The 115,343-nt window shown below is 40.8% G+C and carries 90 protein-coding genes (1 of these 90 running past the window's edge); 49 read left to right on the top strand and 41 right to left on the bottom strand.

Annotation, left to right across the window (positions count from 1 at the left end; genetic code table 11):
* Window positions 1–181 carry the end of a helix-turn-helix transcriptional regulator gene (locus QZ576_RS12175; RefSeq protein WP_297097527.1) on the top strand. It extends 545 nt beyond the left edge of the window, so only the last 181 of its 726 coding nucleotides appear in the window; the start codon falls outside the window, past its left edge; the stop codon is at window positions 179–181.
* Between the two features lie 160 nt (window positions 182–341).
* Here QZ576_RS12175 and QZ576_RS12170 read toward each other — a convergent pair whose 3' ends face one another.
* The 4 genes from QZ576_RS12170 to QZ576_RS12155 form a co-directional block, all read right to left on the bottom strand.
* A complete protein-coding gene (locus QZ576_RS12170) occupies window positions 342–884 on the bottom strand; it encodes a hypothetical protein (RefSeq protein ID WP_297097525.1) in 543 nt (180 codons plus the stop codon).
* Window positions 885–1,227: 343 nt separating this feature from the next.
* Window positions 1,228–1,641 (bottom strand): hypothetical protein, encoded by a 414-nt coding sequence (locus QZ576_RS12165; RefSeq protein WP_297097523.1) that lies wholly within the window; start codon window positions 1,639–1,641, stop codon window positions 1,228–1,230.
* Window positions 1,641–2,102 (bottom strand): hypothetical protein, encoded by a 462-nt coding sequence (locus tag QZ576_RS12160; protein WP_297097521.1) that lies wholly within the window; start codon window positions 2,100–2,102, stop codon window positions 1,641–1,643. The genes QZ576_RS12165 and QZ576_RS12160 overlap by 1 nt, the downstream gene beginning before the upstream one ends.
* Before the next feature lie 126 nt (window positions 2,103–2,228).
* Window positions 2,229–3,458, bottom strand: coding sequence for a phage integrase SAM-like domain-containing protein (locus tag QZ576_RS12155; protein ID WP_297097519.1), 1,230 nt, complete (start codon window positions 3,456–3,458; stop codon window positions 2,229–2,231).
* 476 nt (window positions 3,459–3,934) lie between these two features.
* Here QZ576_RS12155 and QZ576_RS12150 point away from each other — a divergent pair, with 476 nt between their 5' ends.
* The 7 genes from QZ576_RS12150 (at window position 3,935) to QZ576_RS12120 (ending at window position 13,281) form a co-directional block, all read left to right on the top strand.
* Entirely contained in the window at window positions 3,935–6,709 is a 2,775-nt protein-coding gene (locus QZ576_RS12150; RefSeq protein ID WP_297097518.1) for a pitrilysin family protein, read from the top strand.
* A 580-nt stretch (window positions 6,710–7,289) separates the two neighbouring features.
* Complete coding sequence (locus QZ576_RS12145) at window positions 7,290–7,727, top strand: hypothetical protein (RefSeq protein ID WP_297097516.1); 438 nt, start codon at window positions 7,290–7,292, stop codon at window positions 7,725–7,727.
* A gap of 49 nt (window positions 7,728–7,776) precedes the next feature.
* Window positions 7,777–8,109, top strand: a complete 333-nt coding sequence (locus QZ576_RS12140; protein ID WP_297097514.1) for a PadR family transcriptional regulator — start codon at window positions 7,777–7,779, stop codon at window positions 8,107–8,109.
* Between the two features lie 44 nt (window positions 8,110–8,153).
* Entirely contained in the window at window positions 8,154–8,783 is a 630-nt protein-coding gene (locus QZ576_RS12135; protein ID WP_297097512.1) for a PspC domain-containing protein, read from the top strand.
* A gap of 272 nt (window positions 8,784–9,055) precedes the next feature.
* Window positions 9,056–10,291 (top strand): T9SS type A sorting domain-containing protein, encoded by a 1,236-nt coding sequence (locus QZ576_RS12130; RefSeq protein ID WP_297097510.1) that lies wholly within the window; start codon window positions 9,056–9,058, stop codon window positions 10,289–10,291.
* Window positions 10,292–10,630: 339 nt separating this feature from the next.
* Window positions 10,631–12,547 (top strand): ATP-binding protein, encoded by a 1,917-nt coding sequence (locus QZ576_RS12125; RefSeq protein WP_297097509.1) that lies wholly within the window; start codon window positions 10,631–10,633, stop codon window positions 12,545–12,547.
* 164 nt (window positions 12,548–12,711) lie between these two features.
* A complete protein-coding gene (locus QZ576_RS12120; RefSeq protein ID WP_297097507.1) occupies window positions 12,712–13,281 on the top strand; it encodes a hypothetical protein in 570 nt (189 codons plus the stop codon).
* Window positions 13,282–13,405: 124 nt separating this feature from the next.
* Here the strand turns inward: QZ576_RS12120 and QZ576_RS12115 are convergent, their stop codons facing one another.
* On the bottom strand, window positions 13,406–14,050 hold the full coding sequence (locus tag QZ576_RS12115) for a hypothetical protein (RefSeq protein WP_297097505.1): 645 nt from the start codon (window positions 14,048–14,050) through the stop codon (window positions 13,406–13,408).
* A 223-nt stretch (window positions 14,051–14,273) separates the two neighbouring features.
* Between QZ576_RS12115 and QZ576_RS12110 the strand changes: the two genes are divergently transcribed.
* Entirely contained in the window at window positions 14,274–15,260 is a 987-nt protein-coding gene (locus QZ576_RS12110) for a DUF1080 domain-containing protein (protein ID WP_297097503.1), read from the top strand.
* A gap of 126 nt (window positions 15,261–15,386) precedes the next feature.
* On the opposite strand, the gene QZ576_RS12105 is transcribed toward QZ576_RS12110, so the two are convergent.
* Entirely contained in the window at window positions 15,387–16,454 is a 1,068-nt protein-coding gene (locus QZ576_RS12105; RefSeq protein ID WP_297097502.1) for a DUF362 domain-containing protein, read from the bottom strand.
* A gap of 175 nt (window positions 16,455–16,629) precedes the next feature.
* Between QZ576_RS12105 and QZ576_RS12100 the strand changes: the two genes are divergently transcribed.
* The 5 genes from QZ576_RS12100 to QZ576_RS12080 all read left to right on the top strand — a co-directional run bounded on the left by QZ576_RS12100 (window position 16,630) and on the right by QZ576_RS12080 (window position 23,499).
* Complete coding sequence (locus QZ576_RS12100) at window positions 16,630–17,292, top strand: O-methyltransferase (protein ID WP_297097500.1); 663 nt, start codon at window positions 16,630–16,632, stop codon at window positions 17,290–17,292.
* Between the two features lie 243 nt (window positions 17,293–17,535).
* Window positions 17,536–18,540 carry a glutamate ligase gene (locus QZ576_RS12095; protein ID WP_297097499.1) on the top strand — a complete coding sequence of 335 codons (1,005 nt, stop codon included), beginning with the start codon at window positions 17,536–17,538 and terminating at the stop codon, window positions 18,538–18,540.
* Between the two features lie 25 nt (window positions 18,541–18,565).
* Window positions 18,566–19,933: a glutamate--cysteine ligase gene (locus QZ576_RS12090; protein ID WP_297097497.1), complete on the top strand. Its 1,368-nt coding sequence runs from the start codon at window positions 18,566–18,568 to the stop codon at window positions 19,931–19,933.
* Between the two features lie 24 nt (window positions 19,934–19,957).
* Window positions 19,958–21,724: an ABC transporter ATP-binding protein gene (locus QZ576_RS12085; RefSeq protein ID WP_297097496.1), complete on the top strand. Its 1,767-nt coding sequence runs from the start codon at window positions 19,958–19,960 to the stop codon at window positions 21,722–21,724.
* A complete protein-coding gene (locus QZ576_RS12080; RefSeq protein ID WP_297097495.1) occupies window positions 21,724–23,499 on the top strand; it encodes an ABC transporter ATP-binding protein in 1,776 nt (591 codons plus the stop codon). The genes QZ576_RS12085 and QZ576_RS12080 overlap by 1 nt, the downstream gene beginning before the upstream one ends.
* On the opposite strand, the gene QZ576_RS12075 is transcribed toward QZ576_RS12080, so the two are convergent.
* Together QZ576_RS12075 and QZ576_RS12070 are read right to left on the bottom strand one after the other, a co-directional pair.
* On the bottom strand, window positions 23,496–24,116 hold the full coding sequence (locus QZ576_RS12075; RefSeq protein WP_297097493.1) for a VTT domain-containing protein: 621 nt from the start codon (window positions 24,114–24,116) through the stop codon (window positions 23,496–23,498). The genes QZ576_RS12080 and QZ576_RS12075 overlap by 4 nt on opposite strands.
* Before the next feature lie 121 nt (window positions 24,117–24,237).
* On the bottom strand, window positions 24,238–26,070 hold the full coding sequence (locus QZ576_RS12070; RefSeq protein ID WP_297097491.1) for a T9SS type A sorting domain-containing protein: 1,833 nt from the start codon (window positions 26,068–26,070) through the stop codon (window positions 24,238–24,240).
* 719 nt (window positions 26,071–26,789) lie between these two features.
* On the opposite strand from QZ576_RS12070, the gene QZ576_RS12065 reads away from it, so the two are divergent.
* Window positions 26,790–27,122 carry a phosphoribosylpyrophosphate synthetase gene (locus QZ576_RS12065; protein ID WP_297097489.1) on the top strand — a complete coding sequence of 111 codons (333 nt, stop codon included), beginning with the start codon at window positions 26,790–26,792 and terminating at the stop codon, window positions 27,120–27,122.
* 210 nt (window positions 27,123–27,332) lie between these two features.
* On the opposite strand, the gene QZ576_RS12060 is transcribed toward QZ576_RS12065, so the two are convergent.
* The 6 genes from QZ576_RS12060 to QZ576_RS12035 form a co-directional block, all read right to left on the bottom strand.
* On the bottom strand, window positions 27,333–27,740 hold the full coding sequence (locus QZ576_RS12060) for a response regulator (protein ID WP_297097487.1): 408 nt from the start codon (window positions 27,738–27,740) through the stop codon (window positions 27,333–27,335).
* 81 nt (window positions 27,741–27,821) lie between these two features.
* Window positions 27,822–29,192, bottom strand: coding sequence for a sigma-54 dependent transcriptional regulator (locus QZ576_RS12055; RefSeq protein WP_297097485.1), 1,371 nt, complete (start codon window positions 29,190–29,192; stop codon window positions 27,822–27,824).
* A 66-nt stretch (window positions 29,193–29,258) separates the two neighbouring features.
* Window positions 29,259–31,688 carry an ATP-binding protein gene (locus QZ576_RS12050; RefSeq protein WP_297097483.1) on the bottom strand — a complete coding sequence of 810 codons (2,430 nt, stop codon included), beginning with the start codon at window positions 31,686–31,688 and terminating at the stop codon, window positions 29,259–29,261.
* Window positions 31,689–31,863: 175 nt separating this feature from the next.
* Window positions 31,864–32,094, bottom strand: a complete 231-nt coding sequence (locus tag QZ576_RS12045; protein ID WP_297097481.1) for a hypothetical protein — start codon at window positions 32,092–32,094, stop codon at window positions 31,864–31,866.
* A 38-nt stretch (window positions 32,095–32,132) separates the two neighbouring features.
* Complete coding sequence (locus QZ576_RS12040) at window positions 32,133–32,498, bottom strand: hypothetical protein (RefSeq protein ID WP_297097479.1); 366 nt, start codon at window positions 32,496–32,498, stop codon at window positions 32,133–32,135.
* Window positions 32,499–32,531: 33 nt separating this feature from the next.
* Entirely contained in the window at window positions 32,532–32,828 is a 297-nt protein-coding gene (locus QZ576_RS12035; RefSeq protein WP_297097477.1) for a YtxH domain-containing protein, read from the bottom strand.
* A 300-nt stretch (window positions 32,829–33,128) separates the two neighbouring features.
* On the opposite strand from QZ576_RS12035, the gene QZ576_RS12030 reads away from it, so the two are divergent.
* Window positions 33,129–33,338 carry a transglycosylase gene (locus QZ576_RS12030; RefSeq protein ID WP_297097475.1) on the top strand — a complete coding sequence of 70 codons (210 nt, stop codon included), beginning with the start codon at window positions 33,129–33,131 and terminating at the stop codon, window positions 33,336–33,338.
* A gap of 142 nt (window positions 33,339–33,480) precedes the next feature.
* Here the strand turns inward: QZ576_RS12030 and QZ576_RS12025 are convergent, their stop codons facing one another.
* A complete protein-coding gene (locus QZ576_RS12025) occupies window positions 33,481–34,389 on the bottom strand; it encodes a YihY/virulence factor BrkB family protein (RefSeq protein ID WP_297097473.1) in 909 nt (302 codons plus the stop codon).
* A gap of 2 nt (window positions 34,390–34,391) precedes the next feature.
* Complete coding sequence (locus tag QZ576_RS12020; RefSeq protein ID WP_297097471.1) at window positions 34,392–35,480, bottom strand: AI-2E family transporter; 1,089 nt, start codon at window positions 35,478–35,480, stop codon at window positions 34,392–34,394.
* 185 nt (window positions 35,481–35,665) lie between these two features.
* Between QZ576_RS12020 and QZ576_RS12015 the strand changes: the two genes are divergently transcribed.
* Window positions 35,666–35,917 (top strand): Rho termination factor N-terminal domain-containing protein, encoded by a 252-nt coding sequence (locus QZ576_RS12015; RefSeq protein WP_297097469.1) that lies wholly within the window; start codon window positions 35,666–35,668, stop codon window positions 35,915–35,917.
* 54 nt (window positions 35,918–35,971) lie between these two features.
* On the opposite strand, the gene QZ576_RS12010 is transcribed toward QZ576_RS12015, so the two are convergent.
* Window positions 35,972–36,853: a diacylglycerol kinase family protein gene (locus QZ576_RS12010; RefSeq protein WP_297097467.1), complete on the bottom strand. Its 882-nt coding sequence runs from the start codon at window positions 36,851–36,853 to the stop codon at window positions 35,972–35,974.
* Between the two features lie 53 nt (window positions 36,854–36,906).
* On the opposite strand from QZ576_RS12010, the gene QZ576_RS12005 reads away from it, so the two are divergent.
* The 3 genes from QZ576_RS12005 to QZ576_RS11995 are packed head-to-tail and all read left to right on the top strand — an operon-like array spanning window position 36,907 to window position 43,791.
* The gene (locus QZ576_RS12005; RefSeq protein WP_297097465.1) at window positions 36,907–38,040 is read left to right on the top strand and encodes an App1 family protein; all 1,134 of its coding nucleotides are present in this window, start codon (window positions 36,907–36,909) and stop codon (window positions 38,038–38,040) included.
* Window positions 37,970–39,904, top strand: coding sequence for an outer membrane protein assembly factor (locus tag QZ576_RS12000; RefSeq protein ID WP_297097463.1), 1,935 nt, complete (start codon window positions 37,970–37,972; stop codon window positions 39,902–39,904). The genes QZ576_RS12005 and QZ576_RS12000 overlap by 71 nt, the downstream gene beginning before the upstream one ends.
* Before the next feature lie 8 nt (window positions 39,905–39,912).
* Window positions 39,913–43,791: a translocation/assembly module TamB domain-containing protein gene (locus QZ576_RS11995; protein WP_297097461.1), complete on the top strand. Its 3,879-nt coding sequence runs from the start codon at window positions 39,913–39,915 to the stop codon at window positions 43,789–43,791.
* A 130-nt stretch (window positions 43,792–43,921) separates the two neighbouring features.
* Here QZ576_RS11995 and QZ576_RS11990 read toward each other — a convergent pair whose 3' ends face one another.
* Window positions 43,922–44,806, bottom strand: a complete 885-nt coding sequence (locus tag QZ576_RS11990) for a DUF4382 domain-containing protein (protein ID WP_297097459.1) — start codon at window positions 44,804–44,806, stop codon at window positions 43,922–43,924.
* 136 nt (window positions 44,807–44,942) lie between these two features.
* On the opposite strand from QZ576_RS11990, the gene QZ576_RS11985 reads away from it, so the two are divergent.
* From QZ576_RS11985 to QZ576_RS11965, 5 genes are all read left to right on the top strand, one after another.
* Window positions 44,943–45,467: a sigma-70 family RNA polymerase sigma factor gene (locus tag QZ576_RS11985; protein ID WP_297097457.1), complete on the top strand. Its 525-nt coding sequence runs from the start codon at window positions 44,943–44,945 to the stop codon at window positions 45,465–45,467.
* A 50-nt stretch (window positions 45,468–45,517) separates the two neighbouring features.
* Entirely contained in the window at window positions 45,518–46,435 is a 918-nt protein-coding gene (locus tag QZ576_RS11980) for a FecR family protein (protein WP_297097455.1), read from the top strand.
* Window positions 46,422–48,941, top strand: a complete 2,520-nt coding sequence (locus QZ576_RS11975) for a TonB-dependent receptor plug domain-containing protein (protein ID WP_297097453.1) — start codon at window positions 46,422–46,424, stop codon at window positions 48,939–48,941. Before QZ576_RS11980 ends, QZ576_RS11975 begins: the two co-directional genes overlap by 14 nt.
* Window positions 48,942–49,103: 162 nt before the next feature.
* Window positions 49,104–50,717 carry a tetratricopeptide repeat protein gene (locus QZ576_RS11970; RefSeq protein WP_297097450.1) on the top strand — a complete coding sequence of 538 codons (1,614 nt, stop codon included), beginning with the start codon at window positions 49,104–49,106 and terminating at the stop codon, window positions 50,715–50,717.
* 249 nt (window positions 50,718–50,966) lie between these two features.
* Window positions 50,967–58,055 (top strand): S8 family serine peptidase, encoded by a 7,089-nt coding sequence (locus tag QZ576_RS11965; protein WP_297097448.1) that lies wholly within the window; start codon window positions 50,967–50,969, stop codon window positions 58,053–58,055.
* Between the two features lie 130 nt (window positions 58,056–58,185).
* On the opposite strand, the gene QZ576_RS11960 is transcribed toward QZ576_RS11965, so the two are convergent.
* Window positions 58,186–58,494 (bottom strand): YdhR family protein, encoded by a 309-nt coding sequence (locus QZ576_RS11960; RefSeq protein WP_297097445.1) that lies wholly within the window; start codon window positions 58,492–58,494, stop codon window positions 58,186–58,188.
* A 217-nt stretch (window positions 58,495–58,711) separates the two neighbouring features.
* On the opposite strand from QZ576_RS11960, the gene QZ576_RS11955 reads away from it, so the two are divergent.
* Together QZ576_RS11955 and QZ576_RS11950 are read left to right on the top strand one after the other, a co-directional pair.
* Window positions 58,712–59,182, top strand: a complete 471-nt coding sequence (locus tag QZ576_RS11955) for a hypothetical protein (protein ID WP_297097443.1) — start codon at window positions 58,712–58,714, stop codon at window positions 59,180–59,182.
* A gap of 229 nt (window positions 59,183–59,411) precedes the next feature.
* Window positions 59,412–60,113: a peroxiredoxin gene (locus tag QZ576_RS11950; protein ID WP_297097441.1), complete on the top strand. Its 702-nt coding sequence runs from the start codon at window positions 59,412–59,414 to the stop codon at window positions 60,111–60,113.
* An 84-nt stretch (window positions 60,114–60,197) separates the two neighbouring features.
* Here QZ576_RS11950 and QZ576_RS11945 read toward each other — a convergent pair whose 3' ends face one another.
* The 4 genes from QZ576_RS11945 to QZ576_RS11930 all read right to left on the bottom strand — a co-directional run bounded on the left by QZ576_RS11945 (window position 60,198) and on the right by QZ576_RS11930 (window position 67,699).
* Window positions 60,198–61,424: a serine hydrolase gene (locus tag QZ576_RS11945; protein ID WP_297097439.1), complete on the bottom strand. Its 1,227-nt coding sequence runs from the start codon at window positions 61,422–61,424 to the stop codon at window positions 60,198–60,200.
* 69 nt (window positions 61,425–61,493) lie between these two features.
* Window positions 61,494–64,256 carry a phosphoenolpyruvate carboxylase gene (locus tag QZ576_RS11940; protein ID WP_297097438.1) on the bottom strand — a complete coding sequence of 921 codons (2,763 nt, stop codon included), beginning with the start codon at window positions 64,254–64,256 and terminating at the stop codon, window positions 61,494–61,496.
* Window positions 64,257–64,541: 285 nt separating this feature from the next.
* Window positions 64,542–64,913, bottom strand: coding sequence for a hypothetical protein (locus tag QZ576_RS11935; protein ID WP_297097437.1), 372 nt, complete (start codon window positions 64,911–64,913; stop codon window positions 64,542–64,544).
* A 239-nt stretch (window positions 64,914–65,152) separates the two neighbouring features.
* Complete coding sequence (locus tag QZ576_RS11930; protein WP_297097435.1) at window positions 65,153–67,699, bottom strand: M14 family zinc carboxypeptidase; 2,547 nt, start codon at window positions 67,697–67,699, stop codon at window positions 65,153–65,155.
* A gap of 248 nt (window positions 67,700–67,947) precedes the next feature.
* Between QZ576_RS11930 and QZ576_RS11925 the strand changes: the two genes are divergently transcribed.
* The 9 genes from QZ576_RS11925 (at window position 67,948) to QZ576_RS11885 (ending at window position 82,376) form a co-directional block, all read left to right on the top strand.
* Window positions 67,948–70,641 (top strand): TonB-dependent receptor, encoded by a 2,694-nt coding sequence (locus QZ576_RS11925; protein ID WP_297097433.1) that lies wholly within the window; start codon window positions 67,948–67,950, stop codon window positions 70,639–70,641.
* On the top strand, window positions 70,641–71,696 hold the full coding sequence (locus QZ576_RS11920; protein WP_297097431.1) for a DUF4249 domain-containing protein: 1,056 nt from the start codon (window positions 70,641–70,643) through the stop codon (window positions 71,694–71,696). The genes QZ576_RS11925 and QZ576_RS11920 overlap by 1 nt, the downstream gene beginning before the upstream one ends.
* Window positions 71,697–71,706: 10 nt before the next feature.
* Window positions 71,707–73,356 carry a hypothetical protein gene (locus QZ576_RS11915; RefSeq protein WP_297097429.1) on the top strand — a complete coding sequence of 550 codons (1,650 nt, stop codon included), beginning with the start codon at window positions 71,707–71,709 and terminating at the stop codon, window positions 73,354–73,356.
* A complete protein-coding gene (locus tag QZ576_RS11910; protein ID WP_297097427.1) occupies window positions 73,353–74,078 on the top strand; it encodes a hypothetical protein in 726 nt (241 codons plus the stop codon). Before QZ576_RS11915 ends, QZ576_RS11910 begins: the two co-directional genes overlap by 4 nt.
* 63 nt (window positions 74,079–74,141) lie before the next feature.
* Complete coding sequence (locus tag QZ576_RS11905) at window positions 74,142–74,912, top strand: outer membrane beta-barrel protein (RefSeq protein ID WP_297097425.1); 771 nt, start codon at window positions 74,142–74,144, stop codon at window positions 74,910–74,912.
* A gap of 12 nt (window positions 74,913–74,924) precedes the next feature.
* A complete protein-coding gene (locus QZ576_RS11900) occupies window positions 74,925–76,208 on the top strand; it encodes a hypothetical protein (RefSeq protein WP_297097423.1) in 1,284 nt (427 codons plus the stop codon).
* A 242-nt stretch (window positions 76,209–76,450) separates the two neighbouring features.
* Window positions 76,451–77,365, top strand: coding sequence for a lytic transglycosylase domain-containing protein (locus tag QZ576_RS11895; protein ID WP_297097421.1), 915 nt, complete (start codon window positions 76,451–76,453; stop codon window positions 77,363–77,365).
* 81 nt (window positions 77,366–77,446) lie between these two features.
* Window positions 77,447–80,320 carry an excinuclease ABC subunit UvrA gene (gene uvrA, locus QZ576_RS11890; protein ID WP_297097419.1) on the top strand — a complete coding sequence of 958 codons (2,874 nt, stop codon included), beginning with the start codon at window positions 77,447–77,449 and terminating at the stop codon, window positions 80,318–80,320.
* A 391-nt stretch (window positions 80,321–80,711) separates the two neighbouring features.
* On the top strand, window positions 80,712–82,376 hold the full coding sequence (locus QZ576_RS11885) for a nucleoside kinase (RefSeq protein WP_297097417.1): 1,665 nt from the start codon (window positions 80,712–80,714) through the stop codon (window positions 82,374–82,376).
* Window positions 82,377–82,648: 272 nt separating this feature from the next.
* On the opposite strand, the gene QZ576_RS11880 is transcribed toward QZ576_RS11885, so the two are convergent.
* The 6 genes from QZ576_RS11880 to QZ576_RS11855 all read right to left on the bottom strand — a co-directional run bounded on the left by QZ576_RS11880 (window position 82,649) and on the right by QZ576_RS11855 (window position 89,669).
* On the bottom strand, window positions 82,649–83,746 hold the full coding sequence (locus QZ576_RS11880; protein WP_297097416.1) for a glycosyl hydrolase 53 family protein: 1,098 nt from the start codon (window positions 83,744–83,746) through the stop codon (window positions 82,649–82,651).
* Window positions 83,747–83,818: 72 nt separating this feature from the next.
* Window positions 83,819–85,117, bottom strand: coding sequence for an MFS transporter (locus QZ576_RS11875; RefSeq protein ID WP_297097414.1), 1,299 nt, complete (start codon window positions 85,115–85,117; stop codon window positions 83,819–83,821).
* Window positions 85,118–85,202: 85 nt separating this feature from the next.
* Entirely contained in the window at window positions 85,203–85,760 is a 558-nt protein-coding gene (locus QZ576_RS11870; RefSeq protein ID WP_297097412.1) for a hypothetical protein, read from the bottom strand.
* 93 nt (window positions 85,761–85,853) lie between these two features.
* Window positions 85,854–86,393, bottom strand: coding sequence for a hypothetical protein (locus QZ576_RS11865; RefSeq protein ID WP_297097409.1), 540 nt, complete (start codon window positions 86,391–86,393; stop codon window positions 85,854–85,856).
* 339 nt (window positions 86,394–86,732) lie between these two features.
* A complete protein-coding gene (locus QZ576_RS11860) occupies window positions 86,733–89,090 on the bottom strand; it encodes a glycoside hydrolase family 3 C-terminal domain-containing protein (RefSeq protein ID WP_297097407.1) in 2,358 nt (785 codons plus the stop codon).
* Between the two features lie 123 nt (window positions 89,091–89,213).
* A complete protein-coding gene (locus QZ576_RS11855; protein ID WP_297097405.1) occupies window positions 89,214–89,669 on the bottom strand; it encodes a DUF1801 domain-containing protein in 456 nt (151 codons plus the stop codon).
* 306 nt (window positions 89,670–89,975) lie between these two features.
* On the opposite strand from QZ576_RS11855, the gene QZ576_RS11850 reads away from it, so the two are divergent.
* A complete protein-coding gene (locus tag QZ576_RS11850) occupies window positions 89,976–90,971 on the top strand; it encodes an adenosine kinase (RefSeq protein WP_297097403.1) in 996 nt (331 codons plus the stop codon).
* Between the two features lie 256 nt (window positions 90,972–91,227).
* Here the strand turns inward: QZ576_RS11850 and QZ576_RS11845 are convergent, their stop codons facing one another.
* Window positions 91,228–91,842, bottom strand: coding sequence for a deoxynucleoside kinase (locus QZ576_RS11845; RefSeq protein WP_297097401.1), 615 nt, complete (start codon window positions 91,840–91,842; stop codon window positions 91,228–91,230).
* A 38-nt stretch (window positions 91,843–91,880) separates the two neighbouring features.
* Window positions 91,881–93,401 (bottom strand): GH3 auxin-responsive promoter family protein, encoded by a 1,521-nt coding sequence (locus tag QZ576_RS11840; RefSeq protein WP_297097399.1) that lies wholly within the window; start codon window positions 93,399–93,401, stop codon window positions 91,881–91,883.
* A gap of 238 nt (window positions 93,402–93,639) precedes the next feature.
* Here QZ576_RS11840 and QZ576_RS11835 point away from each other — a divergent pair, with 238 nt between their 5' ends.
* From QZ576_RS11835 to QZ576_RS11825, 3 genes are all read left to right on the top strand, one after another.
* Window positions 93,640–94,164: a CvpA family protein gene (locus QZ576_RS11835; protein WP_297097397.1), complete on the top strand. Its 525-nt coding sequence runs from the start codon at window positions 93,640–93,642 to the stop codon at window positions 94,162–94,164.
* Window positions 94,154–95,239, top strand: a complete 1,086-nt coding sequence (locus QZ576_RS11830) for a DUF3667 domain-containing protein (protein ID WP_297097395.1) — start codon at window positions 94,154–94,156, stop codon at window positions 95,237–95,239. The genes QZ576_RS11835 and QZ576_RS11830 overlap by 11 nt, the downstream gene beginning before the upstream one ends.
* A gap of 77 nt (window positions 95,240–95,316) precedes the next feature.
* Window positions 95,317–95,679 (top strand): DUF6249 domain-containing protein, encoded by a 363-nt coding sequence (locus tag QZ576_RS11825; RefSeq protein ID WP_297097393.1) that lies wholly within the window; start codon window positions 95,317–95,319, stop codon window positions 95,677–95,679.
* A gap of 91 nt (window positions 95,680–95,770) precedes the next feature.
* Here QZ576_RS11825 and fmt read toward each other — a convergent pair whose 3' ends face one another.
* Both fmt and QZ576_RS11815 read right to left on the bottom strand, forming a co-directional pair.
* Window positions 95,771–96,745 (bottom strand): methionyl-tRNA formyltransferase, encoded by a 975-nt coding sequence (gene fmt, locus QZ576_RS11820; protein ID WP_297097391.1) that lies wholly within the window; start codon window positions 96,743–96,745, stop codon window positions 95,771–95,773.
* Window positions 96,746–96,747: 2 nt separating this feature from the next.
* Complete coding sequence (locus QZ576_RS11815; protein WP_297097389.1) at window positions 96,748–96,948, bottom strand: DUF5522 domain-containing protein; 201 nt, start codon at window positions 96,946–96,948, stop codon at window positions 96,748–96,750.
* Window positions 96,949–97,014: 66 nt separating this feature from the next.
* Between QZ576_RS11815 and QZ576_RS11810 the strand changes: the two genes are divergently transcribed.
* Entirely contained in the window at window positions 97,015–97,410 is a 396-nt protein-coding gene (locus QZ576_RS11810) for a hypothetical protein (RefSeq protein ID WP_297097387.1), read from the top strand.
* A 3-nt stretch (window positions 97,411–97,413) separates the two neighbouring features.
* Here QZ576_RS11810 and QZ576_RS11805 read toward each other — a convergent pair whose 3' ends face one another.
* The 3 genes from QZ576_RS11805 to tyrS form a co-directional block, all read right to left on the bottom strand.
* Entirely contained in the window at window positions 97,414–98,880 is a 1,467-nt protein-coding gene (locus QZ576_RS11805) for an O-antigen ligase family protein (RefSeq protein WP_297097385.1), read from the bottom strand.
* Window position 98,881: 1 nt separating this feature from the next.
* Window positions 98,882–99,835 carry a Wzz/FepE/Etk N-terminal domain-containing protein gene (locus QZ576_RS11800; protein WP_297097383.1) on the bottom strand — a complete coding sequence of 318 codons (954 nt, stop codon included), beginning with the start codon at window positions 99,833–99,835 and terminating at the stop codon, window positions 98,882–98,884.
* Between the two features lie 70 nt (window positions 99,836–99,905).
* Window positions 99,906–101,198 carry a tyrosine--tRNA ligase gene (tyrS, locus tag QZ576_RS11795; protein WP_297097380.1) on the bottom strand — a complete coding sequence of 431 codons (1,293 nt, stop codon included), beginning with the start codon at window positions 101,196–101,198 and terminating at the stop codon, window positions 99,906–99,908.
* 390 nt (window positions 101,199–101,588) lie between these two features.
* Here tyrS and QZ576_RS11790 point away from each other — a divergent pair, with 390 nt between their 5' ends.
* Both QZ576_RS11790 and QZ576_RS11785 read left to right on the top strand, forming a co-directional pair.
* Entirely contained in the window at window positions 101,589–102,170 is a 582-nt protein-coding gene (locus QZ576_RS11790) for an RNA polymerase sigma factor (RefSeq protein ID WP_204273569.1), read from the top strand.
* A complete protein-coding gene (locus QZ576_RS11785) occupies window positions 102,163–102,522 on the top strand; it encodes a hypothetical protein (protein WP_297097375.1) in 360 nt (119 codons plus the stop codon). The genes QZ576_RS11790 and QZ576_RS11785 overlap by 8 nt, the downstream gene beginning before the upstream one ends.
* A 95-nt stretch (window positions 102,523–102,617) precedes the next feature.
* On the opposite strand, the gene QZ576_RS11780 is transcribed toward QZ576_RS11785, so the two are convergent.
* Window positions 102,618–103,553 carry a glucosaminidase domain-containing protein gene (locus tag QZ576_RS11780; RefSeq protein WP_297097372.1) on the bottom strand — a complete coding sequence of 312 codons (936 nt, stop codon included), beginning with the start codon at window positions 103,551–103,553 and terminating at the stop codon, window positions 102,618–102,620.
* A 216-nt stretch (window positions 103,554–103,769) separates the two neighbouring features.
* Between QZ576_RS11780 and QZ576_RS11775 the strand changes: the two genes are divergently transcribed.
* The gene (locus QZ576_RS11775) at window positions 103,770–104,252 is read left to right on the top strand and encodes a cytidine deaminase (protein ID WP_297097370.1); all 483 of its coding nucleotides are present in this window, start codon (window positions 103,770–103,772) and stop codon (window positions 104,250–104,252) included.
* Between the two features lie 275 nt (window positions 104,253–104,527).
* Here QZ576_RS11775 and QZ576_RS11770 read toward each other — a convergent pair whose 3' ends face one another.
* Entirely contained in the window at window positions 104,528–105,235 is a 708-nt protein-coding gene (locus tag QZ576_RS11770; RefSeq protein WP_297097368.1) for an RluA family pseudouridine synthase, read from the bottom strand.
* 113 nt (window positions 105,236–105,348) lie between these two features.
* On the bottom strand, window positions 105,349–106,164 hold the full coding sequence (gene panB / locus QZ576_RS11765; RefSeq protein WP_297097366.1) for a 3-methyl-2-oxobutanoate hydroxymethyltransferase: 816 nt from the start codon (window positions 106,162–106,164) through the stop codon (window positions 105,349–105,351).
* Between the two features lie 169 nt (window positions 106,165–106,333).
* On the opposite strand from panB, the gene QZ576_RS11760 reads away from it, so the two are divergent.
* The gene (locus tag QZ576_RS11760; RefSeq protein WP_297097364.1) at window positions 106,334–107,680 is read left to right on the top strand and encodes a hypothetical protein; all 1,347 of its coding nucleotides are present in this window, start codon (window positions 106,334–106,336) and stop codon (window positions 107,678–107,680) included.
* Window positions 107,681–107,683: 3 nt separating this feature from the next.
* Here QZ576_RS11760 and QZ576_RS11755 read toward each other — a convergent pair whose 3' ends face one another.
* Window positions 107,684–108,793, bottom strand: a complete 1,110-nt coding sequence (locus QZ576_RS11755; RefSeq protein ID WP_297097362.1) for a DUF5009 domain-containing protein — start codon at window positions 108,791–108,793, stop codon at window positions 107,684–107,686.
* Window positions 108,794–108,953: 160 nt separating this feature from the next.
* On the opposite strand from QZ576_RS11755, the gene QZ576_RS11750 reads away from it, so the two are divergent.
* The 4 genes from QZ576_RS11750 (at window position 108,954) to QZ576_RS11735 (ending at window position 114,600) form a co-directional block, all read left to right on the top strand.
* Complete coding sequence (locus tag QZ576_RS11750; protein ID WP_297097360.1) at window positions 108,954–110,345, top strand: hypothetical protein; 1,392 nt, start codon at window positions 108,954–108,956, stop codon at window positions 110,343–110,345.
* A 243-nt stretch (window positions 110,346–110,588) separates the two neighbouring features.
* Entirely contained in the window at window positions 110,589–112,517 is a 1,929-nt protein-coding gene (dnaK, locus tag QZ576_RS11745) for a molecular chaperone DnaK (RefSeq protein ID WP_297097358.1), read from the top strand.
* Window positions 112,518–112,759: 242 nt separating this feature from the next.
* Window positions 112,760–113,329 (top strand): helix-turn-helix domain-containing protein, encoded by a 570-nt coding sequence (locus QZ576_RS11740; protein WP_297097356.1) that lies wholly within the window; start codon window positions 112,760–112,762, stop codon window positions 113,327–113,329.
* An 11-nt stretch (window positions 113,330–113,340) separates the two neighbouring features.
* Window positions 113,341–114,600 carry a site-specific integrase gene (locus QZ576_RS11735; protein ID WP_297097354.1) on the top strand — a complete coding sequence of 420 codons (1,260 nt, stop codon included), beginning with the start codon at window positions 113,341–113,343 and terminating at the stop codon, window positions 114,598–114,600.
* A gap of 362 nt (window positions 114,601–114,962) precedes the next feature.
* Here the strand turns inward: QZ576_RS11735 and QZ576_RS11730 are convergent.
* Window positions 114,963–115,343, bottom strand: a 381-nt coding sequence (locus tag QZ576_RS11730; protein WP_297097352.1) for a HipA domain-containing protein, incomplete at its 5' end; no start/stop codon positions are given.

The following is a 115,343-nucleotide window of genomic DNA, read 5'->3' as shown; positions in this document are numbered from 1 at the left end:
TTCAGATTACGACATATTTTGTTTGATTTACGAAAATGACGTACATATTGACGCTATTTTAGATTCGGATGAAAATGTTGAAACCAAACTCTATAAATACTTTAATCAATATCTTAATATTACAGAAGAAGAAGTTCAGGAATTTAAAATGAGATTTGAAAATAGTTATCGCTCACCTTGATATTTTTATCTCATAAAATCGAAAACAGATGTCCTCTGAAAAGGACAAATCACTAGTAAATTTTTAAAACGTTGACATTCAGCTATGTAGATGTTGGGTGATTTGGTTTTTTGTATTTTTAGCAGAAACCGGACGTCATATTTTTTGAGTGCCGGCCAGATTATACTGCAGAGCTGTCGTCCTGGCTCGGAATTTCACCCTCGTAAATTGGAGCTGGTCCGTCGCTAAAGGTGGTGATCTCGTAGCTAACATGTTTTAAGTCGGCCACTGCAGTTCCGGAGTCGTCGGTTGCTGCTACCTCAGCAGGGAAATACATATTTCCTACCAGGCGATATCTGCCTTCATGATCGCGAACAATAAAAAACATACGACGTTTTGGAAAATACCTGGCTGCTCCGAGGTTTTCTTTTGCATGATTAGGAATTACCCAGGTAAGAGTTACTTTGCTGGATCTTCCATCGCGCTCCCCCTGAAGCTCTCCCTTCAAATTCAGTTTTTCAAGCGTTCCATACATGGCGTGCATATATTTTCCGCTCTTCATTATGATGTTATTGGCAATTACACTTACTGATTGTAAATCGGCAGGCTCTGCAGGAACGTCTGGAATTACACTGGCATCGGCAATAAAACCGTAATAACCTACTGATCGTAAACCTCCGAGGTTGGCCTGTCCTTCTGGATATTCTATAGCATCATAGTTCATAGTAAAACTGTTTTAAGTGTTACTTAAAGCTAATGTGAAGATCCTGGAGCTGGAAAGACAGATAAAAGGAGTTTCCACCGTTTGGTGTAAATTCGAAAATTGAATGGATCGGGAATCTTAAACTTTGAAAAATTTTCTTTTCAAATATCCCTCGTAAACACTAAAAAGGGGAGGGTGTTTGAAAAGAAAATTACCTGTAAATTTTATAGGGTCAAGCCGCCACCGGGCGGAAGAATTTGTATATACAAATTCACATCTTGCAGACCCCTCCCCCACCGGGTAGAGTCTGGGAAGTTTGTCATATCCATTATAACTGTATTGGGGATGGAGTTCAATTAAATCTTTATTCTTTACCTGGGGCGTATTCGGTGAATAATAATTCCTTATTAGTATAAGTAACCGTAAATAATTCGTCTGATTTTATTTTTTCCAAAATATCCTTGTAAAGCATAGCTTTTGATTCATTATTGATATTTGGTGCTCCATAAGGACCAGTTTTTGGGTGTAAAAACATTAGATATAAATTTTCTTCCTTAATTAGAATTAAGAAATAGAATCGATATCCACCGCTGCCACGTAATCTCTTTTTTATATAAGGAGTCTCTTTGGAATTATTTAGGTTCGTGCCTGATAAAAGCTCTTCGATTTTCTTATTGAAGAAATACTTAATAAAATCTTGTTTCAGAGTTCTGTACTGTTTCTTTGAAAGAAGTTTTTCAAATTCGATTTTAAATCTATCAGTACAAAAAATATTCATTAGACTAGAGAAAGTTCCTTTGTTGTTTCTTTGAAGTCTTTCATTTCCGGGAGGTAGAAAAATACGGACTCAAGATCAGAATATGATTCTTTAAAATCATCAATTGCAGATTTGTAGTTTTTTATTGCTTCTTTGGCAATTCCCTTTTGTCTGAGAGGATTAAAAACTACATAGTTTCTAATTAGTGAAGAATATAAATCTTTAGCTTGTGCAATTAGGTCATTTAAAAGCATCAAACATTCATTGTCTTCCTTCTCAATCTCGAACCAGGTTATTTCTTCAAGAGTGTCTGCTAGCTCTGTTATCTTTGTAGATTTCTCAGATAGTTTGTCTTTGAAGTCTAATATAGCATCAAGAAACGCATTCATTTTTTCCTCTGAAGAATTTATTTTTTCTTCAAAAGAAATTTTACGTACCTTTTCAACGGTGTGAACAATCTTATTTCTAGTAGCACATTCCATCACTATATTGTTTTATCTAAGGTTCTTAAATGGCCTACAAATGTATTATAAATATATGTAATTCTATATAATTCTATTATAACATTAAGTTTCTTTAATAAATTATACTGAATTATTATATAAATGTTATAGCTCTCCAAAAGCTTTTTTTATAGCTTCTTTCGCTTGGTCGTTGTGAATTCCTATATAGTGCTTCTTTATGATATCTGGGCTGCAGCCGGCAATCTTTGCAGTCAAAATCATATCTTTAGTTGTGTAGTACATGTATGATATAAATGTTTTCCGGGCAGTATGCGACTTAATTAGCTTATGTTTTGGTGCGATGTTTTCAGTCTCTTTTCCCTTTGGATAGGTTTTGTAAACCACCGGTGTGTTAATTTTCGCTATTTCACAACATTCTGAAATGTAATCGTTGAATTTTTGCACGCTAATTTTTGGCAATACTTTGTATTTCCCTTTGTATCGATCAATAATGTCGAGGGCTTGTTTCGGCAGCGGTATATTTAATGGGATCTTGGTTTTTTTTCTCAGTTTTGATATAGTGTCGTTATTAATGTGATCGTGCACCAGGTTGTCCAGATCTGCGAATGCCAGACCCGTGAAACAGCCAAAACAATATCTGTCGCGCACCTGGTTTAATCGTTTACTTTCGAATTTGTAATTATATAAGGTTGTTAGTTCGTCAATGGTCAGGAAAATGATTGTTTTATCTTTTTCAGTAGCTGAGAAATCATGAAACTCAGTTTCGATGTGGTATTTCAATTTATAACTCCAGTTCATGAAAAACTTGAGCTTTTTTATAGCTGTTGCGAAGGTGTTCCAGCTGAGACCTTTTGTGTTTAATATATAATGTTGGTATTTTTCAAAGAAAACTGAATTGATAGTGTGATAATCTACAAAGTAGCCAGTATCAGTTTCAAATTCCGAAAGTTTTGTTTTGTAAAGTTCATAGTTCTGTTTAGTCTTTGGTTCCACTTTTAAACCGGCAATGTATTCTTCGTATGCTGGCCAGAATGATTTTTCAGTTGCTATGCGTTTGCCCTGGAAGAATTGTTTTGCAATATCCGGTGTTAACGGAATCCGGTTTAAAAAGCAGTTGTCTACAAAATTTTCAAAGTCATTCTGTACCATTTCCAGCTTCTTATTTATTGTCTCATGGTTGTTTGTTTTCCCCGGGCGCGGAGGTTTAACGCGTTGCCGTTTTGAATTCCAGTCTGAAGGGAGAGTGTGATCAATTATTTTTGAGGAATTTTTATAGTTAATGGTAATATTTGCCTTTATAGGTGCCAGCCCTTTTTTGTTGCGATTGTTCTTGTCGATGTAATAAGTTACCTTTGGTTTGATTCTTTTAGGCATATTCCGTGCAATTTTACCTCAAATATAAAGAGAATTATAAAGAGAGAATGATGTACAAAGTTAAACAATTTTAATAATAGTTATTATGCACGAAATACTATATTGTGCAGTATAGTAGTGTTTTAGACGTGGTTGTGCATGTTTGTTTAATATATCAATAAGTCCAACCTGGGGAGCACCTCAAGAAAGGTCGTCAATTTTGGCGACCTTTTTTTGTTACGGGAAACTTGATTGACTAGCAGGAAAACTGAAGAAATATAATCCATATTCTCGATACTGCGCATTCGCTTTTCAATAATCCAAATATAAATATTAGGCAAGCCATTTTGATCTGACATGGAATAACAGACGTGTTGTGTGTATGAGCAAAATTTAGTAACTTGTAGTTTCTGTAAGGAATTCATTATAAAATAGTTCAGGCAAAATTAAGTGTGTGATAATGCAGAGTTGTATTGTTTAACCTAAAATTTTGCATCATGAAAAAAATTGCACCTCAGCGTTTAGTTTTTAAGACGTATTTTTTCGTAGTACTCTTTTTTTCCATCCTATTTATTCAAAAACCATCTTTTTCGCAGACCAATGATTTATCGGCTATCGATATTGCTTACGAAAAGATAGTTCTTGATAATGGATTAACAGTGATCGTTCATGAGGACCATAAGGCTCCGATTGTTGCCGTTAATGTATGGTATCACGTAGGTTCTAAAAATGAAAAGGTGGGTAAAACCGGATTTGCTCATCTGTTCGAGCATCTGATGTTTAATGGTAGTGAGAATTATAATGACGACTACTTTAAGCCTTTTCAGAAAATTGGAGCGACCGATATGAATGGAACAACAAACAACGATCGAACAAACTATTTTGAGAACATACCGGTATCTTCCTTCGATTTGGCTCTTTGGATGGAGTCTGATCGAATGGGTCATTTAATTGGAGCCTTGGATTCAGCTAAACTTGAAGAACAAAGGGGAGTTGTTCAGAATGAGAAAAGACAAGGCGACAACGAACCGTATAGTCAGGTTAACGAATTGATGTCAAAAAATTGTTATCCGGCCGGACATCCATATTCCTGGACGGTGATAGGATCGATGGAAGATTTGGACGCCGCAACGCTGGAAGATGTTCACGAATGGTTCGAATCATATTACGGAGCGGCAAATGCAGTTCTTTGTATTGCCGGAGATGTTGAAACAAATGCTGCCATTGAAAAGGTAAAGCAGTATTTTGGTGATATTCCTTCAGGACCACCAGTATCGAAACACGAGAGTTATATTGCCAAGCGCGAAGGTGTGGTAAGGCAAATTACACAGGACCGGGTACCTCAGGCAAGAATTTATAAGGTGTGGAATACCCCGGGATGGGGGACACCTTGTGCCGATATGCTCAACCTGGTTAGTGATGTATTGGCAACGGGTAAAAATTCAAGATTATATAAAAGGCTGGTTTACGAAGATCAAATAGCTACAAATGTTTCGGCCTACATTTATCCAAGAGAAATTGGAGGCCAGTTTCGGGTTATAGCAACAGCTAAACCTGGTGAAGATTTAAGTACGGTTGAAGCAGTTATTGATGAGGAATTACAAAAGTTCTTTGCAGAAGGGCCAACACAAGATGAACTGAAACTGGTAAAAACACAATATATGGCCAGGTTCATTCGTGGTATAGAACGCATTGGAGGATTTGGTGGTAAATCTGATATTTTAGCTATGAATGAAGTATATGGAGGAAGTCCGGACTTTTATAAAACAACCATCGAACGGATAAATAATGCTACAGCTGAAGACCTTCATAAAGTAGCTAATGATTGGTTGACGGATGGAGAATATATCCTGGAAGTTCATCCATTTCCAGAATATAAAACCGGAGAATCTGTTGTCGACAGGAGTTCTCTTCCTGAAAGTTTAACTGCTCCTGCTCCTGTTTTTCCCGATATTCAAAAACATACGCTTTCAAATGGTCTTCAGGTAATTCTTGCCGAACGACATGCTGTTCCAATTGTAAGTTTTGAATTAATGGTTGATGCAGGATTTGCAGCAGAACAAAATTTTCCGGCTGGTACAGCGAACCTTACTTTGAATATGTTGGATGAAGGAACGGAAAGCAGAGATGCTTTAACCATAAACAAAGAGTTGAATATGCTGGGAGCAACAATTAGCAGTGGCTCCGATTTAGATGTATCTTATGTATTACTTTCAGCCTTAAAAGAGAATCTGGGTAAATCATTGGAGATTTATGCGGATGTTTTATTAAATCCATCATTCCCGGAGAACGAATTTGATAGGTTGCAAAAACAACAATTAGCGACAATTCAGCAAGAAATGGCAACGCCCATTGGTATGGCAGTGCGTTTGCTCCCTCAATACCTATATGGTAAAGACCATGCGTATGGCAGGTCGTTTACTGGTTCCGGAACGGCAGAATCGGTAGCAGCAATAACTCCAGCGGTATTAGCAAAGTTTCATGATACCTGGTTTAAACCGAATAACTCAACTTTAGTCGTTACCGGAGATGTCTCAATGAATGAGATAATTCCTTTATTGGAAAATCAATTTGATAATTGGAAGAAAGGGAATACACATAAAAATACGATTGCTGTTTTGCCTCAAAAGGAGAAGTCCTCCATTTATTTAATTGATAAACCGGATTCTCCTCAATCTTTTATTCTTGCGGGTAATCTGTCGCCGTCAAGAGCTGATAACGATTATCTCGGAATAAAAATGTTGAATATGGTTATGGGGGGACAGTTTACTTCGCGATTAAATATGAATTTAAGAGAAGGGAAGCATTGGTCGTATGGCGTTCGAAGTCTTATACTCGATGCCAGGGCACAAAGTCCGTTTATTGTTGTTGCTCCTATTCAGGGAGATAAAACTGCAGAAGCTGTTTTAGAAATAAAGCGGGAACTCAGTGATGCTGCAAATAGCAAGCCTGTTACAAATACGGAACTTAATAATGTGAAGCAAAATGAGATACTCAGTCTTCCTGGCTCCTGGGAAACCGTTCAGTCGGTAGGTTTTTCTCTTGAGGAAATGATCAAGTATGGATTGCCTGAAAATTATTTCTCAGAATATCCGGATAAAATCAAGAATTTGGATTTGAATGATATTGAAAATGCCCAAAAGAAAGTGCTGTTTCCCGACCAGATGGTTTGGATGATTGTTGGAGATCGTTCAAAGATTGAAACGTCATTAAATGAATTAGGAATGGGACCGGTTTCTGTTATTGATGTTGAAGGTAATTTAGTTCAATAATTTTGTATGTATTTGGTATTAAATCAGGTATTTAATTTTAAAGACAATCTGTTTTCATCTAATATTTCGTTAATGTGTAGGAAATGAATCCCAACAGAAACGAATAAAAGGTGAAAATATACACCATTCTTTTCAAAACTTAGGTAGCAACTTCCGCTTATCAGGGGAGCCACCAAAAAGGGAGATCAATTTTGATCTCCTTTTTTTATGTCCAAATTTTCGAAATAAGTCTCCGGGTTCTCGGGTGAGTTTCATCTTTTTCTTATTACATAATTCATTTTAGTATGTAAATTTTTAAAGAGTACACCATTCTTTAAATAATTATTTATTACCGGAAATTCATTTTTACTTCTATTAATATAGTGAACGGGTAATTCGTAATATAAAGAAATAGAGCGAGTTGTTATTGTTTTGTGTATAATTCTAGAATATTGTATAGCATAGTACTGAGTAAAAAAAGGAAACATTTAAAAAAAAGTACTATATAAAGTGTAACGCTTTGAAAAATTGTGCGTCATATAAATGAAAAACGTTACAATACGATTTTACAGATAACAAGAAAACAACAGGAGGATAAGTCATGAAAACAAAAAACAATGTTCAGAAAGCAACAACACGATTATTGGCACTAGCAACTATTTTAATCGTTACTGGTTTAAGTGTACATGCGCAGAATTTAGGAAAATCATCATCGGTAGCTGATAATTTACCAGCATTTGCGATGGTTGATAACTCTATTGAATCCAATTCATCATCAGTTGAGGCTGATGTTTATGTATCAAATTTTGTAGAGGAAACAGAAAAAGCATTAAAACTGGAAGACTGGATGACAGATAGAGCCAGCTTTGATGTTTACTCACAGTATTACCAATTGGAGCAGGAGGGAGCATTGGAAGTAGAAGATTGGATGATCGATGAAACAACTTTTAATCATTGGTCTTTTCAGTTTACAGCAGAAAATGAGTCACCGCTGGAATTGGAAGACTGGATGAGTTCTGACGAGGTATGGAGCCGTTAGTTCCATAAGAAATCCACAAAAAATTATAACTATTAAAAAGTCAGAAATCATGAAACTAGAAAACACAAAAGCACAAATGAGAAAAGGCGTTTTGGAATACTGTATCTTGTTGGTTTGTAAAGATGAACCGGTGTACGCAGTTAACGTAATAAGTGGTTTGCGGAATGCCAACTTGATAGTAGTAGAAGGTACAATTTATCCATTACTGACCCGATTAAAGAACGACGGATTATTATCTTATCGCTGGGAAGAATCTACCCAGGGACCGCCTCGAAAATATTATGAACTGACCGAAAAAGGCAAGGACTTTTTAACCGAGCTGGAGGAGTCGTGGGGAGAATTGGTAAGTGCAGTAACAAGAGTTAAAGCCAACAGGGCATAATCATTTGAATCAGAAAAAAGTAAAACCTTTAAAATTAAATAAAAATGAAAAAGACATTAACAATAAATATTAGCGGCACGATATTTCATATTGAAGAAGACGCCTATGAAGAGCTGCAGAAATACATGGTAGTGTTGAAAAACTACTTTGGTAAAGATGATGAAGGCAACGAAATTTTCGCAGATATTGAAGCCAGAATTGCAGAGATTTTTACAGAAAAAACAGGCGGGAAAAATCAGGCAATTACCCTTGAATGGGTAGAAGAGTTAATAGAAACTTTGGGAACTCCTGAGAACTTCTCGGAAGAGGCTGGAGAAGAAGAACCGTTGGCAGGACAAAAAACAAGGAAAAGAAAACTTTATCGCGATCCTGAGCAAACAGTCTTAGGCGGAGTTTGTGGCGGATTAGCCGTTTATTTTAACATGGATCCGGTGGTTATAAGATTAATTGTTGTATTGCTGGCACTTATTACATCAGGAGCAGGTATGTTGGTTTATCTTATTCTGTGGATAATTGTGCCTAAGGCAGTTACTACATCACAACGGTTAGAAATGAGAGGAGAAGAAGTTACCATAAAAAATATTGAGAAATTTCTTAAAGATGAAGTTGATGCAGTAAAAGAGAGCTATAAAAAAATCAGGAAATCCAGGTTTTTTTCAAGAAGTAAGTCTTAGCTAAAAACTTTTAAAGAAAAATTTCAATCGATAAAATGTAAAACTTTAAACAATTAGCTTGCAACTTCCAACTGTGAGGGGAGCCACCAAAAAAGGAGATCAAAATTGATCTCCTTTTTTGGTGGCTGAATTTTTGAAAACCTCGCTGTATTGAAAAGAACATGATTTCTAAATTGGGAAGTATCATCAAAACTTAGGGAAAATCGGTCAACTCGTTTTATGTATCTGGCTGTAAATTGATTGAAATATGAAATCAATAAAAACCGAAAGCCATGAAGCGATTTTTACTTTTAACAATAACCATCATTCTGTGTGGTTACCTTACCGCACAAAACAATTCCTGGGAGGTATTTCTTGGGGGACAGACCGTAAAATGTATTGACTTTGATAACGAGAATATTTGGGCGGCTACCGACAGTTTTTTAATCAGCATTAATAAGCTAAATAAAAGTATCCAGTATTATCCTTATCCCGGAACTATTAATGGAGTGACCAACATTTTACAAATTGATAATAACGGAGTGAAATGGATTGTACAATCAGAGGTTGATAAGGAAGCTGTTAACGTTATTTACAGTTTTAGTGCAAATAAGTGGGATAAAATTGAGTTAAATGCCATCGGAACGATTGGTTCATTTGCAATTGATAAATACAATAACAAATGGCTAACGGCTGGTGAAATTTCACGCCATTTATATAAATTGGAACAGGGACGCTGCACGCAATACGATACCAAAAACTCAGAACTCATTTATGATTTTGTACAACAGGTTGTTTCAGATAGCGATGGAAATCTTTGGATGTCGAATTTTGGTAATCGTGGATCACTATTTACGGCTGATATCGCATTAATTAAGAATGATGGAGATGATTGGATTCCATATCTCTATGGAAGTGGTGTATATTTAATATCGAACATAACAATCGACAACAATGGTAATCCTTGGTTTGTGCAACCGATCTCCGTAAGTGCGCTGAATGAGCTAAGTACTTCCTGGTCGGTTCAAATTAACCTGGATTGGCCTAATTACATGCAACTGCATTTAATTGAAAAAGATAGCATCTGCTGGTTTAGTAACGATGAGGGTATTGCAGTTTACAATGGTAATGTCTGGAGTTACTATTCAACATCAAATTCAGAAATGCCATCAAATACTATTTATAAAATTGCCATCGATACTGACGGTACAAAATGGATAGCAACTAGTAATGGATTGGTATCATTCAAAAAAAGTGGTTTAGTTTCTTCCATTGAAACTGATATTTCGGTGATGGATGAAATTGAATTGTTTCCAAATCCGGCACGCAATTTTATAACCCTAAAGTTGCCTCAGGGAATTCAAAACTCAAATGTTTATCTACTTAACCTAAACGGGCAGGTAATTCAATCTTTTAATGTAAATGACAAACAAAAGCGATTGGACCTGAGTTGGTTAACACCCGGAGTTTATTTACTCAATATTCAAACAGATAAAAACCAAATGGTTAAAAAGTTCGTAAAGCAATAAAATGGTTTTATTCAAGAGGTGACTCTTTGTTATAATCAGTAGTCACCGAATAAAATGGCTAATAACTAACTTTAAAACACAATGACTTCGGTCCGGAATCATCAGAAATTAACGACAAGAATCAACTATTTCCTGTTTGACAGGTTTGATGCGTCAGAGAAAGAAATGAGAAAATATCATATCTGGACGCAAGTATATTTCCTTGCCGGAGGATTTCTTTTTCTTATGGAATCTAAATTGGTCAATGTTCCTGTTTTGGGACACCTTGGGTTGACCATGATTTTTTATTGGTTGGTACTAATAACTGTCTATTTTTTTATAAAACGAGTCAAATACCTTGTGTTGGTAAAAGAACTGGGATTACAGGCTATCGCGTTTTATTTTGTTTACCATATGGGTGGTATTTTAACCAGTGGCGGGCTTATTCTCCTGGGGTTAATACCGGTATTTGTGTCTCTTAGTTTTAAAAATTACCGATGGATAACATTGTCCTTTTCGGTTTATTTTATTTCAATAATTTACCTGGCGGTTGTGGATGATCAACTTCCCGGTAAAGATGTATTTTCATCTGATTTAAACCTGATGTTCTGGGCATTGGATTTGCTGTTTGTCACCATCTTAAATTTTATTTTGGCTTTGTTGGCACAACGAATTTTTACGAATATAGAACGTAGGGAAGCCGAGCGTCAGAAAGAAATTAATGACGCAAAAACGAGGCTTTATACGAATATTACGCATGAATTCCGCACGCCTTTAACAGTTATTTTAGGACTGGCCGATTCAGCAAAAGATAATTGCAGCAACAGTAAGGGGAAAATGGAAACGATTATAAAAAACGGCAAAAACCTGCTTCAACTTGTCGACCAAATGCTTGACCTAAGCAAACTGGAATCGGGACATATGTCGGTAAATAAAATAACCGCCAACATAATTCCTTTTCTAAAATATGTTTTTCAGTTGCAGGAGTTTTATGCCGAGGAGAAAAATATTTTCATGCGTTTTTCTTCTGAAAGCCAGTCGTACGAAATTGAATTTGATCCGGAAAAGCTGGCATCAATTGTTTCTAACCTTCTTAGTAACGCAATAAAATTTACGCCGGATGGCGGGCAGATCAGCATGAAAGTATATCAACAGGATGAAAAGATTTGTTTTGAGGTGAAGGACAATGGCATAGGTATTCCTCCTGAAAAACAGGAGACTATTTTCGACCGTTTTTACCAGGTGGAAGGCGGCAGTACGCGAAAAGAAGGTGGTGCAGGTATAGGCCTTGCCATAACACGCGAACTGGTGCAACTGCTGGATGGTACCATTTCGGTACGAAGCAATACCGGAGTTGGCACTGTTTTTACCGTAAAACTTCCTTATATTCCTGCAAGCGAAGAATCGGTTATACTGGCCGATGCGTATGAAGAAACTGAGTCGTGGACTGAACAGGCTGGTTCAGATGAGTTGCTGAAAGTGGGTATTAACGGTCATCATCGATTGCTGATTATTGAGGACAATCCCGATGTTGTAGGCTACCTGAAAGCCTGTTATCAAAATCATTTTTCAATTCATGTAGCAAACAACGGTATTGAAGGACATGAGCTTGCTGTGAACGAAGTTCCCGATATTATTATTAGCGATGTTATGATGCCCGGCATGGATGGTTTTGAATTATGCAAAAAACTGAAAGACAATTATCGAACCAGTCATATTCCGATAATTCTGCTAACGGCAAAAGCTGATATTCCTTCGCGGATTGAAGGCTTGGAAAATGGCGCCGATGCCTATATCGTTAAACCATTTAACCAGCGCGAGTTAATGGTGCGTATGCAAAAACTCCTCGAATTACGCAGAAAACTATTTCGCCGATACAACACCGGAAACAGCTTGACATTTTCCAACGATCCGGTTATTCGAAAAGAGGACCAGTTCTTTAATAAACTCAATAAAATCATTCTGGAAAACCTGGGAGATGAATTCTTTTCCATTCAGGTTCTTTGTGAGGAAATGGCTATGAGCAAATCGCAATTGTATCGGAAATTCAGTGCACTTACCAGTATTTCGGCCGCAAAATACATTCGCACGCTCCGAATGAGAAAAGCCAAAGAATTGCTGAAGACCACATCGATGAATATTACCGAGGTGGGCTACGAAGTAGGAATGAAAAGCGTTTCAGTTTTCAGTAAGGTTTTCAAAGATGAGTTTGGTTACAGTCCCACTGATTTTCTGCATCAAAGTCGAAAAACTGAGGAAGTGGTTAAGGCCGAATAAAACTCTTTTTTATTAATGCAAGTGTTGTTTACTCAAAATATAAAGTCACTTTGTTTCGAATGAGATAAACTGACAAACATCCGGGAAATAACGACAAGCGCAAAACACGTATTCATCCTAGTTTTGTAAATAATAATCAATGTTTAACCTTAAAATTAAAAATCATGAAACGTGTATTGTTTTTGTTATTTGGAGTTTTAATTCTGGCAGTTTCCTGCCAGGATAATTTTGTTGATCCTGAAAATGATTTGTCACCGATTGAGAAAAGTGCGAAATTCGAGAAGATCAAAACCTTCGAGGTTAAAGGCTGGACCCAAATTATTCCTGATGAGACAGCACCAATGTTTGAATGTATGCCCGTAGAGGCCGGGGTTGAAATGTGTTCATCAGGATGGTTAGCCGGGCATTTAAATATTCTTGGGAAGGTAGTTCAGGAGGAGAGTACCTACGAAAAATTGTATTGTGAACTGATGATGACACCGGAAGGACCTGTTATTTATAACGAAGTAAGTGCTGAGCTTCAGTTTGCTACCGGAGGACATGTTTCCGGGTTCGGTTTTGTTTGGATTAATACGGTAACCGGAGAAGTAACAGGTTATGCTGAATATGTTTCCGGAACCGGCCGTTTCGAAGGAATTACTGGTACAACCCAAGTTGTAAATGGTAAAGTGTTACCCGATGGAGGATTGTATTGGGATTCGGAAGGCGAGATAACATTAGTACTGAAAGACTGATCGATACTGAAATTCGACTACCATTAATTGTTCAAAGCATGAGAAGGCCTGGAACTCTATATTTCTACAATTGTAGTGTTCCAGGCTTTCTCTTTGGTTGATTTTTAACAAAGGCAAACGTATTTTATGAAGGCAACGGACTTCCAACTGCAATGTCGCAACGATGCCCCGGTTGGCCATGTGGCGGATTTAACTTCACACTGTTATTTGCAGCAACAGGTAGCGGGTCTCCCACAGGTATGTCACATCGATGCCCTGGTTGACCATGAGGCGGATTTACTGTTACTGATGCTCCGGGAGCATAGTTAATTGGCTGTGGAGAATTTAACTTTTTTAGATTCTCAATGGTTGGCCCAACTCTACCTGTTGATTGTTGTGTTGTCGTACTTGCTGTTGAAACAACTGGTGCTGCTTGAGTAGTTTTTGCCGGCTCAACTTTAGGAGTTGATGCGGGCGCATCCAAAGGCGCACCAACAGCAATGTCGCATCTGTGACCGGGTTCGCCATGTGGAGGATTGATTTTTACCTCAGTCTCCGTTGTTTTAAGCTCTTGCGGCTCGGGTTCTATCGATGCTTCAACAGTCTGATTTTCAGTATTAACTGTGTTGTTAATTTCCTGAAGCAGGTTTGATGCCAGTTCCGCAGATGAGGTTTCTGTTTGCACATTGCTCGTATTTGATGGGCCGCACGCCGCCAACGCCAAAAGAACAACTACTGCAACAAATACTCGCGAAGAAATTATTTTAAATGGACTGTCATTTTGTTTCATGATAAGGAATTTAGTTTTAAATAAAATCGTTACGAGTGAAACAGCGGGCTTTTCTATTAGGTTTATGAAAATGCCCGATTTAAGATCGCGTTAACAACTTTGGTGAAACACTCCTAATAAAATTGAGAAATTAGAGGCGAGGTTTTTAATCAAATGCAGTTTTTAAGTAGATTTGTGATTGTAAAAACAATATTTACAATTTTACGAATCAAAATAAATAACAATGAACAAACTAAAACCTTTTATTTTATTAATTGCAATTGCATTAATCGCTTTTGTCCCCGCAAAGGCACAACGTGTTGAAAGTGACTCGCCGTTAATCGGCAAGTGGGATTTAACCATAAATATGACTCCTGCTCAGATCGAGAGTCTCGGACTTTTCCGACACGGATTAATGGCTTCTGATGGATTCCCCGGATGGCTGATGGTTAAATTGTCGGGTTTCTCAACACTAACCGGATACTACGTTGGATACGAAGGAAGTGCTCGCCCAATTGCTGAAGTAATTTATGACGAAAAAACCGACAAATTTCATTTTACTATTCCTCCGCAATGGATGGATATTGACGATTTATATTTTGAGTTTTCATTAAAAGACGATAAGCTTACCGGTTATCAAATGCTCGATGGTAATAAACTGGAATGGACTGGTGTTCGGGCTCCTTCATTGGAAAGATCAGAACCACCAATTTGGGGAGATCCTATTGAAATGGTAACCGAAAACATGGAAAAATGGACTATTCCACAGAACAATAAATTTCAGATGATTGATGGTGTAATGGTGAACACCGAATCGGGTGGTAACCTGGTTAGTATTCAGAAATTTGAAGATTTCAAACTTCACGTTGAATTCCGTTACCCTGCGGGAAGTAACAGTGGAATTTATCTTCGTGGCCGTCACGAACTTCAAATCGAAGATTCAAAAGGAAGAACTGACGATGTAAGTATTGGTGGTATTTACGGTTTTATTGCTCCTGCAGTTTATGCAGCAAATGCACCGGGTGAATGGCAAACTTATGATGTGACACTAGTTGGTCGTCATGTTACCGTTTTGTTGAATGGAAAAGAAGTTATTTCGAACCGTCCAATTCCAGGAATTACAGGCGGCTCGTTGGATAGCAAAGAGGGAGAACCTGGCCCATTCCAGATTCAGGGTGACCACGGACCGGTGGAATTCCGCAAATTTACAGTTACTCCGGCGGTTAACTAAACTGCAGTTTAAGATTAAGAATCAAATAGCATAAATATGCTTATAAAATAAAAGAGGTCTTTTAAGGCCTCTTTTTTTATGTCTCAATTTTTGTGAATTATTTGCTGCTTCAGCGAGAGCCAAACCTTACAGTTCCTCAACTCCCCAAAATTTGTTAATCGATTGCCACGGAACTACAAATGGTTTTTTAAAGTTACGCCGAACGTCGTTTATTGCTTCTCCTCTAACCTCAATATCTGATAAACTGGCCGGAGTGAATCCTGATTTTATGGCCCATTTAAAAGTTGGAATTTCGGCGATTTCGAAACCCATAACACTGGCACCCACCAAATCGGTTGCAAACGGATTTGTTCCTGCAATTATCAAATTCATGTCAACCAGTTCTCCGTCGGTTGGTCCGTTTCCTTCCATCGCCGACGAGGCATCAATTACTGTTAAACCCATTTTGCTGGCGCGCACCATATCAATAATTTCGTAGGCAATTCCTTCTGAACCTCTTTCGGCTGCCCGGTCGTGCAAAAACGAACGCACCGAATAATAAACACTTCCCGGATAAACGCCGATCAGGTTTTTCATGCCCAGCGTAACCGTCGCCAGTGAGTGTGTTTTCATCATCGGAACAGAAACGAGCATATCGGCTTTGGTAATGGAGTGGTGAACGGTAATTTTGTCGTACATCAACCCATTGGGCACATCAATATCCACCATTTTGCCGGTGTGAAGATTGATGAGTGGAATATCCATCTCGTTGGCAAGTTTTGTGTAGCCCAGTTGCTCGAAAACAAAATCCTGCATCGGATCCAGAATCTCCGGCTTTTTGGTGCGGTACTGAATATTATCCTTGACATTAAAACCGGGAGCGGCTGCCGAACCTTCGCCAATACTCACTTTTTTACCTTCGTCTTTTATTATTTCTGCAAGCGCTTTGATAACCTCAGGTTTGGTTGTGCATTCCGGCATCGGAGCCACCAGGTTCGGTTTTAGCATCACCTGTTTCTTGTTCCGGAAAATTTCTTTTGGTCCTCCGATCAGGTCGATTGCTTCTTTCACGGCAAGTTTAACATCGCCGTTTTTAATCCGCACAATACTAACAACTGCTTCATTTGTAAACGGATACATGTTGGCCGCCAGTGCAACAGTTCCTGCAAGCGTTGTTTTTACGAAATCGCGGCGGCTGATAAAATTTTTGTTCATCGGTTAGATTCTTGGTTATCAGCTAATTTACGAAAATATTGAAGGATTTACAAGGAGCGGGTAAGGCTCCATCTGCATATGTCTTTGCAGAACTGATAGTTAAACCATTTGGGATTCTGCTTGTCTATGTTTATAAACCGGAGCAAACTGAATTATAACTTAAAATGAGACGATTATGAAAACCAAATTGCTTTCACTCAGGTATCAGATTCTGTTTATTTTACTCTTCCTGATCGTTCCCCCGGTAATGTCGCAACCTTCAACTGAAAATCCGGAACTGGATAAAAAGGTAAAAGCCTTTCTTTCTGATAAAAAATATGGCTGGCGCGATATGAATGTTCCTGCTTCCGACGGGCAGCTTTTGTACGATATAATTGTTGAAAATGGCTACAAAAATGCAGTTGAAATCGGAACTTCTACCGGTCATTCGGGCGTTTGGATTGCCTGGGCATTGAGCAAAACCGGCGGAAAATTAATTACCATGGAAATTGACGAACGACGTTACAAAGAAGCGCTGGCAAATTTTGATAAGGCTGGTGTTCTTGAATATGTTGATGCCCGATTATGCGACGCGCACGAAATGGCAAAACAACTGGAAGGTCCTATCGATTTTGTTTTTAGCGATGCCGATAAAACCTGGTATACCAATTATTTTAAAGATCTGGCTCCGAAAATGAGTATTGGCGGTTGTTTTACGGCTCACAATATCACCCAACGAAGAAGGCAATATGGAATTACGGAATTTGTGGAATACATTGAAGCACAACCCAACTTTAAAACAACCTACAATAACGATGGCGGCGGCGTTTCTATCAGCTACAAAACCGCCGAGGAATAATTTGTATTAGACGGTTTTGAAATACACAGTTTGTATCAAAGAGGTTTTATCAACCTCTTTTTTTGTGCCTTAACGCAAATATCAAATCTCACCGATATTTTCTCGCACTTCAACCGAACTTTAAATTACAGGCAATAATTGGCCCTTTCGAAAACTATTCTAAACACAATGTGTTAATTTCAAAAGTTATTACGAAAAGGGACGTTTCGCCGCATCGGAATATTTCCCAAAAAGCAATTTATTATGACGAAAAAAAGCAACTATAATTTTAAACCGCTACCTGGTTATGAGAACTTTGAAGCCACAACCCAAATTATTATTGCTGAAATTCTCCGTCGTAAGTTGCCTTTTGAGATTATCGATGCCGATAATAACCTCATTTCGGTTCAGCACAACAACAAAGAATATATCATTCACGAAGGGACAATTTCGGATGCCAACAGCTTGATTGCCTTTTGGATATCAGACGACAAATGGATGACCCGGCAATTTCTTCAGCGGAAAGGAATCCACCAGGCAAAAGGCATTTTGCTGAAACCCGGTTATCAAGCCGATGTGCTGGATGCGATTCCTTTGCCCGCAGTGGTAAAACCTGCAAATACCGACCATGGAATTGCAGTCAGTACAAATATTCAATCGCGCGAAGAGCAAATCGCCGCCATCGACAATGCTTTTAAATTTTCGAATAAAGTGATTGTTGAAGAATTTTGTCCGGGGCAGGAATACCGTTTCCTGGTAATTGATTATGTGGTGCGGGCGATTGCCTGGCGCGAACCGGCCAATGTGTCGGGCGATGGGAAATCTTCCATTCAGGAATTGGTGGACGAGAAGAATAAAGGGCGCGGAGTTGATTACACGCATCCCTTGCTAAAAATAAATATTGATGAGGAAGTGATCAGGCATTTGAATGCACAGTCGATGAGACCCGAAACGATCTTGAAAGAAGGGGAGAAAGTGTACCTGCGGAAAAATTCAAACCTGAGTACTGGTGGCGACAGTATTGATGTTACCGATTACATTGCTGATTTTTATAAAAATGTGGCTGTTGAAGCCGCAAAATCGGCAGGCCTTAAAATTGCCGGTATCGATATTATAATCAAAGAGTTGGAGCAGCCTGCCTCGCATGATAATTACATTGTGGTTGAGCTGAATGCTCCGGCAATGCTGTCGATGCATGATTACCCGTACATCGGGAAAAACCGCCATGTGGAAAAATATGTTCTCGACAGCATTCTGAATTCGAAGTAACTGAAGCTGGCAAAACAAAAAACAAATGACAGAAAAAGAGAAAAGATTAGAAATAAATCATAAATCGCAACTGATCAACTATTTCGAGCGGGGGAGCAAACCACCGGAGAGATGGGGAATCGGTACCGAAAACGAAAAGTTTTTATTTCGCAGAAAGGATTTCGGGCGCCTATGTTTTGATCAGGATGGCGGAATTCTGAAGATCCTGAACAAGATGCAACAGGATGGCTGGACGCCAATTCTTGAAAATAATATCGCAATCGGTCTTCGGAAAAATGGTGCATCAATTACATTGGAGCCGGGAGGGCAGTTTGAGCTTTCGGGCGATAATTTTAGCACGATTCATGAAACGTACCGCGAAACCAAAAAGCATTTTCAGGAACTCAACACGATAAGTCAGCACTACAATTTTTTTAGTCTACCAATGGGCGTTGATCCTTTGTCGGACGTTGCCGAGGTACCTTGGGTGCCCAAAGAACGCTACCGTTGGATGCGTAATTACATGCCAACAAGAGGCGAGCTTGGGCTGCACATGATGACAAACACTGCGTCAACTCAGGTAAACCTCGATTTTGGCAGCGAAAGCGATATGGTGAAAAAGATGCGCGTGTCCCAGGCATTGCAGGCGGTTGTCACCGCTATTTTTGCGAATTCGCCATTTTCTGCCGGTAAACCCAATGGCTATTTATCGTATCGTTCGCATATCTGGAACCATACCGATCCGGATCGTTGCGGATTTTTACCCTTTATTTTTGATGAGGGATTTGGTTTTGAACGTTGGGTGGATTACCTGTTGGATGTTCCGATGTATTACATTTTGCGCGATGGCGAATATATTTCGGCAAATGGCCTTACCTTTCGTGGATTTTTTGAGGGCAAGCATTCGCTAAAACCAACGCAGGAAGATTGGGAGACACATGTTTCAACCACTTTCCCGGATGTGCGCCTGAAACAATTTATCGAGATGCGTGGCGCCGATGCGAGTTGTGTGTCGCATATTGCAGCGGTTTCGGCCTTGTGGGTTGGTTTGTTGTACGATGGTGAAAGCCTGGCAGAAGCCGATGAACTTATTTCGAAATGGGACGTTGACACCATGCAGGAGCTTCGTGCTCAGGTGCCCGTAAAAGCGCTGAATGCAGAGAATAGAAACTTACACGCCGGAACCATCGCAAAACAAATTTGCCGGATCGCTTCGGATGGGTTAACACGACGTGCAAAGGTTAGGTGCTCGGAAGATGAAAGCCGGTTTTTGGCTCCGGTTCGCGAGATTACCGAAAGTGGAATTACGGTGGCCGAAAAACTTTTGAAACGCTACCACGAGGGAAACGAGACCTTGCCGGAACTGGTGTACAACTGGCAAAACGAACAGATGCAAAAATATATTGATGCTTAAACGGCAAAAACTGGATACCGGATCATGTTATCGAAACTAAAATTCTTATTAAAATACACCCATCAATACCGGTGGTGGTATACAGGCGGAATACTCTTTCTGGTGCTCACCGTCTGGACTTCGATTACGATACCCGGATTTATCCAGAAAACCATCGACCTGATAGCAGCAGGCCGCGCAGGAAATGAAAGTGAGTTTCATAAAAATGTATTGATAATTGTTGGTTTGGCTGTCGGACTGATTTTGGTAAGAACACTTTCACGGATTTTGATCTTTTTTCCGGCGCGTCTGATCGAGCGGCAGTTAAAGGGCGAAATGTTCCAAAAACTCGCCTCTTTCGGAAAGGATTATTACGATAAAAACTCCACCGGGAATATTATTTCGCGTGTGAATAACGACATTAACGGCGTGCGAATGATTACCGGGTTCGGCATTTTGCAAATCGGTAACATCCTGCTTTCGCTTTCGCTAACTCCATACAAAATGTGGAAACTGTCGCCGATGCTCACGCTGTACTGCGTCATCCCAATGGTGGTGGTGTTTTTTATTGTTCGCTATGGCATGAAGGTAATGGTTAAAAACACGCACGCAAGAATGGATACCTTGCAAAAACTGTCCGGAAAAATCATTTCCTTTCTTTCGGGTAACAGTGTGATAAAAAGCTACAATATTTACGAGCATGCCGAAAATAAGGTGGAGACAGATAATATTTCTTATTACGAGGCCTCTCTTAAAATTGCATGGATTCGCTCATTTGTTATTCCCTTGCTTGGTAACTTGGGCCAGATTTTAAAAATCATCATCTTTTTTGTGGGTGGTATGTATGTTATCAACGGCAAATTCACCATTGGCGAGTTAACCGAATACATTGCCTACGCCGCGTTGCTGGCTCATCCGATTATGGGGTTGGGCTGGGTACTCACTATTTTTCAGCAAGGCATGGTGGGAATCAGCAGTATTCAAACCATTATGGACCGGAAAGGAACCGATGATGATCGAAAATCGCTGCCGGCAAACCAAAAAGAAGAACTTTTTAAGGAAGGAATTCGGGTAGAAAATCTGAATTACACCTACCATAATGGCGATAAACCGGTATTGAAAGATATATCGTTTTCGATAAAACCCGGTCAAATCGTTGGAATTACTGGGAAAGTAGGATCGGGGAAAACCACTTTGATTCAGTGTTTAAATGGTTACTTACGACCCGGAGCGGGACAGATCTTTTATGGCGAAATTGATGCTGATTCGATAAGAAGCGAAGATATCCGGTCGGTGGTAAATACCGTAAGTCAGGAAGTGTTTCTGTTTTCCGATTCGATAGAAAACAATATCGGTTTAACATCGGACGAAACGATTGACGAGAAACGTTTTGACGATGTGATTTACAAAAGTGCCTTTGCCGACGAACTGTTGCGTTTCCCCAAAAGAGGGAAAACTATGGTGGGCGAAAAAGGAATTATGCTTTCGGGTGGGCAGAAACAACGAATTAGCCTGGCACGTGCACTTTATACACAAGGCGAATTGTTGATACTCGATGATGTATTTTCGGCTGTTGACACGGATACCGAGCGCTTTCTGATAAAACAGATTGTGGAAAACTATGCAGTGAAAAGTATGGTTGTGATTTCGAACCGGGTAAGTGTGTTGGAGAAAACAGATTTTACCATTGTGCTGGAAGATGGAAAAATGGCGGCAAAAGGGAATCATCAGGAATTGCTAAAATATTCTGATTTCTACCGCGACATTGCGAAACTGCAACAGGAAGGTGAAACGAAAAAAGAAAAGCAGTAATGAGCAGAGGCAAAAACAATATTATAAAAAATGTCGACTGGCAGCTGTTCCGCAAGTTTGCCGGCTATTTTAAACCGCACAAAAAATGGTTTTTCCTTAGTCTTGCGTCCATTCCTGTAACCACTGGAGCCGGTATTCTGTTTCTTTGGCTGATTGAAGATATTGTAGATAATTACATCGTGCCCGGAAATGTAGATGGACTGATCAGACAAAGTCTTTTTCTCGCTGCCGCATTGGTCTTGAATATATTGTTCGACGGTGTTTACAGCTACTCTTTTTCAAAAGCCGGAGGGCTGGCAGTTGTCGATTTGCGCCGGCGTTTATTTGGGAAATCGCTGCGTTTTCCGTTGAGTTATTTCGATAAAAAACCAATTGGCGTAACCTTGTCGCGCTTGACCAGTGATATGGAATCCATTTCGGATTCGTTTGCTGCCGGGGTGCTTGGTTTGCTGGCCGACAGTATTAAAACACTGGCGTTGGTGGGCTACCTTTTTTATATTAACTGGCGCCTAACTTTGGTGCTTTTGCTGGTGGTTCCGGTAATTATTCTGGTGATAAATTTTCTAAGGAAAAAGATTCGAAAAGCATACAATACATCGCGTACAAGTTTGGCAAAGTCTGCTGCTTATTTGCAGGAGGCCTTAACCGGAATGAAAACCGTTCAGCTTTTTGCTGCCGAAGAAAAAGTGTTGAATAAGTACGATGACTTGAACAAGCAGTTTTGCGACGCCCAAAACAAATCGAATGTTTACGATTCGTTCCTTTATTCGATTGTGGAAGGTATTACCTCGGTAGCAACGGCATTGGTGATTTGGTATGGCGCAGTTCAAATATGGGATTACGGTTATACGCTGGGAATCCTCATTGTTTTTGTCACCACTTTAGAGCGTCTTTTTGTTCCGGTAAAACAGTTTGCCCAGCAAATTTCAACCATCCAACGGGCCATGTCGGCACTCGAGCACATCAGCGAATTGTTTGAGCAACAGGTGGAAGATCCTAAAGCAGAGGACACAGTTCCAGAAGCGATTGCTTTACAGGAAATTGAGTTTAAAAATGTATTTTTCCGCTACTCGGAAGATACGCCGGATGTGCTAAAAGATGTATCGTTTAAATTGGAAAAAGGCGATCGTTTGGCTTTGGTTGGAACTACGGGATCGGGAAAATCGACGATTATCCGTTTGTTGGCAAAAACATATACCGGTTATCGCGGAAGCATAAAAATAAACGGAATAGAGTTGTCCGAAATACCGATTGGCCAGATTCGTGAGACGATTTCGATAATGCAGCAGGATATTTACATGTTTAACGATACGGTTGAATTCAATATCTCGCTGGGGCGTAAATCCATTTCACGAAGTGATGTGAAGCAGTCGGCATCGTTTGTTTATGCTAATTATTTTATCGATCAGTTGCCCGGCAATTATCAGTTTGTTATTCAGGACAATGGCGATAATCTCTCGAAAGGACAGGCACAATTGATCTCGTTTGCACGAGCCATTGCCGGAAACAGCGAGCTGATCATTCTTGATGAGGCTACCAGTGCTGTTGATTCAATTACTGAGCAGTATATACAAAAAGCCATTGCCAATATTTTCTCGAAAAAAACGGTTATTGCAGTGGCTCACCGTTTAAGTACCATTAAAAATTCGGATATGATTCTGGTGTTGGAAGACGGACAAATCATCGAGCGTGGTAATCACGAACAACTTCTGGAACATGGCGGTAAATATGCCAGGCTTTTACATCAGTTTGAAGAGGAAGAGCAGCAAGCTTAAAAAATCCCGAAAATTACCAGCGCATAAATTATAAAACGAAAATACCTAAACAGCGACCACAGTAAGTAGCTTTTAAAATCGTATCCAATAAGGCCCGACGCCAGACTTACAACAGAATGTGGAACCGGTGAAACAGCTCCCAGAAAAACAAATATGCCACCCCATTTTCGCAGGTTGATAATGTGTTTCTGGATTTTGTTTTCGATATGGTTTTTAACCGAAGGAATTAGAAACAAGCGTGTTCCGAGAAAGTACGAAATTACGCCGCCGATATACGATAAGGTTGCTAAAATAAACAGCGCTCCCCACGGAATCTCCAGTTTCGATGCCCAGGCGATAAACATTTCAGGAGGTACTAATCCTAAAAATGTTTCGGATAAAAGAAATACCGAATAAATGATTTTTGGCGAATAAGTATCCACCAGATTGTTGAGAATTAAATTGAAATCCAACAAGAAAATTTCGAGGCTAACCAGCAACAGTACAAAAATAACTGCAATCGTTGCGGCTTTATAAGCTGTACTTTTCAGGAACGGATAAAACTGTGTAATACGGTAATATCTATTCAAAATCGACAGGCGCCTGGGGGACAGACTATATAGTAAATTCCTAATCATTGTGCTCTTTTATCGGTACCGGTAAATCAAAAACGATACTATATAACACAATTGATTTTGAAATGTTGTGATGTGAGGCACAAAAAGTAAACTTTAACATCGCGTTAACGAATAAGCATGTTTAATTTTTAATGATTTTCGATCGGTAATACTTCCCATCTATTTCTGCAAAAAACAAGTACAATCCCGGAGCATAAGCACTCAAATCAATTTGATTGTTTTGATAAAGGAGCATTAATCTCATGCCGTTAACATTCGAAAGCCACATTCTATCAGGAGTCTTACTATTTGGCCAATGTATGGTTAAAACATCTTTTACCGGATTGGGGTAAAAATCCAAATCATGATATATACGATGTGAAACTATGCCGGAAAACGGAGCAGTCCATCCGCCGCCATATATTCCCAAATCTCCCCGAACAGTTCCCCGTGCCGGGAATAATGCCATTTGGGTGCCATTATCCGAATGATCATCGTATTTCGCCGAATCAACGGCAGCATCAACGGCCGGGCTGCTCGGATCAAGTAAATAAGGGTAATTCTCATCGTCGATAAAGAGCGGATCAGCATAGAAGTTACCTTCTCCATAGCTTGTCCATTGCTCATCGATAATGGTGTTGTTAATTGTAAGGTATGAAGGACTCTCAGTTATTGCTGTTTGATTGTCGAAAAATATACTGTTTACAATTTGTCCAGACCCCGGTACTAACAAATTGCTGATTGGAAATAAACCAATATTATTTTCTACAATAACAGAGTTCGTAATTTGACTTCCTGAGCTTATAATCCCTATACTGTCCATTCCTGCTACCAGAAAATGATCAAGAAGCAAATTTGTGGAAATACTTCTCAATCCAACTGATGCACTTCCGGTATTGTAAAGTTGAACATTGCTTAATATTAATCTCGGTTCTGCCGGAAATACCGTACTTAAGTCGAGGATAGTATGGTTTTGCTGAGAAAGGATACTTAGGTCAGCAATCGTGAATCCGGTGTTTATATCCATTGAACTGATGCCTGTCCCTGTATTTGTGCAAACGATGATCGAATTTTGCGGGCCGTTGCCGATAAGCGAGATCCTATCGCGCAACTCCACACTATCATTAAGAAAATAATTTCCGTCGAGCAAGCGAATGCACTTGTCCTTGTTCAGAAGATATTCTTCGTCAATAATATTCAAGGCCATTTTTAATGATTGTAGAGGATTTATTTCCGTTCCTTCATTCATATAATTTCCCGTTGCGGAGACAAAAAGTGTGTCTCCATGAAATATGAAAATGGTGTCATTTAATGCATGTTCCGTGTCGTCGTTTGCCACTGCTGAAACGGAATAACGGTGTAGTTGTGTTCCTGCATCCACATTGGCTTTATTGTCTGCAGTAAACCACGAATCAGAATTATCCGAAACAAAATAACCTTTGGTATTTGCATTGTTTTTCGGGGCTTTCCATTCAAGCATTCCGTCGTTGTAAGTAAATTGTGTTGGAACGTTGTCGTCGTTTATGGTGTGGATTGTACATTCCTTTTCGCGTTGATAGAACATATCTTCTCCTATAAATCCTATACGAAATGTATCGACTGCCAGTGTTGATTTAGTATTTCGCATTTCCAGATCAAACAGAACGTTAGTGGACTCAACTTCATCAGAAACCGATACGCTCCAATATCCGTCGGCATCCCACGAATGATGCCTTAAGGATCTTTCCGGATTATGAAGACCGTTTAGCTCAATTACGCTGTCGATAAGTTGCCATCCTTCGGGGAGAAAAACTTCCAGGAGGGCATCATTAAAGTTTTCTGTTTCCATTAGATCAATAGTAACGTGAACGGTTACCGTATCGCCAAGGTAAACCGTTTTGGGGTATTTAATCGACTTAAACACCGGGCAGGCATAAAGAGTTATTGCAATAATTAGAATGGCGATAAATTTTAAGGCGTGTAAAAATGTTTTCATGTTGTTGAAATTAAATGCTTTAACAGGTGGATTTTCGCATTCAATTTTAAGGCTAAAAATTAGTCGTAGAATTGATAAAAGAGTGTCTTACAGGCGAGGCAATCTTATTAGTTCAGTGAGTTTTGCAACTCATTTTTGGCTTTTTGTTTTCAGTTTTCTTTAATTAAAATATGTTTCTCCAGATTAAGTTACCGGCCAAAAACGTTAACGTATTCCTGATTTGATGGTTGCTTTTTTTGTATTATGTAATTGTAAATAAAGCTGTTAGTTTTCTTCTCATGTGCAAAGTTAGGTCGTGAGGAGTTGTTTCGTTTTACAATTTATCCCTAATGTTTTCCAATTTGTCTCAAAATGCCGAACAAGATGCCCGGTTAGTTTGTGGATTTGCTTACTCAATTTGGGGAATTTGTGAATGCCGGTTATACCTGCCCTAATGCTTACTTACTAGAGGGACTGTTTAATTTTTATAACCACTTTTTCACCAATGTAAAACAGGAGAGCTATTTAAACTGTCAGATAATTAGCTGTTTACGATGAGTTGATTATGTGCTGGTTGGGTTTTTGATGATGCTGAGACAACGCAAAAAAACGTCCTAAATACCTGAAAATAAATCTGGCAGGGTTTTATCATACAGAAGGTTAAGAGAGAGTTTCGGAATGTTATCGGCACTAGACGATTTCGAAATTTTCTCGAATAGTAACACTAAAAATTTAAAGAGATGAAACGGGTAAATAATAATTACGATACAATGGTAGAAGCCATTGAAGATTTAAAATCGAGAGGTTTTACGCACAACTTTAATGTTGAATCGAACGGAGTACTTTCTGAAGGGAAAAGTTCGCGCAAATATTTGCCATCGAGTGTAGCGTTGCATGAGTTACACCGATTTGAGGGAGCTACAAATCCATCGGATATGAGCATTTTATACGCTGTTGAAACCGATACCGGAGCAAAGGGGACAGTGGTAGATGCCTTTGGTGTTGATGGTTCGGAAACTGTATCGAAGTTTATGAATCATGTGGCTCAGAAACAATTTGAAATGGGGAAGTAATATATAGATTGAATAATACGATCGTTCAAGGCAGGCAATTCGTTCTGCCTTTTTTTATGTCCGAATTACATTGTAATGTTTCTGATGAGAGCAAATTCCAATCAATAACGGCGTAAAATCGGGAAATTTTGAATGTAAAAAAATTGCCCGGATATTTTCAGGCAATAGGACGTGTTGTAGATTTTTTTATACAAAATGAGGAATCAGTTTTCAGTGAACGGAATCTTCAATCAACAGTTCAATAAAATCGGTCGACAATGGTTTCTCAAGGTAAGCACTCACAAAAGGATACTTCATGACCTTGTTCCGGTCGTCTTGTTTTTGCGAAGATGAACACACAAAAACCTCTATCGATTTTTTCAATTTTTTCAATTCGTTAAAATACTGCAGAAACTTAAACCCGTCCATAACCGGCATGTACAGGTCTAAAAGGATGTAATCCGGCAGATCTTCTTCCTTCTTTATTCGTTTTAGATATTCGATACCCTTTTGAGCGTTCTCGAAATGTATAAGATAATCCGATAATTTTTTTTGTTCCAAAATAGAGTTATAAATACGAACCATCTCAGTATCGTCATCTATGAATATAATTTTCTTATATCCTGTATTCATCCCCATTTCATAATTTGTTTTGCTATAGGTAATCCAAATACTATTCCAAAAACCACACAGCAAACTTCATTATTGAACCCATTTAAACTATAGTTTTATATCATACAATTTAATTTTGTTGTAGAGTGTTTTGCGGTCGATATTCAGAATTTTTGCTGCCTTCGATTTATTGTAGCCGGCTTCCTGAATGGTTTCAATTATCAGCTTTTTTTCAATTTCGGAAGAAGCATGTTTTAATTTCGAATCGGTGTTAATGTCTTGTGCAGTAATGGTTTGTGTTTGGATGTGTCCGGTCTCCGGGTGTAAAATTTCAGAAGGGAAACAATCGGTGTCAATTTGTTCTCCTTCAGCCATTAACACGGCTCTTTTTATCACATTTTTAAGTTCGCGAAGGTTACCATACCACGGATATTTTAAGATCACTGATTCGGCCTCGGGAGTAATACCGGTAATATTGCGATTAAGCTCTTTGTTGGCCGTATCGATAAAATGGCGCATAAAAACGTTAATATCCTCTGGGCGTTCGCGCAGCGGTGGCAGGGTAATTTTAAATTCGTTGAGGCGGTGATACAGATCTTCTCTGAAATTATTTTCTTTTACCTCCACGTTTAAATCCTCGTTTGTTGCTGCAATTATACGTATGTCAATACTTTTTTGCTTGTCATCACCTAAACGCGAAACAACCCGTTCCTGGATGGCCCGCAAGAGTTTTAACTGAACATCGTAACTCAGGTTCCCGATTTCATCGAGAAAAAGCGTACCGCCATCGGCTTTCTGAAAAACACCGATTTTATCGGAAATAGCACCAGTAAACGATCCTTTTATATGTCCGAAAAGCTCGCTGTTGGCCAGCTCTTTCGGAATGGCTCCACAGTCGATTGCCAGAAATGGTTTGTCTTTTCGCAGGCTATTTTCGTGAATAAAACGTGCAATATATTCTTTTCCAATTCCGGTTTCGCCCGAAACAATTACCGACATATCGGTAGGTGCAACTTTTCGAGCCAGGTTGATTGCATACTTTATTTTCGGGCTGTCGCCAATAATAAAATCGCCGTTTGAATAAACCGTTTTGCGGCTCTTTTTAGCCGTTGTAGGTTCCGGTTTCTTCAGCAGTTTTTTTATCAGCCCCAAAAGTTCTTCTTGCTGAATGGGTTTTGTAATGTAGTCGCTGGCGCCCAGTTTCATTAATTTTACGGCCATTCTAACATCGGCGTAAGCGGTCATTATAATTACCGGAACCGACTGTTTAATCGACTTTAGTTGTTGCATAAGGTCGAGCCCGCTAGTGTCTGGCAACCTGAAATCGCACAAAACAAGGTCGAATTGTGTTTCTTTAAAAAGTTTGAGTGCACCTCTTCCATTAAATGCAATTTCGGCACTGTACTTATGGTTTTGAAGATGTTTTTTTAGAATCTCACAGATGAATGTATCATCGTCAATAATCAATATCTTCTTCATTTATTGAATTTATGTTGGTATAAGTTTATACAAAAGTGCAACTAAAAAGTTTAATGGGCTTTGCCCTTATATTTTGGCTGCTTTTGCCTGTTTTACTATTTCTTCAATCTGACCAGAAACCTTGTTTACTGTCTCGGGCAGCGCATCAAATTGCTGGTCTCTTAGTGCCAGATCTTCAATCTTCGAAAGCGCGCCGGCAATGCCTGTCAGTTTAAAAAATTTAAACGACGGAATAGCTTTATGCGCTCTTTCGCCAATTATTTTCCAATCCTCGTTTTTCAATCCGCCCTTAAATTCGGCCAGCAATGTTTCCGCATTTTCGGTAAAATTGTCGATCATCGAATTAAAAAACTGCTTGTCGCCGGCAGCTGTTTTTTCCAGATCGTGCACATCAAATGTATCGCCAGTTACCGGTTCTTTAACAATTGCTTCTTTGGTGACTGGTTTTTGTTTCTCACCGTTCTCAATTTGTAAAATATTACAAATTTTATTGTATAATTCAAGTTCGTAGAACGGTTTAATAACATAATCGTTAAAACCCACTTTCAGATAGCTGTTAATATCGGCTTTTAGCGCGTTTGCCGTTAATGCAACAATTGGTGTATCGGCATTCAAACCATTATTTGCACGTACCTTTTTTACCACATCAACACCATTTTTTCGGGGCATGTGGATATCGAGCAATACCAGGTCGAACCGTTCTTTTTTAAGTGCATTTAAAGCTTCCTCTCCATCTTCTACCAAAATGAAATCGGTTTGCCAGCCTTTCAGAACTACTTCCGAAAGTAAGCGGTTATGCTTGTCGTCGTCAGCCAAAAGAATTTTTTTGCCGCGTAACAGGCTGTCATCAAGATCGTACGATTTTTCAATTTCTTTCCGGGGTTTTGCATCCGATAATTCCAGCGGAATGTTTACGCTGAAAGTACTTCCCTCATTCTTTTTGCTGCTTACGGTAATGTCGCCTTTAAAAAGGGTAACGAGCTTTTTACAAATTCCCAAACCCAGTCCGGCTCCACCGCGAATTTTTTCTGTTCGTTTGTTGCCCTGCTCAAATACATCAAAAATATATGGCAGGTCTTTCTCTTCGATTCCGATACCTGTATCTGTTACCTCGAAAACCAAATCGACCATTTTTTTTGTTTTGCGGGAAACTTTTGTACTCATTGCTACCCGGCCTTGTTCGGTGTATTTTAGGGCGTTAACCAATAAGTTCATCAATATCTGTCGTAAACGGAAAGGATCTCCTTTTACAAAATCGGGGAGTGCCTTGTCGATCGTCATACTAAATTCCAGGTTCTTTTCAGCCGCCTGTTTTTTATAAACATCGGCCAGCTCGTTAAGCAGCTCTTTAATCGAAAAGCTGGTTTTTTCAATGTAAACCTTGTCCATTCCCAGTTTAAAGAGGAATACAATTTCGTTTACCAAATAAAGGAGATGCTCGGATGAGTGGTTGATTAGCGAAATAAATTTCTGCTGCTGAGCATCCAGTTTTGTTTTCTTCAGCTGGTCGGTGAATCCGATAATGGAATTAAGCGGAGTACGAATTTCGTGGCTCATATTGGCCAGAAATATCGATTTTGCCTTGTTGGCACGCTGCGCTTCCTCTTTACTTTTAATCAGTTTCGCTTCCAGTATTTTATCCTTTGTTACATTCTGCGAAATCAGAATTCCGGCCACCGTATTTCCTTCAATATCTTTTACCGGCGCCGCAGCAATGTAATACACGTCTTTTTTATAACGAACTTCTCCTTCGGTAAATTCGCCGTTTATGGCTTTGTTGTAAAACTGAAAATACCGACGCTGATCTTGTTTGGTATACACATCGAAAAGTGTTTTTCCGATAAAGCTTGAGTTGGTTAAATTGTACTTCTCTTTTTCCTTACCACCCGCCAGAATATAGCGGTATTCCTGGTCGAACAGAAATACATCCATTCCCGGAAGGTTGTTTAAAACGATCGATTGGAAATCGGCCAGGTGCACGTGCTGAAGATCTTTGAACGAATAATAAACAATAACCCGGTTGTTATCGGTATTGCTGGCCAACATATCAAATTCAAGAACACATTCGCGCTGCCGGTTTATGCCCGTTTTTAGCAGCACTTCGGCTTTGGTGTTCTTTTTCTCGCTCAAGGCTTCAAGAAAAGCAGAATTGAATTCGTTTAGCGTGCTTTCTTCAACCAAATCGGCAAGATTTAGTTTTTCCGGACGCTCGGTATAATCGTTATGATAATTCTGAAAACCGGGATCGAGAATAATGTCGGCGGCGGTGTTGATAATAAAAACGCCATCTTTTTTTGTACGTTCTTCTGTTTCCTTTTCGCCAACAATGGAAACGTCTTCCAGTTTTCGTATTCGTATTTTATTCAGGTGAAATGACAGCCACTGCTCGATCTGAATCAGATTTTCTTCGTTCAGTTCCTTTTTATTCAGTAAACTGTTAATTGTTTTTGAAAGTGAACTAAGGGAAAGTCTGAAGTTATTTGAGTTCTCGGGCATTGATTATAAATTGAATAGACTGTTATTAAAAGCATAAGATAAAGATACTTTTGCGGATTAGGGAATAAAGTGTCTATTATTTGTTCGAATTTAACGAATTGCCCTATTAATGCGGAATGTGCCTGGCAAATGTAGTTTTTAGTTTTTTGGTTGATGAAATGAGGAGATGGATGTTTTATTCTTCCTCTTCGGTTTCGGGAGCGCGGTTTTTGCTGCCGCGAATTAAATCGAGGAACAAATGAGTGCCGAATTCAAAGGCCCAGTCTTTTAGTCCGTCGGTAAAATTATCGACAATACCCACTGTCGAGCCCAGCAGTTGCTTTTCGTTTAATTTCTGGCGGTACTCCAGGTTTTCCTTCATGAGCTCCAGTTCCCGCATATTTTTTACTCGTTTTACACGCTTCATATTTGTAATGGTTTATGCTACTATTCTTCCCTGTCGATTTATTTATGATCTACTTCATCGTCCTCGAATAATATTTCCGAGAAATGTGAAAGGAAGAATGAGGTCAATAGTTTGTTTCGGAATAAAAGAAAAACGATGAGAAGTACCACTAAACTTCCCAATACAATAAAGGCACCTTCGAGGTAATTGCCGTAGGTTTCGCCATACCAAAAGGTAAACACTACTCCGGCAAAAGCCAGTATTAAAGTGCACAATAAAATTATAATGAGCATCCCGAACAGAATGCTCATGTATTTCGATGTTTTCTTTAAAAACAGGAGCTTAACCAAGTCGATTCGGGTCTGCACATATTGTTTAACGGCTTCGTTAAGCCCTGCTATACTTTCTGTTAAATGATCACTCATTTTTTTACTTCTAATTGTGATTAATTACAATTATTAGTTCGCAGCTGCATCTTTGGCTGTTTTAGCCTTCGAATTCACTTTTTCTTTAATTTTTTCTTCCGTTTCTTCGGCTTTCGAGCGCATTTCAGAAACAACATCGTTCAGTTTTTCTTTAATATCATCCACTTTTTCACTAATGGTGTCCGATACATCTTGCGATGTTCGTTTAATCTGTTTGTTTAGTTTCTTACGTGTTTTCACGCCTTTGTCCGGGGCTACTAAAATTCCAGTTATTGTTCCTGCTGCTGCTCCGGCAATAAATCCCACCAATACATTTGCTGTTTTACTCATGACAAAAATTTTTAAGGTTACTATTAAATTGTTTTCTAATCTCTGTAATCCCTGATAGAAAATTCCATTCCATTGTGCCAATTTAATGGCTCGAATTGGTATAAGGGCCAGATATATAGTGGTGTACGTGGTTTGTTGCACTTTGGTTGCATACGGGCATTGTTGATAATATTCCACAGTTTTTGTGTAAAGTGTAGAAATGTTTCAGGCACGAAAGTGTTGAACCATTGTTATTTAAAAGCTTTTGTAGGATTGGCACAATTTTGCCATTACTAAAGCCAAACGTTAAATATGAAAATTATGAAAGCATTAGGAACTATTTTACTTTTATTTGGATTAGCAGGAGCAATATTTTTTGGAATTCAGGCAATAAATAATTCTGAAACATTTAGCTTTTTAGGTGTTGATGTAGCCTTAAGCAGTGCCAACTGGACACCCGTAATTATAAGTGGTGCAGTGGTGGTTTTAGGCATAATTTTATTGTCGGTAAAAAAGAAGAAACTGGCATAGATATTCCACTTAAAACATAATTACATAAACATAAAAAAGCAGCTGCAGTAGTTATTGCAGCTGCTTTTTTATGTTTAAAGTTGCGGGTGTAAAATTGTGCAGAATATGTAAAAAGTAACTGTTTGTTTTGTGCCGGTAAAGTTTAGTTTTCTACTGAACTGATTTTAAATGGCTCGGCAAAATTTAGTGGTTTATTGTCGTGTTTATAAAACACCGAATACTGGTAGCTTAACTGTACCCCAAAATAAAAGATTAACGAAACATAATAGATCCAAAGCAGAATAACAACAAACGAGCTGGCTGCCCCGTAAATTACACCAAGCTGGCTTTTTCCAATAAAAATACTGATGAGGTATTTACCAATAAAAAATAATACCGCAGCACAAACAGCTGCAAACCAACTCGCTTTCCATTTTACCACAATATCCGGCAGGTAACGGAAAATGAGTGTAAATACTAAGGCTGTGATTATTAACGATGCGCCCATTTCGAGGAGATTAAAAAGAGTAATAAACTCGGGGTTGAATGTGTTTGACAACCAATCCTGAAAAATGCTCATCGATGCATCAAGAACCAGCGAAATAAGTAATACCAGCCCCAAACTTAATATCAGCCCGAAGGAGAATAAACGGTCTCGCAAAAATTTCAGCACATTTAATTTCAGTTTTGATTTTACCCGAATTCGCCAGATATAATTTATCGAGTTTTGCATGATACTAAAAAGTGTAGTAGCCGAGATGAGAAAAATACCGCCTCCGATAAGTGCTCCCAAACCGCTTTTTTCGCTGATGTTATAATTGTCGATGGCGGTTTGCAAAAGTCGGCTGCTCTCGTTGCCTATCAGTCCCGACACTTCGTTAAAAAGCTTTGCCCGGATAACCGCATCGTTGGTAAACATGCCAAATACCGAAATAATGATAATAAGCATGGGAGCAATGGAAAAAATGGCAAAAAACGATGTTGTTGCCGCCATTCCAACAGGATTGTTGGCTGCAAATTTTTTTATCGCTTTAAGGAGTATTTTCAGGTGATCTCTGAGTATTCGAATCATTTCTATTTTTTGTTTCTGCGTTTAAATATTTTGAGCCGGTATTGCTCTGTTCCTCGATCGCTGATTAGATAGGCATAAGGTTTTAAGCTGTCGATTTGTCGCATAATAATTTTTAAAGTTGCCAAAACCGGAATAACGACCAACATACCGGCTATGCCCCAAATTATATTGGCAAACAACAAACTAACGATAATGGCCAAGGGGTTGATTTTGATGCTATTTCCCACGATGTTGGGTGTTAACAGATTATTCTCGATAAACTGTATAATAATAAACAATACCACCACTTTTAGCATTGTTGGCAACGGATGCGGAACAGTAAAAAAGACATACATAAACGGTATAAAACCACCCAGAAAAGTTCCGATGTAAGGAATAAGGTTGAGAAGCGCAGCCAGTACACCAAGCACCAGCGCATGTTTAATTCCAATTATTAAAAGCCCCGCCGAATTGAGAACAGCCAGTATGGCAACAACCAAAAATAGTCCACCAAGGTATTTGGTTATAACTTTCGATATATCGCGTAAAATACTTAGCGTTACAAACTTTTTGTCTTTTGGGGTAATACGTAAAATAAAGTGCGCAGTTTTTGTGCGGTAAAACAAAAGAAAGAAGGTGAAGACCGGTAAAATTCCAATCTGAAAAATTGTTGTAGTTGTGGTGGTAAAAAGGTTTCCTATTCCAGCTTGCCAGGTATCGATAAAATTTTCTACTGCCCGGTCGAAATATTGCTCAACTGTTGACACATCAATTTCCAGTTTATCCGTAAGTACGTTTTGTACATTAAGGCTTTTTCTGTCAAACTGCGCTTTTACATCATTAAAATCAATTTCAATATTTGAGGCTTTTAACGAGAATAAAAGGGCAATTCCACCAATAAAAATAATTACAACCAGCAGCACCATTAAAATGGAAATAGCCCGGTTAACTCCCCAGCGTTCAATTTTCCAGACAACCGGGTAAAGCAAATACGAAAAATACATGGCTATAACCAATGGAATCAAAATATTTTTGGCCACAATAATAAACGCCACAAGTAGTGACATTATAATGAGATAGAGAGCCGTTTTTGTTAATCCTGTGCTATTCATTCTGATGGAGCATTTGCAGGATATATTGTAATAATTGTGCCAATTATGTGCATTCTGATTTCGCCGGCTGACATTGGTGAATGGTTGTTGAAAAAATCACCATGTAGTTACAATATGTATTTTCAAATTGTCCGGAGTCTGGCAAGGTATTTTCTGCCTTTCAGATGAATCAAAACAAATTAAATATGGCAAAAAAGAACAATATTCCACAAGTGAAAAACGAAGAACAATATGAAGCATTACGCGACAAGGGCTATAGCAAACAAAAGTCGGCAAGAATAGCCAATACGCCCGATTCGGGAACAAAAGGTGGCCGTAGCAGCAAATACGAAGAACGCACAAAAAAAGAGTTGTACGAAAAAGCCCGGCACGTGGGAATTAAGGGGCGAAGTAAGATGAATAAAGAGGAGTTAATTGAAGCCCTGCGAAATAACTAAGATCGCCGGTTTAAGAACAAAACAGCGAGATGAAGTACCCACAAAAAATTTTGCTCACGGAATGATCATCTCCACACAGCGGGGTAAAATTTCCACATTTATTTGTAGCGGCTGACCCATAATTTCCCCATCAATTTGTAAGTTCTGTCGCTCCGGATTTTTGATCGTTACCTTTTTACATTTGTAGGTATCAACAAAATCGAGCCGGTGAATTTGGCGGGTGTAAAAAGGAACAAGCATCTCCAGAAAATCGCTAACATTTTGTGGGCGCAGAATTACCAGTTCAAAGTAACCATCGTCAGGTTTTCCCTCGGGATTGATAACCGCGCCGGTTCCAAACTGCGAGGCGTTGGCTAAAACCACCATAAAAGCCTTTTGCGAAACGGTAGTGTCTTCCATTGTAATTTCGAAAGCTGCCGGGGTAGCATTTCCAAATTCCTCGATAAACGATTTGGTATACCCCAACAATCCCCGGCTATCGCTTTTTTCGTAAGTGCTAATCAACTGAGCATTAAATCCTATGTCGCTTAAATGCAGGCAAATGTGCTCATCGTTTATCTGCAGCACATCAATTTTTTTCGATTTTCCTTTTGCTATTAGTTTGAGGTTTTCTTCCACCGTTTTTGGCAGGTCAAGCTCCGATGCCATTCCGTTTGCCGATCCCATAGGAAGAATCCCCATTTTTATCGGTTTATTTATTACTGTTTGAGCTACCAGGTTAATGGTACCGTCGCCACCCACAGCTATAACCGTTGATGGTTGAAACTCCTCTATTTTCGCAGAAATTTTTTGCTTGTCGTTTTCTCCGGTGGTATAAAAGAATTCAACAGCCTGATTGTATTCTCTCATAAAACGGCGAATCTCATCCTGTAAGTTGTCCTTTTCAATATCTCCCGAAATGGGATTTATCACGAATAGTAACTTTTCTTCTGGCATATCTTATGTATTTGTTCACCGTAAATAATATAAATTCTGTGCCGAAAATAGTTATGACAGACAACAATGAAATGACCGATTATTTTGAGCGGAAAAACAAAGGTTTCCTGAAAAAGCAAAAGTTCAGGCTGAAAAATAAACTGGGGTGGCTTGGCGTTCCGCAGGTAATTCCATATCGCGGTTTCGGATCGTACGCATCGGGCGAAGCAACGATTACCGGGGCGCTTTACGAAGATAAAGGATTGGAAAAACCTGAAGGAAAGAATTCATCGCGCGAAAATATTCTGGCCATGTTAAAGCGGTATTCGGGCGATCAGATTCCGGGGGCTCGAATAAAAATTCATTTAGGTAACGAGCATAAGCAACGATTAACCGAAGAAAACGGTATTTTTAAAGCAACAATGCCGCTGAATGAAATGAACGGTGAGCGGAAAACAAAATGGATTCCTTACCAGGCAGAATTGCTGGACCAGATTGGGCCCGAAGCAAATAATTTTCGGGTGCCGGGTGAAATTTTAATTCCGGGAAACAATGCATCATTTGGTGTAATTTCAGATATTGACGATACGATAATGATCAGCCACTCTACACAAACATTGCGAAAGTTGCGGTTAATGCTTACGCACAACTCGCGAACCCGAAAACCATTTCCGGGAGTGGAAGCTTTTTACCGGGCGCTGCATCAGGGCGCTGATGAAAATAGTAACAATCCCTTTTTTTACCTGTCGAGTAGCGAATGGAATTTATACGATCTGATCGATGATTTTTGTGCCTACAACCAATTTCCAAAAGGCGTTTATTTGCTTCGCGAAATTAATCCGGGACTTTTAAATTTGTGGAAACAGGGCGGCGGAAACCACGAGCATAAATTCGATAAAATAATCAAGCTTTTTAAAACATATCCCAACCTGTCGTTTGTACTGGTGGGAGACAACGGGCAGCACGATCCGGAAATTTATGCCCGCGTGGCACGAATATTTCCGCGGCGTATTAAGGCAATTTATATCCGAACGGTGCGGAAAAAGAAAGACCGGCACATCAAAAAACTGATTGCGGAAATGGAGGAATTAAATGTGCAAATGGTTTTTACACCCGATACGATTAATGCGGCTCAACATGCGCAAAGTATCAATCTTATTGCTGAATCTGCAGTTAAAGCAATTATCGAAAACAGTTTTACCGATTAAGGTGTTTCATGTTTGCCATGTGTTAATTATGATCAAAAAAATAGCCTACATATTCTTCCTGTCAATTGTCCTGCAACTGTTTGGTTTAAGTCTGAAAGCCCAGGAAAACTACGAAATCAGAAAAATCAGTTTCAAAGGAAACCGATCGTTGGAAAGTAGCTATTTGCTCGATAAAATGGTTGTTGATGAAGTTTCGTATCTCGAGAAATTGTTGACCGACAACGAGCCTTCGTTGTTTAGCCGCGAGTTAATGGATCTTGATTTGGAACGCCTGAGAAAAACCTACCAGAGCGAAGGTTTTGTAAAGGCGCAGGTACTGCTTGATTCGCTAAAAGTTGACGATGAGAAGCAGACTGTAAAACTCCATTTTATTATCGACGAGGGCGAACCGTATACGATTGATACGGTAATTTTTAAATTGAAAAAAGCCAATGCTCAGATAAACATCGATTCTATTGCCGGCCGAAACATCCGAAAACTTTCGTTAGTCCATTCAAAACGATTCAGCGACGATGCCTTGAAAGAAGACATTGCCGCAATCCGAAATATTTTTTTAGACATGAGTTATGCTTATGTTGATGTGGATTACGAAATTCAGCTCGATACCACGCAACAATTGGCTGGCATTACTTATGTGATAAATCCCGGGCCTGTTAGTCATTTTGGCGCAACAACGATTCGGGGAAATAATCATGTGGATGAGGAGTTTATTCGTAAACAATTTGACTACCGGGAAGGAGAAGATTACAATAAATCGCTTCTGGATAAAACACGCGAGTCCTTGTATCACCTGCAGCTTTTTAGTGTGGTCTCGGTACTTCCGCAAAAAGATAAAACTACCTTGCGCGACCCGATTCCGGTGAATTTATACATCGAAGAAGCGCCGCGATTGAACACCGAATTTGGTGCCGGTTACGGAACTGAAGATAAATTTCGCGCCTTTGTCGATTTAACTTATCTCGGATTTTTGGGCACCGCCCCGCGCATTAATATTTACGCAAAACATTCGGCAATCGAGCCTTATTACCTGAGTGTGAAATGGACGCAACCACAGGTGTTCGATAAAAAAGGTACCGTTTCCGTCAATCCATTTCTGGGGAGTAATAAAGAGCCGGGTTACCAAACGCGAACCTACGGATTAAACCTGCCCGTAACCTATCGTTTTAACAAGGAGCTGGATGCAACGCTCACTTATTATTACGAGAAGGTGAATCAGCAAATCGAGGAGGGCGATCCTGAATTTCCCGATCCTGAAGATGAAAATTATCTCTACAATAAATCGGGTGTGTTGCTTAGTTCGGTTTTTTCAACGGCGCGCCCGAAATTTTCGCCCGATCGAGGCGTTAACCTGTCGATGGGGATGAAGTTGAACGGTTACAAGTTTGGTGGCGATTTCAGCTACCTGCGCGTTTGGGGAGACTTCCGAACCTATCAAAAAATTGATGATCTGGTACTCGCACTTCGGGGAATGATCGGGGGGATTCACTCCTCCGACGATAGTGGTTTTATTCCGGTTGAAGACCGTTTTTATTCAGGAGGTAGCAACTCAATTCGTGGTTGGAGCCGCTCGGATTTGGGGCCAAAACGCGAAAGCGGAACTCCGCTGGGTGGTAAAAGTATTTTGGAAGGAAATGCAGAACTCCGATATCCGCTCTTTTGGCGCCTGAGCGGTGTGGCATTTTTTGAAGGCGGTAATGTTTGGGAGAAAGCTTTTAGCTACAAAATAAACGAACTGGCTTACGCGGCCGGTGGCGGATTACGTGTTGATACGCCAATTGGGCCGGTGCGTTTTGATGTTGGATTTCCGTTATGGAACGAGAAAAAAAGCCCGCAGTTTTTTATCAGTGTCGGACAGGCATTTTAAGGGAAATAATGAAAAGTATAATTCAGAAAATATTGCTCTTTTTGGCTTGGCTGCTGGCCGGCATCGTTATTTTGCTGCTCATTTCCGGATTGCTAATTCAAACACGGCCGGTTAAAAACAAACTTGCTCGCGTGGCTGCCAAACAGGCAGAGAAAGTTGTAAATGGGGAATTGATGATTGGAAAAATAAGCGGGAACTTTTTCTCCCATTTAGAATTGGAGGATGTACTCTGGAAATATGAGGATGATACATTAGTCTATATCAATTCTGTGGCTGCATCGTACAGTTTGTGGTCATTAACGCGTGGAGAGTTACAACTATCATCGGCCAGTATAAATTCACCATACGTGTACCTGAAACAACAAAAAGACTCGACCTGGAACGTCGAATCTTTATTGAAAGAACAAGCTGAAAGTTCACCTGATACAACGTCTGCATCCGGTAATTTCCAACTGCTTTTATCCAACCTTCAAATTAATGAAGGAAGGATGCAAATTCAGGCGCTCGATTCGCTTATTCCCGATGAAGTGAAAAATATAAATCTGGAGGCAAACGGTGCTTATTCATCCAACGAGCAAACAATAACTTTAAAGCGCTTTGACTTACAAACGCAGCGTCCGGATTTTGATTTGCGCGAATTGACTTTTGCAGCCCGCCGCACTGACGAAAATATAGCACTAAATAACTTCCATATCAAAACAGCACAAAATGCGCTAAATGCAGAAGCGAAATACTCCGATGCTGCACCAACTGAAATTTCGGCTGAAATGCAAACCGAACCCATAAATATCAAAGAGTTTGAGTTTTTGTTGCCGCAAATCAATCTTCCTGCCCGGCCGGAAGTTGATTTCAAGGTAAATTCTATTCAAAAGGGTGTTGAGGCAACACTCTCTGTCCGCGATAAAGAGCAGCAGATCAAACTCGATCTTGCTTCAGAGAACCTACTGCAGTTTATCAATGGTAGCGACAAAACAGGATTGAAATATAAGGTTTCCGGGAATGTAGACAATATTAATCTGGCGCACTGGATGGGGAGTTCGGAGCTGGATCATACGATAAATGGCAAGTTTAAAATTGATGGAAACGGAATAGATCCGAAGACCGCGGAACTAAAAGTAAATGCAGATTTTAAGGATTGTGTTTTTGCACAAACAAACGTGGAGAAGATTGAGATGAACCTCCGAGTGAATAGGGGAGACCTTTCCGGGAAAATTGATGCTGAAGGAAATTTTGGAGCGGTCTCCGTTCAACCCAAAATAAAAGATCTTTTGGACCGTCCAAAATACGAATTGCAACTGGTAACAAAAAGCCTGAACCTGGCGCCTTTACTGGGTAACGATTCGTTACAATCGGATATCAACTTAATCGCCAATTTGAGTGGTGAAGATTTTGATCCTGAAAGGTTGCAAGCCCGCGCGAATTTGAAATTGAGCCCGTCAACTTTCTCCGGTTACAAATTGGATTCTCTTGTGGGAGATTTAAGTTATAGCCAAAAAAATATTGTAATCGATTCGCTTTGGGCAAACGCAAAATCGCTGCATTTAACGGCTTCGGGAAATTATAATTTAGTCGGAAATTCGGATCTTCAATTGTCGGCAGATTTTGATGATGCGGAGGTATTTGAAGCTTTTATTCCTTTGGATAGTGTTTACGGACAGGGAATCATAAATGCACAACTTTCAGGAAAACCGGATTCGCTGTCACTTGCTTCAAACGTAGAATTGCAGGACGCCGGATTTTCAGATATCTCAGCCGAAAAAATTGAGGTAAATGCTACCGCGCAACTTACTTCGGGAGATACCACTTTTTCAGCTGTCGCCCTGGTAGAAAATTTCAATGCCGGAAGTTTTGTGTTGGATAGCATTCGTGCCGCTGCCAATTATTTTATCGATTCGTTGCAAGTTGAAATGCAGGCAAATGGCAACGAATTTCAAACACAGCTGAAGTCCGAAATCGTACTTGGCGATGTAATAAAAATCGCACTTTTGGAATGGAGCCTGGATTTTAAAAACCAACACCTGCACTTGGCAGACGCACCTGCAGAAATCGAACTGGATTCGCTGGAATACAGGCTAAGTAATTTGAAAATGGTTTCCGCTGATTCCGACACAGCGCAGTATATAAAAGCTGGTGGCGTATTTTCGCAGTATGGCGACGAAGATTTTCAGTTTGAAGTTGCCAATATAAATATTGCCGGCTTGTTGGAGAGCTTAGGTTTGAACACCGAAATTTCCGGAAAAATTAACGCCGAAGCAAGACTTAAAGGAACAGCCTCGTCGCCTGAGTTAGATGGAAATTTGAGTATTGATAAGGCCCTGGTTTACGGCTATAAGTTTACCGATTTTGGCGGCGCGTTTAATCTACAAAACGACCGTTTGAATTTTGATGCTCAGATTGTTCCGCTCGATACCGGCCTGCTTGAAATTAATGCCAATATTCCATTGGAAGCCCGTTTTGATAGTATGAGCTTTTTGGTGGATTCGAATGCTACGATTAATGGCGGATTGACTGTGCAGCGTTTCCCCTTGTCGGCAATGCAATTTTTAGAGGAGGCCGAAAAGGTGGAAGGATTTTTAAATGGGCAGGTAAATGTGGGAGGTACATTAAAATCTCCCGAGCCCGATGGTAATCTGAGCCTGAACAATGCTGAGGTTTTAATACCAAAATATGGAATTGAGTACAAAAACATTGTGCTCGATCTCCATTTTTCGGAAGATGCTGCCCAGCTCGATTCGTTTTACATTAAAACCGATGATGGAAATCTGAAAGCCAGTGGTACCGTTGATTTTGGCTCTGCCATTTACAACGGTAAAATCAAACAGTCGGAAATAAATATTCATTTCAACGCATTTAACCCGGTTGATCATCGTCAGTTTAATATGGAATTATCGGGCGATGCGAGCTTAAAATCCGAGGGCGGGAAAATGGTTTTTGATGGCGACCTGGAAATTCCGGAGGCTAATATTTATTTGCCGGCAATTATGAATTTAACCGGGCAGTTTACCGAACCGGAATTACCACAACCGGTGTTAATGCGCGAAATAGAAAAATTGAAAGACACAACTGCTTCGTCAGTGGCAATAAACGATACAATTTCCACAAATGATACCCTCGATCTTAGTTCGCTTGCTAATTTAACCGGGCGACTTTCCGTTTCCATTCCGCAAAATACCTGGATAAAAAACAAAGATATGTTTGTGGAAATTTCCGGGAAGCTGGAAGTCATCAAAAACCCGGAATTCTTCGAGTTATTTGGTAATATTGATGTTGTACGCGGGCAGTACCAGGTGCTTGGCAAAACTTTCAAAATCGATGAGGGAAGTATCACTTTTCAGGGAGGAGAGGAAATGATGCCACGGCTGAATATTCAGGCTGTTTATGCTTTCCGAAATCCAGAAAAAGTGGAGCAGGAATTAACTGTTCGCGTGTCGGGAACTGCCAGTCAGCCGGAGATAAACTTTGCGCTCGATGGAAACCAGGTTAGTGAAGGAGATGCTCTTTCGTACATCTTGTTTGGTGTGTCGATGGACGAGCTAACCATTGAACAACAGGAGAACGTTTCGGGTGCAGGCCAAATTGCCGGTTCGGCCGCCATGTCGTTACTGTCGTCGCAATTAACCCAGCTGCTGGGTGAGAAGCTGGATGTGGATTACATTGAACTAAAAGGCGACGGCGATTTCGAAAATGCAACGGTTGTAGTTGGGAAATACATTACCAACGACCTGTTTGTGAGTTACGAGCAGCGTTTTGGCGAAACCGACGAAAAAGATATTTCGAAATACGAGGTAAAACTGGAGTACGAATTGTTCCGCTTTCTGTTTCTTCAGCTCAATAACTCGTCTACCGAAAGTGGTTTTGATGTGATTATCAAGTTGGATTCGAAGTAGTTTCATAAAACGAAAAACCCGGGAACAATTGCTCCCGGGTTTTGCTTAAACAAAGTCTTGAAACAATGTCTAAAAAGACTTAAAGAGTTTCAATATATAAAACCGAATTGATGATCTTGTTTTTCTTCTTTTATTCTTCCTCTGCAGTTAATACCGCATTTAATTTGGTTGTATTTTCTACGGTTATTTCAACACCTTCTTCACGCGAAGTGTTATAGCCTTCTTTTTCAAATTCAACATCGAATATTCCGGCCTCAATTCCAATTATTTTATAATCGCCGTTTTCTTCTGTAAACGAGGTGGTATAAAGCGTGTCGGCCGCATAAACCGAAACCTGCGCTCCTTCAATCGGGCTGTCCTCTTCATCGGTAACCGTACCTTTTAATATTCCTGTTGTTGATGGAGTGGTTGCTTTTATTACCGGTTTAAAAAGAAAACCCTTTATTCCGGCCGGCGTTTTTGTATTCCCCTGAACAACAAACGATTTACTTACGTCGAAGTCAAGCAGAATCTCTTCTGTTGATGTACTGTCGATGTCAATTGCCGGATTGATTTTTACTTTAATACCGCTTTGTGATCCACTCGGAATTTTTAAATCGAAAACCGTTGAGTCGGTCAGCATAACACTTGCCGAGTCAATGTACAAACGAATTTCATTGTATGTTCCGGCTTCAATAGCGGTGTCGGCCAAAATTGCTGAAACTCCATTCGTCAGATCAAGAAGATTAAACGATTGTTCCTCTTCAGATACCGTAATGAACGCATTTTCAAGCTGATCGTCGATTTCGTGAATCTCAATTTTGCTAATGCTAACATTGGCTTCCGCAACCAAATCGGTAGGGAACGGAGCATCGGTTAAGCGAATAACCAGTTCTCCCGATTTTACTACCGGGTCAGTAGGATCAGGACCAATTTCTTCGTGTACATATTCTTCCTGACACGCCGAAAAAACTACAATTACCACCGCAAATGCAGCAATAATTAAAGTTGTAAACCATGTTCTTTTCCTGTTCATAATATTTTGTTATTCAATTCTGTTGTCCGACTTTCGAAAATAAAACAGATGGTTTCCCATTTCTCCTACCTGAGTTTTTGTTTTTTTTTATATTCGTGTAACAGAAGTTGTAAAATTCCAGTGTAAATTATTGACAGTGAGCAAAAAGAAAAACCTTGAAAAAGTTTGTAAAGAAAAGGTCTTCAAAGACTTGTTCATGGCGTATTCGAAAGATTTACACGATTTCCTGTATTATAAATTTGGTGAAAATAGTGCCCCGCAAGACATTGTGCAGATCGCCTTTCAAAAACTTTGGGAGAATTGTGCCGATGTTTCGCCCGAAAAAGCAAAGTCGTATTTGTTTACCGTGGCCAATAACGAAATGCTGAATGCTATTTCGCGCAGAAAAACAGTGCTGAATTATCGTCAGCAAAAACCAAAGGAATATACGGTTGAGTCGCCCGAGTTTTTGCTGGAAGAAAAGGAATATAACGATCGTTTGCAAAAGGCAATCGGGGAATTAACGGAAGAGCAGCGGGTAACATTTTTGCTAAACCGCATTGAAGGGAAAAAGCACCAGGAAATTGCCGAGATGTTGGGAATTTCGCGCAAAGCAGTTGAAAAACGAATATATACGGCCTTGAGAATTTTGCAGGAGAAAGTGGAACTGCGAAAAATTTAGCAAAACTAAGGTAGGAAATTGGTATATTAATCTGTTTATTAATTGAAACAATGGATAAAAGCGATAAAATAAGGAAGTGGCTGAACGGCGAAGTGTCGGATTCGGAGCAGAAGGAATTTCAGGCTTCGGAGGAGTTTGCTGAATTGTCGCGGCTAATGAACGCTGTGGATAATTTTGCTGCCCCGCCTTACGATGCTGAAAAGGAATTCGAAAAGCTGGCCAAAACCACCATTGAAAATAAGCCGGTAATTTCGCTGTATCAAAAATTAAGCTCGGTAATCCGTATTGCTGCAGTCCTTGTTTTTGTTGTATTGGCCGGTTACTTTGTTTACGATCTCACCAGCCAATCTGCTAATAATAAAGCTTGGATAGCCGAGCAAACCGAGGTTTATCTTCCCGATTCTTCATTTGTTTTACTGAATGCCGATTCGAAGATCCGTTTTGCCGAGTCGGGTTGGGAAAACAAACGAAATGTGGAATTGCAGGGCGATGCATTTTTCCGCGTGAAAAAAGGATCGCAGTTTAATGTAAAAACCAAACAGGGAAAAGTTACCGTTTTAGGAACCGAGTTTGAAGTAAAAGACCGGACCGATTTTTACGAAGTTACCTGTTACAGTGGTTCGGTTAAAGTGCTTGCTAATGAGCATTCTGTTGTTTTAAAACCCAATGATGTATTTCGAATCATCGATAATAAAAACGAAAATTACACTATTGCGAATAAAACTGAGCCTGATTGGTTAAATGGCGAAAGCAGCTTTAAAAGTGTTCCGCTAAAATTTGTTGTTGATGAGTTGGAAAGACAATACCAGGTGTCGGTTTCGGCTAAAGATATCGACCTCGACCAGTTGTTTACCGGAAGTTTTTCGCATAAAAATCTTGAAATTGCTTTGGAGTCGATTACATTTCCTGTTAATTTGGATTACGAGATTAACGGAAATAAAATTGACCTGACGATTGAAAGCAACTAAAACCCTGCTTATCCTATATTTTCTGCTTGTTTTGGTGAGTATAAAGTCTTTTGCTCAACATTCGAAACAAGAACCACTTGATCAGTTTCTGCATCGTATGGAGGCGAAATATGATGTTGTATTTACTTATGCCGACGAAAATATTAGCGGCATTGCGGTGAATATCGTATCTGCTGATTTGTCGCTCGAAGCATGTTTAAAGGAACTGGAGAAGCAAACAGAATTGGTTTTCCGGCAGCTTAATAACAGGTATATTGCCATTCAAAATAAATCTGCTGAAATTTGGGTTTCGGGTCAAATTCGCGATGGAGGAACAAAGGAACTCCTCGAAGGTGCGTATGTTTATACTTCGGGCAGTTATGCTTTGAGCGATGCAAATGGTAAGTTTTCAATAAAAGTAAATCAGAAAAAGGATTCGGCAATTGTAATCCGACATACCGGGTACAAGCTTTATTATCTGGGAGAAGATGACTGGTTGGACGATGCATCAATTGTAGACCTGGCACCTGAACTGCATGAAATTGCAGAGGTGGTGATAAACTACATTGCCAAAGGTTTGGACAAACTGCCGGATGGATCGATACAAATGAATGTAAAAAACCTGGAAGCGTTACCCGGGCTGGCTGAACCCGATGTTTTGCATACGGTGCAGGTACTTCCCGGAATTCAAAGTATAAACGAAACGGTTGCCGAAATAAATACGCGGGGTGGAACAAACGACCAAAGCCTGGTTTTGTGGGATGGCGTGAAAATGTATCAAACAGGGCACTTTTTTGGTTTAATCTCGGCATTTAACTCGCACCTAATCAATCAAACACGGATTGTAAAAAATGGTGCCAACGCCTATTATGATGAAGGAATTTCGGGAATTATCGATATGAAACAGCAGGATTTGCTGTTAAACAAGCTGGAGGTAGAAACGGGGCTGAATATGGTGAGCGGAGATATTATTTTTAAAGCTCCGATAACAAAAAAGATATCTGTGATTGCCGGCTTTCGTCATTCGATAAACAACCTGTTTTTAACCCCAACTTATAAAAGTTATTACGAGCGCGCGTTTGAAGATACCGAGGTGTTGTTAAACCTGCAGAAAACAGATAAGTCGATCGATAAATTCCAGGACTTTTCGTTTTACGATATCAGCGGTAAACTGCTGTATGATGTAACTGAAAAGGATAAAATTCGGCTCAGTTTTTTGAAGATCGATAATAATATCGCATACGAAGAAAGTGGCCTTTCGGGAGCTGCCTTGCAAAGTCGAAAAAGTAGTCTCGGGCAATCGAGTTATCTGGCTAATCTCAATTCTTCTCACGATTGGAATGAGAATAATTCAACGGCGCTTTCTGCATACATGTCTCATTACCTGCTAGATGGTGACAATATATCGGATGTTGAAAATGAGACACATTTGCAGGAGAACGAAGTTACGGACTGGGGTGTAAAACTGGATTCGAAAAATACGATCAGTCCAAAATTTTTATTGCGAAGCGGCCTGCAGTTTAAGGAAGTCGGTATCAGGAATCTGGATAATATTCGCGATCCGGGTTACTTCCGCGATGCGAAAGATGTACTTCGGATACAAAGTTTGTATGCCGAGGCAGAAAGTAAAAAACGGCTGGGTAAATTGTATCTGCGTGCCGGATTGCGTGCCAATTATTATTCGAAATTCGAAAAGTTTACCTTCGATCCTTCGATTGTTTTAAATTACAAGTTGAATGAGGCCTTTTCGCTGGAACTTTTAACCGAGCGAAAAAGTCAGCACACTACGCAGCAGATCGATTATCAAACCGATTTTCTTGGTGTTGAAAAACGCCGCTGGGTGTTAGCCAACGAAAACAGTGTGCCACTTTTAACCAGCGAACAATTGTCATTTGGGGTGCTATACAACCGCAATAATCTTTTGATGTCGTTGGAGGGGTACAAGAAAAAAGTGGAGGGGATAATTACGCCGAGTCAGGGTTTTCAGAATCAATACCAATCGGTGCATGCCATTGGCGAGTATAATACCTACGGCGTTGAATTATTGGTGAATAAACGATTCGCCAATACCAACCTCTGGACGAATTGTACGCTGGCCAAAAACGATTATAATTTTCCGGATTTTAACCCATCCGTTTTTCCGAATAATTTCGATATCCGGCATTTGGTATCGTTAGGTGGGACTTATACATTTCGGCAATTTGAAATGTCGGGTGGATTTAACTACCGAACCGGGAAACCGTTTACAAAACCGGCTCAGAATAGGCTAAGTGAAAACAATGAAATTGTGTATGAAGATGCCAACGCTTCCCGTCTTGATGAATACATTCGTTTTGATGTTTCGGCCAAGTACAATTTTACCGTGAAAGCGGTGAATGGCGAGGTAGGTTTTTCGGTGTGGAATCTCTTCGATCGCGACAATATTATCAATGTTTACTACCTGGTAAACGAGAACAATGAGATTGAACAAATAACACAGCATGCCCTCGGAATTACTCCAAATTTCAATTTTCGGTTGCGATTTTGAAAACCAGAGATTAGCTAAGTTGTTTAAATACAGTAGGGTGGTGAATATTATTTCTGCTTTGTTTTTTGTTTAATTAAGATATTTCGGAGACCGGACAATTTCAGGATAACTATATTTGCGGCAAATTCGTAAGTATTGTTCCGGATAAAATAGAGAGAAAAAATGAATAAAATTGTATGCTTGTTATTGATGCTACTTTTTTCGTTTTCGCTCAAGGCACAAAATGATGGGGAGTTTCGTACGCTTTTGCAAGAACTTCAGCAGGCTAATGATGATGCCACCAGAACCGAGATTCTAATTGAACTTTCGAGACAAACCCGCTCACAAAACCTATCAGAAAGTTTGAGTTATGCGCAACAGGCGTTAACTACCTCTGAAGAAGTAGGTGATCCGCTTTTAACTGCACAGGCCCACAATAATATGGGGATAATTTTATATCACATTGGTGTTTACGACAGGTCTTTAGAGCATTTTCTTGAAAGCAAAAAAATATATGAAAATACCGGCGAGGATAACCTCCTGATTGGGCAAATCAATAACATTTGCGGAGTACATTTGCAATTAGAGGAGTACGACAAAGCCTGGAATTTATACCAGGAACTGTTTGAAAAACAGAACGAATTGCTGGCGCGGGGCGACTCTTCGAATCTGTCACAAATGCATGTTTTTTATAACAGCATGGGAATTATCAGTGAAAAGCGGGGAGAGCTGAAAAAGGCACAGTCGTTTTTTGAAATGGCGGTTGAGAATGCGTCGGAATATAATTACGAAAACCGGCTGGCTTCGATCTATAATTCGATGGCAGAAAATTATTTTCGCCTAAATCAGGAAGATGAAGCGCTGCAAACGCTGCAGCTAGCTGTAAAATATAGCCAGGAATTTGATGACATGATCGAATTGTCACGAGCAAACCGGCAAATCGCTCAGTATCTTTATGAGAAAAACAAGATAGAAGAGGCGCTGACAAAAGCCTTGCAAAGTCTGCAGGCCGCAGAAAAAACAAAGTCGTTTGTACTGGAAAGTGAAGCGTATTATTTGTTGTACGAGATTGAACAAAGCGCAGGAAACTTCTCCGATGCACTTGATTATTATAAAAATTATACCACCCGTCAGGATAGTATTTTTAACGAAAAAACTGTTCAGGAAATCACACGCCTGGAAATGACGCATGAGTTTGAAAAAGAGCAGGAACAGTACAAGAGCCAAAACGCGCGAATAAAACTGATTTATGGAGTAATAATCCTGGGACTGCTACTTGGTCTCATCATTTTTGTGTTGTATTTCAGGCTGAATAAAAGCAAAGACAAAGGTGCGTACTTGGCGATGAAAACACTGGAAAAAGATCTGGAATTACGCGAAAGAGAACTGGTAATGAAAGAACTTTATCTGGTGGAGAAAAACCAAATTCTGAAAAAGGTAATAAAGCAATTGTCGGATGTGAAGGGTAAAGCAAAGTCGGAAGTTAAAGCGATACTTGAAGATTCCACCAAGTCGTTAAAGGCAAGTTTGAACAGTTCGGTTTGGGAAGAATTTGAAACCAGGTACCAGCAGGTGCACGAAGGTTTTTATGAAAAAATACGCGAACGATTTCCAGAATTGTCGCCAACCGAAGAAAAATTATGTGCTTTATTAAGGCTCGGAATGTCGTCGAAAGAAATTGCCGAACTTACCCAACAAAGTGTAAAAAGTGTTGAAGTAGCCCGTTCGAGACTGCGAAAAAAGCTAAATCTTACCAATACCAATGTTAATTTAAGTACATTCCTTGCCAATTTGTAAACGAACTTCTTACCCCTGTTATCTTTTCCTTTTTTTTCCTCAAAATATAAGGCTACAATCCGCGTAAGTTCCACTTGTTTAGGTATTTGTAAATATGTGAGAATATTTTATGTCATCGCGATAATTTCGTATGAGTGGTATTGTTATGGTCGTTTTTTAGGTTGTAGTGCACAAGCTAAGGGGCATCTTATACAATAATATCTCCTGAGTTTGATATTTGTGTTCCATAAAATCTAAAAAATTCTAAAAATGCGAAATTGCTACATTTCTAAGAAAATTACTTTTCTTTTCCTGATGCTGTTTTTGGTATCGGGGAAATTGTTTGCACAAGAGCCGGATGCCAGTCCGGTAAAAGGCGTTATCCGGGTGAAATTAACCCAGGAGGCTGCGCTGCAAATGGAGGGGCACTCGGATGGTTCTCAGTTAAATCCACTTCAAACCTCTATTCACGGGTTTAACATCCTGAACAAAGAATACAACGCAACAAGCATGAAACCCGTTTTTCATGTTGCTGGAAAATTTGCTGAACGTCAACGCAAGTATGGTTTGCATTTGTGGTACGAGATCAATATCGACAGCACCACAAATTTAAACGATGCACTTTCGAAATACGGTGATCTGGAAGCGATTGAATCAGCCGAATCAAAGAACCACTATTTCAGTTTCTCTGATGGCGAAATGGTTGAAGCTTCTGCAACATCAGAAAGAACTTTAGATGAAAAACCCAACGACCCGCTGCTTTATGCACAGTGGCATTACGAAAATACAGGTCAAACCGGTGGTACTCCGGGTGCCGATATTAACCTGATAAAAGCATGGAAACTTGAAGCCGGAAATCCGGATGTGGTGGTTGCAGTTATCGATGGTGGTGTAGATTACCAGCACGAAGATCTGGCTGCTAATATGTGGACTAACGAAGACGAAATTCCTGGTAACGGAATTGATGACGATAACAATGGTTACATCGATGATTTTTATGGATGGAACTTTGTAATGGGTGTTCCAACCATTGTGCCACATGAACACGGCACGCACGTTGCCGGAACTATTGCTGCTGTAAACAACAATGGTAAAGGTGTGGCTGGTGTAGCTGGCGGAAGTGGCAACGGCGATGGTGTTCGCATTATGTCGTGCCAGGTGTTTAGTTCACTTCCCGGAGAAACGGATGAGTACGCCGGTGGTTTTGAAGAGGCTTTTATTTACGCCGCTGATAATGGTGCCACTATCTCGAATAACTCATGGGGTGGAGGTGCTCCAAGCCAGGTAATGCTGGATGCCATCAACTATTACATTGATAATGCTGGTATCGACGAAAACGGAAATTCAACAGGTCCGGTACAAGGTGGTGGACTGCCAATTTTTGCTGCAGGTAACTTCGCAAGCTACAGCGACTATATTGGTTTGCCACGTGCTGCTTATCCGTCTCAGTACGATCTTGGAATTTCGGTGGCCAACACCAATCACTACGATATGAAATCAACCTCGTCGTATTTTAGCGAGGTAGTAGATATTTCTGCCCCCGGCGACCAGATTTATTCAACTTTGCCGGGCAACCGCTACGGAGGTCCGCACTGGGGAGGAACTTCAATGGCATCGCCGCATGTTACAGGTGTAGCTGCACTTATTGCATCAAAATATGCATATCACATTACAACTGATGAAATCACAGAACGTTTGTTAAGCACGGCTAAAGACATTGAGGCTCTTAATCCATCGTTTGCCGGCTATTTGGGTAAAGGTCGTTTGGATGCCTACGCCGCATTGGTTGATGATCCCGGTACGGTTCCGGCAATTGAAGATTGGGGTTTTTACAGTATCGATGAAAACACCTTTCACATTGGTTGGATGCTGGTAAAAAACATTCAGGATATCACCATCACTGATTACGAAATTATGGTAGCAGCCGGCGAAATTACCGATACTACTTTCTTCAAATCAACTGCAACTGTTACTCCTTTTCATTCGGCAGCCAGATATTCATTCGACCAGTTTTATATCGAGAATCTGGAGCCGGGAACTACTTATACAATAGCTGTTCGCGCCAAAGACCGTTTTGGTAATGTTTCAGGTCTTTCTGAACTGTTTACGGCGACAACCTGGAAAGCTGCCGATGTGGAACTGCTTTCAAACGATACGTTGGAAGTAAATATCGACGTTCAGGAAAGTACATTGGGCTACGACAGTTATTCGTTTCAGAATAAAGGTGAGGCTTACTCGCGTTACGATTGGTTAGTAAAAGGTTACGAAACATTGGAGCTAAAATCGGCCGAGACTTTGCCTTCGACATACGGATTCCGTTTGGCCATGCAAGAATTAAGCGATGGTGGCGAAATTAGTATTGGAATGTATGCCAGCCCTAGCTGGAACGAAGAAACGCCAAGCTATAGTTTCACCGACTCGGTAAATCACGAAGATCTAAGCACGCCAGATGTAATGGTTGGCCCCGGAACATTGAGTTATGCGCAGGAAACTACATTTGAAAGCTGGATGTATGCCAACAAATTTGTGGCCGATCATGATATGACTTTGTCTCATATGGGAGCATACATTGCAACAGAAATGTATGATGGATCAGAATTCGGTTTTTCTATTCATGTTGGAGGTGAAGATTACCCTGCAGGCGAACCGGTGGCTTCAACCGGAAGCTACATAAGTGGTTACCGCGACGGTGGCTGGTATTACACTACACTTTCGCGAAATGTTTCGGTGAATGCAGGAGATATTTTCTGGGTAACCGTAACAGCACCGCGAGGAATTTACTTGCCAATCGGGGCTAAAAATGCAACAGAATCGAGCTATCTGCGTAAAGACAAAAGTTTTGCCCGTGTAGCTCCTGAACAAAACTACATGACCGATATAGGTTCGGTTTTTGGCAAGTACCTGATGATTCGTGCATACGAGTCGGTGCGCAACAGCAGTTTGGTACGATTTACTCCTAAAAACGGCGATATTCAACCCGATTCAGTTCAGAAGGTTGACATTGAAGTAAACGGAAATTATTTCGATAACGGTACTCACCTTGTTGAACTGGTAATGAAACACGACGATCCTAAAAAAGGAGCACTATCGAAATTTGTAAAAGTAAATATTAGTGGGCAGCAGCCTAAGTTGGAGACCAACCTGAGTTCGGTTGATTTTGGTACTCAGTTTTTCGGAACTACCGAAAGTATTGAGCTGGAGCTGATGAATAAAGGTAAAGGAAATCTGAAAAACATTAACCTTAGCGGGCTGAACAGCGACTACGTTACTGTTTATCCAACGTCAATTCCTGAATTGAAAGCCGGGCACAAAACTGTTGTTACTTTAACAACCAAAAAACAAACTGCCGCGGCTAATTATCAGGGCGCATTATCCATTACCAGCGACGATGGTCAGTTACAGATTCCGGTACTGGCAAACTTTATTGAAGGCCCGGTTTTCGAAGCTCCTGCATCGATGGAATGGTTAGGCGAAAACGCCCGACTGTCAGGCGATATTATCGATACCACCATTGTTATTCGCAACGTTGGAACATATCCTGCAAATTTCAGTATTTCAGCTTACAGTTACATTCAGAATATTTCTCCCGAAAACGGAGTTATCCTTGCCAACGATAGTGTGATCATTCATCTTACTGTTGATTTAACCGACCGTTCGGCGTCGAACTCATCGAATACAACAATGACTGTTAATTACGATGGAAATCAACGTTTGAGTATTCCTTTCAAAGTTGAAATTCTGGGCGATCCGGAGATCACAGTCGACACCAATTCGCTTGAGTTTGGAAGTTTTGTAGCGGGCAGTGGAATTACTGCGGCAAGAACATTTACAGTGACCAACACCGGAACAGCAAGCGCTTATTACACACTCGACAAACCGTCTGCACCATTTTCAAACAGCGATTATGTTAGTGCATATTCATCAATATCTGCCGGAAGCAGCAAAACATTTACGGTTGACTTTGCTCCGCAGACTGTTGGAACATTCACCGATCAAATTGTTTTCAATCTGCTAACAGAGCGCAGTGGTGCGGTAGTTGAATCGTATGTTGTTAGCCTAAACGGAACAGGAGATACTTCTCCTGAAGCCAGTTACAATTTCGCAGGTGATTTTAGCAAAGACACACTGGCTTATGGCGATAATTTGGGTAAATCGGCCAATATCACCATTAGTAATAACGGATCGGAGAAAGACCTGAACTGGTCAGTTTCAGCTCCGGGATTTATTACCATCGACGGTAAAAAAGCAGAAGCCGATGGTTTTGATAATGGATATGGCTACTCGTACAATTACGCCGATTACGAATGGATCGAAATTTCGGAGACCGGAACTTCTTTGGCCGATTATTTTGCAAATTCAAGTCAGCGTTCGGTTACCTTCAGTTTCGATGGATTCGAATTCCCTTATTTCGGTGATGAATACACATCGCTTACTATTGCTCGTAACGGATGGTTTAGTTTCGATCCTGCACCGGGATCGTATTTTGGAAGCTCTTCGCACGATCTTCCAAACAGCTCAACTGGCACAAGCTATGCAAATGCTGTAGTTGCTCCGTTTTGGGTGAGCAGCGGGGCCCTTTTAGGCGACGATTCTGATCTGTTGATCTATGAAACCGAAGAATATGTTGTGCTTCAGTGGAACCACACTGGTTACTACTATCGCGGTTATGGTGGCGATTTCACTTTCCAGGCTGTTCTGTATCCTAATGGCGATTTCAAATTCCAGTACAAAGCGATGGAAACTACCGGAGAAAACTACCTGCCGTATTACCGTGTAGGATTTGAAGGTCCGCTTGGAATTTACGGTTTAACAGAGAACGAAGATTACAGATACGGGCATGCGGCCTACGAGGGAAAAGCAATAATGATTCAGCCGCCACTTTCTGGTACTCTTGCCGCTGGCGAATCGAAAAATATTCAATTGCAATACACATCTGAAGGTTTAGAGGTTGGCGATTACACCGGAAAAGTAAATGTGTTGACGAACGACGTTAATAATTCAACTAAAGTTATTGATGTGGCACTTTCAGTCACCGGCGAATCAAATGTTTCGATCAACCGCGAAGAACTTGTTTTTGATGACGTAACATATTTACCTGCAAATCCGCTAACCGGAACAGAAACACTCTTGTTGGTCAACAACGGAAGCAAACCTGCAAAACTGACTTCAGTAGAAATTACAGGTGCAAATCCTGAGGTTTTCTCTACTGACTTGACAGTGAATTCTGAAGTTCCTGCTTTCGATACTGTTGCTTTCGAGGTCGTTTTCACTGCTGAAAATGCAGCAGCCAACACGGCTGATCTGATCCTGACTTTTGATGATGGCACTGAGCTAAACGTTACCCTATCAGGAGACGCAGTTCTTCCTCCGGTATTCGCGTACGATCTGTTGGAGACACTCGATAACGATACCATGAAACTGGTTGTTAACGAGAACGAGCAGAACAATTTCCGTATTCAGTTGGCTAACCAGGGAACTGAAAGTGCATTGAATTACTCTATTACAATGGGAATTCTGCGTCAGGGATGGGGAACCAACGGAATTAGCGAAGCAAGCGAAACCTGCGAAGTATTTGCTGATTCGTTGAACTACGATATACCGGGCGAGCCAATGGGATTGTACGGCAATGGAGGAGAAGCTAAAGTTAGCACAGCCACTTTGTTTACAGTAACACAACCTGAAGGATTCACGCTAACACATATCCGTGATTACTTCAAACGTGGCGAAACAACTGCTCCATACGTGATCCGAATTCTGAAAGGAAACGATCTGAGTACTGCAGAAACAATCTACTCGGAAGAGTATTTTACCGACAAAACTGAGTTTGGCTTGTATACTATTCCGCTTTCTCAATCATTCTACTTCGAGCAGGGAAGCCAGTTTTTTGTGGTAATCGATTTCCCAATGGAAATGCAATCGCTGTTTGGATTCGATTTCAACTCACCAAGTACCGAAGGAAAATACTGGATATCATACGACGGATCGACAACATGGGAAGAGCTGCCTTTTACTTATACCTACAAAACACACGCGCTTTCTTCGCATCCGGGACAATGGCTTACTATTGACCCACGAACTGGAGCTATCGAAGCCGGCGCTACTCAAAATGTTGACATCACAGTGGATGCTTCATTGTTCGAAGCCCGTTCGTACCAAGCACGAATGAGTATTACGCACAACGATCCAACGCAGAAAAATCTAAACGTTCCAGTATTGTTGAGAATTAACTCTGCGCCGGTAATGGAGTTGCCGGATACACTAACACTTACCGAAGGTGAAGTTAAAGTGTTGGAAATTCCAGTTACTGATCCTGAAGGAGATGCAGTTGTTTCGGTAGAAGAAACTGCGGCGGTTGCATTTGCCGCAAGCAATTTTGCAAATGGAATCCTGACAGTAACTTTATCGCCTGATTATTCTGCCTCAGGAACATATACACTGGCATACAAAGTTGCTGATGAGTATGGTGCGGCCAAAGAATATACTTGCGAAGTAACGGTTGAAAATACTAACCGTGCGCCAGAGGTCGTAACCGATTTGAGCGACCAAACGCTCCACATTAATTACGATTACCGTTTTAATTTTGGAGAGTTGTTTGCCGATCCTGATGGTGATTTGTTAACCTATTCGATTACCACTGAAGTTGATGGTGTTGTTGAAATTTTCACCATGAATTCAGAAGCCATTATCGTTCCGTTAGGAAAACACATGGAGACGATGTTGCACATTATAGCAACAGATATTTATGGTGAAACTGCCGAAACAAACTTCATGGTTTCAACCAAACCCGGAAAGCAAACCTGGGTACCAAATGTTTGGAATCCGAACGCAATGGTGATCGAGGCCGGAACTCTGTACGAAGAAGTATTTGGTGTTACTATTACAAAATCGGCAGAAGTTGTGGAGAGTTACATTGCTGAAGGACCAGACTTTGTATCGGCAAGATTAAATGGCAAAGATATCGTACTCGAGATGGATCCTGATCAGTATGTTGAAGGCGAATATTACATCAGCCTAGCAACTAAAGATGCTGATAACAACACGATTTATCACGAGGTTAAAGTTGATGTCTTAAAATCGGGTAATACAGTAACTGATATCGACGATTTGAATGATAAACCTGAAATAAATGTTTATCCGAATCCGGCAACTGAATTTATCCGCATCAGTGGATTGAATAGCAATAGCAAGCAAACAGTGCGTATTTTCAATAGTCAGGGAGCTGTTGTTTACAGCGAACAATTGAACGCATTGAATAACGACATTTTCGAATACAACGTTTCTGAGTTGAACTCAGGAACCTATCATATTCAAATTATTACAGACATTGATGTTGTGAGTAAAACCTTCGTTAAATTGTAACAGGTTAGTTTTTAAGTTTGTTAAAGCCGTCGGAGTTATCCGGCGGCTTTTTTTGTTTTTAATTTCCTGAGTCTTTTTCCTTTGAGGTATCGAAAAACAGACCAGAATCCTTTTGAGTTTGGGAAATCATTTAATCTCTTAATTCAAAAAGGATATCAATAATTTCAACCGAAGGCGGTTCAATCACTTTATAAGCTTTCCCGATGGTTTGGGCTAATTCTGATTGCCGAAATTCGTTCAATGATTCATGCGAATCCCAAATGTAAACCCCACCAAATTCGCCGGGAGCCTCCAATTTTACGTAGTACTTTTGAACGATGCCGGGGATGGCTTTAAATTGAGGTGCTCTGTCGTGAGCTACCTGTAGCAATTCTTCTTCGGTTAAAGTTGTTTTTAACCGAACAAATTGCATTACTGTTCCTTTCTTTTTGTCATTCATAGCTTTTGTTTTATTTGTTCCGATGGTGTTTTTCCCAAAACGGCAGGCTGTAACAGCATCTGTTTGTTAGTATAAATTCAACAATTGGATTCCAGTGTTGGTTTATGGGGATCATCTGGACAGTGTTAGTATTATGTGAATGTAAGTATTGTTATTACCAACTTTTTTCTAAATTCACTCGTAATAAAAAGCAATTATACCAAAAGCGCTACCAGTCATGAAACACACATTTATTATCCTGTTACTAGCTGTTTTGTTTTCGTGTTCTTCTACCGGAAAATTAACCGATGAAGTGTTTAATTACACTTTAATCGGGAAAAGTGAAATGGAAATTTATACCCGGTTGGGAAAGCCTGAAAGAGTAGTTCCCATTGCCGATGGTGGTAAAGAATTGATTTACGAATTTTACGGGAGGGATGTAACTTTGGTGCCCAATAAATCTCCTGTTGTTATTAATTCGCCCGGTGCACAATCTAATTTCCGTTCGCCGAACTGGGACAACTCGAATCTTACAACGTCGCCCGAATACACCGCCTACAATCGAAATGTAACTTACCTGAAAGTAATGTTCGATAAAACAGGCAAGAGTTACCGTTTTGAACAAAACTTGTCGCGCGAGCAGCAGGAAATGTTTTATGAAAGTTTTAAACGATACATGCCAGACGAGGAGCAATCCCAAAGAAAATAAGTATCAATAGGTAGTGGGATCTTTCTCATTTCGTTGTAAGCCGTTTTTATCAATTTTATTCTCCTATTCGCGCCATTATTCAAAATTATTCACATGGTTTTTAAACTTTTTAAATGAACTAACGTTTAAAAAGAGTATATTTAAATGCACATAAGATTGATATGAATTTAGTGTGTCAAATGAATTGTTGATTCGATTTAGAATTATAAAACCATATAAATTAACGATTATGGCATGTGTAAATGGCGTGAAGCCACTGAAAAAAAAGAAGAAAACAGAAAATCTAGTTGAAAATTTAAAAACGGAGGAAAAACCAATGAGTGCAACTATGGTAAGGCAGTTAATGCCGGAATTTGAAATGGAAGCGTACGATGCAAAAACCGGTCATTTCAAATCAGTAAAAAGTGAAGATTATAAGGACAAATGGACAGTGGTATGTTTCTATCCTGCCGATTTTACCTTTGTGTGTCCAACCGAAATTGCGGCAATGAATGCGCATTACGATGAATTTCAGGAACTGGGAGTAGAGCTCTTGCCGGTGTCTGTCGACTCAAAATTCTCTCACAAAAGATTTGTAGAAACAGAACCGATTCTGAAAGGTTTGAAACTTACAATTGGAGCCGACACTACTCAGGAAGTTAGTCGTGCATTTGGTGTTTTAATTGAAGAAGAAGGAGTTGCTCTTCGAGGACGTTTCCTGTTCAATCCTGATGGTGTTTGTGTGGCACAGGAAGTTCAGGCTGATTCTGTTGGTAGAAATGTAATTGAGTTTATCAGACAAATTAAGGCCTGGCAGCATGCGAGTAAAACCGGCGAAGTATGTCCGGCAGGATGGAGACCGGGTAAGAAAACACTTCCGGTGAATACCGATGTAGAAAAAATGACAGGTAAAGTAGGAGACTACATTACGCTGGAGGAAATACTGAGTTAAACAATAAAAGGAGTTTATGGAATTAAGGTGCTGTGAAATTTTTCATATCACCTTTTTTCATTTCAGGACCTATGTGAAACAGAGTTATTCCCTGATTTTATCGGCCACATGCCAAAGGTCAAAATCGCCGTAATGTTCCAGCGAATTTCCACAGTGAACGATAATAATCTCCTTATCGGGAATCACATAAATATTTTGTCCCAGATTGCCGGAAGCCATAAACTGAAAAGTTGAATCGCAATTGGCTTGTCCCCACCACTGGTAAGTGTAATACACATGTTTGCAATTATCGCCGCCAAACCAATCGGGGTAAATGTCACGAGGGATATCTTTCTTTTCTCGCGTAGACGTCAGCACCCAGTCTTCAGAAATCACCTGTTTGCCGTTCCAGTTACCGTTATTTAAGAAAAGCCTGCCAAAGCGAGCATAATCAATAGCCCGCGCAATCAATCGGCTGGGCATGTATTCAAAGCCCGATCGTTTACTGTCGATGGAAAACAGCGCATCGTACGCCATAATCTCCGACCACAGTTTTTCTTCCAGGTATTCCGAAACGGTTTTGTTTGTAGCCCGTTCAACAATCAATCCCAGATAGCTGGTGTTGTAATTATTGTACTGAAACGATTTCCCGGGTTCTCTGTCAATTTCTACCTTTTTTAGTAATAGCTTGCGAACATTTGGATGATAATATCCGACAGCTTCGGCGTGCCACGGAAGGTGAATGTATGTGCCCGGAATATAACCGGTAAAATACTTTAATCCCGATCGCATTTCAAGCAGATTTTTAATCGTTATTTTTTCAAAATCAGAATCGCGTTCTTTGAGCTCGGGAATGTATTTGGTCATCGGATCGTCAATGCTGGCAATCAATCCATCGTCAATTGCCGCACCAATTAAAAACGAGATAAACGACTTGGCCATCGATTGCGAATGAAAATAAGATTCGCGCGAAAAGCCGTTGAAATATTTTTCATACAGAATGGTGTCTTTACGAATGAAAATCAGTGCTGTGGTTTGTGATTTTTCTGCCCACTCATCAAACGAGCTAAAGCCCGATTGGTCAACTCTGTCTTGAAATAAGTTTTCCACAAAATCTTCATCAGGTGCTTTTGCAAACTTAAAAGTGTCGGTTGAGCCTTCGATTTTCCTGTTTTCGAATTTTTGGTAGTCGTAAACATCGGCCACATTCATTGTCGCTAAGCGATAAACATAAGTTGGCGAATATTTTATGCACAAAACAAGCAGGAAACCTACAATTAGCACAACAGGCGTAAGGAGGATAATTTTTAATGCTTTTAAAAGGGTCTTCATCGTTTTATTTTATATCTGAAATAGGTAACGTTTTTCGTTTTTAATTACAGTTTTTTTGTGAATGAAAAATTAGCCGGTGGTTCCCATCGCGTTGGCAATGGCATTTACCGAAAGCAACAATTGGTTGAGGATATCTTTGTTCTCGTCGGCATCGGCATCTTGTAGTTCACGCCATTTGTTAATGTAATGCACCTGGTAATTGTGCAGCGTAATAAGCGCTTCGGCACGTAATTGCGTGGAGAAATAATGACTTTTACGCCGTTCTTTCATAGGGCGTCCCAGCAATTCATTCATAATTTGCTGCGTTTTTTCAAACTCTTTCAGCAAGAGATTTAAAACCTCGGAACGTGTCTCAGTATTTTTTACCAGGCCACCGTAAAGCTGCATAATGTCTTTGTCGGTACTGGCCAAACTGGTGTCGACATTAGTTAAAACATATCGTATAAACTGGTTTTTAGGAATCAGTTTTTTTAGTTTATCGTATTTGTCGGGGCATTCTTTTTTCATTTTTTCGAGCGTCGATCCAACGCCGTACCAGCTGGTAATGTGGTAGCGCGATTGTCCCCAACTAAATACCCACGGAATTGCCCGGAGGTCGGAGAAACTTCTTTTGCCGGTACGTCGTGCCGGACGCGAACCAATTTTGCTGTGCTCAATCACATCGATTGGTGTGGCCTCCTGGTAAAAATCAAGGAAATGTGGATTTTGAAGCAGTTCGGTGTAAGTATTGAAACTTTCCTGCCCCATAAATTCCATAATTTCGGCGATATCGTCGCCATCTTCTTCGGGCGTTTTGTGCAGCAGCGTGTTTAGCGCATTCCCCGACATCATTAACTCGAGGTTGTAAACGGCATTAATTTTATTGGCAAATTTCTTTTCAATGCTCTCGCCTTGCTCGGTAATTTTAAAGTTGCCCGAAAGTGTGCCGTGTGGCAGCGAACGCAAAAACCAGTGAATTGGACCGGCACCGCGACTTATAGAACCACCTTTTCCGTGGAAAAACTTAATATCGATGCCGTATTTTCTGCCCACTTCAGTAATCTCTTTTTGAGCCTTGTACAAAAACCACGCACTGGCCAGAATTCCTCCGTCTTTGTTGCTGTCGCTGTAACCGATCATAATCTCCTGTGTTTTTACAGGAAGGTTTTGCGCCTTACGTTGGTATTCCAAGCTGTTCTGTACCTCCGGATAACTAAAATATTCCTCTAAAATAGCCGGACTGTCGATCAAATCCTGAATGGTTTCGAAAAGGGGAACAACATGCAGTTTAATGATCATCGTTTCCTGAAAAAGCGTAAGACCGGCTTCGCGTGCAAGAATGTAAACCGTCAGTAAATCACTCGCACTTTGGGTCATGCTAATAATTAGCGAACCGATGGAGTAGTGCGCATATTTCGAGATATGATTGTTGAGTAACTGGAAACATTCGATCGTGTTTTTCGATTCGGTATCCAGCTGGCTGTAATCGTGGGTAAACGGCCGCGCCGAGTGCAGTTCCTTTTCCAGAAATGCCTTTTTAGATTCTTCTGTCCATTCGGTATCTTTTACGTTAAATGGATCAGATTTTTGAACCAGTTGTTGCAGCGCCAAATGGTAATAGCGACTGTTCTGCCTGATGTCGAGTTCGGCAAGATGAAACCCAAAGGTTTTGATAAAAAAGATGGACCGGTTAACCGACTGGTTGGCGATGTCGTTATAATTGGCCTCTAGTAAGGCGCTTTTTAGCAGCTCCAGATCTTCGATCAATTGTTTTGAGTTGTCGTAGGTGCCTTTAGCATCATCCAATTCAAACGACTGTTTCTGCCCGATATTTAGTGGCAGTTTATTAATAAAAAGCTGCACAATAAGTTTAAACGCTTCGTTTTTCGATGCCGAAATAATCGATTTCGTTTTGTTACCCGTTTCGGCCACCAGTTCTTTAAAACGGTTAACCATAAACTCCGGAAGTTCCGATATTTCGAAATAAAAACTCAGGTCGTCTGCCAGTCTGTTCAGCTCATTTTTAACTGTGATAAACGCGTTTAAGCGAAGTTTATGCAATGCTTTTTTAGTTACTTCGGCAGTAACAAGCGGATGTCCGTCGCGGTCGCCACCAATCCAGGTGCCAAATTTTAATCGCGGAAAATTGTTGTTATTGATTAGTGCGGTGGAATCGAAACCTGAAAATTCCCAGGCCTGAACAAGCCGGCGGTTTAACAGGGGAACCACTTCTGGGAACACATTTACAAAATAGTGAATGGCATTATCCAGTTCGTTTTCCACTGTTGGTTTTTCCATGTAAAACTCGTCGATGTGCCAAATTGATGAAATGACACGTTTCATTTCTTCGCGGTTTTCCTGCAATTCGTACGAGTTGTACATCGAGTTTTCTCGCTTAACCAAAAGCAGGTAGAGCTCGCGGTATTTTTTCAGAATTACCGGACGTTTGGCCTCGGTGGGGTGCGCAGTTAAAACCGGCTGTATGGAAATATTGTCAAGCGATTCGAGAATTTTATCCTCTGCAATTCCTTTTTCTTTTAACAGATTTATGCTGTTAGCCCACAATCCGTTTGTTGCAAGCAGCGAATTGCCTTCTTCCGTTTTTCGGCGTTGTTGCACCGCTCCGTTTGTTTCGGCCAGGTTTAACAGCTGAAAACAAACCGAATACATATTAAAATGCTTTTGCGAAAAATGTCCGGCATTCTGTGTGTTTTCGTCACCGATCCATGGCATGACGGCAGCCACTTCTTCCTCGCCATTTTCAATGAGTACTTCGCGGAAACAGGTTAAAAGAAATTTGAGATCAGAATAAGGTTTTCCAAGTTCCTGGATCAAAATCTGCAGATTCGACATCGTGCTATAGTTTTTATTTATAAACCATAACAATTTAAACGAAAAAAGTTTCTCATCATAATTTTTTTGCGACCAAAAAAGTTGGTGTAATTTAATTTGTAGAGCTGTCAATTATTTGAAATTGAGTGTGATGTGATTGGGTAGATTGCACTTGGGGGATAGAGACAAGGAGTTGAAAGACTTTGGACTAAAACGAGATAATGACTTGCAGCAAAATCGATTTTGCTACAGATGAAAAGGAATTTAGGGAAAGCAAACAGCTGCCGTACTTTCTTCAACGAATTTTTAGGCAGGAACGGCACACATTCGCAGTGCTTCAGCGTTTAAAAAGGCATGTGCCTGACCGTACGATTGCAGGTTGCGATTTGTGGTGAAGATATTGATCTTCAGGTTCGGATGATCAACCTCTTCCGAAAACACCTGTAATCTCCTTGGTGCGTTTTGCGCCGGAATTATTTCGCCGGTTTCGTAGTTGTACGAAAAATCGCCATGTTCGGCAAAGACAAACTCTATGCCCGATTGCCCGATAGCTAAATCGTAAAAACGTGAAAAAACAATGTAAATTCTTCCGTTGGGCATTCCGTAGTAATGCGCAGGAAAAGCAGTTGGTAGGTATGATGCAGGGGTTTTGTGAATGATTTTTGCCAGTGCTTCCATATCGTTTCAATTTAAAATGTTATCAATAAGCGATAGAACCAACTGATATTGATACCGACTTCTGCGTGTCGTAACACTAATAAATTATCAAAGCTCCACTTTGGGTGGTGCCTGATAGTTTGCCTATATAAAAATGTTAATACGTCCTTCTACATATATATTCCTTAAATCGCTAAAAGGTAATCCCTCAATGGTTTCCTTTCATGCGATTTAAGGTTTTTGGTGATTCAATTGGGCAATTAGCGGATGATGCCTCCGAAAAATACTGAATTGGAGAATAGTTTATTGGTGCCCAGCCATGTTCCTCTAAAACTCATATCATCGAGATAACTGATCAGTTTACCTCTTCCAATATTTTGAACTGAAACTATCGGGGCTCCTTTGAGGCGGTTTATGTTGTCGTCCGAAACCCATCCGCTTAGGTACGGTTGTTCGCTGAATTTTACCGGTTCAGCATATTTCTTTTCCAGCGAATTGGCAACTGTAATGTCGTTTTTGAAAATGGCCAGTTTATCATCAGAATAGCCGTAACAAAGTGGGTGTGTGATGTCTATTTCTGATTCGAAAATTGCACCGCTGATGTAGTTCAGGCTACGTTCTTTACTTCGCTCGGCATAGGTGAGGTAGCGTGTTGTGTCGGATGCTACCGGTTTTTTGAAAGTGATGTTGCCAAATTCATTTTTAGCGGCCCAAACGGCTGCATCTTTACAAACAATCAGGTTGCCACCGTTTTTTACCCAGGTTTTCAGTTTGTTTATGTCGTTTGAGTTCCATTCTCTTAGCGATCCTGTCAATATAATGTTGTTGTATGGTGCCAGATTAATACTGCTTCTTTTGTCCATATCTGCTAATGTGATTGGAATATGATAGCGTTGATCGAACAGGTGCCAAATTTCGCCGGACTCACTGGAGCTGGCGCTGCCGCCTACAAACATCAGCATGTTGGGTTTTGTAAGGTGAGCAAAACTACCACTACCCATGTCAATTCCAGTGGGTGAAAGCCCGGTTGAAAGTGCATAAAAATCAATTCCTGTTGACGTGGCAATTTGCTGAATAAAGCGGTAAAGTGCATCCGGTGATAAGCGCTGGCCGCTGGCAGGAATAAATATCGTTCCATAACTGAAATCTTCATTGGAACCATCAAGTTCAAACGAGAATTTTTCGGTAGCTACTTTGGTAATTAGACCTGCCGTTTGTAATTTGTAAAGTACTTCCGGAACATTGTATTCATTCCATCTGAAAATGTATCCCACTCCGCTTTTCGCTCCAATAACTTTTCCGGTAAGTTTTTGGGCTTCAACCGGCTCTTCACTGGCTGAAACACTTTTTAGCGATTGCAGACCGGCAACCGGAATATCATAAGCATGTGTAAATGTCCATGTTGATACATCATAAAAGGTTGTGTCGGTGAAACTGTGAATGTCTTCAAATATCGATTCAATAAGCCTTACCTGTTTTTGTTTTGTTGGCACAATATAACTGGTGCCGGCCTTAAATGTAATTTCGTCAGCCGTTAAATCACTGGTGTTTTTATACACTTCAATTTGGTGTTGATTCAGGAAATCGATAAACATCTGGGTTTTAACCTTGTCGTATTCGCTGCCAAAAACATAAGCTTTTGTCGGGTAGTTATCGGCCACTTCAAAGGCCGACTGATAAAATTCTTTTTGCATCTGAAGCAGTTTGTCGTGCATAGATACAGCTGCTTCCAAAGTAGACAAAGTTGTGGTGAATTGGTTTCTGATACCAAAAGCCAGTTTTCTCAATCCATTGTCTGTTTGGCGAACGCGGCCTTGAAACCGGGCTTGTTCGAACAAAATACCAATGCTGGCATTAACATCCGGGTACGATGAGCCTTTTCCATAATAGTAGTCGTCATACTGTTCTTCAGAAAAATAGGTAGAACCGATGGCATCTAGAAATTTAGCATGATATTGTGCTATTTCATGTGTAAGCTCGTAGTTTCTTTCCGGTGTTAAAGGATTGTTCCGACTGGGAACTCCCGGCTGAAAAAAGAAAGTAGAGTTAGGACCCATTTCGTGATGATCGGTAACAATATTCGGTTTCCACTCGTGAAACTTTTCCACCCGCCCTTTACTTTCAGGATGTACCAACAGTAAATAATCGCGGTTTATATCGAACCAGTAATGGTTGGTTCTTCCTCCGGGCCAAACTTCGCTAAACTGGCGCGAATTGTTATCGCCGTTAGCCGCATAGCTTTGATGCATGTTTGCCCATGTGCTGTGCCGGTTAAAACCATCCGGATTTAAACACGGATCAACAATAACAATTGTTTTATCGAGCAGCTCGTCGATTTTGGCACCTTCTGCTGCAGCAAGATAATAAGCTGAGAGCACTGAAGAGTTTGTGGCACTCGATTCGTTTCCGTGAACTCCATAACCGAGATTTACCACAACTGGCACTCCTTCCATTGAAATTTCTTTATCCGGATCGGAATAATCATTGTGAAGTCGTTTTAATTCATCTAGCTTACTGTGGTTTTGTTCAGAAGTAAATACCAAATGAACAAGCGGCCTGTTCTCCCATGATCGGGCATACTCATACATAATAGCGCGATTGGAACTTCGCGCAATTTCTTTCATGTAATACAAAACCTGATCGTGTGTAAGGTTCCATTCTCCAACTTCTTGCCCGAAAAACTCTTCAGGTGTTGGGATTTCGGTATTATAACTAACGTCGTCAGGTAAAAAGTACGACAGTTTTTCCTGTGCTTGTGAAAAAATTACAAAAAATAAAATTGAAAGAGTTGTAATAGATCGCTTCATTTTAATACTATTGTTAAATATAAAGAAGGGTAATTGGTTTATTGGTTTCGAAAGATTGAAAAAAAATCAGACATTTTCAAACAAAAATGCTAACAAAAGTCATGCTTGGCTAAAAGAGTGTTATTGTTTGTTGTGTTTGTTTAACAATTTGTTTTAAATTGTGTCGAAATTAAACCTGCGAATAAAATCAAAGTCAAACAATTTCTAAACCAAGGTTCAAAAAATTGAAAAAATCTTTTATTAATTATATGCTCCTGTTTTTATCTCTTTTGTTGGGGAGTAATACTGTTTTGTATGCCCAGCAAATTGAAGAGGTGAAAATAAGCGGTTCATACCAGAATCAGCTGCTTGAGCAATTTTTGAATGACTTGGAGACCAATTATAACTTACGGGTTTATTACAAAGACTCCTGGATTGAAAATTATACTATCTCCAATCAATTTGAAGACACTCCTTTATTACAGGCGCTAAATAATGTATTTTATGATTCGGAACTGACCTATGATTTCTTTCAGAATGACGGAATTGTGGTTTTCAGAAGGTCGGCAGATACGCGATCGAAGTTTGATGATTACAGTCAGACATTGGTGGTTGGCGACCCGATGAATTTAGGACGATGCAAAACAGCAAAACTAAAGGGGCGGGTGCTCGATGGAAAAGACGGATCACCGCTGGTTGGTGCCGTGGTTTATTCAAATAAACTTCAAAAGGGTACCACATCCGATGCGAGCGGAAATTTCGAAATGGATCTGCCTACCGGCGATTTAAAATTAACGATCACCTATATAGGTTTTGAAGGATCTACAATTGACATCCGAATGATTGAAGATGGTGCTGCAGATTTTCGTCTGTTTGAAGAATCGCACAACATTGATGAGGTTACCATTTTGGGATCGGACGCCGATGTGCCGCGTGCGCAGATGAGTATGGTGCAAATGAGCGGAAAAGAAATTCAACAATTGCCTGCGTTAATGGGTGAGGTTGATGTGTTAAAAGGACTAACAATTTTGGCGGGTGTACAAACCGTTAGCGAGTTGTCGTCGGGTTTTAATGTGCGTGGTGGAAACACTGACCAAAACCTTATTCTGGTAAATGGTAGCCCGGTATTTAATTCATCGCACCTTTTTGGTTTTATGTCGCTCATTAATCCCGATGTTGTGGAGAATGTGCGACTTTTTAAAGGTGGAATGCCGGCACGTTATGGTGAGCGGGTGGCTTCGGTAATGGAGGTCGATTTTAAAGAAGGAAACGACGAAACCATGCGAGTTTATGGTGGAATTGGAATTATAAATTCGCGCCTTGCACTTGACGGGCCCTTAACAAAAAATAAAAAACTTACTGCTGCCATTGGTGGACGTAGTTCGTATACCGACTGGTTATTAAAAGAAATTCCGAATCTCGACTTAAACGAAGGCGTTACTCATTTTTACGATGTTTCGGGGAAATTGACGTATAAGTTCAATCAGCACAACAAATTAAGTGTAATGGCTTATACCAGTTTCGATGAGTTTAGTACTAGTTCACAATCGATTACGGAGTATGGTAACTTGCTGGGTAACCTAAAACTCAACAACCGTTTTGGTGAGAAATTTTACGGCGAGTTGGATGCGGCCTATAGTCGTTATGATTACCGACTTACCGATTTGGCCGACGATAAACCTTACGAAGCTTATTATCTCGATAACCAGTTGCAGTACAGTTCGACGGGGTATAATTTTAAATGGCATCCGAACGAAAGGCATAACGCAGAAGCCGGTTTTAAAGCAGTTTACAACGAAATCAGTCCCGGTGAAATTATTCCGCGACATGATACTACCGTAATTATCGGGCGAAAATTGGCGAAGGAGAAAACGCTGGATTGGTCGGTGTATATAAGCGACGAATTCCAAATCTTGCCAAACTTTTCGATTGTGGCCGGTTTGCGTTACAACCATTACAGCAATATCGGTACGCCGGTTGTTTATCTGTACGACGAGGACCAGCCCAAGACGCCGGGAACGGTTGTCGACTCGCTGCAGTTTGGCAAAAACGAGGCTTCGGCAACTTATAGTGGAATTGAGCCAAGGCTGGCGTTGAACTACGATCTTGACATGAACACTTCGCTGAAATTCAGTTACCAGCGAACACGACAAAATATTTTTCAGCTAAGTAATAATGCGGTAATCTCGCCGGCCGAGACCTGGAAAGCTGCCGATTACCATTTAAAACCACTCATTTCCGATCAGGTGGCAGTGGGGCTTGAAAACAACTCGTTGTTCTCTGATGTCGATCTTTCGGCAGAGGTGTATTATAAAAATCTTCAGAATTTAATAGAATATAAAAATGGTGCCCGGCTGATTATGAACGATCATGTTGAAACGGCACTTGTCCCGACTAAAGGTTATTCATACGGAATTGAGTTGAGCGCCCGGAAAAACTTTGGACGTTTAACCGGTTATGCCAGCTACGTGTATTCACGTACAATGCGAAAAAATACCAGCGAGTTTGATGAGGAAAACCTGTGGACCGGCGATTATTACCCGTCGATTTACGATAAACCTCACGATTTTTCGCTTACAGCCACTTATCATATCAGCCGCCGTTGGCGTTTCTCAAGTAATTTTGTGCTTGCTTCGGGGCGACCTACAACCTTACCCGAAATTAAATACGAATTTGCCGGAGAAGATCTGGTCTATTATTCAGACCGAAATAAGTACCGGATGCCATCGTATCATCGTTTAGATGTTTCGATAACTTTCGATGAAAACCTTCGGAAAAAGCGCATGTGGAAAGGTAGCTGGACCCTATCGGTTTACAACTTGTACGGACGAAACAACCCGTATTCGGTATATTACAAAAAAACAGTTCCGGGCGAGAGCAATCACTGGACCCGCTATTCTTTATTTAAACTGTCGGTAATCGGTATTCCGGTACCTTCATTAACATATAATTTTAGGTTTTAATGAAGCATATATTCACATATGGTTTTTTGTTGCTCATCCTGTTAACAGGGTGTGAAGACATTTACCGCCCCGATATTGATAAGGTGGACAATGTTTTGGTTGCCGATGCAAGAATATCTGCCGATAACGATATCAACTATATTCATCTGTACGAATCGGTAGGTTATTACGATAATGCCAGTACGGGGCCCGCTGTTACAAATGCTAATGTTAGCATAATTGATAACGACGGGCAGGAGCATCAGCTGCCGCATTATGCTCAGGGACAATATGAACTAAATATGCACATTGATCGCAATAAGCAGTATAAGTTAAAAATTGAATACAACGGAGATACTTACGAGTCGGACTTTGAAAAAGTCCCGCAAAAACCGTCGTTGGATACTATTTATGGAGTTGAAGAAACTTTAGTTGAACTTGTAGGCGGCGAGAACGATGTTGATGCTGTTCGAAGAAGAGAAGGCGTAAGGTTATATGCCGATATTTCAACGAATGAAGAGATGCCCTATTTTAGGTTTACAACCCATTATGTTTTGCAATATTCATATTCAGTTGTAACGAGCCCAATGGCTCCGACCGATTATTATTTTGGTTGGAAGCATGTATATCCACAGGAAGGATTATTTAATATAGCTTCTCCTCCGGAGTACTCCGCTTCAAAAGAAATTAAGAAACATCCGCTGTTTTTTATTCTAAATACCAGAAGAGATTCAATAGGGCACCATTTCGAAGGTTGGATTGTTATGCTTTATCAGCATGGATTAACTGAAAGTGGACACGGTTATTACGATGATTTGAATAAACAGCTTGATGCAGAAGGAAAAATATTCGATCCATTGTACGTGCAGGCGCGCAGTAACATGGAATGCACCACTAATTCTGACCAGGTGATTTTAGGTAACTTCGAAATTTCCTCCTCTAACGAGACACGTTATTATGTAAGATATGTTGGAAAGGAGAGTGGTTTTATTTTTCGGCCGATCGAGGAGTTTTACGACATCCCGCCATCGGGCGAGCTGAAGAATATGGTACCGGAATTCTGGCAGTATCCATAAAAATGAACGAATGAGCAGAGCTTTAAAAATATTACTTCTTGTTGTGTGTGTGTGGGCCGGGTTAAAATCCATGGCGCAAACCACCTCCAACCGGGAACTTGTAGTGTTTACCGATCGCGACTTTTGCATTTCGGGAGATACTTTATGGATAAAAATGTATGTACCGCAAGAGATGCAGAAATACGGAAATATTGTTCGTTTGCAGCTCGAGTCGCAATCCGGAAATTTAATTGCATCGCGTGCCGTAAAATGCAACGAAACAAATGCCGAAGGTTTTATTGCTGTGCCCGATTCGTTACAAACCGGGTTGTATTTTGTGCATGCCTTTTTTAATGCGCAACGTAACAACGGAGTGCTGAAATGTATTGGCAAGTCGGTGTATGTTTATAATCGTTTTGAGGAAGCAATTGACCGCTTGCCGGTAGTGGAAAACAAAACTGCAGTTATTGAAACGGAAAACTCGGCTAGCCAGATCACAATAAATCTTGAAGCTCAAAATTATGGCCGCCGCGATGAAGTAAAAGGTACCATTAATGCCGGAAGCAACGAGTTTGCCTACATGGTAGCAAGTGCTAGGATAATTGAACCTTTTTCGCACGAAAATACCGGATTCCTGAACTTCGAGATGAAAGACCTGAATGAAGGTATTCCTGAATTTTCGGAAAAAGACGGAGTACTGATCAGTGGCCGCCTTAGCGACAACGAAACAGGTAATGCAAGCAACGAATTGGTGCTGTTATCGGTTACCGGAAACGAAACTTATCTTGATTATTATTATCCCGATTCAGCAGGGCTATTCTACTTCTTTTTGGATGATGCAATGGGAAATGCTGACCTCATTATCCAACCTCTTGCAGTTGGCGATAAATTGTACGATGTAGAATTGATCCCGAATTTTATGTCGGGCGTGCAACAATTAAAATTCGACACCACTTTTATAAATCCAAAACAGGCTGAATCTATTGAAAACAGCCTAAAAGGTACCTTCTTTAATAAGCTTTTCCGGGGAGTTTCCATCAGTAGTAACGATGCTTTTGAGATGCCAAATCCCTACGGAATGCCATTTTACGGCTGGCCCGATAATCATGTTATTCCCGATCTGTTTATCGATTTACCCAACTTTAAAGAGATTTCGCGCGAGTTACTTATCGGCTTTCAATACCGCGACCGAAACGATGAGGTTACTTTCAGGATGTTAAATTACGGACAGGATCAGTTTTTCGAAGATGAACCGTTGCGACTGATCAATGGAATTCCGGTGTTTAAAAATTCATTCTTTCAGAATTTGAAATCAACGGAAATTGCCTCGATCGATTTGGTAAAAAGCGAACGTATTTTCGGCGACCTGCGTTTTAAGGGCGTGCTCATCGTGTCTTTAAAAGATAAATCGAATGGCTGGTTGGCTCAACAACCAAATATATTTCAGATGAAAGTGCCGTGTATCGAATTTCCGAGACAGGCCAATTATGCCCCAAAAGGAGAGGGTAGGGCACAACCCGATACCCGTAGGCAGTTTTTAAACGAGGTGGTTGATACCGATGGAAACTGGCCATTTAGTTTTCAGCTTTCAGATGTAAAAGGAGATTTGGAAATTAAAGTTGAGGCGATAACGAAATCGGGAGAACTGTATAGAACGTCAAAAATAATATCGGTACAATGAGCAGCTTAATAAAATATACAGGAGTGGTTTTGGGAATGCTGTTTTCGTTTGTTGTGCAGGCTCAGGACACGGGGATCGATACATATAATCTGAATAGCGAATCGAATAATCTCGATGGTAAAATGCTTGGCGAAGTTCTTACGCTTAGCGCCGAAGCCAATTATTACTTTTTGTATCCCGACGACTGGGTGGCGGGCTCGATAAAATTTGTAAACGGCAATGTGTTCGAAAACCTGCGATTGCGTTACCAGGCATTCGACGATGAGCTGATTTCGTACAACGATAACGGACGTTTTTTATTCCTGGTTGAAAAAGAGCTGGTGGAGAGTTTTACGTTTCAGGATGGTAACCAAACGCGCAAGTTTGTTCGCCTAACAAAAAACAACAATCAGCAAACCAATATGTATTTGGAAGAGTTGTACAAAGGACCTGTTAGTTTAATGGTTAATTGGTATATCTACCAACAATCGGTTAGCCCTTATCGCGATAGAAACGGGATTACGCGCGCTGTAGATTACCAGTTGCACAAAGACTATTATTTGTATACTGATCGGGATGGTTTAACAAAAACACGCCTTAAAAAACGTGCTTTACTTACGCGCTTTCCTGAAAATAAAAAAGAAATACGAAAACTTCTTCGCAAAAATAATCTGCACGTAAGCGACGAAGAATCAATGGTTAAAGCACTTCGGCTATTAACCGAAAATAATCTTACAGAATAAAAATTTTTGTTTAACGCAACCCAAGCGCAGCTTCTTGCATCTTCATAAAAACAAAAAACTATTATGAAGAAACTACTTGTGCTGCTGTGCATTTCGGTGTTGTCGCTTTCCGTTTTTGCGCAATCCGAAAAAGGTCATGTCTACCTGAAAAACGGTTCCATTATTAAAGGAAAATACACGTATACAAACGACGGAAAACAATTGAAAATAGAATCGGCCGGAAATGTATGGATTTTCGATGCCGATGAAGTGGATCACATTGCCTCAAAGCGTGAAGTAAGAACAATGTTCGACGAAGAAGCCGTAACGGACGTAAAATGGTTTTTCAGAACCGAAATGGGTGTTTTAGCCGGAAATTCGGATAACAGTCAGTCGGCGCCATTTTCTCTTACCGGCTCGGCAAACTACCTGGTAAATCCGAATTTGTCGGTGGGTTTGGGATTTGGTGTTGAGTTTCTGAAAGAATCGTACATGCCCGTGTACGCCAATTTCGAATACCGTTTTAAGAAACAGCTATCCAGCCCCTATGTATTTTTTAAAGCCGGTTACCAGGTTCCTATCGAAGACTCGAACGAAATTTATTACGATGTGTACCCCATGTGGAGCAGTTTTGCGCCGTGGCCGAGTGATATGGGCCAAAACGGTTTCGACTGCAAAGGAGGAGTGCTTGTAAATCCCGGTGTTGGATATCAGCAAATGTTTTCCAATAGTTTTGGGATGAACTTTGCCGTTGGTTACCAGTTTCACCGCCTCAGCTACGACGGTAATAACGACTATTCGCTCGATATCGACTACAATCGCGTAACCGTTAAAATCGGTATTATTTTCAACTAAAAACCACAGAAAATGAAGACAATCAAAAATATATTTCTGCTACTGTTTATAGCGCTGGCTTTTTCAGCGTGTATGGACGAATACACCGAAGAGTTTACAGCCAATTCGCCGGTTTACCTGAGTTATGAAGATTTGCGTGCCGGAGTACAATCTGCCGACTCGCGCGACCTTGTAAATCCGGGAAAAATCTATTTTAAAGATGGCTACCTTTTTATTGTTGAGCAATTTGAAGGCGTGCACATTATCGACAACCAAAATCCTGCCGATCCGCAAAATGTTGGCTTTATCGAAATCCCCGGAAATGTTGATATTTCAATAAAAGACGATATTCTTTATGCCGACAGTTACATTGATTTGGTTGCTATCGATATCAGCGATATTAATAATCCCGAAGAAGTGAACCGTGTTAAGAATGTGTTGCCTTATACTTTGCCTCCAGCCGATGAAGATTACCGTTTTGCCGAGGTGGAAGAAGACAAAGGTGTGGTTACCGGATGGGAAATTAAAAAGGTGCGCCAGACAATGGAGTACCACTATTACCCGATTTACCGTTGGGGTTACGCCGAAGATGCCATGATGGATGCCGCTCCCGGGTTGAGTAACGGAAGTGGACAAACCAGCACTTTTGGTGTTGGCGGATCGATGGCCCGCTTTGGTTTGTACGACGATTATCTGTACGCCGTTGATGAGGCCAACCTTCATGTTTTCGATGTAAAGGCTCCGGAAAGTCCGTCAGAAATCGGAGAACAAAACGTAGGATGGAATGTGGAAACCATGTTTATTTACGACGATCATATGTTTTTGGGAACACAATCGGGTATGCGCGTTTTTAACATCGAAGTGCCAACATACCCGGTTTATGTCAGCGATTTTTGGCACGTTACAAGTTGCGACCCGGTGGTAATTGCCGATGGTTATGCCTACGTAACTTTGCGTGGCGGAACTACCTGCGGAAGCACGGTTAACCGCCTCGATGTTCTTCAGCTGGCCGACGATTATGTGGGTAACGATCTTATTGCGTCGTATCCGCTGGAAGGTCCTTACGGACTGGGAATTGATGGTGATGTGCTTTTTGTTTGCGACGGCGATGCCGGGCTTAAAGTTTACAATGCCGAAGATAAAACGGCCATTGACGATCATATGATCTCGCACTTTGCCAACATCAACACCTACGATGTAATTCCGCTAAACGGCTACCTGTTTATGATTGGCGACGATGGTTTTTATCAGTACGATTATTCCGATTTGCAAAATATTACCCAGGTAAGTCACATTCCTGTTTACAGCGAAGATTAACAGGCGAAGACACTTTGGGTCCTCCAACTCTGAAAGATATCTTAAGGCTCGGCAAACTGTCGGGCCTTTTTATTGTTATACGGTTTGAGTAGATTGATAATCTGTGGATAGCTATTTGAAACACAATAAACAACAACGTAAATTTATTTGGGTTTTTCAAATACAAATCGGTAAGATTCAATCGCTAATTAAGGCAAAATTGTATTTTTGCTGTTTGAAAAAACTAAAGGAAGAATAGACGGATGAAGAAGAAAATTTGGAGAAGATTTGTAGCACCGTTTTTAGTGGTGATGAACATTGCGGTGGTAGTCGTTATTCTGGTATCGGCGCAATCGGGGAGTACTGAAGTAATAGTGAATAAAGAGGTGAAATACGAGCCTGTTGAGTTGCCGGACGAAGTTAGTTTTGCCGGCGAAAAAATGCCGCTCGACCGCTTTTATGTAAAAGAAGCACTCGACCGCGAACTGCTTTCCAACGCTTATTTTCATTCGCAAACCATCCGTTACATAAAACTGATTCCTCGTTATTTTCCTATTATCGAGCCCATCTTAAAAGAGCACGGCATACCTGATGATTTTAAATACCTGGCAGTGGCCGAAAGCGGATTAAATCCGCGGGCTGTTTCACCTGCTCGCGCCGTTGGTTTTTGGCAGTTGATGGAAGGAACAGGAAAAGATTACGGGCTGGAGATTAACAGCGAAGTAGACGAGCGTTACCACATCGAAAAAGCAACTCATGTAGCCTGCGAATACATAAAAAAAGCTTATGAAAAATTCGGAAGCTGGACAATGGTGGCTGCTGCCTATAACCGCGGAATGACAGGAGTAAACCGCCAGATTGTAAGACAAAAGGAAGATGATTATTACGATTTGCTGATCACCACCGAAACAGCGCGTTACGTGTATCGTATTGTAGCTTTGAAATTAATTCTCGAAAACCCGGAGAAGTACAAGTTTTATATTCCCGAAGAGGATAAATACCAGATCATTCCAACTAAAAAAGTGGAGATAAAAGGTTCGGTATCAAATTTTGCCGACTATGCGCAAAAACAGGGATTGAGTTATAAAGTCTTCAAAGATTTCAATCCGTGGCTGCGCGAGAATGAACTCACTTATTCGGGCAGAAAAAGATATTGGGTAGAAATTCCGGAATTGTAAAAGCCGATTACTAAAGTTACATCGCCCCAAACTTGTATTGATTGTGCTGCTGAAATTGTTAGCAGCACGAAATTGCTTAAAATGACGAAAAAGAAAGTAGAAACAGATACCGAAGTGCAACTGGCAGAGCTGGAATCGGAAGAGAAGATCATTGTTCAGGGAGCTCGTGTGCACAACCTCCGAAATATTGATGTTGATATTCCGCGAAATAAACTCACCGTAATTACCGGGTTGAGTGGAAGTGGAAAATCGTCGCTGGCATTTGACACTATTTATGCCGAGGGGCAGCGTCGTTACATCGAAACGTTTTCGGCTTATGCACGCTCGTTTCTCGGAAACATGGAACGTCCCGATGTGGATAAGATCACCGGTTTGAGTCCGGTAATTTCCATCGAGCAGAAAGTAACCACCCGAAATCCGCGGTCGACAGTTGGTACGGTAACCGAGATCTACGACTTTTTGCGTTTGTTGTATGCCCGCGCCGGCGAAGCGTTTTCGTACAACACCGGCGAAAAAATGGTAAAGTACACCGAAGAAAAGATCATTAATCTGATTAAGAGTGATTTTGCGGGTAAACGTATTAATATTCTTGCGCCTGTGGTAAAAGGCCGTAAAGGTCATTATCGCGAGTTGTTTGAGCAGATTCGCCGCAAAGGATTTCTGACTGCACGTATCGATGGCGAGCTGACCGAATTGATGCACAACCATAAAGTTGATCGTTACAAAAACCACTTTATCGAAATTCTGATCGATAAGTTGGTAGTTGACGAAGCCAGTACAAAACGATTGAAAGACAGTGTGCAAACGGCCATGAAACATGGCCACGGAATTTTGATGATCCTCGATCACGATACCAACGAGGCCAAATATTACAGTCGTTTGTTGATGTGTCCGACAACGGGAATTTCGTACAACGAACCGGCGCCGCATAACTTTTCGTTTAACTCGCCACAGGGAGCTTGTCCGAAGTGTAACGGACTTGGTCGCGTTACCGAGATCGATCTCGACAAGATTATGCCCGAGAAAGATAAAAGCATTCACAAAGGTGGAATTGCACCGCTTGGACCATACAAAAACACACTTATTTTCTGGCAAATTGAGGCACTTGGCGAGAAACATGGTTTCACGCTAAAAACGCCGGTAAAAGATATTCCTGAGGAAGGACTGAACGAAGTTTTGTTTGGAACGAACGATCGCATTCAGCTAAAAAATACACCGCTTGGTAACAGCATGAATTACATGATGAGTTACGATGGGGTGATAAAATACATCGATAATCAGCGCGAAGAAAGCACGTCGAAAACGGCACAGAAATGGGCCAACCAGTTTGTAAAAACTATCGAGTGCCCCGAGTGTAAAGGCATGCGTTTGAAAAATGAATCGCTGCACTTTAAAATCGATGGAAAAAATATTTCGGAACTGGCAAAGCTGGATCTCGACGAACTGGGCGAGTGGCTCAATGGTTTGGAAGATCGTATTACGGAGCGTCAGTTAAAAATTGGTGCCGAGGTGATCAAAGAAATCCGCGACCGCCTTGGTTTTATGTTGGGCGTTGGCCTGAATTATCTTGCGCTCGACCGAACCGCACAAAGCCTATCCGGGGGCGAATCGCAGCGAATTCGTTTGGCAACGCAAATTGGTTCGCAGCTGGTAAACGTGCTTTATATTCTTGATGAACCAAGTATTGGTTTGCACCACCGCGATAACCTGAAACTGATTCAGGCGCTGGAGCAGTTACGCGATTCGGGGAACTCGGTAATTGTGGTGGAACACGATCGCGACACCATGTTACATGCCGATCACCTGATTGATATGGGACCGCATGCCGGTCGTCATGGAGGAGAGGTAGTGGCAGCCGGAACACCGCAGGAAGTGCTGAAGTCGAAATCGCTGACGGCCGACTACCTCAACGAAAGAAAAAAGATTGAAGTGCCGGCCGTGCGCAGAAACGGGAAATCCGATATTTTTAAAATCACAGGTTGTTCGGGCAATAACCTGAATAATGTTACGGTTGAAATTCCGCTGGGAAAATTTATCTGTGTTACCGGAGTTTCCGGCTCGGGAAAATCGACGCTGATAAACGAAACGCTCCAGCCTATTTTAAGCCAGCATTTTTATAAATCGCTGAAAGATCCGCTGCCCTACAAAAAGGTGGAAGGATTGGATCTGATCGATAAAGTTATTCGCGTCGACCAGTCGCCGATTGGTCGCACACCGCGTTCGAATCCGGTTACGTACACCAATGTTTTTGGCGACATCAGAAGTTTGTTTGCCCAGTTGCCCGAAGCAAAAATCCGTGGTTATAAACCCGGTCGCTTTTCGTTTAATGTAAAAGGCGGACGCTGCGAAGAATGCCAGGGCGGGGGATTGAAACTCATTGAAATGAACTTTTTGCCCGATGTGTATGTGCATTGCGATAAGTGTAACGGCAAACGCTACAACCGCGAAACGCTGGAAGTGCGCTACAAAGGAAAATCGATCAGCGATGTGTTGAACATGACAATCAACCAGGGCGTGGAGTTTTTCGAACATATCCCATCTATTGCCAATAAGCTGAGTACTTTGCAGGATGTTGGTTTGGGCTATATCACGCTGGGGCAGTCGTCAACAACACTTTCGGGCGGCGAATCGCAACGTGTAAAACTGGCTGCCGAGCTGGCCAAACGCGACACGGGAAAAACTATTTATATTCTGGATGAACCTACAACTGGTCTGCATTTCGAGGATGTACGTGTACTGCTCGAGGTGCTGAATAAGTTGGTGGAAAAAGGAAATACGGTAATCGTTATCGAGCACAACATGGATGTAATAAAAGTTGCCGATCACATTATCGATATTGGTCCGGAAGGCGGAAAACACGGTGGTAAAGTTCTTTGCACAGGAACACCTGAAGAGGTGTGCAAAAACAAAAAATCGCATACAGCCAAATACCTGAAACAAGAGTTGGGATTGTAGAATTAAATTCTAGTGGCGAATTCCGAATCTTTTTGCAAGGTGTGCCCTTAGATCCGCCTTCGAGAAAAAGCGTTAAGAAAATAAATGGAAAGAACGTAAAGAAATCAAGTCTGTTTGACGATCGTTAGACCTGAAGCATGAAGGTCTAAAAGGAGGAGTTTCTTGATTTTAGTGAAAGGAATTTATTTTTAGTTTTTTATCGTCAGTGGTGGCTTTTTTGAATACTTTTTCAGCTATAGGAAAAAGTATTTCCCGTCCGGAAGGACAATTGAGAAAAGTTGTTTATAAAACTGAACGTTGTACGTACTCCATACCTGAAAAACTTGTGTCACTACTGTAATTGCTCATCGCATTTTCATACATTTACCTGTAGAAACAGATGACAGTTACTATGAAAGAAGTTGAAATTTATTGCCGAAATACACATACATCCCATACTTATCCTATGGGTACATCATTGCTCGAAATCAGTAATGATCTGAATATAAAACTCCAAAACCAAGTTTGCGGTGCCATTGTAAATCATCAGGTTAAGGAGTTGTCGTTTTGTGTGGTAAAACCCAAACACATCGAGTTTATCGACTTTACGCATCCCGACGGAGTGAGGATGTACATCCGCAGTTTGATTTTTGTTTTGTATGCTGCCGTAAAAGAAGTTTTTCCGCACGTGGCATTCAAGGTGCAAAACGGTATCAGCAATGGTTATTTTTGCGAATTACAGGGACTGGAACGCGAGATTTCTGACTCTGATATCTTTTCCATAAAACAGGAAATGAATGCGCTTATCGAGGCCGATATTCCTTTTGTGAAGAAAGGCATTATCACATCGCACGCTGTTGATCTGCTGGCAAAACAGGGGCTGGAAGATAAAGCACAGCTGTTCGAACAACAGGGAAGAATGTATTCCTACCTTTATTTTCTGAACGATCTTGGCGATTATTTTTACGGCAACCTATTGCCGTCAACCGGATATATTTCAAATTATGGTTTGGTCCCGTATTTTGATGGTTTGTTGTTGCAGATACCCCGGCGAAAACACTTCAAGAAATTGCATAAAATCGTTTACAACGATAAACTGTTCGAGATCTTCCAGGAGCAAAAAGACTGGGCGGAAATTCTGAACGTTTCCACCATAGGTAGTTTAAACGATTTTGCATTGCAGAACCGCAGCGGCGATATCATAAAAATATCGGAAGCACTGCACGAGAAAAAGATCGCTGAAATTGCCAATCAAATATCGGCGCGCGGAAACGGAACAAAGGTGGTGCTGGTTGCCGGACCGTCGGCTTCGGGAAAAACCACATTTAGTAAACGATTGGGTGTGCAACTGGCAGTTAACGGCATGCATCCGTACCAGGTGTCGCTCGACGATTATTTTGTTGACCGAGAACATACGCCGAAAGATGAGCACGGAGAGTACGATTTTGAAGCATTGGAAGCCATCGATATTGAGTTTTTTAATCACCAGCTGATCGAACTTTTTGAAGGCAAAGAAGTGCGTTTACCAAAGTTCGATTTTCACAGCGGCAAACGCATGGAAAACGGAAGAACGCTAAAACTCGATAAAGATGATATTTTGATCGTGGAAGGAATTCACGGAATGAATCCCGGTTTGCTGACCGATGTAAAGGAACAAAATACGTTTAAAATATTTATCTCGGCGCTTACCCAGATTTCGGTGGATGAGCATACGCATGTTTCAACGGCTGATAACCGCTTGTTGCGACGAATGATTCGCGACTGTAAATACCGTGGTTATCGTGCATCGGAAACGATTAAACGCTGGCCCTCGGTGCGAAAAGGAGAGGAGAAAAATATATTCCCTTACCAGGAAAACGCTGATATAATGTTTAACTCGGCAACCATTTACGAGCTGGCAGTTTTGAAAAAATATGCCGAGCCGATATTAAAATTAGTGCTCGAAAACCAGCCAGAGTATATGGAATCTACCCGTTTACTGGAGTTCCTGTCGTACTTTAAACCCATCAGCGATCTGGAAATCCCACCAACATCGCTACTGCGCGAGTTTTTAGGCGGTAGTAGTTTTGTGTATTAATCTTGTAATTAGGACTAATTAGTTACCGGTAAAAAATAATAGATTACTTCGCTACGCTCGTAATGACTCCAGTTTAGGGGGCATTAGGCAGCGGACAGTAGACTATCAGGCCGACATGAACATGTTCATTGTCCGCTGCCAACTTTGTACTCTAATTATGTCATTGCGAAGGAGTGAAACGACTGAAGCAATCTAATTCAAATGCTTGGTAGCTCCAAATGGCTACAGCCAAAGGGGGAAGGATTAAATTTGTTGACTTAAGTTATATCAACCTATTCTGCCCCAAACGCCGACAACACCGGCAGTGCTTTATTATCAAAATCGAATACAGCCTGGTTTTCCCATGGCGAGGCATCGGTGGCTTCCGGGCCTTTCCAGGCAATGAGTTCAGCTCCCCAGTAACAAAAGCCACGGCCTTTTTCCACTTCGTCAAACGAAATTTGTTTGATACGTTCGATAAACTGTTGCTGTCCTGTTGTTGTTGCCGGGTAATCGGGCAGAATCAACTGGTCGTCTTGCCCCACAATATTGTTAGTCCAGTCGTTCCAGTCGAGCGTAAAAGGGTAGGCGGTTTCGGCCAGTACAATCTCTTTATCAAAGGTTTCGCTCAGGTTAGTCATGGTGGTTTTCAGGCTCGTTAAACTTTTGCCATGCCAAATGGGGTAATACGATAAGCCAATCATGTCGTAATCGAGGCTGCGAACCACATTAAAAAACCAGTCTGCATTGTTGAGACCTGCATAATGGATCATAATTTTAGTAGTCGACGAATTATCGCGCACAGCCTGAATTCCTTTTTCCATCAACTCCCGAAACTGGAAAGTCTGGTCCTGAATGTTTCCTTCGGGATGCAAAAAACCACTGTTTATCTCGTTCCCGATTTGAATGTAGTCGGGCGAAATTTCGGTCACTATTTTTTGAGTGTAAGCGTAAACACTGTCTTTTAATGCTGCATAAGAAACGCTGCTCCAACGTGCGGGCTTGCTTTGTTGGCCCGGATCGGCCCAGGTATCGGAATAATGAACCGTTAACCAAATATCGAAGCCTTTTGCCTTTAGTTGGTTGGCAAATGTTTTCACCTCGTTAAAACCCGAATGTTCGTTCTCCGGATCGACCCACAAACGCAGGCGAACCGTGTTCACACCATTTTCTTTTACAATGTCGAGAAAATCTTTTGCATTGTTTTCAAGATCGTAAAAAGTTGGATTCGTTAATTCAATTTCGGGTAACTGCGACAAGTCCATGGCCGAAATCAGCTCTTTAGTTTCCGGATCGGGTGTTGGATCAACCGGATCGTTGTTATCGTCGGAGCATGCGGCAAAAAATAGTACTACCATCAGCAGCATGTATATCAATCTAATTCTTTTCATCTTTTCTGTTTTCATTATTTTCAGGATGACAAATGTACCTTTCAGGAGAATAAAATACAAGTTCTGCAGCCCTTATGTTTGTTCTACATTAGGCAGTTTGTAGCTTTTGTAAGCTCCGGCTAAACCCAATATCGACAGCAACAAAATAACACCTTCCACCGACAACAGCGAAACCAAAGCACTTAACCCACCCACGAGCAAAAGAATGATGCCGATAATCGTGTTACTCACCGACACGTAACTGGTGCGCTCGTTTCCGGTGGCCATATCGATTACATAGGTTTTGCGGCCCAAACGAACGCCCTGGTGGGCAATACCTAAAATGAACAGCACAATCGGATAGAGCCATTTTGCACTTCGCAAGGCATCGAAATACGAAATAGTGATAAAGATAAAGATGCCCAGAATGGAAGCTATCAGCACCGCCACCGCCATAATATTTTTGCTCGACTTATCGGCATATTTACCCCAAACCGGCGAACTAACAATCGATGCCACCCCTTTGGCAATAATAAACAAACCTAGCAGATAGGCCTCTTTTCCCACATACTCCTGCGCAAGGATAACATAGAACGGGGCCGACAGCGCAGTACATAAAAGCAGCGTGCGGGCAACGATAAAATCACGGAAATGTTTATCCGTTTTCAGCAGGCTAAAACTCGAGAGTATACCTTCTTTATCATCTTTTTCGTCCTGTATATCGCTTGGAAATTCCTTTACGCGCGAATAAATAAACGCTGCCACCAGCCATGTTGCCGAAGCAAAAAAGATAATATTGGTGTAAAAGTTTATAGTAGCACCATTCGATTGATACAACATAAACAACCCTGCTGCCAGCACCAACACGCCCGACAACGATACGGAATAACCTTTCATTCGTCCGCGGCGGGTTTTGGGGATGGTTTTCCCGATAATGTCTTTCGAGGTCAACGAGCTCATACTTCGCGACAAGCTAAACAGCACCACGGCAGCTACAATCAGCCATCCGGCAGTAAAACCGTTAAAGTTCAAGGCAATAATTCCAATGGCTCCGATGGCCACAAACTGCAGCAAAGCGCCAATTACCCACAGCCATTTTCGGATGGAGCGTTTGCGAATGAACTGCGCAAAAACAACTTGTGGCACCATCGATCCCGATTCACGCAGCGGCACAATTAAACTAATGAGGTACACCGGTGCGCTTACATAGCTCATTAACCAGGTTAAAACGGTTTTTGGGTTGCTCAGCGTATCGCCAAGCTGGGTAAATACATTACTGAAAATTTGTAAAAAGAAATTGCGGGGAACATATTTGCAGGCGTCTTCGGTAATGTCGGTACAAACACCTTTTTGGTCTCCTTTATTCAAGTAATGGTAAAGTTTCTCAAACATGCTTTATTTCTCTGCTCAACTTAAATTTGTGGAATTTACAGGTATAACAGTTAGACAAAAATATGGTTTTGGGATGGCTCATTTTTTAACATGGAGAATAATATTCCAATTTTACTAATAGCCCATTCTCAAACATTAGCATTATCTTATCATCCGAAATCAATTGGGGGAACAGATAAAATATGTAATTCTGCTTTGGTTCATCAACTACAAATCTATTGTCAAAAGATTTGGGAAAATAAGTTCTAATATCCGTGAGACTAGTTCTGTGATTTAAATTTTTCCCCTTATAGTTTAAGTTAATCGTTGTATCAGCTTTGAAATCGATATGTTCGATGATATAGTTATCATCAGTGCCAATAAAATTCAATGACTTATAATAATATTGCAGAAATTCCTGTTCTTGCCAATCTTCTGAGAATCCTCCACACTCGTAATGAGGATTAACGATACTATCAGGTTCTCCAAGGCAAAAAGTTAGTTCTTGCTTTTTCGGGTGTAGATTAACCCTTCCATAATAAACTTCATCCAGAGAAATAGTATCATAGCGTAAACTATTCCAATATTCTTGCCTGTCAAAATCTTGTGATTTGGCATACATCCAAAGTATAGTGGCAAACAGTATTAAAGCTAACTTATTCATATAGTTGTTTTTTTGATCATAATAACGGAAACTTTCATGTGTTTGGTGGTAGCCTACCATATGAAAAATTTTAAGCCACTGGCTTTTCATTTTTTATGAAATCCATTTTTTAATTGTAGAAACGATAATTTTATTCTGTTTCAGTTCTAACTTATATAAAGCACCATTTCCATTTTTTGGTGCGTAAAAACAGCCTACGTCTAAAAATCCAATATTTTTATAGTAATGAAGAACTTGCCAACATTCAGAACCAAGATAATCAGCAAGAATGTTCCTTATAAAGTCATAATCTTCAAGATTGATTTTTTCAATATTCCTGTATGAATCATCAAGTTGAATGATTCTTATAATTCTTTCATTTACATGATTTTTTTCAACTGAAGAATAGTCCGCCAAAAAGTGTTTTACATTTTCTGAAGAATTGGATTGAATTGCTTTTTTATAAAGTTGATGTGTGAGTTCCGGGGATAATAAATGTACAGGAATTCTGCATGCATTTATTGCACTGTCAATCCCATAATTATCTGATATTTCTATTAATCCATTTAAGTTAAAGGTCTCTAATTTCTGACCATATAATCCCAATGAAGAAATCAAAAATATTAAAGTTGCTATTTTATGTAGTTTGTTCATCTAGTTTGCAACTAAGTATGTATAACCCAATTTTTCGTGGAAATCTTATATTCGGGTGCGTATTCAACTGTATTTATTTTTACTGCATTAAATATAATTATTTTTTTATGAGATAGAAAAAATGAATTGGAGTATAAAACAAAAGCCCGGCAAAAACCGGGCTTATTATTGAGAACTATTTTACTTCAGCAGAACCTCAGATTGTCGGTTATACAGTTCGGCCTAACGATAAAATCATTTCGAGATTTACAGTCATACTGAGCGAAGTCGAAGTGTGACAGAGATGTTAGCTCTTAGGCTGACAGACTTCCGTCTTCGGGCTTCTGTCTTCCAACTCTCTTATTTCAACGAAACTTGTTTTTTCAAACGAATATCGGCTGATGAAGCACCAACCAGCAATTCAATATCGCACAGGTCGTCGTCCCAGGCATGCAACTCTTCGTTCCAGTATTGCAGTTTCTCAACCGGAATTTCCAACGTTACAGTCTGGCTTTTGCCCGGATCGAGTGCCACGCGTGTAAAGGCTTTTAGCTCTTTAAACGGCCATTCAACCGAAGGATTAATGCGGTGCACATACACCTGAACCACTTCTTCGGCAGCCATTTCTCCGGTATTGCTCAGGTTGAACGACAACGAAATAGTTTCGTCAGCGCCGTAACTTTCTTTGCTTGTATTCAGATCGGCATATGCAAATTCGGTGTACGATAAACCGTAACCAAACGGATACATTACCGGTTTGTTTTTGGTATCGAACCAGCGGTAACCCACCAGCGATTCTTCCGAGTAATACGCCATGTTCGGATCGTTTTCCTGGTTGTCGTCGGCAGCGTGTGCTTCCGATTCTTTCTCGTCTACAAGGTCAACAAAAATGTCACCTTTTTTGGCACCCTGCGGATAGTTGCCCAGCGCATAAGCCGGCGAATCTTCCAGTTTAATAGGAAGTGTAAATGGCAAACGTCCGCTTGGCGAAATGTTTCCAACCAGAATGTCGGCCAGTGCATTTCCGCCTTCGGTACCGTTAAACCACGATTGCAACAACGCTTTCGACAGCGGTTTTACAGTGTTCAAATCGTTGGGCGCACCACTAACCAGCACAGTAACGATATTCTCGTTTACAGCACTAATTTGTTTTATCAAATCATCCTGACCGGATGGCAGGAAGATGTTTTCGCGGTCGTTCGCTTCAGTTTCCACGGCACGGTTGTCGCCACCAATAAACAGCACGATATCGGCTTTAGCTGCCAGAGCAACAGCTTCTTTATTCAGTTTTTTGTTCAGGATCGCTTTTGCTTTTTCCTCGCGATCGATCTTTTCCTGTGGTTTGTTTCCAAAAATGGCTTCGTAATCCAATTCCACAGGAACATAACCCTGTGCATATTGAATTTCTGCTTTGTCGCCAATTTTGTTTTTCAGGCCTTCAAGCGGTGTAACTTCGTACAGCGTTTTTACACCTGCACCAATACCGCCGCTTCCCATTTCGCGAACTGCGTTTTCACCAATTACAGCGATTAGTGGTTTTTTGCTGAGGTCGAGAGGAAGGATGCCTTCATTTTTCAATAACACTATCGATTTACATGCCACATCATAAGCGATCTTCTGGCTTTCGGGTTGCGAAGTCACAACCTGATTGGCTTCTTCGGCAGGAACCGGATCAATAGCCAAACGCACACGCAGAATCTCGCGTACACGCTGGTCGATCACATCTTCTGAAACTGCACCGGCTTTTACAGAGTCGAGCAGCGCCTCGCCTAAAAATTTGCTGTCCGGCATTTCAACGTTCAGTCCGTGTTTTACCGACTCAACAGTCGAGTGAGTTCCGCTCCAGTCAGACACCACAAAACCTCCAAATCCCCATTCATCACGAAGGATCTGGTTTAGCAGCACATCATTCTCGGCGCACCACCAGCCATTTACTTTATTGTAAGCCGACATCACACTGTAAGCATCAGCTTCCTGAACAGCGGCTTTAAAAGGTGGCAGGTAAATCTCGCGCATGGCACGCTCGCCAACAATCACGTTTACTGTTCCGCGGTTGTTTTCCTGGTTGTTCAGCGCATAGTGTTTTAAACACGCCGCCGCACCATTGTCCTGCGCACCTTTGGTGTATTGCACCGCCAGTTGCGAACTCAGAAACGGATCCTCACTCATATACTCGTACGTACGTCCGCCGGTAGGAATTCGCTGAATATTGATGGCCGGCCCAAGAATTACATCTTTTCCGCGCAAACGGGCTTCTTTTGCCATACCAGTTCCGTAGGCATAAGCCAGCTCCGGACTCCAGGTAGCAGCCAGCGCCGATCCGGTAGGGAAAAACGTGGCTTTGTCGGTTTCCCAGCCAAGTGGATTCCACCCTTTTGGCTCCATTTCTTCACGGATACCAAACGGTCCGTCAGCATAAACCATATCGGCAATTCCAAGACGCTCAACCCCGGCCGATACAAACATGTACTTTCCATGAAGCATGTTTACTTTTTCGTCCAGTGTCATTTGCGAAATGATACCATCGATTTGTTCGTCGTATTGCAACAACGATGAGGTAAAAGTTTTCTTTTCCGGAGATTGTTGCGTACATGCCCCAAATAATGTGGCCAGTAGCATGATAATTGTGATTTTGTAGTTCATAATATATTTCGATTTTATTAATTCTTTCAGCTGCTGTAGCGGGCGCAAAATAGCACTCCGTTTCTTTAAAATCATAAAGATTTAAATTTCATATTGTAAAAATAACAAAAAGATATGAATTGACAGAAAATGAACATAATTAGAGATGATATATATATATGAAAATGGGTTGGGGATTGTGTTTTAAAAGCTTGTTTATTATCGTTTAATCTGCTGTTCGTAAAGATCGATCCAATCGGAGACAGTCATTTTTGTTGCCAGCTCTGTAAGGAGGTTGTATGGAATCTGGTCGACCTTTTTAAAACGGATGCAGCTTTTTCCCATGTCGGGTTTTGTTTTGCAGTGTTTCGGGTATTCGGCAACAAACCAGTCAAGCAGGTTTTTGTTGGCATAAATTCCCATGTGGTAAAGTGCAATAAAGTTTTTCTGCGAGGCGATATTGATAAAGGGGAGTGGCAGTTTTGTATCGCAATGATAGCCGGCAGGATAAACAGAATGCGGAACAACATAACCGATCATTCCATAACTTATGGTTTCCTGAAAGCCTTCAGACAGATTCTTACGAAAGATCTCCCGAAGTTTTGAAACGGCTTGTTGTCGTTCTTCAGAGAGTTGCGCGATATATTCATCGGGTGAGTTTGCCTCGATTTTCATGTTTGCTGTTTTTTTGAAAACAAAGTTTTACCAGATAGGTTTATATGCCAATCAAGGTTGAAATTATTGAACGAAAATCCTTGATTCTACCTCAGTCCTAAAGGATGTTTGCGGATTTTCTCCCTTCTTCCTATAGGACCGAGGTAAAAAGGGAGAAAATCTTTCATAACCTACATAATACAAGTTCAAACTTGTTTTACATTTTATACTGAGAATGAAGGTAGAATTACGCTAGCTGCCTTATTAATCCGGTTTTACCGATTGGATAAAAATGCTGATATTTGCGGCACTTAAAATTTTATAAAAATGACAAAACAAAATATTCCTGCTGTGTTGGGCATGGGTAACGCTTTAGTTGATGTGATCTCGGTTTTGGAGAGCGATTCATTGCTTGAACAGTTTGGATTACCACGTGGCAGTATGACGCTGGTTGACGCCGACCAGTCGAAAACCATCTACGATGCGACTTACTCTGAAAAAAGCGAGCTGGCCACCGGCGGATCGGTTGCTAATTCGATCCGTGCTTTAGCCAACCTTGGTGGAAATGCCGGATATATGGGGAAAATCGGTCGCGATGAGTTGGGCGATCTTTTCCGTAACGACTTTGAAAAACGTGGCGTAAAAACACACTTGTTCCACAGCGAAAATGCTACCGGAAGAGTAATGGGACTGGTAAGTCCTGATTCGGAACGAACCATGGCAACTTACCTTGGAGCTGCCGCCGAAATGCTTCCCGACGAAGTAACCGAAGACCTGTTTACCGGCTACGAATACGTTTACATTGAAGGCTACCTGGTTTTTAATCACGACCTGATTAAAGCTTGTGCAGTTGCTGCTAAAAAAGCCGGTGTTAAGATTGCTGTCGACCTGTCGAGCTTTAACGTGGTGGAGGCCAATCTCGATTTCCTGAAAGAACTGATCCGAGATTATGTGGATATTGTTTTTGCCAACGAAGAGGAAGCGAAATCATACACCGGACTTGATCCGGAAGCGGCGCTTCATGAAATTGCACAAGGCGATAAAATTGCTGTTGTAAAAGTGGGTAAAGAAGGTTCGATGATTAAACAAGGTGATGCTGTTGCACGAGTTGGAGTAATTCCTGCCAAAGCATTGGATACCACCGGAGCAGGTGATGCATATGCCGCCGGTTTCTTCTATGGCCTTACGAATGGCTACGACCTGGAAAAATGTGGCAAGATTGCTGCACTTGTATCAGGAAAAGTTGTAGAAGTTATGGGGCCGAATCTTGCCGACGAACAATGGCCCGGGGTGAAAGCTGAAATTGAAAAGATTGTAGGGTAAACACAGAAAAAGATTATCTACCCCTTTGGCTGTCGCCATTTCCCCTCAAAAGGGGAAAACGGTTCTGATGTAATTTCGCAATTTTAACTGAAAAGTTTCTGGTAACTTGCTCCCCTTTCAAGGGGAGCTCCCGAAGGGTGAGGGGTAAAGTTTGGCACATAAAAAAACTGTCATTTCGAGTGAAGAGAAAAATCTGTAACAGATTTCTCAGTCATTCTTCCTTCGAAATGACAGTTCTTATTTTATAGCTAATATTCTAGAATAAACCGTGGATCTGAGCATCGATCTTATCGATTACAAAACTCAGGTCTTCCGGATTGGCTGTAAAATCAAGGTCATCTACATTGATCACCAATAATTTCCCCATTTTATAACTGTTAATCCAGGTCTCGTAACGCTCGTTCAATTGTTTCAGATAATCGAGGCGGATCGAGTTTTCATATTCACGTCCACGTTTCTGAATCTGGTTTACCAGTGTCGGAATCGATGCGCGCAAATAAATCAGCAAATCCGGTGGTTGTATAAGGCTTGCCATCAGATCGAACAACGATTTATAGTTGCCAAAATCGCGGGTGCTCATCAAACCCATCGCGTGCAGGTTGGGAGCAAAAATTTCGGCATCCTCGTAAATTGTACGGTCTTGTATAATCGTTTTTCCCGACTTGCGGATATCGATGATCTGTTTAAAACGCGAATTCAGGAAGTAAATCTGCAGGTTAAACGACCAGCGTTGCATGTCGTTGTAAAAGTCATTCAGATAAGGATTTTCGTCTACGTCTTCGTAATGTGGGGTCCATTTGTAGTGCTTGGCCAAAAGTTCGCTCAATGTTGTCTTTCCGGCACCAATGTTACCCGCTATTGCAATGTGCATATTCAATTATTTTTTTGAAATTCTAAAGTATAAAAAAATTACCTGTCGGCCCCCAGAATGTTCATAAGTTCGTCGAGATATTTTCGGTTATTGGCAAGTCGCGGAATTTTATTTTGCCCGCCAACCTTGCCGCGTTGTTTCATCCAGTTGTAGAAAGTTCCTTTTGGCGCCACCGTAAGATGCAGCATTTCAAGGGTCATGTTTTTATGGCGCTTGGCTTCGTAATCCGAGTTCAGCGTTTTTAGCGAATTATCGAGTATTGTTTTAAAGTGATCGACATCTTTCGGAGCTTTGGCAAATTCAATAATCCACTGGTGGGCGCCTTTGCTATTGTCGCTCATAAATACCGGGCCGGCGGTGTATTCATTTACAATTGCCCCGGTGTGGTGGCAGGCAATTTTCAGCGCTTGCTCGGCATTATCGATAATCAGCTCCTCGCCAAATGCATTTATAAAATGTTTGGTGCGCCCCGTAACTTTTATCTTGAAAGGGTATTTGCAGGTAAACTTAATGGTGTCGCCAATTACATAACGCCACAAGCCGGCGTTGGTAGAAATTACCATGGCATAATTTTGTTCCAGTTCCACATCCTCGAGATTGACAACCGTAGGATTTTCGCTGCCAAATTCCGACATCGGAATAAACTCGTAGTAAATTCCGTAATCCAGCATTAAAAGCATATCGTCCTGGTGCTCGTTATCCTGGATTCCAAAAAAACCTTCCGACGCATTGTAGGTTTCCACATAATGCATTTGCGACGAAGGAATAATTTTGCGGTACTGCTCGCGGTAAGGTTCAAAGTTTACGCCTCCATGAGCAAACACCTCCAGGTTAGGCCACACTTCCAGCAGATTTGATTTGCCGGTTTTTTCCAGCACACGTTTAAAAAGTACGAGGTACCACGACGGAACACCTGCAAAAGCAGTAACATTCTGGTCGAGGGTGGTATCGATTATCTTTTCTACCTTTTCTTCAAATTCTTCGATAAGGGCAATTTCTGCTGCCGGTGTTCTGAACAGATCCGACCAAAACGGTTCGTTCTCGATCATAATTGCCGACAAATCGCCATGAAACGAATTGTTGTTAAAACTGCTTACCCGGTGGCTGCCTCCCAAGGTCAGAATTTTCCCTTTTAAAACTTTCGATTCAGGATTGGAAGTTATGTACTGGGCAAAAATATCTTTGGGGCCGCGCAAATGGCATTCTTCCAAAGCTTCGTTGGTAACCGGAATAAATTTGCTTTTGTCGCTGGTGGTTCCGCTCGATTTGGCAAACCACTTTACTTCGCCCGGCCAAAGCAGGTTTTTTTCACCTTGTCGCAAACGGTCGATGTATGGTTTTACATCTTCGTAAGTTTGCAAAGGCATTGCTTTTTGAAACTCGCGGTACGATGTTACATCATCAAAATTGTGTGCTTTACCCCATTGCGTATCTTTTGCACTTTGCAAAAGTTCAAATAAGGTTTCGTTTTGAATTTCATGTGGATATTCGCGGTAATATTGAATTTGGTAGTTGCGTTTTATGTTTACCCACTTGATTACTGAATTTAGAAGAGGCATTTGTTACGTTTAATTTTATGAAGTCCAAATTTATGAATAAATGTATCAATTATGCAATCAAAAATCATCTTGAACAGGGCAATAATTGCGCCAACCGAAAAAATAAATGGAGGAAAAAGTTCGTTTAACCATAAAATCTGTTCGCTGGCCGATTGGCCGGTTTTTTAACTGATCGCGAATTTTTATATTTACCACTGCAAATTGTTTCGGGTAAACCTATCACCGTAGAAATCAAATTATGAATTACATCGATATTGTTTTAGGCATTTTGTTGATCCTGTCAGCAATAAATGGTTTTAGTAAAGGCCTTATTTCGGAAGTTGCATCTATTGCGGCGCTCATTTTGGGAATTTGGGGAGCTATCAAATTTTCATACGTTACCACCGAATTTCTGATCGAAAATTTTGATTGGCACTCGAAACACATGAATATCATTTCGTTTGTAATCACCTTTGTGGTTATCGTAATTTTGGTGCACATTGTTGGCAGCGCAGTAAGTAAAATGGCCGAAACCGTTTTGCTGGGATTTGCCAATAAACTGGCCGGGTTGGTTTTCGGCGTTTTAAAATCAGCCTTGATATTGAGCATAATATTGGTTATTTTTGACAAAATCGACGAAGATGTTCATATTCTTTCGCGAGAAGCCAAAGAAAATTCGCGGATGTATGAACCGATTCGATCGTTTGCACCATCGATTTTCCCCTTTATCGAAGGATGGGAAATTGATATGAAAGAGAATCGGAAATATGAAAATGTGGTCTAATTTACAAGAACGTTTTAAAGGAAAGGACAATTCCACCTGGCACATCGATGTTGAATGTTTAAACTGCGGAACAACGTTTTCGGGGCATTATTGCCCGAATTGTGGCCAGGCAGTTAAAGAATACGATAAACCGTTTGGCTTTATCTTTTACAATTTCCTTGGCGACTTTTTTGCTTTCGACACCCGCTTTTTTAAAACATTATTCGCGCTGATTACGCGCCCGGGTTTTCTTACCAAAGAGTACTTTGCCGGCCGACGTGTACGTTATACACCTCCGTTTCGCATTTTTGTTTTTGTAAGTTTTATTCTGTTTTTTTTGTTGCAAATCGTTACCAATCGTGGTTTATCAACGGTTCTGGATTCTGATTTAAAAGACGCAAAATTAGGGCTCGATTCTACTTCGGTTGTTGCCGCCGATTCTATTATTAATCAGGTAAACGATGAGTTTGCACCGGAGGAAAAAGAAGCTTTGAACAATGTTTTAGCTAAAGGAAATATTCGGATGGACAGCATTGATATTGATAAAGCTGCCAATGAAATTAATTTGGGAGAATGGAACGGTGCGCGTAACATCAGGCTGGCACTGAATGAGCACGCCGACAAGATGCAGACTGAATTAGAAGAGGAAACAGACCCGGAAAAACAGGCTGAATTACAGAAAAATATTCAACTCTTGCGCTCTCCCGAAGCTACAATGGCAAAAATACTTAAATACATTTCGTATGCATTTTTTCTGTTGTTGCCACTTTTTGCTCTTATCTTAAAACTGATTTACATCCGGAGGAAACGCAACTATATGCGTCACCTGGTATTTTCAATTCACATCCATTCGTTTATTTTTTTGGTAATGACAACGATAATGGGTTTGTATCTTTTGTTTGATGAGAGCATGAGTACATTGTCAGGAATTTTGTTCTTATCTATTCCAATTTACATAGTTATTGCATTAAAGAAGTTCTATGGACAGTCGATTGGAAAAGTAGTGCTTAAATTCTTCGCACTTTCGTTTTTATATAACATTGTGTTTTTCACGGTTATTCTTCTTGCCGCATTGGATGCCATTAATCTTCTTTGAAAATATTTTAAAAAAAGTTGCAACATTTCTTTCACGGCTGTAGTCAAACGGTCAGAAATTAATTAAAAAGAAAAATTATGATGCCGGAAATTATTGTAACAGCAGTGGTGTTTTTTGCCATTTATCACATCCTTAGACTTATTTCAATTCATTTGTTAAAACGGAAATTAATAAAGGCGGAACAGTACGAAAGAGTTGGTATTCTTGAAGAGCCGAAAAGTGAAAATGATGAATCGAACCGTTATCCTTCGTTAAAATGGGGACTGGTAGCGTTAATGACCGGTTTGGGCTTTATCATTATTGAAGTGATGGGATTATTTGACCGCGAATTGGTTAGAGGTCGTGATGCCGTGTTACCACTCGGAATTTTAATGGTTTGTATTTCGCTCGGTTTCCTGATCTATTTCTTTATCATGAACGGAAAAGCCGTTAAGAAATAACAACGACAAACAAAAAACAGTAAAAAATACACCCGGCAACTTTGGTTTTCCCAAAAGCTTGCCGGGTGAACTTTTTTATAATCGATTCAGGTTATAGAAAGGTATATTCCCCAATCTGTTGAAATCCCCGAAGGAATTCCTGAACTTTCATTCTTTTTTTACCGGCAATCTGCAAGTCGGTAATTTGCAGCCAGCCATTTGTGCAAGCCACTTTTATAAAGTTTTTACCGTCGCTTTCCAATGTTCCCGGAGGCGTGTTTTTGTTATCTTCAACACGCATGGTCATAAAAATTTTGGTGGCAATTTCTTTTCCCGATTGTTTATGTTTTAAGGTGCTCCAGGCTGCGGGGGAGGGCGATAATCCGCGAATAAGGTTACAAACTGCATCTGCATCAGCCGACCAATCAATTTTACAATCTTCCTTGAAAATTTTAGGAGCGTGTTTTATTTCTTCGCTTTCAGCAACAAGCTCTTCCTGCGGAATGGCTTTGTAATCTCCCGACGCCAGTGCATCAACGGTTTCAACTACCAGTTTGGCGCCAATGCCCATCAGTGCATCGTGAATGGTTCCAACTGTGTCGTTTTCCCAAATATCAATCTCTTTCCGGAAAAGAATTTTGCCGGTATCAATTTCATGATCGAGCAAAAATGTAGTTACTCCGGTTTGTGTTTCACCATTTATAACCGCCCAGTTTAAAGGTGCAGCACCACGGTATTGCGGCAACAACGATCCGTGCAAATTAAAAGTCCCCAAACGCGGCATATCCCAAACTACTTCGGGCAACATCCTGAAAGCCACAACCACTTGCAAGTCGGCTTCCAAAGCTCTCAATTCATCCAGAAACTCAGGATTTTTAAGCTTTTCGGGTTGCATTACATTTAGTCCTTGTTCGCTTGCATAAACTTTCACCGCCGATTGGTGGAGCTTTTTTCCACGTCCTGCCGGTTTGTCGGGCGCTGTAATTACACCAACAATATTGTATCCGCCTTCAACCAAAGCCTGTAAACTGGCTACGGCAAAATCGGGCGTTCCCATAAAAACTATTTTCAGGTCTTTTCCTTGCATAACTATTTCTTTCTGAGGTTGGTATTTCCTTTTTGCGCTTTTGGCCAGTACGGGCAGTGGCGGCAGCCGTTGGCACAACAATAGCCACGGTTCCGCAGGTAAGATTCAGTCATTACCCGGTAGCCATTTTCCATGTAAAAATCTTTCCCCTCTTTTAGTTCATCCTCGTATCGGTCAGGAAAAAGGTCGTCGAAATATCCCATTCTCAAATTTTTTTCAAAAGTAGCCAAATTGACTTATCTTTCAGAACACGAAACACAGTTTTTGCCATGGGAGTTGAGAAAGATTATTTAATGCGCCAGTTGATGATGTTGTTTGAAGTCATCCAAAAGATTTTACGCCACCGTAGAAAAGGTGAGGATGAAGAGGCTGAAAAGCAAATTCGTTTTTTTTACAAATACCTGAAAATTGATGAAGATGTGGAGAAACTTTCGGTTGAAGCTTTAATCGAGTTATTAGAGAAAGACAAAAATCTGGCAAACGAGCAGTTGGAAATGGTGGCTTTTGTATTAAAAGAACAGGGTGAATTAGCTGATTCGGATGATAAGAGACTGGATTTTTTTAGAAAATCATATTTCATTCTCGATAAAGTGGAGCGCGAAAGCACGGTCTTTTCAATGGACCGCCAAATGAAAATAGCAGAATTGAGTGCTTATCTGAATTAGTATTTATTCAGATACTTGTTTCTGTTCAGCATCTTTTTCCTGCTTTCTCGAAAGAATATCAATGGCAACGATCATTGCCGTGAATCCCCAAAACGGCACCGATATTTTGTCGGTATCCAAAAAGTTATTCAAAAATCCGTGGATGTAGTACGTAACCAAACCTACCAGCGCGGCCAAAACAATCGATCGCAAACGGTAATCAGTTAAGCGCGTGTAGGTGTTTACGGCGGTATAAATCACTACTATAATAATTAACAGGTAAGTAGCCAGGCCAAGCACACCCGATTCGGCCATGGGCCCAAGGTACTCGCTGTGTGCATTTCCACCGTCGGCAGAGTTGGTACTGATAATTGTGCGGTCTTTGCTCAACTGGTATTTGGCGTACTTAAACATGTAAGTTCCCGGACCGTAACCAACCACAGGTTTATCGGCAAACATACGCACGGCACAGCTCCAGCGGTTAATACGCTCAAGGTTCGATGCATCGGAGCTGATGTTCGACATCGATGAAATATGTGTCATCATATTCGCCGACGACTCTTCCGAGTTTTGCTCCAGTTTCATTAAAATTTGCGTTTGGAAAACCAGGAACAAAACAATCAATGACCCCAAAGTGATAAAAAGCGTCTTAAATCGGATGCGCAGTTTTACGACTCCCCAAACGCCAAAGGCAATTACCAAGCTAAGCCATGCGGCCCGACTGTATGACAATAGCAGCCCCATGGTAACAATTGCAAATGCAGCGGTAGCCAACAGACGTATATTTTTTGAATAGTTTTTACTCAAAATAAACATCACCAAAAAAGGGAGGTAGATGGCAGTGGCAGCCCCATAAGAAGTGTGATCGCGGTAAAACGGCGAAACCACAAAGTGCGCAGCTTGTTTGTCCCAAAGCCCGTAACCAAGGTGGCGATAAGTTGAATAGAAAATAACCAGTATCAGCGGAATAACATACAGCCAAACGTATTTTTCCATGTTTTTGCCGTCCTTGAAAATTTTGGCAGTGAGCAGGTAAAGACCTACTATAAACCAAATTCTCATCAGCAAAAATTTAAACGAAACCATCGGCATGGTGCTGGTTACACTGGTAATCAGGATCCAAAAGAGGTTGAGATAAACAGCCAGCGATACCGGGTGAAGTAATATTTTACGATCAAATTGGCGTTCCTGTATAATTTTCAAAATAAAAATTAGTAGCACTCCAAAAAGTAGCGGTTCCGTGGGGATGTACATATCAAAACCAATTCCGGGCAAATATTCCCTTAGCGGAATGGACAAAGGTGCCAGAAACGCGATAAGATATACAAGCTTGTCGAACGAAAAAAGAGCCAGCAAAATTACCACAATAAAAAGCGGAAGCACATTGGCATACAGCATGTGCTTTTCTACCACAAACCACAGGTTTAATGCAATAAATCCGATGGAAATGAGATAGAAAAGTGCTATTCGTATGACCGCTTTTTGTGGCACTTTAGTCTTTTTTTCCGTAGTCGAGAACCAAAAATACAAGTAGTGCAAAAAATACTGCCGAAAGCGTTGTGAATGCAACGATCAGCCAGCGAACAGGATAAGCTTTTTTATCAGCCGGGAACGGGTATTCCACCACGTGGCTGTAGGTAATTCTTTTTTTCGCTTCTATTTGTTCTACTTCAATTACACTTTTTAGTGAGTCGACTGCATTATTGTATTTAGAAAATAGTCTTTCCAAACGATATGCATCAAGTCCTTTTTGCCTGAATTGATTTAACTGTTTCTCAATTTTTTTACCATCGTTGGTATTTCCTTTGTTTTCTGATAGAGAAAGCATGTAACCTTCAGTGACATATCCCAATTGCTTTTGATAGCTAAGAATGCCTGTTTCGTCTCTTAGACTTTGGTATATTGGACGAATTGAGTCAAGTATATTTCTGTTAATTGCTAAATGTTCTTTTGTGATCTGTATTACTTCAATGTGTTTGAGTGAATGTAGTTCTCTGATTTTTTCGTTAACAAAAGAAATAATTGAATCACACATATTGCTTGCGCGTGCCGGATCTTCATCCATGACTTTGATTTCTACTGTTTCATATTCAGTTTTACTTGCGCTTACATTGGTATTATATTTGTCAAGCATGAACGTTGTGTATTGCGGAGAATTTTTGTCAACATTATAAACCTCATCCAAATTGAAAGCATCAAACATTCTAAATTTTATATCCCTGGAGTTTATAATTTCAAGTAACTGTTCTGTTCTCGATTCATCACTGTAAACTGCAATATTACTAGTAGGATAAACTCGTGCCGTTGACTTGAACTTGGGAGTAATAAATGCCGGGCCGGAAAAAATGGCCGACAATGCAATCGCAGCTATACCAACAATTATAAAATGAAATTTGCGTTTCCAAATCATTTTCAGAATACGCTGGTTGTCAAAAAAATTATCCATAAGATAGTGGTTTCAATTCGATCGTGTTATTTCAACGAATCCGAAAAGTTTTTAGTATTTAAACTTTTGATTATTCAGCAATAATGAGGAAGTAATTTTTCTTTCCTTTTTGTGCCAGAATGTATTTGCCACCAATTAAAAAGTCGTTGTTTACATCCAGATCAGGATTGTTGATCTTCTCTTTGTTAATGCTCAGTCCGTTACCTTTAATCGTACGGCGCAATTCTCCTTTCGATGGAAATACTTCTGTCTTCTCTGCCAGCAAATCGATTACATTGATACCAGCTGAAAGCTCGTCTTTTGAGATATTGAATTGAGGTACTCCTTCAAACACCGCAAGGAAAGTACTTTCATTCAGTTTGCGCAGTTGCTCGGCAGTACCTTTACCAAACAAAATTTGTGACGCCTCAACTGCCATGTCGTACTCTTCGCGCGAGTGAACCAATGTGGTTACTTCTTCAGCCAGTTTTTTCTGCAAGGCACGGGCATGTGGTGCTTCTTTGTGCTCGGCAACCAGTGTGTCGATTTCTTCTTGCGACAGTAGCGTAAATATTTTTATGTAACGTTCGGCATCTTCATCCGAAGTATTCAACCAAAACTGGAAGAATGCATAAGGCGAAGTACGTTCAGGATCGAGCCAAACGTTGCCCGATTCTGTTTTTCCGAACTTGGTTCCGTCGGCTTTGGTGATCAGCGGACAAGTTAATGCAAAAGCTTCACCACCATCCATCCGACGGATCAACTCAGTACCTGTGGTAATGTTTCCCCACTGATCGGAACCACCCATTTGCAGGCGGCAGTTGTTGTTTTTGTATAAGTGGTAAAAGTCGTATCCCTGCACCAACTGGTAGGTAAATTCGGTGAACGACATTCCCGATTTTGATTCTTCGCCCAAACGTTTTTTTACCGAATCTTTCGCCATCATGTAGTTTACGGTAATACGTTTACCCACGTCGCGAATAAAATCGAGGAACGAAAATTCCTTCATCCAGTCGTAGTTATTTACCAAAAGTGCAACGTTGTCTTCTTTACTTTCAAAATCGAGGAATTTTGCCAGCTGAGCTTTAATACATTCCTGATTGTGGCGTAGTGTTGGTTCATCCAAAAGATTACGCTCCTGCGATTTCCCTGATGGATCGCCGATCATTCCGGTCGCACCTCCAACCAAAGCAATAGGCTGGTGACCAGCAATCTGAAGATGTTTCAACATCATTACACTTACCAGGTGGCCAATGTGCAACGAGTCGGCAGTTGGATCGATACCCACATAAGCCGCGGTTAATTCTTTTTCCAGTTGTTCCTCAGTTCCCGGCATAATATCGTGCAACATGCCTCTCCATTTCAGCTCTTGTACAAAACTCATCTGTGTAAAATTTATTTATGATCGTGATCGAATCAATCGTTTTTAAAAATCTGCGCAAATATACTCAATGCGGATAGCTTTTCGGGAATTTTGACGAAGTTATTTTTTTCTTTTTCAAGTCAAAATTTTCAAGCATAGCCGTAGCTACGGTTTAAAATTTTGCTGCAGAAAAAGGGAAAAAGAACAAATGAAAAACCCGAAAAGCTGTTTGTTTTGAGTATGTATAAAATGCTGAGGGTTATTTAGTGGCTTTGTATTCAAAATCAAAACTTGCCGCGGAATTTAACGATTTGCAAACCGCCACTTTCTTCCGGCTTCGGTCTCCGGTCTTCAAACTTTTCAAAATTAATTGTAACATTTGCCTACCTTGTTTAGTCTGATGAGATAATTATGAATGATGCGCAACTGGTTCAACAGGTTTTAAACGGAAACAACCATGCGTTCAGGTTTTTGGTGTCGAAGTACCAACGGCTTGTAACGCATGTGGTTGGTCGCATTATTCAGCAAGAAGATGAATTGGAAGACATTTGCCAGGAGGTGTTTATAAAAGTGTTTAAAACACTGAAACGATTTCGTGGCGATTCGAAATTGTCGACGTGGATTGCGACCATTGCTTACAACACAGCCATAACACATTACCGGAAACTGAAACGAAGAGGCGAATTGTCGTACAGCGAAGAACCTAATCTCATTCTTGCTGAAAAAGACCCGGGGTTGAACCAGAAAAGCATTGAAAAGGAAGAAGCGAAAAAATATCTCATGCAACTGATTGAGTCGTTGCCGGTGAACTACCGAACGGTGATTACCCTGTTTCACCTCGAGGAGTTCTCGTACAAAGAGATAGAAGAAATTACAGGAATGCCCGAAGGGACCATAAAAAGTTACCTGAGCCGGGCACGAAAATTATTAAAAGGCAAGATTGAAAAAGTTGCCCGTTTGGAACAAACTAATATATTTGTTGACTATGTATAACGAAGATCGGAATTTTGATACTGACCAAATACTGAAAGAGGCATTCACTTCGGAGCCGGAATTCAAGCTGTCGGAGAATTTTACCGACTTATTGGTTGAAAAGGTGGAGCGGCGCTTTGCCTGGGCTCAATACATCCGTGAATTTCTGATTTATCTTTCGGTTATACTCGGAATTATGCTTGTAACTGCGGTGCTGGCTTTTGTTTGGTACGATGCAAAAATCGAGAACTGGTTGTCTTTCTTTACTTCCAATGCAGCCTTGGTGGTTGGCATAAACCTTTTAGTGGTGTTTGTTTTGTTTGCCGACCGTGTATTGTTACGCTATTTCATGTACCGGGCATCAACAGAATAACAGTAAAGCATTCTGGTATTTCCGCATTAACTCAATTACTCATTCACCAAACAATCTAATTCAATCTCAGAATCAATCGGCACCAATCTCTGCGGCTACTTCTTCTTCCGCAGATAAATCACCTGACCCGGACGTGGCTGCTGACCTTTTTTCATGCTATTGCGGCGGTAAAGCGGATTTAATTTTATGCCATATAGTTGCGAAATGTAATGCATGGTTTCGCCTTCCTGCACGCGATGCGTAAGTTGGTCTTTGCCGGTTTTATTCTTTTTGTGCTGAATATAAACCACCTCGTTAGCAATCGGACGGTGTCCGGGTGGCTGATCGTTAAATTTATACAGCTCCCAGTCTTTTAATCCAAGCTCTTGTGCCAACATTTCGTAGGTGTCGCCCTTTTGGGCAACCACAGCTTTTACGCGGTTAATTTTGCTAACCTTGTGCGTATTGAATGGTGTAATGGTAAGTGCTCCCGTTTTATCGGTATTCAACACATTGTGGGCTGTCTGTCCATTCATCGGACTAAAAGTCATTTTCTTGTCGAGGCGGTGCAGTTTGTTCTCCTCAATAATTCGTATCAGTCGTTTGTCGTAATCATGAGCCGTTGCATAACCGGCTTTTTTTAATCCTTTTGCCCAGCTTTTGTAATCGGTATGATCGAGCATAAACAGCGAAGCATAACGCGGATTAGTCATTAGAAAGTCGGTATGATCTTCGTACGAATCCTTCACCGAGCGGTAACTTCTGAAACACTCGTTACGGCGGTCATCGTCGTAATATACTTTTTTCCCTTTCCAGCTACTTTTACATTTTATACCGAAGTGGTTGTTCGATTTTCGCGACAATTCGCTGTTGCCGTTTCCCGACTCCAGACAACCCTGTGCCATGGTAATACTGGCCGGTATTCCGCTGCGGTTCATCTCTTCAATAGCCACCAGTTGCCACTGCCTGATGTACTCATCGCGGGTAATGTTTTGAGAAATTGCGCTTGTGGCCAGTAAAATAAAAAAGGTAAAGGAAATTATGTGTCTCATGTTTCTGTTACAACGTTTGCTGATGCCAAAAATAAAATACCTCGGGGCATTTGCATATTAAAACCAAAGCATTTTATAAACAATGAAACGTGAGTAAGATGGCTTTATTGGATTTTGGTGAAAAGAAAGTTGATCTCCTGTTTCTGCATTATTGAAAATACATGCAGTCAACCGCCATTTAATATAAAATTGTACATTTGAGAAAAATACCCGTTTATGCGAAATAACGAAGTCACGATAAAGGTTTGCGAATACGATGCGGTGGAGGAATTACCCGAAAGCGACCAAAAATTGTTGCTGGCAGCACGCGAGGCCAGTAAAAATGCTTACGCGCCTTACTCAAAATTTTGTGTAGGTGCCGCGCTATTGCTCGAAAACGGCGAAGTAATTACCGGTAGCAACCAGGAGAATGCCGACTTTACAGATGGTATTTGCGCCGAGCGGGTAGCCTTGTTTTATGCCAACTCTACTTACCCCGATCAGGCCGTAAAAGCAATTGCCGTAACGGCAAAAAATTCGCATGGATTTCTGGAATTTCCGGCGCAACCCTGTGGCTCGTGCCGCCAGGTGTTAGTAGAAACCGAAACACGATACAATCAACCCATTCGTGTAATTCTCGATGGTAAAAAGCACATCCAGGTACTTGAAGGCGCCGATAATTTGCTGCCGTTTGCTTTTAAACCGAGCGATTTAGAGTAGTAACCAAGGCAAAAGTAAAAAGGCAAAAGTTGAGGATGGTATTACCGGACGAAATTGCGGTCGCAGCGTCGGAAGTAAAAGTTGAGAACAGCTGTCATCTCGATGAGGAACGAGGAGAGATCTGTTTCAGTTTTATAGAAAATCCGAATCTTTTACCACAGAGTTACACAAAGCCGAAAAACAAGATTGAATCATTGCTGCATTAAAGCATTTACAAACTTGCTCACTAAACCATCAATCTAATTCAATCTTTTTTCAATCTCCATCAATCCTTTCTAAATCTCCACAGGGCTAAATTTCCCGGCTTTAAAGATTTTCATAAACTCGTCCCACACCGGATCTTTTGGCGGATCGGCAACGATGGTTAAAGGAGTTTTTCGCACAGGGTGGATCAGCTCTGTCTGGCGTGCATGCAGGTGGATACCTTTGTTTTTGTTCGACCGCGGAGCACCGTATTTTAAATCGCCTTTAATGTGCAGGTTTAACTGGCGCAACTGCACCCTGATCTGGTGATGGCGCCCGGTATGGATTTCCACCTCCAGCAAATGATAACGATCGATGCTCGCCACATGGCGGTAGGTGAGGCTGGCAAATTTACAATCAGAACGCGGCTCGGTGTAGGCGTAACTCCTGTTCTTTTCCTGGTCTTTGCGCAGGTAATGCTCCAGCGTATCGGTGTATTTTGGGGGACGTTTATCCACCACTGCCCAATACACTTTTCGCATACCGTCTTTGGCTTGGAAAAGTTTGTTGAGCCGTGGCAGCACTTTACTGGTTTTGGCCAAAATAAGAATGCCGCTTGTTGGGCGGTCGAGGCGGTGCGGAAGGCCAAGGTAAACATTCCCCGGTTTGTTGTATTTCACCTTCAGGTAATGTTTCACCTTGTCCAAAACGGTTTCGTCGCCGGTTTTATCGCCCTGCACAACGTCGCCGCACGCCTTGTTTATTGCAATAATATGGTTGTCTTCGTATATTACTTCCATTCTCAGTGCTTGTTGTCATTTCGACGATCCCAAAACTTCGGGAGAGGAGAAATCTGTTTCTAAGATAAAGATTTCTCAGTCATTCTTTCTTCGAAATGACAGTAAGTTGAATCCTAATACTGTTCCTTATCGCTTGGGAAATCCTGCGATTTTACATCGTTAATATAATTTCCTACAGCACCTTTAATCTCGGCTGCAAGGTTGTGGTATCGGCGCAAAAAACGTGGCGAGAATTGTTGTGTAATTCCCAGCATATCGTGGATTACCAACACTTGCCCATCAACACCACCACCGGCACCAATCCCGATTACCGGAATCTTCAGCTCTTTGGCAACCTGTTCGCCAAGTGAAGCGGGAATTTTCTCGAGTACAATGGCAAAACAACCGGCTTCTTCCAGTAGTTTGGCGTCGCTGATTAGTTTTTCGGCTTCGGCTTCTTGTTTGGCGCGTACGGTGTAAGTTCCAAATTTATGAATCGACTGCGGCATTAATCCCAGGTGCCCCATCACCGGAATTCCGGCCGAAAGGATACGTTTTACCGATTCGATTACTTCTTCGCCACCTTCAAGTTTTACCGCGTCGGCGGCTGTTTCTTTCATAATGCGAATGGCCGAACTCAATGCTTCGCGCGAGTTGCCCTGGTAGGTTCCGAAAGGAAGGTCGACCACAACAAGCGCACGGTTTACGGCACGCACCACCGACGCCCCCATAAAGATCATCTCGTTAAGGGTGATAGGAAGCGTGGTTTCGTGGCCCGCCATTACGTTCGAGGCCGAATCGCCAACCAGAATAACATCCAATCCGGCTTCATCAACCAACTGTGCCATACTGTAATCGTAGGCTGTTAACATCGATATTTTTTCTCCACGCAATTTCATTTCCGATAAACGGTGCGTGGTAACTTTTCTGACTTCGCTATGTACTGACATGTCTGTTTGTATTCAAATTAGACAGCAAAATTAACCAATCCTTTCATTTTAACCCAAAAGCAGCCGTTTTTTCGTTTGCCAACGGCAGGTGCTTAACTTTTATTAACCGGTTTATGCACGTAGTTTTCAGAAGGTTTATTTTCTTTGTGGCTAATTTCAAAGTCGGAAAATGAGAAAACTAAATAGCGTATTCCCCAAAATTTGTTTGCTCCTTATTTTTGTTTTTACCGTGTTTGTTGCCGGGGCGCAGCAGCAGGAGATCAATAACGATGTGGTTTCGTTTAAAAAGCGCGAACTGAACTGGGGATTGATTTTGGGTGTGAGTAAAGAAACGGAAGAATTGTTAGGCGACGAAAGTCGTTTTGATGAAGATCGTACCTTACTGAATGGAAAATTCAGGATTGAAAATACTTACTGGAATTTGCTGGATTACAAACAGGAACGCCTGAATATGCGGTTCGAAGTTGGTCCGTATGGCGGTTATGGCGATTGGATCGACAGCTCGAAAGTGGAATACATTACTGCCGATCAGGATTTTTACGGCGTGCGAACTTCGGCGAATATCGATTATAGTTACCGTTTTTATTACGATACAAAAAGTTACACCGTAATTGATGTGAGTGCCTGGGGGCGTTACGAAGTTTTTAAGCAGAACCTGGATGGAACCAGCACTGACTCGCTGGGAGTTGTAACGCCGGTTGATGAAAGCGATACGAAAGACCGCCTGCGTTATGGTTTAGATGCAAAAGTTGGTTGGGGATCGGGACGATTGAGCCCGATGAACTATTTAATGACCGCGCACTACTTGTTGGAAAAATATTACCCTGGGCGTTTGTTTTCTGATTACGAAATTGCACAGTTTGCGCAGGTTATTGCCAATATAAAACACAATCGCGATTTTAAAGAAGGTCACGTTCCTGAAAAAGAAATGGAGCAAGTGGTAGATTTTATCCGCAGTACTTTTGTATTGGCGTCTCCTGAATCGATGGCTGCCGAATGGCATTTTGCCGAATTCGATCCGCGTTATCAGGGAAATCGTTTTGAGATTGGACCGCACTTTAAATATTACAACCAGGAACCCGATTTTCTGTTTGGAGGATATATTCAGCACGACAATGCCAAATATGTAAATGTAAAATGGAACCGTAATTTCTCGGCCGGACTGGTTTATAACCGTTACTCCAAAACGAATATGGAGTATATTGATGAGTACCTGACTAACTCGAACGTTAGCCGCGACTGGGCAACTGCAGAAATTAACCTCGGCTGGAGTTATTACCCCAACCTGAAAACGCAGTTCGATTTTGGAATGCGGTATGTGCCGGGTATTGAGCTAAACAATTTCGACGAAGTTGGTTCGTTAAGCAATAACTTTATTCCTTATGTGGCTTATTTCACGCAACTGAACAGCAAGTCGAGGGTAAAACTGAATGCTGCCTGGCGCATTGCCGATGGCGAACAGTTTGTTGTTCCCGGGCCGGAGTTTTCGTTGTCGATTTACCGTAGTAAATACTAACACCTAAACGCGCAGGAAAATCTTCTTTTTGTACATGTAATAAAGTAATCCCCAAATCAGCGCAAGTCCAAACAGCAGCATAAGGAATTGACCTGCGTCGCCCATTGGTTTGGTAGTCCATCCGAAGAAGAATTCGGTAATGAACTGCATATCAATAATGCGCACAAAAAGGTAAACGAAAATGGAGTTCATTCCGATTACGCGGAAATAGAATGCCCATCCGCGTATTTTCCAATGGTCGATGATAAGGAAAAACAAAGCCATCAGCAGAAAACTGATACCACCTGCAAGCATATTAAAGGTTGAAGTCCAGCATTTTTTAATAATGGGGTAGAAGGTTGTGAAGGCAAGTGCCAGAATAATTAGACCAACACCAGTGGCTGCCATGTAGCCAATTTTCTGCCAGTCGGTGGTTTTACGGTTTCGCAGAATGTTTCCGGCGATGGTGCCCATCAAGGTAATTCCGGTTGCCGAAAGACTACACAGGATTCCTTCAGGATCGAACGTGCCGCCGTATAATCGACCGGGTAAAAACAGCTGGTCGATGTAGCCGTTTATACAACCTTCGGGCGTAAGTACGCCGGCGCCAACTCCCGGAACAGGAATAAGCAACTGTATAATTCCGAACCCTGCAAGAATACCGGCCAGCCAGTAAATCCGGCTTTTAAACGAATGGAAATAAATAACAATAAGCGAAGCAAAAAAGTAACCGATCCCAATTTGCCCCAGCACACTGGCAATGCGGCCATCGGCAAATCCATTTTGGAAAGTACCGTTATACAGAATTCCGAGGATGATTAGAATAACCATCCGTTTCAGGGCTTTTAATGCCAGTCGTTTTTTAGGTACGTTTTTTTCAATTTTTGCTTTTATCGAAAATGGAATTGCAACCCCGGCAATAAACATAAAAAGCGGGAAGATCAGGTCTTCGAAATGAAAGCCTGCCCACTCGGCATGATGCATTTGGTGGCCCAGCCAGTCGGCACCAGTTAGTTGCGAAATGGCTGTTGCCAAAACGCCACCGCCGGTTATCCAAAACATATCAAATCCGCGAAGTACGTCTAACGATTGAAGTCTTTTTTGTGGTTCAGTTCGTAATGATTTAGTTGCCATGATGGATATTGTTTAGTCTTCTAAAAATAGTAAACATTCTGATTGATAAAACAGACGGTGAATTTATTTCAGTGTTTCATGGTATATAATATTTTGTATTTTGTTAAATGGCACAGTTGTTGCAAAACCACACATCATTACCATAAAAAATCAAAAAACCATGAAACGAATTTACCCTGTTATCGCATTTCTGTTTATCAGTTATTTTTCTTTCGCCCAGTACGAAAACTTTGATCTTTCGAAGTATAAGCTGCCGGAGATAAAGCGGCATCAGTTGGATTTTAATTTTAGGTACAATAGCGGCAACTATAATTATGACTATGATGAAACACCTGATCATTCGTATTTTGACTTGGATAATAATTTAAGATTGGATTACTCTTACGACAGGAATACGCCAAGAGTTCAATCGAATGGTTGGGGAAGCTTTTCTACTACGACGAATTTGGATCGGGAAAAGTATGAAGACAAAGAAAAAGTTAAAGATGACTATTCCAATTTTAGAATTGACGCTGGTTTCCAAAAACGTATCTATACCAATAATGATGACAGATGGTTTTTGTTATGGTCCCCAAACCTTAATGTAAGCAACTCTTTGAATCGAGATCAGGATTATTTGGATTACAACTATAATCTAATTGAAAAGTATAAGTCTCGTTATCTTACTTTTCAGCCAGGATTAAGTGTTGGTGGTGGATTTGGACGGATTGAACAGACTAGTGATGCAAGGAGAGCCATCTATATCGTTGAAGATTTGTATAAAAAGGATAAGTTGAACCGACTTCCGGATGAAGATGAACTTATCGTTATTGCCAACAAAGTGGCAGAACTTCGTAATCAACGATTTTTCGATGCACGATTACGGCATATTTACGAAATGGAAAGTTTGGATTCGTTGTTGAATACAATGAATTTGGTTTCGGATAATGATATGGGCTATTCTACTTCATTAAACGATATGTGGTCGTATGGTCACGAATCAAGGTATTCCGGAACGCGTATACAAGCAGAAGTTGGAGGTCGATTGGATTATCGTTTTGTAAAAGAAAAGACCGAAACTGATGATTATGACCACTCGACAATTACCATCGAAGATGATAATATTGATTATAACGAAAATTTTAATTTCAGTTTGGCGCTTGATTCATACAAACCGATTGGATTGAAATGGCAACGCTATTTTTTCGTTCATTTATATGCTAACAAATATTTTAACGATACCAATGTTAATGAATGGGCTGTAGATTTTAAAATCATTTCAGGAAGTATTAGTTATGGTTACGACTGGTTCTTTAATACCCGTACATATGCCTCATTTGGGGTGAAAGGACATTATTCGAGGTATGACTATGATGAAGAAGAGACGAATCACTATGATTCCAATAGTTTTAATCCAAGTGTCTCCGGAAGTTTGAATTACTATTTTTCACCCCGACTAAAGGCTAGTTTGCGAGTGCACTCTGATTATACCTGGAATCAGAATGAAAGTTCATCTTATAATAAGGTGTTTCGCTTCATTAGTAGTGCCAGTCTTAACTACGCCATCTTCTAAAACCAATTCAGCAGGTGACTTTAAATCGAACCAAAAAGTCACCTGCCGAATGATTTATCCTTATTCATTAATCCTTCATCGTTTATTTCTGTCGTTTTGTCACCACTTCTGACAGGATTTTTACTGTGGCGGGGCAATACCATGTCAGATTTTACATTCATTCGGCTGATTTTTCCATGGCACAATCATTGATTATTTCCTGACGTAAATTTTTGAAACAATAAAAACTTAAAAAATATAACAATGGGAAAAATTATCGGAATTGACTTAGGAACCACAAACTCTTGTGTTTCTGTAATGGAAGGTAACGAACCTGTAGTTATCCCTAACAGCGAGGGAAAACGTACAACACCTTCTATCGTTGCTTTCGTAGAAAACGGAGAACGCAAAGTTGGTGATCCTGCAAAACGTCAGGCAATCACTAACCCTACAAAAACTATCTTCTCGATTAAACGATTCATGGGAGAAACTTTTGATCAGGTATCAAAAGAAGTAAACCGTGTACCTTATAAAGTAGTAAAAGGCGATAACAACACTCCACGTGTTGAAATCGACGACAGAAAATATTCGCCACAGGAAATCTCGGCAATGACACTTCAGAAAATGAAGAAAACAGCTGAAGATTATCTTGGACAAGAAGTAACAGAAGCAGTAGTAACTGTGCCTGCATACTTTAGTGATTCACAGCGTCAGGCAACAAAAGAAGCCGGTGAGATTGCCGGATTAACCGTTCGTCGTATCATTAACGAACCTACAGCTGCATCGTTAGCTTACGGTTTGGACAAGATGGACAAAGACATGAAAATCGCGGTATTCGACCTTGGTGGTGGTACTTTCGATATTTCTATTTTGGAGTTGGGTGACGGTGTTTTCGAAGTAAAATCGACCGACGGTGATACGCACCTTGGTGGTGACGATTTCGACCAGGTAATTATCGACTGGTTGGCCGACGAGTTCAACAGCGAAGAAGGCATCGACCTGCGCAAAGATCCAATGGCATTACAACGTTTGAAAGAAGCTGCTGAGAAAGCAAAAATCGAATTGTCGAGCTCTTCTCAAACCGAGATCAACCTGCCATACATTATGCCGGTTAACGGTATTCCAAAACACTTGGTAAAAACATTGTCTCGTGCAAAATTCGAGCAATTGGCCGATACACTGATCAACGCTACAATTGAGCCATGTCGTAAGGCATTGAAAAATGCAGGTATGACAGCAAGCGATGTTGACGAAGTGATTCTTGTAGGTGGATCAACACGTATTCCTGCTATCCAGGAAAAAGTAAAAGCTTTCTTTGGTAAAGAAGCTTCAAAAGGTGTAAACCCTGATGAGGTGGTTGCAATTGGTGCAGCTATTCAGGGTGGTGTTTTAACCGGTGAAGTAAAAGACGTTCTTCTGCTTGACGTAACTCCGCTTTCATTGGGTATTGAAACCATGGGTGGTGTAATGACCAAGTTGATTGAGTCGAATACAACAATCCCGACTAAAAAATCGGAAACATTTACTACCGCTGCCGACAATCAGCCTTCAGTAGAAATTCATGTTCTGCAAGGTGAGCGTCCAATTGCATCGGGTAACAAAACTATCGGTCGTTTCCACTTAGACGGAATTCCACCGGCACCACGTGGTGTACCACAAGTTGAGGTAACTTTCGATATCGACGCAAACGGTATTCTGCACGTACACGCTAAAGATAAAGCAACAGGTAAATCGCAATCAATTCGTATCGAGGCTTCTTCAGGTCTTTCGGATGATGAGATCAACCGCATGAAATCGGAAGCTGAAGCAAACGCTGAAGCCGATAAGCAAGCAAAAGAAACTGCTGATAAAATCAACCAGGCTGACAGTTTGATCTTCCAGACTGAGAAGCAGTTGAAAGAGTACGGTGACAAATTGCCTGCAGATAAAAAAGGTCCGATCGAAGATGCATTGAAAAAGCTGAAAGAAGCACACGCTTCAAAAGATTTAGCTGCAATTGATGCTGCAATGAACGAGTTGAACACAGTATTCCAGGCCGCTTCGCAAGAGATGTACAACGCATCGCAAGCACAGGGTGGCGCTGAAGGTCCTCAGGGAGGTCCACAAGCCGATCCGAATGCCGGAGCACAAGGTGGCGACTCAAAAGGAGACGACGGTGAAGTAACCGACGTTGACTTTGAAGAAGTCAAATAGGGTACGATTATTAAGGATAATCAATAACTAGTAAAACGCAGTAAGTTTCTGACTTACTGCGTTTTTTGTTTGTAGTCACTTGGTATTGTTAACTTGTTTTTCATGTATTTTTAGCTTATATTCGTATCATATTTGTACCGCGCGCTATTTGACGTTAATGTGCACCTTAAACAGGCTTATTAGGTCTTAACGGGGCTTATTTATGCTTTTTTAGCTTGATGTAGTGCTAATTGATAAAATATATGGCAAAAAGTAAACTTAAAATACCCAAGATATGCGAGCAGTGTGGAAAGCCATTTGAAGCCAAAACCGTAGCAACCCGATTTTGCAGCCCTTACTGTGTAGATAAATCAGGAAGAGCAAAAAGAAGACGAGCTAAGGAGGCAATAGAAAAGCAAACATTGTTGGAAGAATCGATTAATAAGATAGCTGAGATCCAAACTCGGCCATTTATTTCGGTTTCGGAAGCTACAGTTCTTTTTGGTATATCAAAAGATACTATTCGTCGACTTATTAAAGCAGGGAAAATTCCAGCTTATAATTTAGGACAACGATTAACCAGAGTTAGTCGAGTACATATTGAGGCAATGTTTACAGCCGTAGACTTACCTGAAGCTCCTGATGAAAAGCCTGTTCGAATGCAATACGATAAAAGTGAGTGTTATAATATTGCCGAAGTATCAGAAAAGTTTGGAATATCTCCTTCAACCGTAAACAAAACGATTCGTAAATACAGCATTCCCCGAAGGCAGGTTGGAAAATATGTATATGTACCCAAAGAGCAAATTGAAGAGCTATTTTCAAAAAAATAAACTAATACCCCATGAAACAATTATCAAAAACTAAAGTAACCGTTAGACTTCGAAAGGCTGAAAATAGAAATGAGTGGTACATTTATTTAGAGAGTTATCCTGTATTTGTTCCAGGAAAGAAAACGCCTCAACGTATTCGGGAATACCTTAATAGGAGTGTAACTACAGTGGTATGGAATAAAAAGGGGAATGTTCGGATTAACACCAAGGGAATAAAGACCTACAAACCTAGACGCGATGATAATGGAATAATTATTTGTAAGAGTGAAGTTGACCATGAAAGCATGTTATATGCAGATGGCGTTCGTAAACTCCGACAGCGCGAATATGATCATGCGGATCTATACAATGATACGGAAAGCGCTCAAGTTGAACAAAAGGAACGATTGCAGCAGAATTTTATCGATTACTTTACCAAAGTAACTTATAAACGTCATTCAAATAGCTCGAAATCCATTTTGATAAATTGGGAGCGTTCCATTGAGTTCTTAAAACTTTATGCAGGAGATACACTTTTATTTTCAGAATTAGATTTAAACCTGGCCGAAGGTTTCAGACTTTTTCTCTTGTCAGCACCACGAGGGGGCAACAAAGGTGGTAAGCTATCTCATAATTCCGCATCTACCTACTTTTCTGTTTTTAAGGCAGCGCTTAAGCAGGCCTTTATTGATGGTTATCTCGCAAGTGATCTATCAGCTAAGATAAAAGGGATTCAGTGGCAGGAATCTCGTAGGGAATACTTAACCGTAGAGGAACTAAATAAACTTGTAGCTACTCCCTGTGAACGGGATGTTCTTAAAAGAGCTGCGCTTTTCTCTGCTCTAACAGGATTGAGGCTTATTGATATTCAGCAACTAAAATGGAATGAAATAATTGTTGATGGAGATCAAGCGCGATTACAATTTACACAACAGAAAACCAAAGGATTTGAGTATACTCCGATTTCAGAACAAGCCTTGCAGCTTTGCGGGGAAGTAGGAACGCCAGAGCAATTGGTCTTTGAAGATTTGCCGGGACCGGCATGGATTTCGCGGCCATTAAAAAATTGGATTGAAGCTGCAGGTATCAAAAAGAAGATCACGTTTCACAATTTCAGGCATACATTTGCAACCCTGCAATTATCAAGCGGTACAGATATCTATACAGTCAGTAAAATGCTTGGACATACGAATGTAAAAACCACTCAGATTTATGCAAAAGTGGTGGACGAGAAGAAAAACAAAGCAGCACAAGCCATAAAATTAGATGACATCAAAAACTTGGATAAATAGTTTCAATGTTTCATTTAGCTCATACGGTTCATTTTATTAAAGTTTTAGAATACTTTTCAGATAATCAATTTTTAATTCATGCTTTTTGAGTTTGTGTTCTGAAAAGTCTAAAAAAAGCGAAACCGGAATAATCACATTATTACTTTACTAAAATGCAAAAACGAGTAGTAGGACTACTCAATAAATGCCAAAATTAAAGAGTTTGATACATTCTTTCAATTTCTTAAAGTTACTTCTGCTCCATTATCAACAAGGTCTGAAAAGTTACCTGTATCAGATCTGGTACAGCTAGTGGTACAGGTACTGATATCGGAAGAATTATGATGACTCAATTGTAGATGCTTTACTACTGAATATATAAGTTAGTCCCTGATTTTATTCAGTACTTTCTGAATAGTTTGGATGTTGTTTTTTGAAATCCCAATTTCTTTGGCAATGGACGGCCACTGGTTTATCGCATCTTGAACTTCTTCAATAATTAGATCGGCTTTTTTAAATCCAAAATGATCGGCCAGCTTCAAAAGATCCTTTCGTCCTGGATTCCGACTTTCTCCAGCTATCATGGTGCTGTGAAATCCGTAGGCGGAGTTCGAAAATGTCAGGTCGTAAGCCGGGGCAAATTGCCATTCTGCTTTTGCGTTCATCAGGAAAGAGAAATTTTTGCTGTGATCGTCGCGATTGTGAGAGTAAACATTGAATGCGGCTAACCTGAAAACTTTTTTATAGGCATTTACATGTTTTTC

It is taken from the genome of uncultured Draconibacterium sp., assembly GCF_913060805.1.
In the GTDB taxonomy this organism is placed as follows: domain Bacteria; phylum Bacteroidota; class Bacteroidia; order Bacteroidales; family Prolixibacteraceae; genus Draconibacterium.
Note: the sequence above shows the minus strand (reverse complement) of the source record. Positions and strands in the feature narration are given on the sequence as shown.

Coding starts and splice junctions, on each gene's coding strand:
- QZ576_RS12170 (WP_297097525.1), bottom strand. CDS start 884: ATGAACTATGATGCTATAGAATATCCAGAAGGACAGGCCAACCTCGGA.
- QZ576_RS12165 (WP_297097523.1), bottom strand. CDS start 1,641: ATGAATATTTTTTGTACTGATAGATTTAAAATCGAATTTGAAAAACTT.
- QZ576_RS12160 (WP_297097521.1), bottom strand. CDS start 2,102: ATGGAATGTGCTACTAGAAATAAGATTGTTCACACCGTTGAAAAGGTA.
- QZ576_RS12155 (WP_297097519.1), bottom strand. CDS start 3,458: ATGCCTAAAAGAATCAAACCAAAGGTAACTTATTACATCGACAAGAAC.
- QZ576_RS12150 (WP_297097518.1), top strand. CDS start 3,935: ATGAAAAAAATTGCACCTCAGCGTTTAGTTTTTAAGACGTATTTTTTC.
- QZ576_RS12145 (WP_297097516.1), top strand. CDS start 7,290: ATGAAAACAAAAAACAATGTTCAGAAAGCAACAACACGATTATTGGCA.
- QZ576_RS12140 (WP_297097514.1), top strand. CDS start 7,777: ATGAAACTAGAAAACACAAAAGCACAAATGAGAAAAGGCGTTTTGGAA.
- QZ576_RS12135 (WP_297097512.1), top strand. CDS start 8,154: ATGAAAAAGACATTAACAATAAATATTAGCGGCACGATATTTCATATT.
- QZ576_RS12130 (WP_297097510.1), top strand. CDS start 9,056: ATGAAGCGATTTTTACTTTTAACAATAACCATCATTCTGTGTGGTTAC.
- QZ576_RS12120 (WP_297097507.1), top strand. CDS start 12,712: ATGAAACGTGTATTGTTTTTGTTATTTGGAGTTTTAATTCTGGCAGTT.
- QZ576_RS12115 (WP_297097505.1), bottom strand. CDS start 14,050: ATGAAACAAAATGACAGTCCATTTAAAATAATTTCTTCGCGAGTATTT.
- QZ576_RS12110 (WP_297097503.1), top strand. CDS start 14,274: ATGAACAAACTAAAACCTTTTATTTTATTAATTGCAATTGCATTAATC.
- QZ576_RS12105 (WP_297097502.1), bottom strand. CDS start 16,454: ATGAACAAAAATTTTATCAGCCGCCGCGATTTCGTAAAAACAACGCTT.
- QZ576_RS12100 (WP_297097500.1), top strand. CDS start 16,630: ATGAAAACCAAATTGCTTTCACTCAGGTATCAGATTCTGTTTATTTTA.
- QZ576_RS12095 (WP_297097499.1), top strand. CDS start 17,536: ATGACGAAAAAAAGCAACTATAATTTTAAACCGCTACCTGGTTATGAG.
- QZ576_RS12090 (WP_297097497.1), top strand. CDS start 18,566: ATGACAGAAAAAGAGAAAAGATTAGAAATAAATCATAAATCGCAACTG.
- QZ576_RS12085 (WP_297097496.1), top strand. CDS start 19,958: ATGTTATCGAAACTAAAATTCTTATTAAAATACACCCATCAATACCGG.
- QZ576_RS12080 (WP_297097495.1), top strand. CDS start 21,724: ATGAGCAGAGGCAAAAACAATATTATAAAAAATGTCGACTGGCAGCTG.
- QZ576_RS12075 (WP_297097493.1), bottom strand. CDS start 24,116: ATGATTAGGAATTTACTATATAGTCTGTCCCCCAGGCGCCTGTCGATT.
- QZ576_RS12070 (WP_297097491.1), bottom strand. CDS start 26,070: ATGAAAACATTTTTACACGCCTTAAAATTTATCGCCATTCTAATTATT.
- QZ576_RS12065 (WP_297097489.1), top strand. CDS start 26,790: ATGAAACGGGTAAATAATAATTACGATACAATGGTAGAAGCCATTGAA.
- QZ576_RS12060 (WP_297097487.1), bottom strand. CDS start 27,740: ATGGGGATGAATACAGGATATAAGAAAATTATATTCATAGATGACGAT.
- QZ576_RS12055 (WP_297097485.1), bottom strand. CDS start 29,192: ATGAAGAAGATATTGATTATTGACGATGATACATTCATCTGTGAGATT.
- QZ576_RS12050 (WP_297097483.1), bottom strand. CDS start 31,688: ATGCCCGAGAACTCAAATAACTTCAGACTTTCCCTTAGTTCACTTTCA.
- QZ576_RS12045 (WP_297097481.1), bottom strand. CDS start 32,094: ATGAAGCGTGTAAAACGAGTAAAAAATATGCGGGAACTGGAGCTCATG.
- QZ576_RS12040 (WP_297097479.1), bottom strand. CDS start 32,498: ATGAGTGATCATTTAACAGAAAGTATAGCAGGGCTTAACGAAGCCGTT.
- QZ576_RS12035 (WP_297097477.1), bottom strand. CDS start 32,828: ATGAGTAAAACAGCAAATGTATTGGTGGGATTTATTGCCGGAGCAGCA.
- QZ576_RS12030 (WP_297097475.1), top strand. CDS start 33,129: ATGAAAGCATTAGGAACTATTTTACTTTTATTTGGATTAGCAGGAGCA.
- QZ576_RS12025 (WP_297097473.1), bottom strand. CDS start 34,389: ATGATTCGAATACTCAGAGATCACCTGAAAATACTCCTTAAAGCGATA.
- QZ576_RS12020 (WP_297097471.1), bottom strand. CDS start 35,480: ATGAATAGCACAGGATTAACAAAAACGGCTCTCTATCTCATTATAATG.
- QZ576_RS12015 (WP_297097469.1), top strand. CDS start 35,666: ATGGCAAAAAAGAACAATATTCCACAAGTGAAAAACGAAGAACAATAT.
- QZ576_RS12010 (WP_297097467.1), bottom strand. CDS start 36,853: ATGCCAGAAGAAAAGTTACTATTCGTGATAAATCCCATTTCGGGAGAT.
- QZ576_RS12005 (WP_297097465.1), top strand. CDS start 36,907: ATGACAGACAACAATGAAATGACCGATTATTTTGAGCGGAAAAACAAA.
- QZ576_RS12000 (WP_297097463.1), top strand. CDS start 37,970: ATGCGCAAAGTATCAATCTTATTGCTGAATCTGCAGTTAAAGCAATTA.
- QZ576_RS11995 (WP_297097461.1), top strand. CDS start 39,913: ATGAAAAGTATAATTCAGAAAATATTGCTCTTTTTGGCTTGGCTGCTG.
- QZ576_RS11990 (WP_297097459.1), bottom strand. CDS start 44,806: ATGAACAGGAAAAGAACATGGTTTACAACTTTAATTATTGCTGCATTT.
- QZ576_RS11980 (WP_297097455.1), top strand. CDS start 45,518: ATGGATAAAAGCGATAAAATAAGGAAGTGGCTGAACGGCGAAGTGTCG.
- QZ576_RS11970 (WP_297097450.1), top strand. CDS start 49,104: ATGAATAAAATTGTATGCTTGTTATTGATGCTACTTTTTTCGTTTTCG.
- QZ576_RS11965 (WP_297097448.1), top strand. CDS start 50,967: ATGCGAAATTGCTACATTTCTAAGAAAATTACTTTTCTTTTCCTGATG.
- QZ576_RS11960 (WP_297097445.1), bottom strand. CDS start 58,494: ATGAATGACAAAAAGAAAGGAACAGTAATGCAATTTGTTCGGTTAAAA.
- QZ576_RS11955 (WP_297097443.1), top strand. CDS start 58,712: ATGAAACACACATTTATTATCCTGTTACTAGCTGTTTTGTTTTCGTGT.
- QZ576_RS11950 (WP_297097441.1), top strand. CDS start 59,412: ATGGCATGTGTAAATGGCGTGAAGCCACTGAAAAAAAAGAAGAAAACA.
- QZ576_RS11945 (WP_297097439.1), bottom strand. CDS start 61,424: ATGAAGACCCTTTTAAAAGCATTAAAAATTATCCTCCTTACGCCTGTT.
- QZ576_RS11940 (WP_297097438.1), bottom strand. CDS start 64,256: ATGTCGAATCTGCAGATTTTGATCCAGGAACTTGGAAAACCTTATTCT.
- QZ576_RS11935 (WP_297097437.1), bottom strand. CDS start 64,913: ATGGAAGCACTGGCAAAAATCATTCACAAAACCCCTGCATCATACCTA.
- QZ576_RS11930 (WP_297097435.1), bottom strand. CDS start 67,699: ATGAAGCGATCTATTACAACTCTTTCAATTTTATTTTTTGTAATTTTT.
- QZ576_RS11925 (WP_297097433.1), top strand. CDS start 67,948: ATGCTCCTGTTTTTATCTCTTTTGTTGGGGAGTAATACTGTTTTGTAT.
- QZ576_RS11920 (WP_297097431.1), top strand. CDS start 70,641: ATGAAGCATATATTCACATATGGTTTTTTGTTGCTCATCCTGTTAACA.
- QZ576_RS11915 (WP_297097429.1), top strand. CDS start 71,707: ATGAGCAGAGCTTTAAAAATATTACTTCTTGTTGTGTGTGTGTGGGCC.
- QZ576_RS11910 (WP_297097427.1), top strand. CDS start 73,353: ATGAGCAGCTTAATAAAATATACAGGAGTGGTTTTGGGAATGCTGTTT.
- QZ576_RS11905 (WP_297097425.1), top strand. CDS start 74,142: ATGAAGAAACTACTTGTGCTGCTGTGCATTTCGGTGTTGTCGCTTTCC.
- QZ576_RS11900 (WP_297097423.1), top strand. CDS start 74,925: ATGAAGACAATCAAAAATATATTTCTGCTACTGTTTATAGCGCTGGCT.
- QZ576_RS11895 (WP_297097421.1), top strand. CDS start 76,451: ATGAAGAAGAAAATTTGGAGAAGATTTGTAGCACCGTTTTTAGTGGTG.
- uvrA (WP_297097419.1), top strand. CDS start 77,447: ATGACGAAAAAGAAAGTAGAAACAGATACCGAAGTGCAACTGGCAGAG.
- QZ576_RS11885 (WP_297097417.1), top strand. CDS start 80,712: ATGAAAGAAGTTGAAATTTATTGCCGAAATACACATACATCCCATACT.
- QZ576_RS11880 (WP_297097416.1), bottom strand. CDS start 83,746: ATGAAAAGAATTAGATTGATATACATGCTGCTGATGGTAGTACTATTT.
- QZ576_RS11875 (WP_297097414.1), bottom strand. CDS start 85,117: ATGTTTGAGAAACTTTACCATTACTTGAATAAAGGAGACCAAAAAGGT.
- QZ576_RS11870 (WP_297097412.1), bottom strand. CDS start 85,760: ATGAATAAGTTAGCTTTAATACTGTTTGCCACTATACTTTGGATGTAT.
- QZ576_RS11865 (WP_297097409.1), bottom strand. CDS start 86,393: ATGAACAAACTACATAAAATAGCAACTTTAATATTTTTGATTTCTTCA.
- QZ576_RS11860 (WP_297097407.1), bottom strand. CDS start 89,090: ATGATTTTAAAGAAACGGAGTGCTATTTTGCGCCCGCTACAGCAGCTG.
- QZ576_RS11855 (WP_297097405.1), bottom strand. CDS start 89,669: ATGAAAATCGAGGCAAACTCACCCGATGAATATATCGCGCAACTCTCT.
- QZ576_RS11850 (WP_297097403.1), top strand. CDS start 89,976: ATGACAAAACAAAATATTCCTGCTGTGTTGGGCATGGGTAACGCTTTA.
- QZ576_RS11845 (WP_297097401.1), bottom strand. CDS start 91,842: ATGCACATTGCAATAGCGGGTAACATTGGTGCCGGAAAGACAACATTG.
- QZ576_RS11840 (WP_297097399.1), bottom strand. CDS start 93,401: ATGCCTCTTCTAAATTCAGTAATCAAGTGGGTAAACATAAAACGCAAC.
- QZ576_RS11835 (WP_297097397.1), top strand. CDS start 93,640: ATGAATTACATCGATATTGTTTTAGGCATTTTGTTGATCCTGTCAGCA.
- QZ576_RS11830 (WP_297097395.1), top strand. CDS start 94,154: ATGTGGTCTAATTTACAAGAACGTTTTAAAGGAAAGGACAATTCCACC.
- QZ576_RS11825 (WP_297097393.1), top strand. CDS start 95,317: ATGATGCCGGAAATTATTGTAACAGCAGTGGTGTTTTTTGCCATTTAT.
- fmt (WP_297097391.1), bottom strand. CDS start 96,745: ATGCAAGGAAAAGACCTGAAAATAGTTTTTATGGGAACGCCCGATTTT.
- QZ576_RS11815 (WP_297097389.1), bottom strand. CDS start 96,948: ATGGGATATTTCGACGACCTTTTTCCTGACCGATACGAGGATGAACTA.
- QZ576_RS11810 (WP_297097387.1), top strand. CDS start 97,015: ATGGGAGTTGAGAAAGATTATTTAATGCGCCAGTTGATGATGTTGTTT.
- QZ576_RS11800 (WP_297097383.1), bottom strand. CDS start 99,835: ATGGATAATTTTTTTGACAACCAGCGTATTCTGAAAATGATTTGGAAA.
- tyrS (WP_297097380.1), bottom strand. CDS start 101,198: ATGAGTTTTGTACAAGAGCTGAAATGGAGAGGCATGTTGCACGATATT.
- QZ576_RS11790 (WP_204273569.1), top strand. CDS start 101,589: ATGAATGATGCGCAACTGGTTCAACAGGTTTTAAACGGAAACAACCAT.
- QZ576_RS11785 (WP_297097375.1), top strand. CDS start 102,163: ATGTATAACGAAGATCGGAATTTTGATACTGACCAAATACTGAAAGAG.
- QZ576_RS11780 (WP_297097372.1), bottom strand. CDS start 103,553: ATGAGACACATAATTTCCTTTACCTTTTTTATTTTACTGGCCACAAGC.
- QZ576_RS11775 (WP_297097370.1), top strand. CDS start 103,770: ATGCGAAATAACGAAGTCACGATAAAGGTTTGCGAATACGATGCGGTG.
- QZ576_RS11770 (WP_297097368.1), bottom strand. CDS start 105,235: ATGGAAGTAATATACGAAGACAACCATATTATTGCAATAAACAAGGCG.
- panB (WP_297097366.1), bottom strand. CDS start 106,164: ATGTCAGTACATAGCGAAGTCAGAAAAGTTACCACGCACCGTTTATCG.
- QZ576_RS11760 (WP_297097364.1), top strand. CDS start 106,334: ATGAGAAAACTAAATAGCGTATTCCCCAAAATTTGTTTGCTCCTTATT.
- QZ576_RS11755 (WP_297097362.1), bottom strand. CDS start 108,793: ATGGCAACTAAATCATTACGAACTGAACCACAAAAAAGACTTCAATCG.
- QZ576_RS11750 (WP_297097360.1), top strand. CDS start 108,954: ATGAAACGAATTTACCCTGTTATCGCATTTCTGTTTATCAGTTATTTT.
- dnaK (WP_297097358.1), top strand. CDS start 110,589: ATGGGAAAAATTATCGGAATTGACTTAGGAACCACAAACTCTTGTGTT.
- QZ576_RS11740 (WP_297097356.1), top strand. CDS start 112,760: ATGGCAAAAAGTAAACTTAAAATACCCAAGATATGCGAGCAGTGTGGA.
- QZ576_RS11735 (WP_297097354.1), top strand. CDS start 113,341: ATGAAACAATTATCAAAAACTAAAGTAACCGTTAGACTTCGAAAGGCT.